The organism is Phreatobacter stygius, assembly GCF_005144885.1.
Taxonomy (GTDB): domain Bacteria; phylum Pseudomonadota; class Alphaproteobacteria; order Rhizobiales; family Phreatobacteraceae; genus Phreatobacter; species Phreatobacter stygius.
In genome coordinates this window covers 3170084-3281288 of sequence record NZ_CP039690.1, presented here as the reverse complement: position 1 = coordinate 3281288, position 111205 = coordinate 3170084, and the positions used below count along the sequence as shown (strand labels likewise).

Sequence of the window (111205 nt, the reverse complement as noted above, 5' to 3'; positions counted from 1 at the left end):
AATTGGTAACCTTGCCGCGCGCCGATATCGCCGGCACCAGCTGGCGCGACTATGGCGCGGTGATCGAGGTGGCGAACCTCGACGAGGCCGTGCCGCTGGCCGACCGGATCGCCGCCGAGCACCTGGAGATCATTGCCGAGGATGCCGAAGGCCTGGCGGCCCGCATCCGCAATGCCGGCGCGATCTTCCTCGGCGGCCACACGCCGGAGGCGATCGGCGACTATGTCGGTGGCTCGAACCATGTGCTGCCGACGGCGCGCTCGGCACGCTTCTCCTCCGGCCTCGGCGTGCTCGATTTCATGAAGCGCACCTCGCTGTTGAAATGCGGGCCGGAGCAGTTGCGGGCACTCGGACCGGCGGCGATCGCGCTCGGCGAGGCCGAGGGTCTCGACGCCCATGCCCGATCGGTGGCCATTCGGATGAACCTCGGCTAGTCGACAGACGCGACCCCGCCCGCCATTGTTGCCGGACCCGTGCCGACATCAGCGGCCGCTGCGCGAGGATCTGAAGAGGAATGTCGTGACCGATCGGAAGCCCGTGCGCCGTCTGGTGGCGGTGACCCTGGATGAAGCCTCGATCGGGCGCTCCTCGCCGGATATCGAGCATGAGCGCGCCATCGCCATCTATGACCTGCTGGAGGAGAACTCCTTCGGTCCGGCCGGTGTCGATGGCGGCCCCTACACGCTGGCCGTCTCGCTCGCCGACGGCAAGCTGGTCTTCGACGTCAAACACGAGGACGGCAGCCAGGTGGTCACCCACGTGCTGTCGATGACGCCGTTCCGGCGGATCGTGAAGGACTATTTCATGATCTGCGACAGCTATTACGACGCCATTCGCCACGCCACGCCCTCGCATATCGAGACCATCGACATGGCCCGGCGCGGGCTGCACAACGAAGGCTCGGAGACGCTGAAAGAGCGGCTCAAGGACAAACTCGACTTCGATTTCGACACCGCGCGGCGCCTGTTCACGCTGATCTCGGTCCTGCACTGGAAGGGCTGATCCGTTGTCGGTTCGCCGCCGCAATCCCCAGGCCGTCCTGTTCGCCTGCGGCATGAACCAGGTGCGCTCGCCCATGGCGGCGGCGATCATGCAGCATTTCTTCGGCAAGACGGTCTTCGTCGAGAGCGCCGGGGTACGCAAGGGCGAGCATGACCCCTTTGTCGACGCGGTGATGGACGAACTCGGCATCGACACCCAGAAAACCCGGCCGAAAACCCTCGAAGAGCTGGAGGAATGGGAGGGGCTGAACTTCGACCTGGTGGTAACCCTGGCCCCCGAGGCCCATCACCGCGCGCTCGACCTGACCCGCACCAATGACATGGACGTAGAATATTGGCCGACGCCCGATCCAACCCTCACCCAGGGCTCGCGCGAGCAGCGCATGGATGCCTACCGGCAGGTGCGCGACATGCTTTTGACCCGTATCCGCCAGCGCTTCAGCCGCAGCACCGGCAACGAGTGAGCCCGATCTGGGCGTACCAGAACACGCCAGAGCCGCTGCGATCGGGGCCTTGGCGACGCAGTGCGCCACGCACCGTGCTCGGGGCCGGCGGGCTCGCTTGAGATTGCCTGGAGGGCAGCGCGAGATCACGACACGCGGTAGCGCTCCATGATCTCATTGTCCGGCTCGTAGCCGAGCCCCGGCCCTTCGGGCACGGCGATGCTGCCCTTCGCGTCGATATCGATCCGGCCACGCCAGAGACATGCGGCGCGGTTCATGTAGAATATTTCGATGAACGTGCCGTCGTCGCGGAGCGACATGAGCTGCAGCGTCGCCAGAAAGCCAGGCCCGAAATAAGGGGAATGCGGCGCAAGCTTCACGCCCATTGCGTCGGCCAAGGCGGCAACTTTCAAATATTCGGTGATCCCGCCGACCTTGATGACCGAGGGCTGCGCATAGGTCACGGCGCCCTCGGTCATCATCTGGCGGAATTGATAGACGGTGCAGGCATTCTCCCCCGCCGCAATGGCGAGCCCGCCCTTCGCGCGCACCGCGGCCAGGGCCTTAAAGTCCTCCGGCGGCCAGACCGGTTCCTCGAGAAACAAAGGCGCTGCCGCACGACAGGCCTGGGCGAACGCGGTCGCGGCGGCTTCATCCATCGGGCAGTTCATGTCGACCATGAGCGGGATGCCGGTGCCGACGGCCTGCCGCGCCGCAAACACCGGAGGCACGGTCGTCTCATGCAGCTTGATCGCCGGGTAGCCACGGCGCAGCGCAGCCTCGCATTCGTTCGCAACAAGCGCGGGGTCGCCGATCCGAAGCAGGCTTGCATAGGCGGGAATGCGCGCTCTCCTGCAGGCGCCGATCAGGCGGTGCAGGGGCTCGCCCTTCACCCTTGCTGCGAGATCCCACAATGCGATGTCGAGGCCGGAGATCGCAAACATCGTAATGCCATAACGGCCGAACAGATGCAGGTTGCGCTGGATGCGATCCATGAATGCAGGAATGCCCGCGGCATCCGGAACTTCGAGGCCTCGGGCCTGCGGCGCGATCATCTCGTCAATGGCAGTTGAAGTCGTCTGCGGACACACGTAGCCCCAAGCATCGCCCCAGCCGGTGAGCCCGGTGTCAGTCGAGACCTCGACGAGAACTATGTCGACCGCCGCAATCGCCGAGGCGCCCTGCTTGAAGCTCGCCACGCCGGCTTCGTAGGGGATACGGATGTGGTGTGCCCGGACGTTGGTGATCAGCATGTGTCATGCCTCCCCGCTTACGGAAAGGTAGCGCAGGACACAGCAGGTAAGCCAGTACCAATTCCGGTGACTTCGTTCGCTCGATCAGATCCTGCCTAGAGTTGACCGAGCCTCTTGACGGTCTCGGCCATCAGCAGCCGGGTCAGTTCCCCCGCCGGCATTTCGCGGCCAAGTGCTGCCGCCTGCCCCGACCAGAGCGACGAGAAATCGCCGGAGCCCGCAGCTTCGGCCTTGGCCTTCAGCGGCGCCAGCGCGGCGCCGGCGGTCGGGAAGGCCGGCGCTTCGGCCGAAAGCGGGCCGGCCTCGCGCATCAGCCGGTTGACGATACCGCGCGCTGGCCGGCCGGTGAACAGGTTGGTCAGTGCGGTCGAATCGTCCTTGGCATCGGCCAGCGCCTTGCGGTGCATGGGCGTGATCCTGGCTTCCGGGCAGAACAGAAAGGCCGTGCCGATCTGCACCGCCGAGGCGCCGAGCGCGAAGGCCGCGGCAATGCCACGCCCGTCGGCCATGCCGCCGGCGGCGATGACCGGCACTTTCACCGCGTCGACCACCTGCGGCACCAGCGCCATGGTGCCGGCCTGGTTGGCGACCGCATCGGTCAGAAAAATGCCGCGATGACCACCGGCCTCGTAGCCCTGCGCGATGATCGCGTCACAGCCATGGTCCTCGAGCCAGCGCGCCTCATCGGCCGAGGTCGCCGAGGCGATGATCCTGGCGCCGGTGGCGCGGACGCGGTCGAGCAAAGGCCTGGCGGGCAGGCCGAAATGAAAGCTGACCACCTCCGGCGTGAACTCTTCCATGACCGTGCAGAAGGCGTCGTCGAACGGCGCCCGGACGCCGGCCGGTGTCGGTGCCAGGGGGTCGAGGCCGAATTCGCGGTAATAGCCCTCGAGGCGCCGCTTCCAGCCGGCCTCGCGCGCCGCGTCCGGCGCCGGCGGCACATGGCAGAAGAAATTGACATTGATCGGTTTGGCCGTGCGCTGCCTGATGATGCCGAGTTCGCTGCGCATCTGCTCGACCGTCAGCAGCGCGCCAGGCAGGGAGCCCAGCCCGCCGGCCTCGGAGACGGCGATCACCATGTCCGCGCCTTGGGCGCCGGCCATGGGAGCCTGAATGATCGGCAGTTCGATGCCGAGGAGATCCTGGATGCGCCGATCGAGAGCCATGATGCGAGCCTTGCCTGACGGGCCTCGAGAGGTAGCCCGGTTTTCCAAGGCGGGCTACGGCCTTGGCCCATGACAGGGATGTCCTATCCGACATCCCGTTCGGTTGGAGATGATAGCGCAAGTTCGGCCAGGACGACGAGCGCCCGGGACAGCTCCGCCGGTGCGGGCGAGGCGAGCGCCAGCCTTACGGCATTGGGCGCGAAACCCTGGTCGACGGCGAAGGCGCTGGCCGGAACGATGGATATGCCAAGCCTGGAGGCCGCGGCGACATAGGCTCCCGCCCGCCAATGATCCGGCAGCTCCAGCCAAAGATGGTAAGCCCGCACGTCCGCCTGCATGGAGAGACCGGCAAGCGCTGCACGGGCAAGCTCCTGCCGATAACCGGCGTCCGCGCGCTTGGCGGTGGCAAGCCGCGCCGCCGTCCCGTCGGCGATCCATTGCATGGCAGCTGCGAAGGGCACTCCCGCCGGCCCCCAGGCACCGGCGCGCAGGGCATTGGCGATGCCCGACATCCGGTTTGGCGGAGCGGAGATGAAACCAAGCGTCAGGCCTGGCGCCAGGCGCTTCGACAGGCTGTCGACGACAACGACATGATCCGCCGCCAGCGCCGCCAGCGGCGCATCGTCGACCAGGAAGGCGTAAATGGCATCCTCGATGGCGATGACGCCCTGTGCCTCGAGGAACACGGCAATCTCCTGCCGGCGCGCGAGGGTCATGCTGACGCCGAGCGGGTTATGCAGGAACGGCTGCAGGCAGATCGCCTTGAGCGGCCGGCCGCGATGGGCGGCGGCCAGCGCGTCGGGCCGCATGCCGAAACCGTCCATGTCGATCGCGATGAGCTCGATGCCGAGCCGGGTCGCGATCGAGATCAGCACGGGATAGGTCAAGGCCTCGACACCGACCCGGGTGCCGGGGGCGGCCACCGCGGAAAGGACGGCGGCAATGGCCTGCCGTCCATTGCCGGTGAACAAGAGGCTCTCCGGCCGAGGCTTCCAGCCGCCGCGTGCGAGGAAGCGAGCCGCGAGATCGCGCGCCGCCGGCGTTCCGGCCGCCCCGATCGGCCGAAGCGCCTGGGCCAACCGGTCGGGACGCATCAATCCCGCCAGGGACCGGGCAAGTTCGGGCGCCTGCCCGGCGAGCATGGGAAAATTGAGCTCGAGATCGATCGGGGCCGCACCCGGCTCAGACAGAGCCGGGCCGGCGAGGGCGGTGGTCGAACGGACATAGGTGCCGCGGCCGACTTCGCCGGTCACCAGGCCCTTGCGCATGAGCGCCGCATAGACGCGGGCGGCGGTGGACGCGGCGATGCCGCGCCGATAGGCGAATTCCCGTTGCGGCGGCAGACGCTCGCCGGGCCTGAGACGCCCCGCCTCGATCTCACCGGCAAGTTCGTCGGCGATCGCTTTGTAGTCCATGTCTGCCATATTGCTCCGAGGGCAATATCAATATTGCGCCGATAGCATAGGCGTTGCATTTTCTGCCGGCAATCTGGAGACGGGCGAGAGAGAAAGACCTGGCCATGGTGTCGTTGAGCAACATTGCCGCTTTCGCACTGGTGGCGCTGACCATGGTCCTGACGCCCGGGCCGAACATGATCTATCTGATCAGCCGGTCGATCACCCAGGGCCGGCTCGCCGGCTTCGTCTCCTTGTTCGGCGTCATCGCGGGCTTCGTCTTCTACATGCTCGCCGCCGCACTCGGCGTAACCGCCCTGCTGTTCGCCATTCCGCTCGCCTATGAGGCGATCAAATGGGCCGGTGCCGGCTATCTCCTCTATCTCGCCTGGAATGCCGTGAGGCCGGGCGCACGCTCGGTGCTGGAACCGCGAACCGATCTCGCCGTCGACCCGCCGGGGCGGCTGTTCGCCATGGGCTTCCTGACCAATCTCTTGAACCCGAAGATCGCGATGCTCTACCTGTCCCTGCTGCCGCAGTTCATCGATCCGGCGAGAGGCGACGTGCTGATGCAGAGTGTCCTGCTCGGCACGACCCAGATCATCGTCAGCTTCGCGGTCAACGCCGCCATCGTGCTGGCGGCCGGCAGCGTGGCGCTCTGGTTCGCGCACCGTCCGCGCTGGGCCCAGGCGCAGCGCTGGATCATGGCCGCCGTTCTGACGGCACTGGCCCTGAGCCTCGGGCTCGATCGCCGGCAGGCATGAGCCCTTCCGTGCCGAAGCCCGGCCCTGCCGGGTGCGCTCCCGAGGCCACCGCTTGGCGGCGGCCGACGGACGGGGGCGCCAGGCCGCGTCAGTCGAGCCGTAGTTCACCAGGCCGATAGGTGAGCAGCAGCGCACCGGAGGCAAATCGCCTGACATCGGCCAGCGCGAGGTTCGCGCGCGCGTAGCCGCCGTCGAAGAGCCTTATGCCGCCGGCGATCAGCGCGGGATTGACGATCAGCCGGTATTCGTCGACGAGGCCGGCCGCCATGGCGCTGCGGGCGATGCCGGCGCCGGCGAACAGCGCGATGTCGCGGGTCGATCGCTGCTTGAGCCCGGCCACGCCCGACAGGTCGGCAAGAACATGGGCATTCGACCAGCTCGGCGCCGAAAGGCCGGTGGAGACGACATATTTCGGCAGGCTGTTCATCATCGCCGCCGCGGCGGCATGGTGCGCCGAAATGCCTTCGTTCGCCGCGGCGGTCGGCCAGTACTGCTGAAGAAGCTCGAAGGCGCGCCGCCCGAAGACCATCGCGTCGAGGGATGCCAGCGTGTCGTTGATGAAGGCCTCGAACTCGTCATCGACGAAGCGCCAGTCCATTTGCCCGGCCTCATCCTCGATGAAACCGTCGACCGAGACATTGATCTGCAGAAAAAGCTTACCCATCGCGGTCTCTCCCGTGAGCCGCTCCAATTGCATAATGCAACCAGAATGGAAAGAGGAGCAGCGGCGGCAAAGGGCAATTCCGCGCGGCGAGGCGGCAAAATGTCTCACCCGGACTTTCCGGCCGGACCGCGATAGGCGCCAGCCGGCCAACCCGGCCCGAGCCGGCGGCCCCGGCTCAGGGCCGCCAGCCGGTCTCGACCGGCTCGATCACGGCTTCGGCCGATACCGGCTTCGGCTCGGCGGCGCGGGCCGCGTCGATGATCTTCAGGAGCTCGGTCAGCGCCGTCTCGACGCCTTCGCCGGAGGCCGCCGACAGCACCAGCGGCGTTTTCTTGGCGGCGCGCTTCAGCTTGGCCAGCTGGTCCTTGCGGGTCTCCGGATCGAGCGCATCGGCCTTGGACAAGGCAACGATCTCCGGCTTGTCGGCGAGACCCGCGCCATAAGCCTCGATCTCGCTGCGCACCAGCTTATAGGCCTTGCCGGCATGTTCGCTGGTGCCATCGACCAGATGCAGCAGCACCCGGCAGCGCTCGACATGGCCGAGGAACCGGTCGCCGAGGCCATGGCCGTCATGGGCACCCTCGATCAGGCCGGGAATGTCGGCCAGCACGAATTCGCGACCGATCGCACGCACCACGCCAAGGCCCGGATGCAGCGTGGTGAAGGGATAGTCGGCGATTTTCGGCTTGGCGGCGGTGGTCGCGGCCAGAAAGGTCGACTTGCCGGCATTGGGCATGCCGATCAGGCCGGCATCGGCGATCAGCTTCAGGCGCAGGATGATCCAGGCTTCCTTGGCCGGTTGGCCCGGATTGGCATGGCGCGGCGCCTGATTGGTGGCGCTCTTGAAATGAGCATTGCCGAAACCGCCATTGCCGCCCTGGAACAGCACGACGCGCTGGCCGACCTCGGTGAGATCGGCGATCAGCGTCTCGCCTTCCTCGTCGAAGATCTGGGTGCCGGCCGGAACCTTCAGCACCGCGTCGGCGCCGCGCGCGCCGGCCCGGTTGCGGCCCATGCCGTGAACACCGATCTTGGCCTTGAAATGCTGCTGGTAGCGATAGTCGATGAGCGTGTTCAGGCCCTCGACGCATTCGATCACGACGTCGCCGCCGCGGCCGCCGTCGCCGCCGTCAGGCCCACCGAATTCGATGAACTTGGCGCGATGGAAGGACACGCAGCCGGCGCCGCCGGCACCGGATTTCACAAAGACCTTGGCTTGATCGAGAAACTTCATAATCGCCCACTGTCCGCCAAAAGGGGCGGGACGGGTCTCTACATCAAAACATGCGGCGAAAACAAGGAAAAGCCAGCAGAAGTGGCCATTTCATCAAAGTTAACCCCGCGCCGCATGGGCGACCAGCTTGGCGATGAAGGCATCGGCCTTGGTCAATTCGACCTGCTCGATGAATTCGTCCGGCTTGTGCGCCTGTTCGATCGAGCCCGGACCGACGACCACGGTCGGGATGCCGATTTCCTGGAACAGGCCGGCTTCCGTGCCATAAGCAACCTTGGCGTGGTCATTGCGGCCGGCGAGCGCCTTGGCCAGCACGGTGACCGGCGCGTCGGCGGATGTGTCGAGACCCGGCACCAGCGACAATTCCTCGAAGGTGAAGCCGGCGGTCGGCTCGATGGCCTTCATCGGCGGCTCCAGCACGTCGCGGGCATAGGCCTCGATCTCGGCGACGATGGCATAGGGATCATCGCCCGGGACGCAGCGCAGGTCGAAATCGACGACACATTCGCCGGCGACGATATTGCGCACCGTGCCGCCCTTGATGACACCGACGCTGGTGGTGGAAAACGGCACGGAGAACAACATGTCGAGATCGGTCCGCCTGGCCAGCCTCTGGCCGATCTCGTTGATCCTGACGATCAGCTTGGCGGCTTCCTCGATGGCGCTGACGCCGAACGGCCGGAGCGAGGAATGCGCCTCCTTGCCGCGCACCGTGCAGCGCATGGGGCGGCCGGTCTTGTGGGCGGTGACCACCTGCATATTGGTCGGCTCGCCGACAAAACAGGCCTCCGGCTTCACCGGCCGGTCCTTCAACACGGCCAGCAGCGTGCGCACGCCGCGGCAGCCGACCTCCTCGTCGTAGGAAATGGCGAGGTGGATGGGTTTGGCGAGCGGGGCCGCGACCATCGCCGGCACGGCGGCAAGCGAAGCCGCGACAAAACCCTTCATGTCGCAGGTGCCCCGGCCATAGAGACGGCCGTCTCTGGCGGTCAGCTTGAACGGGTCGGTCGCCCAGTTCTGGCCATCGACCGGCACGACGTCGACATGGCCCGACGGCACGTAACCCGGCACGTCCTTCGGCCCGATGGTCACCCACAGATTGGCCTTCTGGCCGGTCGCGTCATAGACCCGTTCGCCCTTGACGCCATAGCGGCCGAGATAGTCCTCGACCCAGCCGATCAGCGGCAGGTTGGAATTGCGGCTCGTCGTATCGAAGCCGATCAGCGCGGCGAGAACGTCGGAAGTGGTCAGGGTGGCAGTCACTGCAGGCCTCTTGTTTCAGCCGCCAGCATAGGCGGCTGTGGGCCGGTTCGCGAAGGGGCTTCCTATTGGGGCTTTTCCGAAGTTCAATGCGCGCCAGTTCCAATACGCCAAGAGGGACGCCCGGTCCCCGGCCTTTAGACGACACAGAGGATGAGCGAGATGCGTCGCATTCGCACGATCATGGGCGCGGCCGTCGCCGCATTGATGCTGGCACTGCCGGCGGCCGCGCAGGAACTGCGCGTTGGCCTGTCCGCCGAGCCGAGTTCGGTCGACCCGCATTTCCACAATCTGACACCGAACCACCAGCTGCGCTCGCACGTCTTCGAAAGCCTGACCGATCAGGACAAGAACCAGCAGCCGATTCCGAAGCTCGCCGAAAGCGTGCGCGCCGTCGACCCGACGACCTGGGAGTTCAAGCTGCGCCGCGGCGTCAAGTTCACCGACGGCACGGAATTCACCGCCCGCGACGTGATCTTCTCCTATTGCCGCGTGCCGAAGGTGGAAAACTCGCCCTCCTCGCTGGTGGTCAGCATGCGGGCGATCGCCACCATGACGGCGCCCGATCCCTATACGGTGATCGTGACGACGACGGCGCCGCATCCGATCCTGGCCAATGAACTGTCGAATATCGCGATCATTTCGGCCAAGGCCGCGGGCGCGCCGGAAAACCTCACCTTCAACCGCGCCGGCTGCACCGGCGTCGAGGCCTGGCCGAAGACCGAGGATTTCAACAATCTGAAACTCGCGATCGGCACCGGCCCGTTCCGTTATGCCTCGTTCACCCGCGGCGACCGTATCGTGCTCGAACGCAATGACGGCTATTGGGGCGAAAAGCCGATCTGGCAGCGCGTCACCCTGCGCCCGATCACCCAGGCCGCCTCGCGCGTCGCGGCGCTGCTCGCCGGCGACGTCGACTTCATCGAGAACCCGCCGATCCAGGATCTGCCGCGGATCAAGCAGAACCCGCAATTCGCCACCGCCGAGGCGCTGTCGAGCCGGATCATCTATCTGCATTTCAACTATCTGACCGAAACGCCGCCGCCCGGCGTGACCGATACGGCTGGCAAGAATCCGTTCCGCGACCGGCGCGTGCGCGAGGCGATCAGCCTGGCCATCGACCGTGACGCCATCGTTGCCCGCATCATGGGCGGCGTCGGCGTGGCCGCCGCCGAGCTTCTGCCGAACCCGCTGCCGGGCACCAATGCCGGCATCAAGCCGGAACGGCCGAATATCGACCGGGCCAAGCAGCTTTTGGCCGAAGCCGGCTACCCGAACGGTTTCGGACTGGTGCTGGGCACGCCCAACGACCGCTATATCAATGACGGCCAGATCGCCCAGGCGATCGCCCAGATGCTGACCCGCATCGGCATCAGGACCCAGATCGACGCGATGACCGCGTCGACCTTCTTCGCCCGGCGCAACCGCGCCGAATTCGGCTTCTGGCTGTCCGGCTGGGCCGCCGATACCGCCGAGATGTCGAACCCGCTGCGGGCGCTCGCCGCCACACCCGACCGCAACCGCGGCATGGGCACGACCAATCCCGGCGGCTATTCCAACCCGGCCATGGATGCCAAGCTGTTCGAGGCGCTGACCATCGTCGACGATGCCAGGCGCAACGCGCTGCTCGCCGAGGCCTCGAAAATGGTGATGGCCGATTTCGGCCTGATCCCGCTGCATTTCGAAGTGTCGGTCTGGGCCTTCCGGCGCGGCCTGACCTATACGGCGCAGATGAACCAATATAGCCGCGCCGAACTGGTCCAGCAGGCGGCGGCGTCACGCTGACGCCAAGGCCCTGCCGGTCGGCCGGGAGGCCTGCCGCCGACCCCATCGCGACGAGCGGCCATCCGGCCGTTCGAGCCGATAAGCGCATTCCGGACTGCCACCTCGCGCCGCATGGAACCTGCCAGCGATGCTCGTCTTCATCCTCAGACGTCTCGGCCAGAGCGCTTTCGTCGTCGCCGCCATGGCGGTGCTGGTGTTTCTCGGCGTCTACGCCATCGGCAATCCGATCGACATCCTGCTGGCGCCGGATGCCGACCAGACCGAGCGCGACGCGGCGATCGCCCGGCTCGGCCTCGACAAGCCGATCTATGTCCAGTTCGGCGTCTTCCTCTGGAACCTGCTGCATGGCGATTTCGGCAAGAGTTTCGTCCATGGCGTCGATGCGCTCGGGCTGATCATCTCGCGCATGCCGGCGACCATGGAACTCGCCATCGTGGCACTCGGGATGACCGCGCTGATCGGCGTGCCACTCGGGGTGATCGCCGGGCTCAGGCACAATACGATCATCGGCCGGACCATCATGACCGGTTCGGTGGTCGGCTTTTCGCTGCCGAACTTCTGGTTCGGCATCATGCTGATCCTGTTTTTTGCGGTGACGCTGCAATGGCTGCCGGCCGGCGGCCGCGGCCCGACCGGCACGGTATTCGGCCTCGAACTGTCACTGTTCAATCCGGCGGGCTGGCCGAACCTGATCATGCCGGCTCTGACGCTCGCCATCTACAAGACCTCGCTGGTGATCCGGCTCGCCTATGCCGGCACGCGCGAGGCCATGCTGCAGGACTATGTCCGCTTTGCCCGGGCCAAGGGCCTGTCGCCGAGCCGGATCATCGGCGTGCACCTGCTGAAGAACATCCTGATCCCGGTCGTCACCGTGCTTGGTCTCGAGCTCGGCGCGATGATCGCCTTCGCCGTCGTCACCGAGCAGGTGTTCTCCTGGCCGGGCATGGGCAAGCTCCTGATCGACAGCATCTACCGGCTCGATCGGCCTGTGATCGTCGCCTACCTGATGATCGTGGTGGTGATGTTCGTGACGATCAACCTGGTGGTCGACATCCTCTATTCGATCCTCGACCCGCGGGTGCGCCTGCAGGACATCGAAAGCTGAGCGGGAGGACCATGACATGACCGATACCGCCCTGCCCGCCCCGAGCCTGCCCGTCGAGCGCGTCGAGACGCCGTTTCGCCGCTTCGTCTCGGAGTTCGCCGAAAGCAAGATCGCCGTCGGCGCGCTGATCCTGGTGACCGCGCTGGCGCTCCTGTCGATCTTCGCGCCCTGGCTGACGCCGCAGAACCCCTATGACATGAGCCAGATCTCGATCCTCGACAACATGCTGGCGCCCGGCGAGCGCTCGCTCGACGGCAGACTCTATCTGCTCGGCACCGACGACCAGGGCCGCGACATGTTGTCGGCCATGATCTACGGGCTGCGCCTGTCGCTGTTCGTCGCCGCCACCGCCACCGTCATCGCGCTGGTGGTGGGCCTGAGCATCGGGGTGGCCGCCGCCTATTTCGGCGGGCGCATCGACAGCCTGATCATGCGCGTCGTCGACCTGCAGCTGTCGTTCCCGGCGATCCTGATCGCGCTGATCCTGCTGGCCCTGCTCGGCACCGGCATCGACAAGGTGATCATCGCGCTGGTGACCACCCAATGGGCCTATTATGCCCGCACCGTGCGCGGCGGCGCGCTGGTCGAGCGGCGGCGCGAATATATCGAGGCCGCCCACTGCCTGGCCTTGCCGAAATACCGGATCATTTTCCGCCATCTCCTGCCGAACTGCCTGCCGCCGCTGATCGTGGTGGCGACCGTGCAGGTGGCCCATGCCATCTCGCTGGAGGCGGTCTTGTCCTATCTCGGCGTCGGCGTGCCGATCACCGAGCCCTCGCTCGGGCTGCTCATCTCCAACGGCTACAAATATATCCTGTCCGGCAAATATTGGGTCAGCGTGTTTCCGGGCGTCGCGCTCTTGATTACCATCCTGCTGATCAATCTGGTCGGCGACCATTTGCGCGACCAGCTGAACCCGCGCCTGAAGAAATGAGCGGTGGCATCATCATGTTGAGTTCGATGAACGCGACCGGCAATTGCCTTGAAATTGATATGGGCGGCGGAATGCGGGAAGCGCTCTACGTCACCCCCGGCCGAGCGCAGCGAGGGGAAGGGGGTCCAGGGGTTGCAGGTCGGAACCGTGACGCCGCGTCCGCTCCGGCACGATGCTCACGCGCAGACAGCGCAGCCTGTCGGCCCCTGGATCCCCTTCCCTCGCCCTGCGGGCTCGCCGGGGATGACGTAGAGCTGACGACGGCGATCGCGAGGTTCCGCTCATGACGCCTGTTCTGGAAGTCGCCGATCTCAAGACGCATTTCTTCACCCGCGCCGGCGTGGTCAAGGCCGTCGACGGTGTGTCGTTCAAGGTCGCCCGCGGCGAGGTGATGGGCCTGGTCGGCGAGTCCGGTTCCGGAAAATCGATCACCGGCTTTTCCATCCTCGGGCTGATCGACCCGCCGGGACGGGTGGTCTCCGGCTCGATCAAGCTGATGGGCGAGGAGCTGGTCGGGCTCGGCGAAAAGGCCTGGCGCGATATCAGGGGACGGCGGATCGCCATGATCTTCCAGGACCCGATGATGACGCTCAATCCGGTGCTGCGCGTCGACACCCAGATGATCGAGACGCTCAAGGCCCATATCGACATTTCCAGCGAGGCAGCCCGCGAACGCTGCCGCGAGGCGCTGGTGCAGGTCGGCATCGCCTCGCCGGATCAGCGGCTCGAGAGCTATCCGCACCAGTTCTCCGGCGGCATGCGCCAGCGTGTGGCGATCGCCATCGCGCTGCTGCACAAGCCGGCTGTCATCATCGCCGACGAACCGACGACCGCGCTCGACGTCACCATCCAGGCGCAGATCCTCGCCGAGGTGCAGAAACTCGCCGCCAATACCGGCACCGCCCTGGTCTGGATCACCCATGATCTTGCCATCGTCTCCGGCCTCGCCGACCGGGTGGCGGTGATGTATGCCGGCCGGATCGTCGAGGAGGGCCCGACCCAGGATGTGCTGGCGCGCGCCTGCCACCCCTATACGCGCGGCCTTCTGGAAAGCCTGCCGAGCCGCAATCCGCGCGGCCGCCCGCTCGCCCAGATCCCCGGCATGACGCCGAACCTGCTCAGGTTGCCGCCCGGCTGCCCATTCGCGCCGCGCTGCCCCGCGGTGCAAGCCGATTGCCGGCGTGAACCGCCGCCCGAGACGCACCCGCTCGCCGGCCGGCGCCTTCGTTGCTTCCATCCAGCCCTCGACGAGGTTGCGGCATGACCACGCCGATCATCGAGGTTCAAGGCGTCTCCAAACGTTTCGCCAGGGAGCCGGACCTCGCCGCCAAGCTGGCCGGCCTGGTCGGCGCCGGTCCGAAGCGCGAGGTCGTCCATGCGCTCGACCATGTCGATCTGGCGGTCCGGCCCGGCGAGGTGCTGGGGCTGGTCGGCGAGTCCGGTTCGGGCAAGTCGACGCTCGGCCGTATCGTCTCGGGCATCTGGTCGCAATCGGAAGGTCTGGTCAGGTTCGAAGGCCGCGACCGCGCGAAGCTGGCCGGGGCCGAGCGGCGCGCCGCCGAACTCGCCGTCCAGATGGTGTTCCAGGACCCGATGTCCTCGCTCAATCCGCGCATGCGGGTCGAAGACATCATTTCCGAGGCGCCGGTCTATCACGGCATCGTCGACAAGGCCGGAGCCGAAGACTACCTCACCGACCTGATGCGCAAGGTCGGCCTCGACCCGGCTTATGCCAAGCGTTATCCGCACCAGTTCTCCGGCGGCCAGCGGGCGCGCATCGGCATTGCCCGGGCGCTGGCGGTGAAGCCGAAAATGATCGTGGCGGACGAGAGCGTCGCGGCATTGGACGTGTCGATCCAGGCCCAGGTCCTGAACCTGTTCATGCAGTTGCGCGCCGATTTCGGGCTGACCTACCTGTTCATCAGCCATGACCTCGGCGTGGTGCGGCACGTCGCCGACCGGGTGGCGATCCTCTATCTCGGCCGGATCGTCGAGCTGGCGCCGGCCGAGGACCTGTTCGCCCGGCCGAACCATCCCTATACCCAGGCGTTGCTCGCCGAGGTGCCGCGGGTCGACATGGGAAAACGCCAGTTCAAGCCGATCGAGGGCGAGATCCCCTCGCCGCTCCATCCGCCGCCCGGCTGCCATTTCCACCCGCGCTGCCCGCACGCCATGGCCCGCTGCAAGACCGAGGTGCCGGCCTTGCGGGAGATCGCGCCCGACCGCCTGTCGGCCTGCCACCTCAACGGCTGAGGCGCCAAGCGACGGCGAGATCGGCCTCAGCCCTTGGCGCGGGCCTTTTCGCGGATCTGTTCGATCGTGGTGGTCGGGGTGATCGCCTGCTGGTCGAGGAACAGATGGAGGATCGCCGGCTTGCCCGAGGCCACCGCCCGCTCGAAGGCGGCGGCGAATTCGGCGGTCTCGTGCACGGTCTCGCCATGGCCGCCATAAGCGCGCGCCAGCGCCGCGAAATCCGGGTTCTTCAAGGTCGTCGCGGAGACCCGGCCGGGATAGTCGCGTTCCTGGTGCATGCGGATGGTGCCGTACATGCCGTTGTCGACAACCACGACGATGATCGGCAGGTCGTATTGGCAGGCGGTGGCGAATTCCTGGCCGTTCATCATGAAACAGCCGTCGCCGGCGAAAGCCACCACCATCTTGTCCGGCTGCATGCGCTTGGCGCCAACCGCGGCGGGCGTGCCGTAGCCCATCGAGCCGGAGGTCGGCGCGAGCTGGGTGCCGTAGCGCCTGAAGCGCAGGAAGCGGTGCACCCAGATGGCGTAATTGCCGGCGCCGTTGCAGACGATGGCATCGTCAGGCAGGCGGTCGCGCAGCCAGCTCATGATCTCGCCATATTGCAGCTTGCCGGGCAGCCGCGCCGGATTGCCGGTCCAGGCGAGATAGCTCTCATGCGCCCTGGCGGCGGCGCCCGACCAGGCGATCGCCTGCGGCGGCTGCAACCCCTCGACCGCCGCGGCGAAGGCCGTCGGGCTCGCCTGGATGGGCAGATGGGCCTGGTAGACCCGGCCGAGCTCCTCCGGCCCCGGATGGATGTGGACGAAGGTCTGGCTCGGCTGGGGAATGTCGATCAGCGTGTAGCTCTGCGAGGCGATTTCGGAGAGCCGGCCGCCGAGCGCGATGATCAGGTCGCTGTCCTTGATCAGCTTCAGCATGTCCGGATTGCCGCCGAGACCCAGATCGCCGGCATAATTGGCATGTTCGTGGTCGAACAGCATCTGGCGGCGGAACTGGCAGATCACCGGCAGCTCGAAGCGCTCGGCGAAACGGGTGACCGCATCGACAGCCTTTTCCGACCAGCGCGAACCGCCGAGCAGCAGCACCGGCTTCTTGGCGGCCCAGAGCAGCTTCTGCAGCTTGACCATGTCGTTATTGCCGGGCCAGGTCTCGGCCGCCTCGACGCGCGGCGCATCGGGCACTTCAGCCGTGTCGGTCAGCATGTCCTCGGGCAGCACCAGCACCACCGGGCCGGGCCGGCCCTGCATGGCGGTGGCATAGGCGCGCGCGATCATTTCCGGCACGCGATCGGCGTCGTCGATCTCGGCAACCCATTTGCAGATGCCGCCGAACAGCTTGCCGTAGTCGACCTCCTGGAAGGCGTCGCGCCCGCGCATGCCGCGCTCGATCTGGCCGACGAACAGGATCATCGGGGTCGAATCCTGTTGCGCGATATGCACGCCGGGCGAGGCATTGGTGGCGCCCGGTCCGCGCGTCACCATGCAGATGCCCGGCCGGCCGGTCAGCTTGCCATAGGCCTCCGCCATCATCGCCGCGCCACCTTCCTGCCGGCAAATGGTGACCTTGGTGTCGGCGTCATGCAGCGCGTCGAGCACCGCGAGATAGCTTTCGCCCGGCACGCAGAAGACGTGATCGGCGCCCTGGACGATCAGCTGATCGACGAGGATCTGGCCGCCGGTGCGGCTCGCGAGTTCGGTGGTCATGCCTCAAGCTTCCTCGTCTTGTCGTGTTCTGATCGGGCCGCGGTCACTGCCGCAGCGTCTCACGGGCGATGATGAGGCGCTGGACCTCGCTCGTGCCCTCGTAAATCCGGGTGATGCGGGCATCGCGGAAATGCCGCTCGACCGGGAAATCGGCGCAATAACCGGCGCCGCCATGGAGTTGCAGCGCCGTGTCGGTGGCGCGCAGCGCCGCTTCGGAGGCAAACAGCTTGGCCATCGACGCCTCGCGCCCGAACGGTTCGCCGCGATCTTTCCTGGCCGCGGCGCTGAGGATCAGCAGGCGCGCCGCCTCCAGATCGGTCTCGCGGTCGGCGATCATCCACTGGATGCCCTGGAACTCGCTGATCGCCTGGCCGAACTGCTGACGTTCCCTGACATAGGCCTTGGCCGCATCCATGGCGGCGCGGGCAATGCCGAGGGACAGCGCAGCAATGCCGATGCGGCCGCCGGCCAACTCCCCCACCGCGATGCGGAAACCGTCGTCGAGCTTGCCCATCAGGGCGGAGCCCGGCACGCGGCAGCCGTCGAAATGCACGACATTGGTGGCCGAGCCGTGCTGGCCGAGCTTCTTCTCGGCCTTGCCGATGGTCAGCCCTGGTGTGCCGGCCTCGACCAGGAAGCAGGAAATGCCCTTGCCCTTCTTGGCCTCGGGATCGGTCACCGCCCAGACGATGAACAGGCCGGCATATTCGCCCGAGGTGATGTAGAGCTTCTGGCCATCGAGCACGAAATCGTCGCCGTCACGGCGCGCGCGGGTCTTCATGCCCGCCGGATCAGAACCGGCAGCGGCTTCGGTCAGGCAGAAGGCGCCGGCCGGATAGGTGCCGTCGGCCAGGCGCGGGATGTAGAGCCGCTTCTGCGCAGCCGAGCCGACCGCTTGGATGACCTCGGCCACCATATTGGTCACCGAGGCGGTGACGCCGGTCGAGGCGCAGGCATAACCAAGCTCCTCGACGGTCAGCGCGAAAGCGACCGAGCCGGCTTCGGTGCCGCCGAATTCGGAGCGGATATTCACCGCCATGAAGCCCGATTCCGCGAGCGCTTTCAGGTTGGCGAGGAATTCCGCGCGACCGCCGCCACGATCGAGCGTCTCGGCCAGGGGCTGGATCCGGTCGGTCGCAATCTTGCGCGCGGTGTCGCGGATCAGCACTTCTTCTTGCGTGAGTTCGAACAGCATCGGAGCTCTTGGGGCAGGACGGGCGCCTGGGCCGGGTCATGTGTTCTAGGAGAGCCTGAGCCGGCCGGCAATCCGTCCGAAATGCATGCCTTGTGGTTCCAAAGCCTCAGCGCCAGGCGAACAGCGGCTGCTCGAGATCGTTGACCCGCGTGGCGCGGCCGGCCAGCACTTCGCGGAACTGGTAGATCAAGGCGGCGGTGGGTGCATGGATGATGTCGCCCGAGATCGCCATGCGCACCACCTGCCGCCGGCTCTCCGGGATCGTGGTGAAATCGACGACATCCGGCCGCATGATCTCGGCCAGCGGAATGCGATGGACCGACGACACCTCCTCCCGGTTCAGGCGAAGCGCGGCGCTGCCGACCGCCCAGGCCACCACCGGCGTCACCAGATAACCCGAACGGGTCGGATAGTCGTCGAGCACACCCAGGACGTCAGCGGCGCCGAGTTTCAGGCCGATCTCTTCATCGAGTTCACGCAGCGCCGCTTCGGCCGGCGTCTCGCCAGCGTCACAGCGCCCGCCCGGCAAAGCCCATTGGCCGCCGTGGGAGCGCAGGCCGGTGGCCCGTCGCGTCAGCAGGAAAGCCGTTTCGCCCGAGGCTTCGCCGGCTTCGACCAGAACGATCGCCACGGCCGCCTGTTTCAAGGCCTGCCCGGCCGCGTCCTTGGGCAAACGCCGGAAGGCCGCGACGCGGTCGGCAATCTCGGTCCGGCAGGCCTGGTTGAACGGATAAGGCATCAGGCAGCCATACGTCATGCGCCGAGCCCTGGGTAGCGCCCAACGGGATGGCCGTTCTCCGCACGGTCTGCGCCCACCGCGGACGAACCGGCAAACCGCGCTTGCCGCGCCGGCCGCGACCTGCTTGTTTGACGGCCCGCTTCGACAGGTCAGCCCGTGACAGATCTTTCAGACCCCCGCGCCTTCCTGATCTCGCTCGGCCACGCGGCCATTGCCGCGGCCCTGCCCGACCGGATCGCCGATCACCTGCCGCCGGTACCGACCGGCCGGACCGTTGTCGTCGGTGCCGGCAAGGCCGCCGCCGCGATGGCCGCCGCCTTCGAGAAGGTCTGGCCGGCGCCGCTCACCGGCACCGTGGTCACCCGCTACGGCCATGCGGTGCCCTGCACACGCATCGAGGTGCTGGAAGCCGCCCATCCGGTGCCGGATGCGGCCGGGCTCGCCGCCAGCGACCGCATCCTGCAACGGCTCGCCCGCCTGTCCGCCGATGACCTGGTGGTCGCGCTGATTTCCGGCGGCGGCTCGGCCCTGCTGGCCGCGCCCGCCGGAGCGCTGACACTCGACGACCTGAAGGCGGTCAATTCCGCCCTGCTCGCCTCGGGCGCCGATATCGGCGCGATGAACTGTGTCCGCAAGCACGTTTCGGCCATTGCCGGCGGCCGGCTCGCCGCCGCCGCCTATCCGGCCAAGGTCGTGACGATCGCGATTTCCGATGTGCCCGGCGACGACCCGGCGGTGATCGCCTCGGGGCCGACCGTGCCGGACCCGACGACACGCAAGGACGCGCTCGCCATCATCCAGCGCTATCGGATGGACCTGCCGGCAAGCGTCATGCTCCACCTGCAGGACCCGGCCTCGGAAAGCCCGAAGCCGGATCACCCGGCCTTTGCCGGCGGCATCGATATCCGGCTGATCGCCAGGCCGGTCGAGAGCCTGCGCGCGGCGGCCAGGATTGCCGCGGATGCCGGGCTGACGACACTGGTGCTCGGCGACACCATCGAGGGCGAGGCGCGCGACGTGGCCCTGGTCCATGCCGCGCTTGCCCGCTCGATCCTCGAACACGGCCTGCCGGCCAAGCCGCCTGTGCTGATCCTGTCCGGCGGCGAGACCACCGTCACCTTGCCCAGGGATCGCCCAACCGGCCGCGGCGGCCGGAATTCCGAGTTCGCCCTGGCCTTCGCCGTCGCGATCCAGGGCTTCTCGCCCGCCCATCGCGAACGGGTGCATGCGCTGGCCATCGACACCGACGGCATTGACGGGGTCGAGGCCAATGCCGGCGCGGTGGTGACACCCGCCCTGATCGCGGCCGCCGCCGAGCGTGGGCTCAACCCGCGCAGCTATCTCGACCGCCACGACGGCTTCGGCTTTTTCGCGGCCCTCGACGGCCTCGTCGTCACCGGGCCGACCCATACCAATGTCAATGATTTCCGGGCGATTCTGGTAACCTGACGGCATATCTGGTCCGTTTGGTGCTTGATTGACATCTGTCACGGCGCATTCAATCGGTTTATGATCGGACGGGCTCGGGGGGATGGGCCCGAAGGGGGCAGACCATGGGGTTTTCGTGTCGGCTCGCCGCCTTGGCCCTCGGCGCAACCCTTCTGATCGCCGGTGCGGCCGACGTCGGGGCGCAAAGCCGGACGCGGGTGATGGTCTATACCGCGACCGAAACCGAAGAGCTCAGCGCCCTGAAGGCCGCGATCGAAACCGACCTGCCCGATATCGAGGTCCAATGGGTGCGCGATTCGACCGGCGTGATCACGGCCCGGCTGATGGCCGAGCGCGACAGTCCGCGCGCCGACATGGTGTTCGGCCTGGTGACCTCCAGCCTGTTGCTGCTCGAACGAATGAACCTGCTGGAAGCCTATCGCCCGCAAGGCGCCGAAGGCCTCAAGCCGGCGTTTCAGGACACCAGCGAGCCCTATAGCTGGACCGGCCTCGACGCCTTCGTGATCGCGCTCTGCTTCAACACGGTCGAAGCCGGCAAGGCCAACATCCCGAAGCCGGAAAGCTGGGGCGACCTGATCCATCCGAGCCTGCGCAGCCGGCTGGTCATGCCGCACCCGGCTTCGTCCGGCACCGGCTTTCTGATCGTCGCCAGCTGGATCCAGATCATGGGCGAGGACGCCGCCTGGCGCTACATGGAAGCGCTGGACCGCAACGTGTCGCTCTACACCCATTCCGGCAGCGCGCCGTGCGTTCAGGCGGCGCGCGGCGAGCGGGTCATCGGCATCAGCTTCGACATGCGCGCGGCGCGCGAACGCAGCCTGGGCGCGCCGATCGACATCATCGTGCCGCGCGACGGTGTCGGCTGGGAAATGGGCGCGCTCGCGATCATTCGTGGCCGGCCGCCGGCCCAGGCCGCCGCCGCGCGGCGGATCGCCGACTGGGCGACCGGCCGCAACGCCAATGAACTGTTCGCGCGCTTCTACGGCATCGTCGCAAGGCCGGGCATCGTCAATGTGCCGCCCAATTATCCGACCGATGCCGAAAGCCGGATGATCCAGCTCAACTACACCTGGATGGCCGATAATCGCGACCGGATCCTGGCGGAATGGTCGAAGCGGTTCGAGAACCGGCCGCCGCAGCGGAACTAGCCTGCGTTTCTCGAACCTCGGCCGATGGCGACGGGCTCACGGCGCGTGGCCTCATTTCAGGCTGTCGAACAGGATCGGCGCCAGCGACAGGACGAGAAGTGTTGCCATCGCCAGATTGAAGATGCGCTGGGAGCGGGCTCCGGTCAGGACCCGGCGCAGCACGACGCCGAATCCGGCCCAGGCCGCGATGCACGGCCCGTTGATCAAGGCGAAAACGACGGTCACGACGACGATGTTGAGAAAGAAGCCATTTTGCGGGGTGTAGGTCGCCACCGCCCCGATCGCCATGATCCAGGCCTTGGGATTGACCCATTGAAACGCCGCGGCTTGCGCGAAGCTCATCGGCCGGGCGGCGGCCGCGCCATCGGCCGTTGTCCCCGATCGGGCGATCTTCCAGGCGAGATAAACGAGATAGAGGGCGCCGACATAACGCAGCACGTCGTGGAGGACAGGCCAGGCGGTGAAGACGCCGCCAAGCCCCAGGCCAACCGCCAGCACCATGGCCGAGAAGCCGAGGTTGATGCCGAGGAGATGCGGGATCGTCCTGCGAAATCCGAAATTCAGTCCCGACGCCAGCACCATCGCATTGTTCGGTCCGGGCGTGATGGAGGTCACGAAGGCATAGGTTGCAAAGGTCAGCAGCAGGCTTGGGGTCATAAGGCGGGCACCGCGATCCATCGGCAGGTGCGGCTGCAATAGACATGTGACACTTTTGGCGATACCATAATAGTGTCATGTGACACTATTCTTGGAATCCTCATGCGTCTCGCGTCGCCCTGGCAGCCACGACTCGGCGAAACGGCGGGCCCGCCCTATGAGCGGCTGGTCGCGGCGCTTGCGGAGGACATTGCTGCCGGCTCTGTCCCGGCCGGCGCGCGCCTGCCGCCGCATCGCGACCTGGCCTTTCAGCTCGGCATAGGGCTCGGCACCGTCACCAGGGCTTATGCGGTGCTGGAACGGCGAGGGCTGGTGCAGAGCGAGCGCGGACGGGGAATGTTCGTTGCGGGCTCCATCCTGCGCGCCAGGACGGTTGTCGATCTCAGCGTCAATACGCCGCCTCAGATGCTGAGTGACCGGCTGATGACGGCGACACTCGCAACGCTGACCGGACGGCTCGGCGCGGAGAGTTTCGGGCGCTATTGCCCCGCCGCCGGCCGTGACGACCATCGGATGTTGATGGCGCGATGGCTGGCCGATCATCGCCTCGCGATCGCGCCGGATCGTCTGCTTCTCTGCAACGGCGCGCAGCACGCCCTGTCCATTGCCTTGGCGCTGGCCTGCCCGCGCGGTGGCCTGCTGCTGACCGAGGCGGTGACCTATCCCGGAGCGATCGCGCTCGCGCGCCATGCGGACTATCGGATGAAGCCGCTCGACATCGACGAGGAGGGCCTGAGGCCCGAGGCTCTCGACCGGGCCTTGCGCAGCCGAACCGACCATGGCCCGGTTGCCCTCTATGTGACGCCGACGCTGCAAAATCCGACGGCCGCCACGATGGGCCTGGCGCGGCGCCAGGATATCGTCCGGCTCTGCAGGGCCCATGACGTCACCATTGTCGAGGACGACGTCTATTCGCTGTTCACCCCGCCTGACCTGCCCGCGCTGGCGGCGCTCGCCCCCGAGCGTAGCCTCTACGTCAACGGCCTTTCGAAGAACCTCAGTCCAGGCCTGCGCATCGGCGTCCTGGCCACGCCGCCCGGGCTGATCGATCGCGCGCTCGCCATGCTCCAGACGACAAGCACCATGGCCTCGCCGCTCTGCAACCTGATCATGGCGCAGTGGCTGACGGACGGGACCGCGACTTCGGTCGGCGCATCGGTCCGCGCCGAGGCGGCGAGGCGAATGGCCATGGCGCGCGCCGCACTGCCCGGCCAGCTGGCGGCATCGGGGAGCAACGGGTTTCATGCCTGGCTGCCCATGCCCATGGCGGCGGCGCTGCATGTTGCGGAAGGTGCCGCCGCGCTTGGCGTGATGGTCACGCCGCCTTCGGCGCTGGCGGTCGACCCGACGGTGCAGCTCTCCGGGATCCGGCTCTGCCTGGGCGCCCCACCGCCCGACGAACTCGCCCACGGCCTTGCTGTTATCGCCAAGCTGCTGGCACAGGGAGCCGGCGGCGATTACGGCCTGCCCGCCGTCATTTGAACAAGCCGATGGACCTTGAACCAGCCTGCCGCCACTTTGGGCGTTCGGCCGTCGTCATCGATTGATCAACCGCCGGGAGAGGCGCCCGCCCATGCCTGACCACCCCATCCACGGACCCGGCCGCCTCTTCGTCGTCACCGGTGGTCCGGGCTCCGGCAAGACCACGCTGATCGACGCCTTGAAGACCGCCGGGCTCGCGACCTCCGAGGAGGTCGGCCGGAGGATCATCCGGGACCAGCAGGCGATCGGCGGACGCGCCTTGCCCTGGCTTGATCGCGCCTTGTTCGCCGAGATGATGCTGGCTTTCGAAATGGGCAACTATCACGCCGCGGCGGGCCAGCCCGGCGCCGTCCTGTTTGATCGCGGCGTGCCCGATGTGCTCGGCTATCTCAACCTGATCGGCCTGCCGATCCCGCACCATATGGATGTCGCGGCCAGGACGCTGCGCTACAACCGGCGCGTCTTCATCGCGCCGCCCTGGCCGGAGATCTACCGAACCGACGGCGAGCGGAAGCAGGACCTGGACGAGGCCGCGCGAACCCATAGCGCGATGGTCCTGACCTATCGCCAATACGGTTATGAGCTGGTGGAACTGCCGCGCGCGCCGGTCGCCGCCCGCGTCGACTTCGTCATCGCGACCCTCGCAGGAAAGACCTGAGCCGCCGCCGGCGGCCCTGAACGGCAACGCCCGGCACGAGGCCGGGCGCTGGTTCTTGGGTACTGGTTCTTGGGTACTGATTCTTGGCCGAACGGTGCGCGCGACGATCAGTTGGTCGCGGTGACGCCCGCCGCCTTGATCACCGGCGTCCACTTGGCGATCTCGGCCTCGATGAAGGCCTGCAGGCCGGCCGGGCTCACCTGGACATCGCTCGGCAGATCGGCGCCGAGCTCGGCCAGGCGCGCGCGCACGCCGGCGTCGGCAAGCGCCGCGCGCAGTGCTTCGTTGAGCTTGGTGATGACCGGCGCCGGCGTGCCCTTGGGCGCCAGCATGGCGTTCCAGACCACCACCTGATAGGCCGGCAGGCCGGCTTCCGCCGTGGTCGGCACGTTGGGCAAGGCCTGATTGCGGGTCTGCTGGGCGACCGCGAAAGCCTTGATCGTGCCGGCACGCACCTGCGGCGCGACATTGACGACCTGATCGCAGAGATAGTCGACCTGGCCGGCGACCAGGTCGTTCATCGCCGGGCCGGTGCCGCGATAAGGCACGGTCTGCGGGTTCACGCCAATGATCGAATTGAGCAGCAGGCAGGTGGTGTGGCTGACCGAACCGATGCCGGCATGGGCATTGTTGGCGGTCCGCTCGTTGGCCTTGATCCAGGCGACGAACTCGGCGAGCGTGTTGGCCGGCAGGGCGTTCTTGGCGGTGATCAGGATGGCATTGGTGTTGACCAGTCCGATCGGCGTAAAATCCGCCGCCGGATTGTAACGCAGGTTCGGATAGAGCGCGACCGACGCGGCATGGGTGCCGGTATGGCCGATCATGATGGTGTAGCCGTCTGCGGCCTGCGTGGTCAGGCGGGTCGAGCCGGTGGTGCCGCCGGCACCCGAGACGTTTTCGATGACCACGGCCTGGCCAAGCGACCGGCTCATGCTCTCGGCGACGATGCGCGCGACCACATCGGTCGGTCCGCCGGCGGCGAACGGAATGATCATGGTGATCGGCCGGGACGGGAAGGTCTGCGCGGCGGCGGGCACGGCGCCGGCGACCAGGGCTGCCGCAGCGGCGGCGAGCAAATGACGCTTGTTCATGAAGATCCTCCGGTGGCGACCCACGTTCTGTCGAATTCGAGGGTTCGTATAGTTTGCCATACCTAATCCAGTGCGTGTTGGATACAAGGCCGTCAAGTGATCGCGAACACGCCGCCGCCCGTCCAGGCCAGACAAGGATTGCCGCATGATCATCGAATTGCCGGTCGCGGATCGGATGTTTCCGGGTTTCCGCATGCTCGACGTCGCGACCTCGGGCACCACGATCCGGCTGCGCACCGGCGGATCAGGCCCGCCTTTGCTGCTGCTGCACGGCTACCCGCAGACCCATGTGCTGTGGCACAAGATCGCACCGCGCCTCAGCCAGCGCTTCACCGTGGTGGCGGCCGACCTGCGCGGCTATGGCGACAGCGGCAAGCCGGAGACGAGCCAGGATCACGCGCCCTATTCCAAACGCGCCATGGCCCAGGACATGGCCGAGGTGATGACCGCGCTCGGCCATGACAGCTTCTTCGTCTGTGGCCATGATCGCGGCGCGCGGGTGTCGCATCGCCTGGCGCTCGATCACGCCGACCGCGTCAAGAAGCTCGCTGTGCTCGACATCGCGCCGACCCGCGAAATGTACCGGGACACGACCGATGCCTTTGCCCGGGCCTATTGGCACTGGTTCTTCCTGATCACGCCGGCGCCGTTTCCGGAACGGATGATCGGCGCCGATCCGGACTCCTACTGGCTGAAAAAATGCGGCGCGGGCTCGGCCGGCCTGACACCGTTCACGGAAGCCGCGCTGAACGACTATCTCCGATGTTTCCGCGACCCGCGCACCATCCACGCAAGCTGCGAGGACTATCGCGCCGCCGCCGCCATCGACATCGCCCATGACGATGCCGATGGCACCCGGAAACTCAACTGCCCCTTGCTGGTGCTGTGGGGCCAGAACGGCGTCATCGAAAAGTGCTTCGACGCGCTGGCGCTGTGGCGCGAGAGGGCCGCCGACGTCCGCGGACAGGCGCTGCCCGGCGGGCACTATCTCGCCGAGGAACTGCCTGACCTGGTCGCCGCCGAACTGGAGCGGTTCTTCTGACCGGCGGCGGAAGCCCGCCCGGCGGGATCGCCGGGCGCCGTGACCGGCCGGTCAATTGCCGGCGGTGACGCCGGCCGCCTTGATCACCGGGGTCCATTTGTCGACCTCGGCGCGAACATGGGCGCCGAGCGCTTGCGCCGTCTGGCCGGCGGCATCCGGGATCTCGCAGCCGAGTTCGAGCAGGCGCTTGCGCACGCTCTCGTCGGCGAGCGCGGCGCGACCGGCGACATTGAGCCGGTCGATGATCTCGCGCGGCGTGCCCTTCGGCGCGAACATGGCGTTCCAGCCAACCACCTGGAAGGCCGGCAGTCCGGCTTCGGCCGCGGTCGGCACGTCGGGCGCGGCCGGTGACCGCGCCGGCGTGGCGATGACATAGGTGTTGAGGCCCGAAAGCTGCGGGATGATGGTGACCGTCTGGTCGCAGACATAGTCGAGCTGCTTGCCGAGCAAGGCCGCCAGCGCCGGCCCCGAACCGCGGAACGGCACATGCTGCACCGGCGCGCCGATCAGGTGGTGGAAGAACACGCAGGTCAGGTGCGAGGTCGAACCGACGCCGCCATGGCCATAGTTGTAGCGCGACGGATCGGCCTTCAAGAGGGCGATCATCTCGGCAAGGGTCCTGGCCGGAAAATCCTTGTGCGCGGCGATCATCATCGGCGTTCCCGCCGCGTTCATCACCGGCTCGAAATCCGTGCGCGGGTCATAGGCGAGATTGGGATAGAGCCCGACAGATGCCGAATGGGTGCCCATATTGCCCATGATCAGCGTGTAGCCGTCGGGCGCGGCCCGGGCGACCCGAAGCGAGCCGGTGGTGCCACCGGCGCCAGCGACGTTCTCGACCACGATCGACTGGCCGAGCGTGCGTGACATGTGCTCGGCCATGATGCGCGCGATGATGTCGGTGGTGCCGCCGGCGGCAAAGGGCACCACCATGGTGATGGCCCGGTTCGGAAAGGTCTGGGCCGAGGCTGGCCCCGACAGGATGGCCAGGGCGGCCGCCAGGGCCGTGAAAACGCGTCGCATGGGTTCCTCCAATGATCGTGCCCGGTCGCGTTGTCCGCGATCTCCGATATGTCGATGCCGGCCAGCCGCGCGGCGGCCGGCTCACAAGTGCTTCAGCCCGAAGTCCTCCAGCAGCGGCAGGAGTTCGTCGCGCGCGCGGCTGCGATGCTGGCGGGCCGCCGCATGGGCGCCGGCCGCGTCACCACGGCGGATCGCCTCGATGATCGCCTGGTGATCGGCGATCGAGGCCGGCAGTTGCTTGCGCAGCTTCAAGGTCAGCATGCGGGCGCGGTGCGACTGGTCATTGACGGTCTGGATGATGCGCGAGATCCGCCGGTTGCCGCAGCGCTCGACCAGAAGCCGGTGGAAGGCTTCGTCGGCCTTGCCCCAGTCCGGCAGCCGGCCGGCGGCATGGGCTTCGGCCATCCGCGCGGTCGCCGCCGCGAGCTCATCGGCGACGCCGGAACGTTCGGCCTCCGGCAGCTTGGCGACCAGTTCGGCAGCGCTCGCCTCGATCGCGATGACCACGTCGTAGATCTCTCTGAGATCATCGGGCGCGAGCGCGCAGATGACGATGCCGCGTTTCGGCACGATGCGCACCAGGCCCTCTTCCTGCAGCCGGATCGAGGCTTCGTGGACCGGCGTGCGGCTCATGCCCAGGCGCAGCGCGATCTCCTGTTCGGATGCCTGATAACCCGGCACGAAGGTGCTCTCGCGGATCGCCTCCTTCATCGCGGCATAGGCATCGTCGACCAGCGACGGGCGCCGTTCGGCAACCACGGCCATAGCCTTGACGGTCCTCGACATCGGCATCCTCCATGCTTCCAGCGCAGGAATATCATCTTCCATGGAAGCTGCAATGGATTATTGACATCAGCCCGGTTTCAAGGCCAATGCAAATGGTTCGCGCCAAAGCGAGCCTAGCCGCGGCGGCGACCGCATGGGAAGGACCTCCGGAGATGAAGACCCACAGGATCGCGGCCATTCCCGGCGACGGGATCGGCAAGGAAGTCATCGCCGCCGGCATCGAAGTGCTCGAGGCGCTGGCCAGGCGCGATGGCGGTTTCACCCTGGCCTTCGACCATTTCGACTGGGGTTCGGACTATTACAAGGCCCACGGCCTGATGATGCCGGAGGACGGTCGCGACCAGATCCGCAATCACGATGCGATCTATTTCGGCGCCGTCGGCGCACCCGACGTGCCCGACCACATCTCGCTCTGGGGGCTCCGACTGGCGATCTGCCAGCCGTTCGACCAATATGCCAATGTCCGTCCGACCCGCGTGCTGCCGGGCATCACCAGCCCGCTGCGCCATGTCTCCGGTCCCGAGCTCGACTGGGTCATCGTGCGGGAGAATTCCGAGGGCGAATATGCCGGCGTCGGCGGACGGGTGCATCGCGGATTGCCCGAGGAGGTCGCCACCGACGTCTCCATGATGACCCGCACCGGGGTCGTCAGGATCATTCGTTTCGCTTTCGAGATGGCCCGCTCGCGGCCGCGCAAGCTGTTGACCGTGGTGACCAAATCGAACGCCCAGCGCCATGCCATGGTGATGTGGGACGAGATCGCCGCCGAGGTGGCGCGCGACTATCCCGACGTCACCTGGGACAAGATGCTGGTCGACGCCATGACCATGCGCATGACCATGAAACCCGAGACGATCGACACGGTGGTGGCGACCAACCTGCATGCCGACATCCTGTCCGATCTCGCCGCGGCACTCGCCGGCTCGCTCGGCATCGCACCGACCGCCAATCTCAACCCGGAGCGCCGCTTCCCCTCGATGTTCGAGCCGATCCATGGATCGGCCTTCGATATCACCGGCAAGGGCATCGCCAATCCGATCGGCACGTTCTGGACCGCCACGATGATGCTCGAACATCTCGGCGAGAAGCCGGCGGCCGACCGCCTGATGCGGGCGATCGAGCGGGTGACCGCCGATCCGGACCTGCATACGCCCGATCTCGGCGGCAAGGCGACGACGCGCCAGGTGACCGATGCGGTCATCGCATCGATCGGCGCCGACAACGCATAGTGATGCCCCCGGCCTCGGCCCGTGCCGGCACGTCATGGACGCCATGCCCCAGGACGTGGTTGCCGGCGGCGGCGCCCGCGGCCTATCCCATGCAGCACGAGATCAGAGGAGACGATCCATGGCCCGCTCGAACACCTACAAGCTCGCGGTCATCCCCGGCGACGGCATCGGCAAGGAGGTCATGCCGGAAGGCGTGCGCGTGCTCGAGGCCGCGGCGAAGAAATACAAGTTCTCGGTCGATCTCGATCATTTCGACTTCTCGTCCTACGACTATTACGAGAAGCACGGCCGGATGATGCCGGAGGACTGGAAGGCCAGGATCGGCAGCCATGACGCCATCTTCTTCGGCGCCGTCGGCCTGCCGGCGAAGATCCCGGATCATATTTCGCTGTGGGGCTCGCTGCTGCTGATGCGCCGTGAGTTCGACCAATATGTCAATCTGCGCCCGGTGAAGCTGATGCCGGGCGTGCCGGCGCCGCTCGCCAACCGCAAGCCCGGCGATATCGACTTCTTCGTGGTGCGCGAGAACACCGAGGGCGAATATTCGTCGATCGGCGGGCGCATGTTCCCGGGCACCGAGCGCGAGTTCGTGGTGCAGGAAACCGTAATGACCCGCATCGGCGTCGACCGGATCCTGAAATATGCCTTCGAGCTGGCCAAGAAGCGCCCGCGCAAGAAGCTGACCAGCGCCACCAAGTCGAACGGCATCGCGATCACCATGCCCTATTGGGACGAGCGGGTCGCCGAGATGAAGAAGGCCTATCCCGAGGTTTCCGTCGACCAGTACCATATCGACATCCTGACCGCCCATTTCGTGCTCAATCCGGATCGTTTCGACGTGGTCGTCGCCTCCAACCTGTTCGGCGACATCCTGTCCGATCTCGGCCCGGCCTGCACCGGCACGATCGGCATTGCGCCGTCGGGCAATATCAATCCGGACCGCAAGTTCCCCTCGCTGTTCGAACCGGTGCACGGCTCGGCGCCCGACATTGCCGGCAAGGGCATCGCCAATCCGGTCGGGCAGATCTGGTCGGCGGCGATGATGCTCGATCATCTCGGCGAGACCGAAGCGGCGGCGGCCATCGTGCGCGCCATCGAAGAGGTGCTGGCCAAGGCCGACTACCGCACCGGCGATCTCGGCGGCAAGGCGAATACGATCGCTTGCGGCCAGGCGATCGCCGACGCGATCGCCTGAGGCGCGATAGAGACCGGCGGTCCGACCACCGGTCTCTGCAGGGCAGCGGATTTTACGCAGAAACACGAATATCGGCGCGTATTCACCAACCTTAGGGTGCGCGCCGAAATTGCCGTGGGCACGCGCGCACCAACGCCCTCCGAAGAACCCCCAAGGACTGCTACGCGATGGACTTCAGCTCGCTGAGCCTTGTCGGCATCGTCCAGGTCATCTGGATCAACATCATCCTGTCCGGTGACAATGCGGTGGTCATCGCGCTCGCCTGCCGGGCTCTGCCGGAGCGGCAGCGGTTGATCGGCATGGTGCTGGGCGCCGGCGTCGCCATCCTGCTGCGGGTCATCTTCACGCTGTTCGTCGCCACCTTGCTCGACATGCCCTTCCTCAGGCTGATCGGCGGGCTGCTGCTGCTCTGGATCGCGATCAAGCTGATTGCCGACGACAGCCATGACGGCGACGAGATCAAGGCTTCCGACCAGCTCTGGTACGCGGTCAGGACCGTTGCCATCGCCGACGCCGTGATGAGCCTCGACAATGTGCTGGCGATCGCGGCCGTCGCCAAGGACAACACGACCATGCTGGTCATGGGCCTGGTCATCTCGATCCCGCTGATCGTCGCAGGCGCCTCGATCATCATGAAGCTGCTGGAAAAGCTGCCGATCCTGATCTGGGCCGGCGCCGCGCTGCTCGGCTGGCTCGCCGGCGACATGATGCTGCACGACCCGATGACCATCAAGGTCCTGGGCAGCGAATTCGCCCACCGGATAGAGCTTCCCGCCGAGATCGTCGGAGCTGTCCTGGTGGTCGCGATCGCCTATCTGATGAAGCGTCGGGAAGCCCGGGCTGCGGCCTAAGCGACACACCCGATAAAAAAACCGGCCACCCCCCTGGCATAGGGCCAACTACGTACTATGTCGCCGTTTCAGTTTGTGCGCTGCATAGTGGCCGGCGCCAGGGGAGACGGGACGCGCAATGGACAGCAATTTTTGGATAGGCCTTCTCCAGATCATCTGGATCGACCTCCTTCTGTCCGGCGACAACGCCGTGGTCATCGCACTGGCCTGCCGGGGTCTGCCGGAAAAGCAGCGCAAGATCGGCATCATCCTGGGCGCCGGCGCGGCGGTCGGCCTGCGCATCCTCTTCGCGCTGATCATCACCTATCTCCTGGCCATTCCGCTGCTGAAGCTTGTCGGTGGCCTGCTGCTGCTCTGGGTCGCAGTCAAGCTCGCCTCCGATGACGGCGAGGAGGCGCACAGCGAACTCGAAGAGACCGACAACCTGTGGAAGGCGGTCAAGACCGTGGCGATCGCCGACGCGGTGATGAGCCTCGACAACGTGCTGGCGATCGCCGCCGCCTCCCATGGCAATGTCTGGCTGTTCATCTTCGGCCTCGCCCTGACCATTCCGCTGATCGTCGCGGGCTCGGGCATGGTGCTCGCCCTGATCGAGCGTTTCCCGATCTTCGTCTGGGCCGGCGCCGCCCTGCTCGGCTGGATCGCCGGCGACATGGTCGTCAACGACCCGCTGGTGCTGAAGCAGCTGGCCGCCTGGAATCCCAGCATGGTCCAGCTCGATCCCAACCCGGCGATCGGCCTGAAGGCCAGCCCCTGGCCGCATTACATCGCAGCCGTCGCCGGCGCGATCGGCGTGGTGCTGATCGGGGCCTTTCTCCGCCGCCGGCCGAAGGCCGGCCCCGAGCACGCCTGAGCAAGGCCTGCCGCTCCGCGACTTGCGCCCGGGCCGTTCAGAGCTCACGCCCGGGCCGTTCGGGGGCTCACGCCCGGGCGATCGTCCCGGGCGTCACGGCAAACAGATCGGCGCGGCTCCTGAGGGCTTCAAACGCCGCCGGATCGGCGCCGGTCATCCAGACCTGGGCGCCGAGCTTCTCGAGCGCATCGTAAAGCGCGGCCCGCCGCTCCGGGTCGAGATGGGCGGCCACCTCGTCCAGCAGCACGATCGGCGTGAAGCCGGCCATTTCGGCGACCAGGCGGGCGTGGGCCAGCACCAGGCCAACCAGCAGCGCCTTCTGCTGACCGGTCGAGCAGCGCTCGGCGGGCGCGCCGGACGGACCATGTACCGCCAGAAGGTCGGTCAGGTGCGGCCCCTGGGTGGTGCGGCCGGCGGCGCGGTCGCGTGACCGGTGGTCGCGCAGCACGGCGCGGTAATCATCCTCGACCTCGACCGCCGGACGCGTCAGCACCGCGGCTTCGACGGCGCCGTCGAGGGCCAGCGCGGCCCAGGGGAAGGGCGAGGCCGGATCCTTGGTCGCCTCGATCAGGCCGGCGAGCCGGTGCACCGTCTCGGCACGCGCGGCGGCGACCGCCACCGCCAGTTCCGCCGTCTCGTGCTCGACCGCGTCAAGCCAGGCCGGATCGGGCGACACGTCCTCGAGCAGGCGGTTGCGCGCCCGCAGCGAGCGCTCCAGCGCGTTGACCCGCCCGCCATGTTCGGCATCGACCGCCAGGACTAGGCGGTCGAGGAAGCGCCGCCGCTCGCCGCCCGAGCCGAGGAACAGGCCGTCCATGGCCGGCGTCAGCCAGACCACCCGGACATGTTCGGCGAAGGCCGCGGCGGAACCGACCGCCACCCGGTCGATGCGGCAGAGCCTGGTGCGGACCTCGACATCGCCAGCCTCGATGCCGGTGCCGAGCACGGCTTCGCCATAGGCGCCCTCGACCGCGGCATTGACCGCCCAGCCGCCATCGCCCTGGTCGCAGGCGATCTCGCCGAGCGTCGCCCGCCTGAGGCCGCGGCCGGGGGTCAGCAGCGACAGGGCCTCGAGCACATTGGTCTTGCCGGCGCCGTTCGGGCCGGCCAGCACGACCAATGCCGCGTCGGGCGCGATCTGGGCCGTGGCATAGCTCCTGAAGCGCGACAGCCCGATCCGGGTGACGCGGCCCTGGACCGGCACGGATTGATCGGCAGCACGGGGAATCGCAGCAGGCATGCGCTTCTTATAGCGACTTGAAGCCGTCTTGGCGCGAGAAGCAGTCTTGGCGCGAGCCGCCGGCTGGGAGTAAATCGCTCCAGGGCACGGATGGTCCGTAGCACCTGATTCTCCGGCGCCCGGTTTCCCGGGCACCCGATCCTCTTGGGACATCATCCATGGCCACGACGCTCTCCGACCTGTCCGTGCCGATCTTCGTGCAAATGCTGACCAGCCTGTCCGGGCTGCTCGACAAGGCGGCGGCCTTCGCCGAAGCCAAGAAGGTGGATCCGAAAGTGCTGCTCGACAGCCGGCTGGCGCCCGACATGTTCGCGCTCGCCCGTCAGGTCCAGCTCGCCACCGATTTCGCCAAGGGGCCATGCTCGCGGCTGGTCGGCATCGATCCGCCGAAATATCCCGACGTCGAAACCAGCATTTCCGAACTGAAGGAACGGATCGCCAAGACCATCAGCTTCGTCACCGGCCTGGACAAGGCAGTGATCGACGCGGCCGCCGACAAGGACGTGACGATCACCGTCGCCGGCCAGCCGATGACCTTCAAGGGCAAGGCCTATCTCGCCCATATGGCGCTGCCGAACTTCTATTTCCACGTCACCATGGCCTACGCCATCCTGCGTGAGAACGGCCTCGACATCGGCAAGCGCGACTATGTCGGCAAGGTGCCGGCCTGATCAGCCCGACTTGCCGGTCTCGTAGCGGAAGCGGAAATCGCAGTGGCTGGCGCCCTGCATGATGGTTTGTGTCCGGTCCAGCTTCAGCTTCTTGTCATAGCCTTCGCAGAAGGTGCCGTCGCGCTGGCATGACAAGAGGTGGCCGATCTCGCCAAGGCCCATGTCCTTGTACATTTCCGAGTAGCGGCAGCGGGTGACATTGAACGCATAGGTGTCGGACGTCTGCCCGACCACCTCGACCTCCAGCGCGCCGCCTTGGGTCCACAACGACTGCATGTCGATGAAGGCCTGGAGCGACGTGCCCTCGGGCGACTGGGCGGCGAAACGCCCGGCCTGTTCCACCGCCGAGCGGCGCACCGCCTCGCCAATGGTGCGCTTGGCCACCTCGATGCCCTGGCTCGCCTTCAGCTCATCATAGACATGCTTGAGGATTTCCGCCTCGATCCGGCGCTTCTCGATCATCGAGAGGCCCTGGGGATGGGCGGCAGGCTTGGTAGCGGCGGATGGGGCGTCGGCCATGGCGGCATTCCTTAGAACAGCTATAAAGTCCAAGGAAAGCATGTTCCGGGCCCCGCGCAAAGCCTAAGCCCGTGCATGCGCGCCGTGCGCAGCGATCGTCAAGATCGCGCGCCTGATCAGGCGATGTTGGCGGCTTCCGGAACCTTGCGCGCGCGCAGCCGCGGCTCGATCACCAGCTTGCGCGGCTCCGGGCCGTAATAGCCGTCCAGATGAACCATCGGCCGAGGCCGGGCGATGATCGAGACGATGCGCTCGAGCAGCGCCTTGCCGGAGATCGGCTTGGCGACGAACTCGTGCACGCCGAGCCGGTTGGCTTCCACCACGCGCCAGCGCTCGAGATGCGAGGTCAGCATGATGATCGGCACGTCGGGCATCGGGAAAGTTGCCGGGTTGCGCACGATGCGCAGCATCTCGGCGCCGTTCAGCATCGGCATTTCCCAGTCGAGAATGACGATATCAGGTGCATGCAGGCGGATATATTCGAGACCCGCCAGACCATCTGCCGCCTCGTGGACGGTCTTGATGCCGATATTGTTGAGGATGTTGCGCACGACCTTGCGCATGAACTGGTTGTCATCGACCACCAGAACATCGACGCTCGACAAGAGCTGTTCGACCTTCTTTGACATCAGACCGTTCATCCTGTCTGCCCCAACGCTTGCACTCAGTGGACGCACCATAGGCGGGCAGCTTTGAACGCCGTTTAAACGGATAGTTCTAATTTTAATGATTGCCGTTCAGCGCGCGGATGGCCGTCGACGACAGCGGCGACTTCAGTCCGTGCAGGAAGATCCAGGCTGGCGGCCGGGCGAAAGGCAGGAGCAGGCCGTCGGTCTCGTTCATTCGGTAGCGGGCGAGCGCCGTGGCGGCAACGCCGGCGGCGGCGCGCAGGCCGGTGCCCGGCCGGTCTACGACGGCGATCGGCAGAAGGCTCGCAATGCCGCGCCAGTTCTGCCAGCGGTGAAACTGGGCGAGATTGTCGGCGCCCATGATCCAGACGAAACGGACTCCCGGGCAGCGAGCTCTCAGCGCCGCGATCGTATCGAAGGTGAAGCGGGTACCGAGCCCGGCCTCGATATCGGTGACATGGATCGCCGGATGGGCGGCAAGCCGCCGCGCCGCGGTCATGCGCTCGGCAAGCGGCGCAAGGCCGCCCTGGGCCTTGAGCGGATTGCCCGGCGTGACCAGCCACCAGACCGCATCCAGCCCGAGGCGCTTCAGCGCCGTCAGCGCGACCAGCCGATGGGCGTCATGCGGCGGATTGAACGAGCCGCCGAACAGGCCAATGCGCATGCCCGCCGCATGAGGCGGCAGGACGAGGCGCGCGCCGCCCCGCCGCAAGCGCGGCGCGATACGGGCGCCAAGTGGCCTCACGGACGCAGCTGTCCCGTGCCGCGCACGCGATATTTGAACGAGGTGAGCTGTTCGACGCCGACCGGGCCACGGGCATGCATCTTGCCGGTGGCGATGCCGATCTCGGCGCCGAAGCCAAACTCGCCGCCATCGGCGAACTGAGTCGAGGCATTGTGCAGCACGATGGCGCTGTCGACCTCGGCGAGGAAACGCTCGGCCGCCGCCGCATCGGCGGTGATGATGGCATCGGTATGGTGTGAGCCGTAACGCTCGATATGGGCAATGGCGTCATCGAGCCCGTCGACCACCTTGACCGCAATGATCGCGTCGAGGAATTCGGTGCCCCAGTCCTCGTCCGTGGCGGCGGTGACACGCGGATCGGCCAGGCCGGTCAGGCTGTCGCCGCGCACCGCGCAGCCGGCGTCGAGCAGGGCCGAGACCAGCGGCTTCAGATGGCTGCCGGTCACGGATCGATCGACCAGCAGCGTCTCGGCGGCACCGCAGACGCCGGTGCGGCGCATCTTGGCATTGACCAGGATGGCTTCGGCCATGGCAAGGTCGGCGCCGGCATGGACATAGACATGGCAATTGCCGTCGAGATGGGCGAAGACCGGCACCCGGGCTTCGGCCTGGACACGAGCGACCAGGCTCCTGCCGCCGCGCGGCACGATGACGTCGACGGTGCCGCCGAGCCCCTGCAGCATCAGGCCGACCGCCGAACGATCGCGGGTCGGCACCAGCGAGACGGCGGCGGCCGGCAGGCCGGCGGCCTCGAGGCCGGCGACGATCGCGGCATGGATCGCCCGCGACGAACGGAAACTGTCGGAGCCGCCACGCAGGATCACCGCGTTGCCCGCCTTCAGGCAGAGCGCACCGGCATCGACCGTGACGTTGGGCCGGCTCTCATAGATCACCCCGATAACGCCGAGAGGCGCCCGTACGCGCTCGAAATGAAGGCCGTTCGGCCGGTCCCATTCGGCCATCACGGCGCCAACAGGGTCGGCGAGATCGCGGACGATCTCGACACCGGCAGCCATCGCCTCGATACGCGTCGGGTTGAGCGTCAGGCGATCGACGAAGGAGGCGGCCAGGCCATCGCGCCGGGCATCGGCAAGGTCGTCGGCATTGGCGGCAAGGATCTGACCCGCCTGCGCGCGGATCGCCCTTGCGATGGCATCGAGGGCGGTATTCTTCTGCCCGGTCGCGGCCAGCGCAAGACGGCGCGCCGCTGCCTTGGCCTCGGCGCCGATCGCCAGCATGACCTGGTCGATGCCCGGCATGGCATCGGCACCCGTCAACGACGGCGAGGTCTGCAACGGTACGATTTGCGTCGGCAAGATCAGGGCCCTCCGGGGGTTTTGCCTAACACGACACCGGCGCCGCGCAAAATGTCGGTTGCGGGGGCAAGACACGCGCGCATTGAACAGCTTTGGTTAACCGGCGCTTAAGAGTTCCGGCCCGATGTAGATGTGGCGGCGATCCGTTTCCCGCAAACCGGCGCGCCATGACCGATGACCTCAATGCCCCGCTCGGGGTCGAGACCAAGCCAGACGCCAGACGGCGGTTCCTGCCGCCGCTGATGCCGATTGCCGCCGGGCTGGTCGGTGCGGCCATCATCATGATTGCCGGCACGGTATTGCTGATCCGCAATCCGCTGGGCGGCGAGCCCCGCGCCATCGCGGCCATCGCCGCGCCCGCGCCACGGGCCGCCGAACCGGTCGAACCACGGCCGACGCCAAATACCACATCGAATGAGGCGGCGGCCGAGGGCGGCACCACCATCAACATCATCGACGGCATGTCGGGGGCCCGTCGCGAGGTGCGCGTCGCGGCGACCCCGGAGTCCGATCGTTCCGCCGGGCTCGATCCGCGCCTGACCGAACGCAGCGCGCAGGGACCCTTGCCACGGGTCGCCAGCGACGGCCGCAAGCCTTCCGAGGCCTATGCCCGTAGCTTCCGCGTGCCGAACGGCCAGCAGGCCGGCCTGCCGCGGGTCGCGATCCTGATCGGCGGCCTCGGCATCAGCCAGAACAGCACCGCCGAAGCGATCACCAAATTGCCCGGCGCCGTGTCGCTGGCCTTTGCGCCCTATGGCGCGGATCTCGAGCGCGTCGTCATGCGCGCCCGCTCCGAGGGCCACGAAGTGTTCCTGCAGGTGCCGATGGAACCCTTCGACTTTCCCGACAATGATCCGGGCCCGCAGACGCTGCTGACCACGCTGTCGGCCGAACGCAATACCGAGCGGCTGCATTGGGCGATGAGCCGGTTCCAGGGGTATGCCGGTGTGGTCAATTACATGGGCGCCAAGTTCACGGCTTCCGAGAACGCACTCGCGCCGATCCTGCGGGAAACCGCCAGGCGCGGCCTGATGGTGGTCGACGACGGCACCAGCCCGCGCAGCCTGGTGCAGCAGATCGCCGGTTCGCTGCAGCAGCCGAGCCTGCGCGGCGACGTCCATCTCGATCGCGTGCCGACGCCGGCCGAACTCGACGCGCAACTGGCCCGGCTGGAGGCGCGCGCCCGCGAGCGCGGCTTCGCGCTCGGCATCGGTTCGGCCCTGCCGGTGACCATCGAGCGCGTGACGCAATGGGCACGCGCCCTGGAAAGTCGCGGATTGATGCTGGTTCCGGTCACCGCGGGCGTGGCGCGCCGGGCGCCGGCTGGTTAATGTTTCGCTAACGCCCTCGCCGCCCCGGACGTCATCATGGCCCGCTTCGAAGACCTGCCCTACCGCCCCTGTGTCGGGGTGGTGCTGATCAACCGCGACGGCCTCGTCTTTGCCGGCAAGCGCCGAGGGCCGGCGCCCGAACATGTCGATGGCAGCCATTCCTGGCAAATGCCGCAGGGCGGCATCGATCCCGGCGAGGAGCCGCTGGCGGCGGCCATACGCGAGCTCTACGAGGAAACCAATGTCCGCTCGGCGACCCTGCTCGCCGAGGCACCGGAATGGTTCGCCTACGACCTGCCCCCGGTGGTCGCCGGCCAGGCCTGGCGCGGCCGCTATCGCGGGCAGACACAGAAGTGGTTTGCTTTCCGCTTCGACGGTCCGGACAGCGAGATCGACGTCGCCCATCCCGGCGGCGGCCACAAGCCGGAATTCGAGGCCTGGCGCTGGGAGCGCCTGGCCGCCATGCCCGAGCTGATCATCCCGTTCAAGCGCGGCGTCTACGAGCGCGTGCTGCAGACGTTCCACCCGTTCACGCGCTGAAATCGCCACCTTCTAAGGGTTCCTCCGCATCGCGTGGACCAGCCGAGAGGCTAGCCTCTCGGACTTCACCTCGCGACGCCGGGAGACCATCATGGACAGGCCATTCGAGATCGACCGCCGCATCCTCATCGCCGGAGCGACGCTTTTGACTGCCGTTGGCGCCGCCCCGCCGGCAAGAGCACAGGAGAAGCCCGTGATCGATGCTTCAACCGTTCTCATCGTCGTCGACGTCCAGAATGATTTCTGCCCGGGCGGCCATCTCGCCGTGCAGAAGGGCGACGAGGTCGTCGCCGTGATCAATGCGCTCGGGCCGAAATTCCAGAATGTCGTGCTGACCCAGGACTGGCATCCCGCCGGGCATTCCTCCTTCGCTTCCAGCCACCCCGGCAAGAAGCCCTTCGAGGTCATCCAGATGCCCTATGGGCCGCAGGTGCTGTGGCCGGATCACTGCATCTGGAACTCGGTCGGCGCGGAGTTCCACGACGACCTCGACCTGCCCCATGCCCAGACCATTGTCCGCAAGGGCTATCGCAAGGAGGTCGACAGCTATTCCGGTTTCCAGGAGGCCGACCGCAAGACCGTCACCGGGCTTGGCGGCTACCTGAAGGAACGGGGCATCACGCGCGCCGTGGTGGTCGGGCTCGCCACGGACTTCTGTGTCAGCTGGACCGCCCAGGATGCCGCCAGGAACGGCCTGAAGACTTTCGTCGTCGAGGAGGCTTGCCGGGCGATCGACCTGAACGGTTCGCTCGCCAAGGCCTGGACCGACATGACCGCGCTCGGCGTCGCCAGGATCAAGGCGAGCGACCTGCCGGCTTGAACCCGGATCTGCGCCAAGGCCTGAACCGGCACGACCGCGCATAAAAAAAGGCCGCCTGCAAGGGCGGCCTTTCTCAAATTGGCTTGGATCAGCGAAGGATCAGTGCGTCGACTTCGCCGAAGCGAGCACGGCCTTGACGCTGTTCAGCTGATCGAGCTGCTCGGCCGCCTTGGCGCGGGTGGCGTCGTCCTTGGCGTCGGCGAGGTCTTCCTGGGCTTCCTTGATCTCGGCGTCGATCTGATCGGCGCGCAGATCCTCGACCGCGGTCGCGGTCTCGGCCAGCACCGTCAGGGTACCGTCGGCGACCTCGGCAAAACCGCCGCGCACATAGAGGCGCTTCGGCTGGCCTTCGCCATGGATCGTCAGGATGCCCGGACGCAGCGACGAGACGAAGGGCGCGTGGTTGGCCAGCACGCCGAATTCGCCTTCCGAGCCGGGCACGACGACCTGCTCGACCGCGCCGGAGAAGAGCTGCCGCTCAGGGCTGACCAGTTCGAATGTGAAGGTCGTCATGAACGCGGTTCCCTATCGCCTGATCAGGCCGCTTCCGCGGCGAGCTTGCGGCCCTTCTCGACCGCCTCTTCGATGGTGCCGACCATGTAGAAGGCCGCTTCCGGCAGGTAGTCGTACTTGCCGTCGCACAGATCGCCGAAGCCCTTGATGGTGTCCTTCAGGTCGACGAACTTGCCCGGCGCGCCGGTGAACACTTCGGCGACGTGGAAGGGCTGCGACAGGAAGCGCTCGACCTTGCGGGCGCGGGACACCGTCAGCTTGTCCTCTTCCGACAGCTCGTCCATGCCGAGGATCGCGATGATGTCCTGCAGCGACTTGTAGCGCTGCAGGGTCTGCTGGACCTTGCGCGCGACCTGGTAATGCTCCTCGCCGATGACGCGGGCGTCGAGCATGCGCGAGGTCGAGTCGAGCGGATCGACCGCCGGATAGATGCCCTTTTCCGCGATCGAGCGGTTGAGCACGGTGGTCGCGTCCAAGTGGGCAAACGAGGTGGCCGGCGCCGGGTCGGTCAAGTCGTCGGCCGGCACGTAGATCGCCTGCACCGAGGTAATCGAGCCCTTCTGGGTGGTGGTGATGCGCTCCTGCAGCGCGCCCATGTCGGTGGCGAGCGTCGGCTGATAGCCGACCGCCGAAGGGATACGGCCGAGCAGCGCCGACACTTCCGAGCCGGCCTGGGTGAAGCGGAAGATGTTGTCGATGAAGAACAACACGTCCTGACCCTGGTCGCGGAAGTCCTCGGCGATGGTCAGACCGGACAGCGCGACGCGGGCGCGGGCGCCCGGAGGCTCGTTCATCTGGCCGAACACCAGGGCACATTTCGAGCCTTCGCCGCCGCCCTTCTTGTTGACGCCGGACTCGATGAACTCGTGATAGAGATCGTTGCCTTCGCGGGTGCGCTCGCCGACGCCGGCGAACACCGAATAGCCGCCATGGGCCTTGGCGACGTTGTTGATCAGTTCCTGGATCAGCACGGTCTTGCCGACGCCGGCGCCGCCGAACAGGCCGATCTTGCCGCCCTTGGCATAGGGCGCCAGGAGGTCGACGACCTTGATGCCGGTGACGAGGATTTCCGCTTCGGTCGACTGCTCGGCAAACGAGGGAGCCGGCTGGTGGATGGCGCGGGTGCGGGTCGTCTTGACCGGACCGGCTTCATCGATCGGTTCGCCGATGACGTTGAGAATGCGGCCGAGCGTCTCGGCACCGACCGGCACCGCGATCGGCAGACCGGTGTCGGTCACCGGCTGGCCGCGAACCAGGCCTTCGGAGGTGTCCATGGCGATGCAGCGCACGGTGTTCTCGCCGAGATGCTGAGCCACCTCGAGCACCATGCGGTTGCCGTTGTTGGAGGTTTCCAGCGCGTTCAGGATCTGCGGCAGATTGTCGTCGAACTGGACGTCGACCACGGCGCCGATGACCTGGGTGATCCGGCCCACACTGCCTGCCGCCTTCGCGCTCGTCGCTTTCTTCGCCATGATACGGTCCTCGATCTAATTTGGGGCTTCAGAGCGCCTCGGCGCCCGAGATGATTTCAATGAGTTCCTTGGTGATCATCGCCTGACGCGCACGGTTATATTTGAGCGTCTGCTTCTTGATCATCTCGCCGGCGTTGCGGGTGGCGCTGTCCATCGAGGACATGCGGGCACCCTGCTCGGACGCGGCGTTTTCCAGGATGGCCTTGAAGATCTGCACCGTGATGTTGCGCGGCAGCAGGTCGGCCAGGATCTCGCCCTCGCCGGGCTCGAACTCATAAGGGGTCTTGGCGCCGCCGGCGTCACCGCCCGGCACCTGGGCCGGGATCAGCTGGCTGGCGGTCGGGATCTGCGAGATCACCGATTTGAACTTGGAGAAGAACAGGGTCGCGACATCGAACTTGCCCGCCTCGAACAGCTTCAGAAGCTCGCGGCCGACCTGTTCGGCCTGGGCGTAGGACAGCTGCTTGATGGCGCGGAATTCGATGAAGCCGACGATCTGCTTCTCGAACTGGCGGCGGATCAGGTCATGGCCCTTGCGTCCGACGCAAAGGAACTTGACGGTCTTGCCTTCGGCCTGCAGCGCCAGGGCCTTTTCACGGGCGAGACGCACGATGGACGAGTTGAAGGCACCACAGAGGCCACGCTCGGCGGTGCAGACCACCAGCAGATGCACGTCCGACTTGCCGGTGCCGGTCAGCAGCAACGGCGCGTCGGCGCCGGCGACCGAACCGGTGAGGTTGGCCAGCACCGTTTCCATCTTCTCGGCATAGGGGCGGGCTGCTTCGGCCGCGTTCTGCGCACGCTTCAGCTTCGCCGCGGCCACCATCTGCATGGCCTTGGTGATCTTCTGCGTCGCCTTGACCGAAGCGATGCGGTTTCTCAGATCCTTCAAGCTCGGCATCAGCCGACGTCCCTTCTGGCTTCGATGGCCTGTTCCACCTTGCGGCGGAAGGTCAGCGGATCAGCAATTCTCTTGATCGGCGTGGCGTTGATGCCCGTGCCGTGGATGGTCACGTGCCCGAAATTCAGGATGCGGCCCCAGAAGGTCTGATCGACCGAAATCGAATCGACCTTCTCGAGCCGCTGTTCGATGGTGGAGCGGGCGATAAGCCCCCATTTCGCCACCACCTTGCGCGACGTCACCGCCAGCTCCGTCGACCGGGTCAGGATCCAGGCCCCGAGCAGCCAGACGGCGCCGAGAGCCAGGACCACCGCCCCGTAGGGCGGCAGCAGAATGGCGGCGCCGAGGCCCGCGAGCACCGTCACCCCCGGCCAGAAATAGGCGATCCAGTGGATCGTGGCTTCATGCACGACCGTTTCGCCCGGGCCTAAGCTGTTGGTGATGTAGCTCATGAGCCCCTGGTCAGACGAAGGACGCCGCGAAACCCTCGACCACCGACTTCAGCTTGGCGGCCGTGTCGTCCGAGAGGTCCTTGGAGGTGCGGATCGCCTCGAGGATCGCGCCATCGGCGTGCAGCTTGGCCAGCAGGCCGTCCTCGAAAGCCTTGACGCGGTTGAGCGCCAGCTTGTCGAGATAGCCGTTGGTGCCGGCCCAGATCACGCAGACCTGCTCTTCCATCTTCAGCGGCGAATACTGGCCCTGCTTCAGGAGTTCGGTCAGGCGCGACCCGCGGTTCAGCAGGCGCTGGGTGGTCGCATCGAGATCCGAACCGAACTGGGCGAAGGCGGCCATTTCGCGGTACTGGGCGAGCTCGCCCTTGATCTTGCCGGCGACCTTCTTCATCGCCTTGGTCTGCGCCGAGGAGCCGACGCGCGACACCGACAGGCCGACGTTCACCGCCGGGCGGATGCCCTGGAAGAACAGGTCGGTCTCGAGGAAGATCTGGCCGTCGGTGATCGAGATCACGTTGGTCGGGATATAGGCCGACACGTCATTGGCCTGGGTCTCGATGATCGGCAGCGCGGTCAGCGAGCCCTTGCCGGCATCGTCGCCCATCTTGGCGGCGCGCTCGAGCAGGCGGGAGTGGAGATAGAACACGTCGCCCGGATAGGCTTCGCGGCCCGGCGGGCGGCGCAGCAGCAGCGACATCTGGCGGTAGGACACGGCCTGTTTCGACAGATCGTCATAGATGATGACGGCGTGCATGCCGTTGTCGCGGAAAAACTCGCCCATGGCGCAGCCGGAGAACGGCGCCAGGAACTGCATCGGCGCCGGATCGGAGGCGGTGGCGGCGATGACGATCGAATATTCCAGCGCGCCGTTCTCTTCGAGAGCCTTGACGAACTGGGCAACCGTGGAGCGCTTCTGGCCGACGGCGACATAGACGCAATAGAGCTTGGCGCTCTCGTCGGTGCCCTGGTTCAGCGACTTCTGGTTGAGGATGGTGTCGAGCGCGATGGCGGTCTTGCCGGTCTGGCGATCGCCGATGATCAGCTCGCGCTGGCCGCGGCCGATCGGGATCAGCGCATCGATCGACTTCAGGCCGGTGGCCATCGGCTCGTGCACCGACTTGCGCGGAATGATGCCGGGCGCCTTGACGTCGACGCGCGAGCGCTTGTCGGCGACGATCGGGCCCTTGCCGTCGATCGGGTTGCCGAGCGCGTCGACGACGCGGCCGAGCAGACCCTTGCCGACGGGCACGTCGACGATGGCGCCGGTCCGCTTGACCGTGTCGCCTTCCTTGATGTCGCGGTCGTTGCCGAACAGCACGATGCCGACATTGTCGACCTCGAGGTTCAGCGCCATGCCGCGAATGCCGTTGTCGAACTCGACCATTTCGCCGGCCTGGACGTTGTCGAGGCCGTAGACGCGGGCGATACCGTCACCGACGGACAGCACCTGGCCGACTTCAGAGACTTCCGCCTCCTGGCCGAAGTTCTTGATCTGGTCCTTGAGGATCGCAGAAATTTCAGCGGCGCGGATGTCCATCAGCCGACCTCTTTCATGGCGTTTTTAATGGTGTTGAGCTTGGTGCGGAGCGAGGTGTCGATCATTCGCGAACCGACCTTGACGATCAGCCCGCCGAGAATGGCCGGGTCCACCTTGACTTCGATCTTGGGTTCCTTGCCGAGCACGTCCTTGAGCGCTTCGGTGAGCGTCTTGGCGTTGGCAGCCGACAGGCCTTCGGCCACCGTCACCTCGGCGGTGACCTCGCCGCGGGCCTGGGCGACCAGCGCCGAGAATCCGCGAATAATGCCCTCGACGGCGAACAGGCGCCGGTTGGCGGCGACCACCTTGATGAGATTGCCGGCGAGACCGCCGATCTTGGCCTGGCCGAGAATGGCGGTGACGGCCTTGACCTGGTCCTCGGCTGAGAAGACCGGGCTCTTGACCAGCCGCTTCAGATCGTCCGAGCCATCCAGGAGGGCCTTGAAGCGACCGAGATCGGCGGCAACCGCATCGATCTGACCTGCCTCGGTCGCCAGTTCAAAAAGGGCGGAGGCGTAACGCCCTGCCATGCCCGAAACGGTCTTATCTTCGACGGCCACCGCGTGTCTCTCGCGCTCGGCGTCGAGCCATTTCGTTCAGACCTTCGGCCGCACTCGCGTGTGACAGCCGCAAACCCTTGGCTCGACTGGGAAATTGAGACCTGGAGAGAATGCACTGACGCGCCTGCCCCCCGAAGTCGCGTGTCCGTTAGCACACGTATTTCGCCTGTGCAACGGCGGCAGGGGGCAGACCCGGTGCGCCAAAAAGCCCGGGCCTGTGCAAAACTGTCGCGGCTCGGCCGCTCCGACATGAGAACGGGCGGCCCAGGGCCGCCCGTCGCATCGGTGAATCGCAGCTGAGCCTCAGGCCGCCGCCTTCTTCTGCGCCATGCGGCCGTAGAAGGTCTCGCCGGTCGCCGCCATCTCGCGCAACAGCTTGTTGGGCGTGAAGCGGTCGCCGAACTTGGCGGCCAGCGCGTCACATTTGGCGACGAAGGCCTTGGTGCCGGTCATGTCGATATAAGACAGCGTGCCGCCCGACCACGGCGCGAAACCGAAACCGAGGATGGAGCCGACATCGGCCTCGCGCGGATCGGTGACGACACCCTCTTCGACGCAGCGCGCGGCTTCGAGGGCGGTGGTCACCAGCAGGCGGTCGATGACCTCCTGGCGGTCGACGTCCTCGGGCGCGATCTGCTGGCCGACGAACTCCTTCAGGCCCGGCCAAATCGTCTTCTTGCCGGTGTCGGGATAGTCGTAGAAGCCCTTCTTGGCCTTCTTGCCGACGCGGCCTTCCTGTTCGACCAGGAAGGTCAGGAGCTTTTCCTGCTGCGGGTCGACCGCCTGCTCGCCGACCTGGATCTTGGTCGCTTTCAGGATCTTCAGGCCGAGATCGATGGCGACCTCGTCGTTCAGCGTCAGCGGCCCGACCGGCATGCCCGCCTGCTTGGCGAGATTGTCGATCATGACCGGCGGCACGCCTTCCATCAGCAGAAGATGGGCTTCCTTGATGTAATTGCCGACGCAGCGATTGACGTAGAAGCCGCGGGTGTCGTTGACCACGATCGGCGTCTTCCGGATCGCCTTGACGTAGTCCAGCGCCGTGGCGAGCGCCCGGTCACCGGTCTTCTCGGCCATGATCGTCTCGACCAGCATCATCTTGTCGACCGGCGAGAAGAAGTGGATGCCGATGAACTGGTCCGGGCGGACCGAGTTCTTGGCAAGCCCGGATATCGGCAAGGTCGAGGTGTTGGAGGCGAAGATGCAATCCGGACGGATCGCCGCTTCGGCCTTCTTGATCACGTCGGCCTTGACCGCCGGATCCTCGAACACCGCCTCGACGATCAGGTCGCAACGGCTAAGATCGGCATAGTCGGCGGTCGGCTTGATCTTGGCGAGCAGCGCCTCGCGCGCCGCCGAGGTCGAGCGGCCCTTGTTGATCTGGTCGGTGACCAGCTTGTGGGAATGGGCCTTGCCCTTCTCCGCACTGTCCATGTCGCGGTCGAGCAGGACGACGTCCATACCGGCAAGCGCCGTGACATAGGCAATGCTGGCGCCCATGAAGCCGGCGCCGAGCACGCCGACGGTGCCAAGCTTGGCCGGCGGCACGCCTTGCGGCCGGCGCAGCCCCTTGCCGAGCGCGCCGAGCGAGACGAACAGCGAGCGGATCATCGCATGGGCCTGCGGCGAGCGCAGGACATGGGCGAAGTGCCGCGATTCGATGCGCAGCGCGATATCCATCGGCACCTGCAGGCCTTCATAGACCACCTGCATGATGGCGCGGGCGCCGGGGAAATTGTCATAGGTCTCGCGCCGGTAGATGGCGTTGGCCGGCGGCCAGGTCATCATGCCGGCGGCCGAATAGACCGGTCCCGACGGCAGGCGGAACTTGTCCTTGTCCCACGGCTTCTTCGGGTCGACACCGGCCTTCAGCCGGGCCTTGGCCGCCTCGACCAGATTTGCCGCCGGAACGATCTCGTCGATCAGGCCGAGCGCCTTGGCCCGGTCGGCCTTCAGCTGGTCGCCCTTCAAGAGCATCTGCAGGGCATCCTGGGTATTGGTCATGCGCGGCACGCGCTGGGTGCCGCCGGCGCCCGGGAACAGGCCAACCTTCACTTCGGGCAGGCCGACGCGCAGCTTCGGATTGTCGGAAGCGATGCGGGCATGGCTCGCCAGCGCGATCTCGAAGGCACCGCCGAGGCACATGCCGTTGATCGCGGCGACGAAAGGTTTGCCGCAGGTCTCGAGCTTGCGCAGGATCAGCGACAGCGACCGGCTCTCTTCGAAGAAGGCGACCATGGCCGCCTCTTCGCCCTTGGCCTTCACATTGGCCGCATAGGCCTTGCCCGAACGCTCGAGCATGGTCAGATCGGCGCCGCCGGAGAAAGTGTCCTTCGCCGAGGTGATGACGCAGCCCTTGATCGCCGGATCGGCGACGACGGCGTCGACCGCCGCGTTGAGATCCTGGCCGACCGACTCGTCGATGACATTCATCGACTTGTCTTTCATGTCCCAGGTGAGGAGCGCGATGCCGTCGGCGTCGACCGACCAGGTAAAGTTCTTGAGGTTCATGGTCCTGTCTCCTCTCAGACGCGCTCGATGATCGTCGCCGTGCCCATGCCGGCGCCGATGCACAGCGTCACGAGGGCGGTCGACTTGCCGGTGCGCTCGAGTTCGTCGAGCACGGTGCCGAGGATCATGGCGCCGGTAGCGCCGAGCGGGTGGCCCATGGCGATGGCGCCGCCACAGACGTTCATCTTGTCGTGGGAAATGTCGAAATGTTGCATGTAGCGCAGCACGACCGAGGCGAAGGCCTCGTTCAGCTCGAACAGGTCGATGTCGCCGATCGTCATGCGCGCCTTCTTCAGGAGCTTTTCGGTGACGTCGATCGGACCGGTCAGCATGATCGCCGGTTCCGAGCCCATATTGGCGAAGGCGCGGATGCGCGCGCGCGGCTTCAGGCCGGCGGCGGTTCCGGCATTCTTGTTGCCGAGCAGGATGGCGGCGGCACCGTCGACGATGCCCGAGGAGTTGCCGGCATGGTGGACGTGGGTGACGCCTTCGATTTCCGGATAGGCCTGGACCGCAACCGCGTCAAAGCCACCCGCCTCGCCCATCATGACGAAGGAGGCATTCAGGCTCGCCAGCGACTGCATGGTGGTCGACGGGCGCATGTGCTCGTCATGGGCCAGGATCGTGATGCCGTTGATGTCCTTGACCGGAATGACCGAGTTCTTGAACCGGCCTTCTTCCCAGGACCTGGCGGCGCGCTTCTGGCTCTCCACCGCATAGGCATCGACGTCGGCGCGCGAGAAACCATATTTGGTCGCGATCAGATCGGCCGAGACGCCTTGCGGCAGAAAGTAGCTCTTCACCGCGATCGACGGGTCGGCCGGCCAGGCACCGCCCGAGGCGCCCATGCCGACACGCGACATGCTCTCGACGCCGCCGGCAACGGTCATCTCGTGCTGGCCGGCCATCACCTGGGCGGCGGCGAAATTGACCGCATCGAGGCCGGAGGCGCAGAAGCGGTTGATCTGGATGCCCGGAACCTCCTGGCCGTAATCGGCCTTCAGCGCCGCGATGCGGGCGATGTCGCCGCCGGCCTCGCCGACCGGATCGACGCAGCCGAGCACCACGTCATCGACCAGCCGCTTGGTGTCGAGATTGTTGCGCGCCTTGAGGGCGCGCAGCGCCTGGGTCGCCAGTTCCAGCGCGGTCACCTCGTGGAGGGACCCGTCGGCCTTGCCTTTGCCGCGCGGCGTGCGGACATGGTCATAGACGAAAACGTCGGTCATGGCGGGTTCCTTTCCCGTATCGAACCTTCAGGCGCGCAACGCCTCAGAGCGTGCGCGAAATCAACAGCTTCATGATCTCGTTGGTGCCGCCATAGATGCGCTGGATGCGCGCGTCGCGGTACATGCGCGAGATCGGATATTCGTCCATGAAGCCGTAGCCGCCGAACAGCTGGAGGCAACGGTCGACAATGGTGTTCTGCAGGTCGGAGAGCTTGTATTTCGCCATCGAAGCCATGGCGGTGTCGCACTTTCCTTCGATATGCAGGCCGACGCAGTACTCGTAGAAAACCTTGGCCATGGTCGCCTGGGTCTTCATGTCGGCCAGTTCGAACTGGGTGTTCTGGAAGTCGATGATGCGCTTGCCGAAAGCCTTGCGTTCCTTGACGTAGTCGATGGTCAGGCCGAGAGCCCGCTCGATCATGGCGACCGCGGCGCCGGCAATGGTCAGGCGCTCCTGCGGCAGCGACTGCATCATCTGGTAGAAGCCCTGGTTCGGCTCGGAACCGAGCAAGGCCTCCGCCGGCAGCTTCATGTCGTCGAAGAACAGTTCCGAGGTGTCGGCCCAGTCGAGGCCGAGCTTCTTCAGCTTGCGGCCGCGGCGGAAGCCCGGCGCGTTGTCGGTCTCGACCACGAACAGCGAGACGCCCTTGGCGCCCTGGCTCGGATCGGTCTTGGCCGCCACCACGATCATATTGGCGTGCTGGCCATTGGTGATGAAGGTCTTCGAGCCGTTCAGCACCCAGCCATTGCCGGAGCGCTCGGCCTTGGTGCGGATGCCCTGGACGTCGGAGCCGGCTCCGGGCTCGGTCATGGCGAGCGCGGCGATCAGTTCGCCGGTCGCCATCTTGGTCAGCCAGTTCTGCTTCTGCTCGCTGGTGCCGTAATGGAAAATATAGGGCGCGACGATCGGTCCGTGGATCGCCCAGCCCCAACTGTCGGCGCCGGCCAGACCGATCTCATGGGCAATGATCGCCTCGTGGCCGTAATTGCCGCCGGAGCCGCCATATTCCTCGGGGATCGAGGCGGACAGCAGGCCAGCCTCGCCAGCCTTGGTCCAGGCATCGCGGTCCATCACGCCGGCCTCGGTCCAGCGCTCGATATTCGGCACGAATTCCTTGGCGAGGAAGGCCTTGGCGCTGTCCGCGAGCATCTGGTGCTCTTCGGTGTGCCAGGCCGGCTTCGGCAGGTTGAGCGGGCTCATGACGAAACTCCCAAGGGTCGTTTTTTTAGGCGACTGTCGCAGATCGAGCGTGCTGTTACACCATCGAATGCGCGACACCCTCCATTGGTCATTCGGGAGAGCCCGCCGGACCGGCGGGCTCGCCGTTTCCCGGACTCAGAAGGCGTCGGCCGGCAGCGCCATCATCGAATCCGCGCCGGCCGTGATGCGGGCGAGATGCGCCGCGGTTTCCGGCATCATCTGCTCGAAGAAGAAACGCGCGACGCCAAGCTTGGCGTTCATCCGCTCTTCCGTGCCATTGGCGCCGTTGGCGAGCTTCAGATTGGCCGCCTTGGCCATTTTCGCCCACATGTAACCCATGGCCACCAGGCCGAAGAGATGCATGTAGGGCGTCGAGCCGGCGCCGGCATTGTCCGGCTTGGCCATGGCGTTCTGCATGAACCACATGGTCGCCGCCTGCAGGTCCTTCAGGCCCTTCGACAACGAACCGATGAAGGGGGCCAGCGCCGCGTCGTCCTTGTTCTGCGAGCAGAAGGCGCCAACCTCGCCGAAGAAGCTCATCACCGCCCGGCCGCCATTGGCGCCGAGCTTGCGGCCGACCAGGTCGAGCGCCTGGATGCCGTTGGCACCCTCATAGATCATGGTGATGCGGGCATCGCGGACGAACTGGCCCATGCCCCATTCATTGATATAGCCGTGGCCGCCATAGAGCTGCTGCGCCTTGACGGCATTGTCGAAGCCGAGATCGGTCAGCACGCCTTTGACCACCGGGGTCATCAGGCCCATGTGGTCATCGGCCTTCTGCTTCTCGGCGGCATCCTCGGAGCGGTGATGGACGTCGGCCTGCAGCGCGGTCCACAGCACCAGGGCGCGGCCGGCCTCGTTGACCGCGCGCATGGTCATCAGCGTCCGCCGGACATCCGGATGCACGATGATCGGATCGGCCGGCTTGTCGGGCGCCTTCGGGCCCGACAGCGAGCGGCCCTGCAGGCGATCCTTGGCATAGGTGACGGCGTTCTGATAGGCGACTTCCGATTGCGACAGGCCCTGCAGGCCGACCGACAGGCGCGCCTCGTTCATCATCACGAACATGGCCGGCAGGCCCTTGTTCTCCTGGCCAACCAGCCAGCCGGTCGCCTCGTCATAGTTCATGACACAGGTCGAATTGCCGTGAATGCCCATCTTCTCCTCGATCTTGCCGCAGGAGACGGGGTTCCGGCTGCCGGCATTGCCGTCGGCATCGGGCAGGAATTTCGGCACGACGAACAGCGAGATGCCCTTGGTGCCGGCCGGCGCGCCTTCGATGCGGGCGAGCACCAGGTGCACGATGTTCTCCGACATGTCGTGCTCGCCGGCCGAGATGAAGATCTTCTGGCCTGATATCTTGTAGGAGCCGTCGCCCTGGGGCACGGCCTTGGTGCGCAACAGCCCGAGATCGGTGCCGCAATGCGGCTCGGTCAGGTTCATCGTGCCGGTCCAGACCCCCGACGCCATCTTGGGCAGGTAGGTCCGCTTGATCTCGTCATTGGCATGGACATGCAAGGCCGCCATGGCGCCCTGGGTCAGGCCCGGATACATCGCCCAGGCGAGGTTCGACGACGACAGGAATTCGCCGATCGCCGCATTGAGCACCACCGGCAGGCCCTGGCCGCCATAGTCCGGATCGGCGGAGAGCGCCAGCCAGCCGCCCTCGCGATATTGCTCATAGGCCGCCTTGAAACCCGGCGGCGTGGTGACCGAGCCGTCGTCATTGCGATGGCAGCCGATGGTGTCGCCGACGACATTGAGCGGCTGCAGCACCTCTTCGCAGAGCTTGGCGCCTTCGTTCAGCACAGCTTCGACCAGATCGCGCGGCGCGTCGGAAAAGCCCGGCAGATTGCCGTAGTTTTCCATGTTCAGCACATCGTACAGAACGAACAACGTGTCCTCGACAGGGGCCTTATAGACCGGCATGGCTCTTCTCCCTCAAGACACCCGCGCTTGATGGCGACGCGGGAGGTTGGCTTCGACCGGCCCGTCCGGGGCCGGCATGACGTCAGTCGCCGTCGGGCGTGGTGCCCTTGGTGGCGAGCCGCTGGTCGATGACCGTGATGGCCCGCTCGAGTTCGTTGATGGCTGTGTCGATGTCGCGCTTCTGGCTACGCAGGCGGGCAACCTGCTCGCGATATTTGCCGCGCGCGACCTTCATCTGTGTGACGCCGCCGTCGCCGAGGTCATAGAGGTCGAGCATGGCTTTGACCTCTTCCAGCGAGAAGCCGACACATTTGCCCATCAGCACCAGCCGGAGCCGGCCGCGGTCACGGCGCGAATAGAGCCGGTCCTGGCCGCTGCGCTCGGGCGCGATCAGGTTCTTTTCTTCGTAGAAGCGCAGGGCCCGTGCGGTGACGCCGAATTCACGGGTCATTTCGCGGATGGTCAGGAAATCCTTCGTCGCGGTCGGCGATGCGCCGCCGGCGCCGGCCACGAGATCGGCGAGCGTCGCGGCCGAGCCGCGTCCATGGGCATCGAGGATCAGCGGGTGCGTCATCCTGCAAGGGCCTCGGGCGTCACCGGCGGCAGGGTCTTGCCGCGATCGACGGTGGTCTAGCGTCCGTTTACGTAAACGTCAACATATTTCCTTGCGACCGGTCACGCGATGACTGCGTCAGGCCGGCTCGTTCGCGGCCTTGGCGGGGTCGCCGGCCGGCCCCTGGCCGAACCGCCGACGCAGTGGAATGGCCTGCAGCGGCAAGGCCCGGCGGGCATCATGGCCCCTGCATCTCGCATTGCAAGCGGCGGCGCATTGCAAGCCGCGTCGCATTGCAAGCGCCGCGGTCTTCGCGGCACGGGCGAAGGATGTTACCTCTGGCCGCGCGGCCGAATGGTGGCCGCGCCACGATAATCCGACCGCACCGGCCGTAACGTTTGGGCGTTACGTCACGAACAAGGGCAATGGGTCCGAGGTGAGAGATCGCGACGACGAGTGGCGCGCGCTGATGCGCGCCGGCCTGGCCGGCGACGCGGCAGCCTATGGGCGGCTGCTCGGCGAGCTTGCGCCATTCTTGCGGATGATTGCCCGCAGCGGCCTTGCCCGCGCCGGGCGGTCGACCGCGGAAGCGGAGGATATCGTGCAGGAAGTGCTGATCGCCATCCATACCAAGAGAACCAGCTGGATCGCCACCCAGCCGCTGGTGCCTTGGGTGCGCGCGATCCTCCGCCACAAGCTGATCGATGCATTGCGCCGCCGCGGCTCGACCGGCGAGGTCGATATCGATGCCCTGGCCGAAGTGGTGGCGGCGCCGTCCAACGAGCCGGAAATCGCCACGCGCGACGTGTTGAAGCTCGCCGAAAACCTGCCCGGCGGCCAGAAGGCGGTGATCCGCGCCATGTTCGTCGATGGCCACAATACGGCGGAGACCGCCAGCGCCCTGTCGATGAGCGAAGGCGCGGTGCGCGTCGCGCTCCACCGAGGCCTCAGCGGCCTTGCCAAGATGCTGCGCGGGAGCGTGTGAACTCAGATGAAGACCGATGACCTGATCGCCGCGCTGTCGCGCGATGCCACCCTGACCGAAGCGCCGGCTTCGCGCCGGATCGCGCTGGCGCTGGTCGTTTCGGCGGTGATCGCCTTCGCGCTGCTGATGCTGGTGGTCAAGCCGCGCTCCGACCTCGCTGAGGCTGCGACCACCATGCTGTTCGATCTGAAGATGGTCTATGTCGCGACCCTGGTGGTCGGCGCGGTCGCCCTGCTCCGCGCCGCTGCCCGGCCCGAAGGCGTGCTCTCGCCGGTCCTGCTCCTGGTGCCGGCCGCGCTCATGCTGTTCGGCCTCGGCCATGAACTGGCGACCCAGGCGCCGGCGGCCTATGGCACGCGCCTCGTCGGCCGCAACTGGGCGCTCTGCCTGGTCGCCATTCCCTTCATGGCGGCAGCCCCGCTGGCCGCCATCCTGGCCGCCATGCGCGCGGGCGCGCCAGCCGACCCGACGCGCGCCGGCGCCATTGCCGGCTTCGCCGCCGGCGCGATCGCGGCGGTGTTCTACGGCCTGCACTGCGTCGACGACTCGCCACTGTTCGTCGCGACCTGGTACACGGTCGCGATCGGCGTCATGGCCGCCGCCGGCGCCGCCATCGGCCGCCGGGTGCTGGCCTGGTAGCCAGTCGCGGTCAGCCATCGGCGAGGAACCGGTCGACCAGGGCCTGGTCGACATCGAACACCCAGCAGGTGTCGAGCCGGTCGTCCCGGATCGTATAGACCAGCGTGCGCTCCAGCTCGGCGCGCAGGGCACCACGCTCGAACGCCTCCCGCGCGATGACCACGGCACGGTTCGGACCGGCCAGGCAGTCGACGATCGCCAGCAGCTTGCGATTGGTCCGGCGGCTGACCTCGGCAAGCACCTTGAGCGCCGCCGGCTTGCCGGCATGAATGCCCGAGAACGGATTGGCGCCGCCGTAATGCAAGGTGAAATCGTCGTGGTAGCAGCCGGCCAAGGCTTGCCGGTCGCCGGCAAGCCAGGCCGCGCAATAGCGCTGCACGACCGCCAGGTTGGCGTTGCGCAGGTGGTCGTCATAAGCGTCGTTCAGAACGGACATCGCGGCTCCCTCAGGCTCCATTCGCCATGCGGCAGGATGGCGGGGACGGCGCCGTCCGGCTTTCAAAAACCGGCTATCGTGCCGGCGGTGCCTGGACAATCGTCAGGCCAGGCCTGGCGAAGGCCGAGGGCGTGAGGCCGAACATGGCGCGAAACGCGCTGCTGAAATGCGCCGAGCTGGCAAACCCCGCGCCGAGCGCCGCCGCGGTGAGGGGCTCGCCCCTGGCCATCGCCCTGATCGCCGCGCCCATCCGGGTCCAGAGCTTGTAGCGCCGGAAAGCGAGCCCGGTCTCGTCCTTGAACAGGTGCTGGAGCCTGGAGGCCGACAGGCCGATTGCCGCGGCATGCTGGTCGAGGCCATTGGCACGCTCGGGCTCGCGCGCCAGCCGCCGGATGACGGCTTTGATCCGGTCATCGCCCGGCGCCGCTGGCGAAAGCTGCAGGATCGCGGCCAGCTCTTCGCGCAGCTCGGACCAGGCAGCGCCCTGGCGCAGCCGGCCGAGCAGGCCAAGATAAGCCGCCTCGTCGGCATGGCCGTGGCTGTCGGCCGGACCGACGGCACGCATCCGGGCGCGCAGCCGGGCATGATCGGCGCTCGCCGGATCGACATAAAGAAAGGCCATCGGCGCCGGCCCGGGCCTGATCCAATGCAGGGTATTGGCCGGAATCAGCGCGGTCCGGCAGGCAACGAAATCGGGCTCGCTGCGGCTCGGATCGCGCGCCAGGCCGAATTCACCATCGAGGCTGGCGCAGAGCACGGCGGCGGCGTTGCGGTGGGCGCCGAGCCCGAAGCTCGGCCCGAGATAAAGCGCGCGCGCGCCCCAGAAGAACAGTCTCGCGGAATCAGCGGCCGGGCTCATGGCGTCCGTCGGTCTGGCGCGGGACGATTGCCCGCGGGCTCGCCGCTCGAGCCTATCGCGGCTCTGTCCAGACACCAAGGACAGGTCTTGCCAGGCACCAAGGACAGGTCTTGCCAGACACCAAGGACGGGTCTTGCCGGACACCAAGGACAGGTCTTGCGCCGGGCGCCTCCGCATGCTTGACTGATCGAACAGTCAGTAACTCCTTGCGCCGGTTACCTATGCCCGAACCGCTTGCGAAAACCCGCATCAAGCCGACGTCGAAGGAGGATATTCTCGACGCGGCGGAGCGGCTTTTTGCCAAATTGGGCTTCGACGGCGCCAGCATGCGCGAGATCGCCCAGTCGGCCGGCGTCGCCCAGGCGCTGCTGCACTATCACTTCCGGACCAAGGAAGGCCTGTTCGAGGCCATGTTCGCGCGCCGCTCGGGCGCCATCAACCGGATCCGCCTGGCCAGGCTCGAGACCATGATCGCCCGCGGCAACCTGACGGTCGAAGAGATCGTCGATTCGCTGCTGCGACCAACCGTCGAGGCCGGGCACGATCCGTCGCGTGGCGGCCATTCCTTCGCCAATCTGATCCTGACCACCGGCGCCTCCAACAATCCCTGGGCGCAGGGGCTGATTGCGGCGAGCTATGACGCCATGGCCAAGCGCTATATCGCGGCGCTCCGGATGGCGCTGCCCGACCTGTCGCTCGCCGACGCGACCTGGGGCTATCTGTTCATCATCGGCTCGGCACTGACCCAGATGTCGCCGACCGGACGCGCCGACCGGCTGTCGGAAGGCGCGACGTCCGACCGCGATACCGAGGCCCTGCTGTCGCGCGCCGCGCGTTTCGCCGCGGCGGGCCTGCGCGCCTTCGCCGAGGCGCGCCCGCGCCCGGCTTTGCCGGAGGCCAAGCCTCCGACCATCTGACCCTTCCATCATCAACAACAACCGGACGGCCAAGATCCGGACCAGAACAAGCTCGATCAGGAGGACGATGTCCATGACCAAACTGACCCGCCGTGGCTTCACGGGCGGCCTTGCCGCCGGCACCGCACTCGCCGGCCTTCCGGCCAGCGCCCAGGCGCCGACGAAAATCTTGCTCGGCTATACCGCCGTTGCCGATTTCACCTCCGCCTTCGTTGCCCAGGAGGAAGGCCATTTCCGCAAGCGCGGCCTCGATGTCGGCTTCCAGCTGATCGCGCTGAACTCCAATATTCCCGCGGCCCTGCAGGCCGAGAGCGTGCAGATCGGCGGGCCGACGCCGTCGGTGATGCTGCAGGCCAATGACGGCGGGCTCGACCTGGTGGCCATCGCCGGCGGTTCGGTGACCTCCAAGGACGTCGCCAATTACGGCTTCGTCGAGAAGACCGGCGCGGGCATCACCGATGCCAAATCGGCCGAGGGCAAGCGCATTGGCGTGCCCGGCCTCGGCGCCTTCCTGCATGTGCTGTTCCGCAAGTGGATGGCCGAGAAGGGCGCCGACTGGAAGAAGGTCACCTTCGTCGAGACGCCGTTCCCGCAAATGGCCGATATCCTGCGCGGCGGTTCGGTCGACGGCCTGATCACCGGCTCGCCGATCATGGAACGCATCGTCCAGGGCAATATCGGCCGCGTGGTGTCCTATTTCCACACCGAGCTGCCGGCCGGCCTGCCGGCCATCCTCTATTCGACCACCCGCGCCTGGGCGACCAAGAACCCGCAATTGATCAAGGCGTTCCGCGAGGGCCTCGCCGAAGGTTCGGCCTTCGTCGCCGACAAGGCCAACGACACCAAGGTGCGCTCGGTGATCGGCAAATATATCCCGCTGCCGCCCGCCGTCCTCGCCACCGCGATCATCTCGGCGCAGAAGCCGACCATCACGGTCGCCGAGATCGACTACTGGATCAAGATCATGCGCGAGCAGGACATGCTGCGCGGCCAGCCGGTCGCAACCAACGTCGTCCTGCCGTGAGCAAGCCGGATATGCTCGCCCGTACGCCGGCCGACAACGCCGCCATCGCTTTCGCCGGGCTCCGTGTGGAGCTCGGCGGCAAGCCGATCCTGGACAATGTGACGCTCGACGTGAAGCCGGGCGAGTTCATCTGCGTGATGGGCCCGTCGGGCTGCGGCAAGACCACACTTCTGCGGGTGGTCGCCGGCCTGGTCGCCGCCACCGCCGGCAGCGTCACCTCGTTCGGCCGGCCGATCACCGGCCCGACGCGCGAGGTCTCGGTGGTGTTCCAGGACTATGGCCGCGCGCTCCTGCCCTGGCGCAATGCCAGCGGCAATGTCGCGCTGGCACTGGAAGCCGCCGCCATGCCGCGCGCCGAGCAGGGACCGCTGATCGAAGCCCTGCTGGAAAAGGTCGGGCTGAAGGACCATGCCGACAAATTCCCCTCGCAGCTCTCGGGCGGCATGCAGCAGCGGCTGCAGATCGCCCGCTGTCTCGCCCAGGATCCCAAGATCCTCTTGATGGACGAGCCGTTCGGCGCGCTCGACGCGATGACCCGCCAGCAGTTGCAGGACGAGGTGCTGGCGCTCGCCGCCGAGCGCAACACCACGGTGTTCTTCGTGACCCATGACCTCGAAGAAGCGCTCTATCTCGGCGACCGCGTGGTCGCGCTTCTGCCCAATCCGGGGCGGATCGCCCGCCTCGTCGACGTGCCGCTCAAGCGTCCGCGCAACCAGCTGACCACCCGCGAGCACCCGGACTTCCTGCAGCTCCGGCGCGACCTGTTCGACATGATGCAAGAGGGCCATTGATGTCCGGCTCTTCCACCGGCTGGGCCAAGGCGGCGGCCCTGCCGCTCGCGGTGCTGGTCGCCGCCGAGATCTGGTTTCGCGGACCGGGCGCCGCCTCCGAGAGCCTGGCGGCGCCGTCGGCGGTCGCCAGGGCCTGGGCGGAGGCGCTGGCCGACGGCACGCTTGCCGTCGCCACCTATCAGACGCTGATCGGCGCCGTCGGCGGCCTTATCATCGGCGCCGTGTCGGGCCTGGTGCTCGGCTTCCTGATCGGCCTGTCGCGCACCGCGATCGCCCTGACGACACCGTCGGTGGAGCTGTTCCGGCCGATCCCGTCGGTCGCGCTCATCCCGCTCGCCATGCTGATCTTCGGTTTCGGCTACCGCATCGAGATGGCGATCGTCGCCTTCGCCACGTTCTGGCCCTGCCTGATCCTGGCGCAGGCCGCCGCCTCGCAGATCGAGCCGCGGCTCCTGGAGGTGTCCAAGGTGATCGGCCTGACACCGGCACAGCGGCTGTGGAAAATCGTGCTGCCGGCGGCCATGCCGCGCATCTTCGTGGCGCTCAGGCTGGCCGCCGGTTTTGCCCTGGTGGTCGCGGTCACGGTCGAGATCGCCGCCAACCCGCAAGGGCTCGGCTACATGCTGGTGATCGCGCAGCAGTCGCTCAGGCCGGAGCTGATGCTCGCCGCGCTCTTGTGGATCGGCTTCATCGGCTGGGGCGTCAATGCCGGCCTCAACGTCCTGCAGGGACGGCTGTTCCGCCACCAGCGGATCGCCGCGGAGGCGCGGACATGAAGACGCGTGACATCCTCGTGTTCATCGGCTCGCTCGGCGTCGTCGCGGCGATCCTGTTCCTGTGGTGGCTCGCCGCCGTCACCGGCAGCGTCTCGCGCGCCTTCGTGCCCAACCCCTTCGATGCCTGGGCCGCGCTGATCGACGGCTTCCGGCGCGGCGACCTCTTGAGCCAGACCATCGGCACGGTCGGCCGCATGCTGCAGGGCTGGCTGCTCGCCGGCCTGGTCGGCGTGGTCCTGGGCGCCGCCATCGGCCTGTCCAGGACGGCGCGCGACTATCTGCAGCCGACGCTGGAATTCCTGAGGCCCCTGCCGGCCTCGGCGATCATTCCGGTGGCGATCGCGCTGATGGGCCTGTCACCGGCCATGGCGCTCACCGTCGTCGCCTTCGGCTCGCTCTGGCCGACGCTGCTCGGCACCATCCACGGCTTCGCCGAGGTCGAACCTCGCCTGAAAGAGGTGGCGCGCTGCCTGCAGATGTCGGGGCCGGCCTTCGCCTGGAAGATGGGCCTGCCCAATGCCATGCCCGACATCCTGGCCGGCATGCGGCTGTCGATGACGGTGGCGCTGATCCTGGCGATCATCTGCGAGATGCTGGCGTCCCAGGCCGGTCTCGGCACCGCGATCCTGCTCGCCGCCCGGTCGTTCCAGTCGGCCGACCTGTTCGCCGGCATCGCGCTGTTGGGCGCGATCGGCCTCGTCTCGAACCTGGCTCTGCGTGCGGTCGAAAAGCACACGCTGCGCTGGCAAACACAGCACTGACGGAGGAACTACCATGGCGCGCCGGATCGTCGACCTGTCCGTATCGCTCCGAGCCGACATCGCCTCGGACCCGCCGGGCACCACCCCGTCGATCACCTATATCGACCACAAGGCCTCGGTGCAGCAGATCCTGCAATTCTTTCCGGGCCTGACCCGGGACGACCTGCCGGGCGGCGACGGCTGGGCGGTCGAGATGCTGGCCTGCTCGACCCATAACGGCACCCATCTCGATGCGCCCTATCATTTCCACTCGACCACGGATGGCGGCAAGCCGGCCTGGACCATCGACGAAATGCCGCTCGAATGGTGTCTGCAGCGCGGCGTGAAGCTCGATTTCCGGCACTTCCCGGACGGTTATGTGGCAAGTGCCGCCGATGTCGACGCCGAGTTGAAGCGGGCCGGCGTGACGCTTCAGCCGCTCGACATCGTGGTGGTCAACACGGCGGCGGGCGCCCGCTATGGCGAGCCCGACTATGTCGGCCGCGGCTGCGGCATGGGCCGCGAGGCAACCCTCTATCTGACCGAACGCGGCGTCAGGATCACCGGCACCGACGCCTGGAGCTGGGACGCGCCCTTCATCCATACCGCCAAGAAATATGCCGAGACCCACGATGCCGGCCTGATCTGGGAAGGCCATCGCGCCGGCATGGTGCGTGCCTATGGCCATATCGAGAAGCTGACCAATCTCGACCAGCTGCCGGCGACCGGTTTCCAGATTTCCTGCTTCCCGTTCAAGATTCACAAGGCTTCCGCCGGCTTCTGCCGGGCGGTCGCGATCTTCGAGGACTGAGCCGATGAAACTCGTGACCTTTGCCGACACGCAGGGCCGGCAGCTCGTCGGCGCGGTCGTCGGCACGGCCAGCGCCGAACGCGTGCTGGATCTGGCCGCCGCGGCCAGGCGCTCGGGCGAGCCCGACCAGGCTTTCGGCTCCATGCTGGCGCTGATCGATGCCGGTTCCGCCGGGCTCGATCTCGCCCGGCGGCTGGTCGAAGCCCGCTCCGGCGATGAAGACCTGTCGCAGCCGCTCGCCGCGACAAGGCTGTTGGCGCCGATCCCGGTGCCGCCGCAGATGCGCGATTTTTCCGTGTTTCCCGGCCATATCATCCAAGCGCCGGTCGGCATGCGGCGGATCGTTGCGCGGATGCAGGGCGACGAGGCCGCGGCCGCGGCGGTAAAACCCGATGCCGACGTGCCTCAGGTCTATCGTGACAGACCGATCTATTACATCACCAACCGCTTCAGCGTGGTCGGCACCGGCACCGAGGTGGTCTGGCCGTCCTACAGCAAGCTGATGGATTTCGAACTCGAGTTCGGCATCGTGCTCGGTCGTGGCGGCACCGATATCGCCAGGGACAAGGCAAAAGACCACATCTTCGGTTACACGATTTTCAACGACTTCTCGGCACGCGATGCCCAGTTGGCCGAAATGCAGGGCATGCTCGGCCCGACCAAGGGCAAAAGCTTCGATGCCGGCAATGCCATGGGGCCGTACCTCGTCACCGCCGACGCGGTGAAGGATCCCTACGCGCTGAAGGCGGTCGCCAGGATCAACGGCGAGACCTGGACCGATACGACGACCGCCGGGATGCTGCATTCCTTCGAGGACATGATCGCCTATGTCTCGCGCTCGGAGACGCTGCATGCCGGCGAATTCTTCGGCTCCGGTACGGTCGGCGGCGGCTGCGGGCTCGAGCTCGACCGCTTCCTCAAGGCCGGCGACGTGGTCGAGCTGACGGTCGAAGGCTTGGGCACGCTGACCAACCGCGTCGTCAGAAAAGACGCCTGAGCGGCGCCGTCACGTCTCCAAAAGCGCGGACACACGCGCGTCATATCCCCTGAGGAAACCCATGGCGAACAACCCGATCGACGGCTTCACGGTCGACCGCAGCGCAATCGGTTATGTCGGCGAAGGGCTGCAGCGGCCGGAATGCATCCTGGCCGAACGCGACGGCTCGTTGTGGGCGGCGGATGCCCGCGGCGGCGTGGTGCATATCCGTGCCGACGGCTCGCAGCAGTTGATCACCCAGAGCGAGGCCAATGCCTTCGCCGGCGCCACCGACGAGGCCACCCGCTTCACTGTCGGCACGCTGCCGAACGGCCTCGCCTTCGCCCGCAACGGCGACATCGTCATCTCCAATTTCGGCACTGACCGGCTGGAGATCATGAACCGCACGACCGGCGAGACCCGGGTGCTGGCCGACACGATCGACGGGAGGCCGATCGGCAAGGTCAATTTCGTGCTGCGCGACTCCAAGGACCGGCTGTGGCTGACCATTTCGACGCGTATCGTCAACTGGATGCAGGCCGTGTCGCCCAAGATCGCCGACGGCTTCATCGCGCTCTACGACCAGGGCCGGCTCAAGGTGGTGGCCGACAACATCGCCTTCACCAACGAGATCCGCTTCGATGCCGGGGAAGAATGGCTCTATGCGGTCGAGACCTCGGGGCCGAAGATCACCCGCTTCCGCGTCCAGAACGACGGCAGCCTGACCGAACGGCAGACCTTCGGGCCGGAGGATCACGGCGCGCCGATCGACGGTATCGCCTTCGATGCCTTCGGCAATCTCTGGGGCACCCATGTGATGATGGACCGCATCTTCGCCATCACCCCGGAAGGCGAATTGCGCATTCTGCTCGACGACCACGACCCCTGGACCAGCCGGCAATTGATGACCGCCTTCTACAAGGGCGAGGCGGGGCCGGAGCATATGCTGGCGGCCGGCGGCCGCATCGCGCCCTGGTTCGCTTCCGTCACCTTCGGCGGGCCGGACCTGAAGACGGTCTATATCGGCTCGCTGCGCGGCACCCGCATCCCGTTCTTCCGCTCGCCGGTGGCCGGTCTTCCGATGGTCCACTGGAACGAACGCTAACCCGACATTCGGGCTAGGCGCTCGCCGGAGTGGCCGCACCATAGGCCGGGGGCTGCTGACGGGTGGCTTCCTCGGCGAGGCTGGCAGCATGCCAGTCGAACAGGCGCTGCCGCTCCTCAGGCCGCATGTCGAGAACGGTCAGCCCGCCATCGAGCAGCAGAACCTCGCCGTTCGGCCCGCCGGCGGCGAGCGCCTGCGAACCGGCCTGGTCGACGAAAAACGGCCAAAGCCCGGCGGGGAAATCGACCGCGGTCTCGGGCCCGAAAGCCGGGCCCGACATTGGCCGCGCGTAGGTCCAGGTCCAGGTCTTGCCGTTCTCGGTGCCCTCGCCACGCAGGTCGACCAGAAGCGGGCTCAGGACCTTGCCGGACAGCGCGCGCAAAGGCTTGTTGGGATCGCCGGTCCGCCGCCGCACGGCCTGGCGCAGGGACGCGAGAGCCCCTGCGCCGAACAGCGCGACGAACAGGCCGACGGTGATCAGCCGGTTCCAGAAATGGTCGAGCGCCAGGTCGGTGGTGACGACATTCGGGTTGCCCTTCTGCTGCATCACCCGGATCGAATAGGCCCCGAGATGCAGATCGAAGAAGCCGAAGCTCGTCTCTTCGCGGATGTTTCCGGCCGGACCGCGTCGCTCGATCGTCGCATCGCAGAAATGCAGAACAAGCTTGCTCTTGCATTTTCCCGATATGAATCGCGCTTGCGTGGCCGGCTCGACATTGCCGACGAGGCGCGCATCCTTCACCAGGTCCGGCCCCATCAGGAAAGCGATGCCGGCGACAAACAGGACGCCGGTCAGAAACAGCGCGAAGGCGCCGAGCCGGCTCGGCCGCTTGGGCAGCAGCACCTTCAGGGGGCGGGTGGGGAAAGGCGGCTGATGCATGGCGGCGTCCATCGTCTCGGTCCACAGGAGGTGTCGGGGACACCACCTAGAGCGACGATGTTTCAGCTCTGCGGCGCCAGCCGGCGGCGGACGCTTCGGACGGACCGCCGCGAACGACAGGCTCCCTTAGGCGGTCTGGACCGCGGCCTGCGCAGCATTGCGCTCCGCCGCCTTGTCGAGCAGCGACTGGCGCCAGGCCTGCAAGGTCTGGCGCTCCTCGTCGGTCATGCCGAGAACCGCCAGGTCGTTGTCCAGCAGCAGCGCCTCGCCGCCCGGACGGCCGACCACCGCCAGCGCCTTGGTGCCCTCCGGATTGAGGAAGAAGGGCCAGGTGCCGGCCTCGAAGCGGACCGAGGTTTCCTTGCCGAGCGAGGGACCTGCCGGCGTGTAGCGCCAGGTGCGCCCCTTGTCGCCCTCGTCCTGGTGACCGTGAATGTCGGCGATAACCGGCGTCATGACCGTATTGTTCAGTGGCTTGAACGCCTTGTTGACGCCCTCCCCGCGGCGAAACGCCTGCCGGAGCAGGGCGAAGCCACCGACGATGAACAGAATGAACAAGCCACCGGCGAGCAGGGCTCGATCCCAGAGATGATCGAGCGCCAGCGAGGTGGTGACGACGGCGGGATTGCCCTGCCGCTGCACGACATGGGTCGAATAGGACCCGAAATGCAGGTCGATGAAGGCGAAATGGCTTTCCTCCCGCACCGGGCCGCTGGCGGTGCCGCGCTCGATCGTCGCGTCGCAGAAATGCAGAATGATCTTGCTGCGGCACTTGCCGGTGACGACGCGCGCATTCGGCGCGGGTTCGTCGTTGCCGTTGATCTGGAAATCCTGCGCCAGGCCAGGCGCGGAGAAATAGGCCAAACCGCCGGCCAGGCCCATCATGACAAAAAAGAAGAAGACGGCGCTGATCTTGCTGGCGGGTTTGGGCAAGACGACGGGCAGCGGCCTGATCGGAAAAATGGGATTGGCCATGACATCCTCAAATCAAAAGGGCCGGCTAATACGAGAGCCTGATCGCCGCAACCGGCAGCGAATCTCCTTAGGGAAGAAGCACAATCATGCCGCGAAATGCGCTTGTTTCAATCTTTGTCCGTGGCACCCTGGTCTTCCCGCCACGCAGGGCAGACCCCGTCGCATGACCAGCCGGCGGTTCCCTTGGCGAAGACGACATGACGCGCGCGTCGCCGCCGTCCATAATGCCCTCCGACTCGTTTGAGGCTTCCCGCACCATGCACGCCGACCATCACCGCCCCGTCCGCGAAGGCGATCGCGTCTTTCTCGTCGACGCTTCCTCCTTCGTCTTCCGCTCCTATTTCCAATCGATGAACCAGGACCGGAAATACAATTCCCGGTCGGATGGGCTGCCGACCGGCGCGGTCAGGCTGTTCGCCACCAAGATCCTGCAATTCGTCCAGGACGGCGCGCTCGGCGTAAAACCGACCCATCTGGCGATGATCCTGGACAAGAGCGAGAACTCGTTCCGCAAGGTGCTCTACCCGGCCTACAAGGGTAACCGGCCGCCGCCGCCGGAGGACCTGGTGCCGCAGTTCCCGCTGATGCGCGACGCCATCCGCGCCTTCGGCCTGCATCCGATCGAGCAGGACACCTATGAGGCCGACGACCTGATCGCGACCTATGCCGAACAGGCCAAGGGCCGCGGCGCGGACGTGCTGATCATCTCCGCCGACAAGGACCTGATGCAGCTGGTCGGGCCGCGCGTCGCCTTTTACGATCCGGAGAGCGGTATCAAGGGCAAACCCGGCTATCGGCCCGAGCGCCTGCTGATCCACGAGGATCGCTTCGAGCGCTGGAACGTGCCGGTCGACAAGCTCGGCGAGGTCTCGGAATATTGGGAAGGCCAGCCGCCCGAAAAGATCGTCGACATCCAGGCGCTGGAAGGCGACACCTCGGACAATGTGCCGGGCGCACCGGGCATCGGCCGCAAGACGGCGGCCCAGCTGATCGCCGAATTCGGCGATGTCGAGACGCTGCTGGCGCGCGCGGCTGAGATCAAGCAGCCGAAGCGGCGCGAAACCCTGACCGACCCCGAAGTGATCGAAAAGGTGCGCTTGTCGCGCAAGCTGGTCGAACTGGTGCGCGACGTGAACGTCGAGATACCGCTCGACGAGACCGGCCTGGAAAAACCCGACGGCAAGACCCTGGTCGCCTTCCTGAAGGCCCTGGAATTCACCACCATCACACGCCGGGTCGCCGAGCTCTATGGCGTCGATGCCAGCCAGATCGAACCGGACCCGCGGCTCGCCCCGGTCGCCGGTGCGTCCCGGGCGGTGGCGGTCGCCGCGCCAGGTGCCGCCGATGGCGCCGCGGCAGCGCCGCCCGCCGCCGCCGAGGCGAGCTTCGGGGATGTCGAAGCCACGCCGCAGGCGCTGGCCGCGCGCGTCGCCCAGACGTTGAAGACCACTCCGGTCGATCGCTCCGGCTATCTCTGCATCACCACCCTCGACGCGCTCGATGCCTTCATCGCCGAGGCGCGCGAGGCCGGCGTGGTGGCGCTCGACACCGAGACCACTTCGCTCGACGCGATGAGCGCCGAACTGGTCGGCTTCTCGCTGGCAACCGCCGCCGGCAAGGCCTGCTATGTACCGCTCAACCATCGCGCCGGCAGCGAAGGCCTGTTCGATTCGGGCCTGGTGCCGGACCAGATCCCGATCCGCGCCGCGCTCGACCGGCTGAAGGCGCTGGCCGAAGATCCCGGTGTCCTGAAGGTCGGGCAGAACCTGAAATACGACCTGCTGATCCTCGGTCGCTACGGCGTGACGGTAGCGCCCTATGACGACACCATGCTGATCTCTTACGTGCTCGACGGCGGGCGCGGCGGCCACGGCATGGATGCCTTGTCGGAACGCCATCTCGGCCACGAGACGATCGCCTATTCGAGCGTCGCCGGTTCAGGCAAGAACGCCGTCACCTTCGATCGGGTGCCGCTCGACAAGGCGACCGCCTATGCCGCGGAGGATGCCGACGTAACGCTCAGGCTCTGGCAGGTGCTCAAGCCCCGCCTGCCGGCCGAAGCCAAGACCAATGTCTACGAGACGCTGGAGCGGCCGCTCGCCGCCGTGCTCGCCCGCATGGAACGGCGCGGCATCCTGGTCGACCGCCAGGTGCTGGCACGATTGTCCGGCGATTTCGCCCAGACCGCCGCCCGCGTCGAGGCGGAGATCCAGGTGCTGGCCGGCGAGCCGCTCAATCCCGGCTCGCCCAAGCAGCTCGGCGACATCCTGTTCGGCAAGATGAGCCTGCCCGGCGGCACCAAGACCAAGACCGGCGCCTGGTCGACCGCGGCCGGCGTGCTGGAGGACCTCGCCGAGCAAGGCCACGAGCTACCGCAGAAGATCCTCGACTGGCGCACCGTCTCGAAGCTCAAGTCGACCTATACCGACGCCCTGCCGACCTACATGAACGCCGAGACCGGCCGGGTTCACACCTCGTTCTCGCTCGCCGCCACCACGACCGGCCGGCTGTCCTCGTCGGAGCCCAATATCCAGAACATTCCGGTTCGCACCGAGGAAGGCCGCAAGATCCGCACCGCCTTCATCGCGGCGCCCGGCATGAAACTGGTCTCGGCCGACTACAGCCAGATCGAGCTGCGCGTGCTCGCCCATATCGCCGACATCCCGCAGTTGCGCCAGGCTTTCGCCGATGGCGTCGACATTCACGCAATGACCGCGTCGGAGATGTTCGGCGTGCCGGTCAAGGGCATGGATCCGCTGGTGCGCCGGCGCGCCAAGGCGATCAATTTCGGCATCATCTACGGCATTTCGGCCTTTGGCCTGGCCAATCAGCTGGGCATCGCGCGCGAAGAGGCCGGCGCCTATATCAAGAAATATTTCGAGCGCTTTCCCGGCATCCGCGACTACATGGATGCGACCAAGGCGTTCTGCCGCGAGAACGGTTATGTCGAGACGATCTTCGGCCGGCGCTGCCATTTCCCGGCGATCCGGTCGGGCAATCCGTCCGAACGCGCCTTTGTCGAGCGCCAGGCGATCAATGCGCCGATCCAGGGCTCGGCCGCCGATGTCATCCGCCGCGCCATGATCCGCATGGATGCGGCGCTCGCCGCCGCCAAGCTCGATGCCCTGATGCTGCTGCAAGTGCATGACGAACTGGTGTTCGAAGTGCCGGACGCCGAGGTCGACCGCAGCCTGCCGGTGATCCGCCGGGTGATGGAGGATGCGCCCTTCCCGGCGCTGCAGCTCAAGGTGCCGCTCGCCGTCGACGCGCGCGCCGCGGCGAACTGGGACGAGGCGCACTGAGGCCGGGGGCGCCTCAGGCCCGGCTGACCGTCGCTGGCAGGGGTGTTCCGTCGTTGGACGGGCTATCCCGTGCCTGGCATCGGACTATTTTGCCTTGGCAAGGCGCTTCAGCGCACCCCGCCCCATGAAGCCCGCGCTGACATAGGTGATGGCAAAGGCAAGCCCGAAAGCGCCGGCCAGGCCAAGCGCCGCGATGGACAGGTCAAGCCTCGCCCTGCCGAGCCCGAGCATCACCGCAAGATTGCCGAAGCTCAGGAAACCGAAAGTCATATAGGCCTGGATCAGCAGCGCCGTGACATTCACGATCAGAGCAATGCCCGCCGCGCTTGCCGAGAAGCGCAGCTTTTCGCCAGCTGTCATGACCCGGCCGGTCGCCCGCGCAAACACATCAAGCGCCGGAGCAAGAGCAACCACCAGGGTAATGATCCCCATCGAGCTCGGGACTTTGAAGTTCAGCGCCGCGGTGACCGCGTAGACGACCGCGACACACACTATGAAAGCCATCGCGAACCGAACGATGGTGGGGGTCAGGCTGACCGGGCTGGCGGATAGGTTCATTGACCGAGCTCTCTCTCTGGCAAGCCGGGGCTGGGTGTGAGGTCGGCCGGACCGTGTCGATGATCCACCGGGCGGCGAAGGAGCATCCTTCCCGGCGCGGCGGCGAACCGGGATGAGGCACATCGAGGCGAGGCTGTGGTCCGGAGGGCCTCGGCTAGCGCCGGTCCTCGATGACCTGGGCGATCGCGGCGCGCAGTTCCGGAATGCCCTGGCCCTTGCGGCTGGAGGTCGCAATGATCTCCGGGAAGGCGGCGGCCCGCTTCTTGACCGTCTCAAGCGTCGCCGCGATCAGATCGTCGAGCGCGGTCACGGAAATCTGGTCGGCCTTGGTCAGCACGATCTGATAGGACACCGCCGACTTGCCGAGCTCGTCGAGCACCTCGACATCGACCGGCTTCAACCCGTGGCGGGCATCGACCAGGACATAGACGCGGGCGAGATTCTGCCGGCCGCGCAGATAGTCGTGGATCAGCCGCGTCCACTCCTTCACCTTGGCCTCGGGCGCCGCGGCAAAGCCGTAACCCGGCATGTCGACGATGACGAGGTCGGTCGGCGCGCCCTGCTCAGGCGGCACGTGGAAGAAGTTCAGCTCCTGGGTGCGGCCCGGCGTGTTCGAGGTCCGCGCCAGGCTGTTCTGGTTGACCAGCGCGTTGATCAGGCTCGACTTGCCGACATTGGACCGCCCGGCAAAGGCGATCTCGGTGCCGTTCATCGGCGGCAGATGTTGCATGTTGGGCGTGCCGCGCCAGAAATCCCAGGGCCTGGCAAACAGCTTGCGGCCGGTTTCGATCAGCTTGTCGCTCACGTGCCGTCTCCCATGCGCCGCTGCCGGCTGGCAATGGAGCCCGGCCGGCCGGGCCGCCGCGGGCTTGCAGAAATGGAAAAGGCTCCCGCGGCGATCCTAGCCGTCGCGGGAGCCTGATGAAAAGCAGTCAACGTGTCAGGTCGGGGGTTTCTTGGTCGCGCCGAACATCGACTTCAGATTGTCCCAGAGTTCCAGCTTGACGCCGTAACGACGCATGATCACCGCCTGCTGCAGCACCGAGAGCGTGTTGTTCCAGGCCCAATAGATCACCAGGCCGGCCGGGAACGAGGCCAGCATGAAGGTGAACATGATCGGCATCCACTTGAAGAAGGTCGCCTGGATCGGATCGGTCGGGGCCGGGTTCATCTGCATCTGGACCCACATGGTGACACCCATGATGAGCGGCCAGACGCCGATCAGCAGGAAGGCCGGCACCGTGAAGGGGATGAGGCCGAACAGGTTGAACATCGAGGTCGGGTCCGGCGCGGACAGGTCGTGGATCCAGCCGAAGAACGGCGCGTGCCGCATCTCGATGGTGATGAACAGCACCTTGTAGAGCGCGAAGAACACCGGGATCTGGATGATGATCGGCCAGCAGCCGGCGAGCGGATTGATCTTCTCGCGCTTGTAGAGCGCCATCAGCTCCTGCTGCTGCTTCATCTTGTCATCCGCGAAACGGTCGCGGATTTCCATCATTTCCGGCTGCACCTTCTTCATCATGGTGATGGAGGCGTAGCTCTTGTTGGCCAGCGGGAAGAACAGGCCCTTGACCAGCAGCGTGACCAGCAGGATGGCGATGCCGAAATTGCCGGTCTTGAGGAAGATCCAGTCCATCACCGTGAACAGCGGCTTGGTGATGAAATAGAACCAGCCCCAGTCGATCAGCCGGTCGAAGCGGTCGACATTCAGGCTGCTGGAATAACCGTCGACAACGGCCACTTCCTTGGCGCCGGCGAACAGGCGCGTGGTCGCCTCCGCCCGGCCGCCGGCCGCAACCGTCAGCGCCGGTTGCAGGTAGTCGGTCTGATAGCTCTTCAGCCCGCTCGCCTGGAAGAACTTGAAGCTCGAATCGAGCTCGGTGGTCTGGTCCGGGATCAGCGCGGCAGCCCAATATTTGTCGGTCATACCAAGCCAGCCGCCGCGCGACTTGAACGCCTGGGTGCGGGCGGTCTCGATCGCCGAATAGCCGACTTCCTGCAGGCCCTTGTCGCCGAACACGCCGATCAGGCCTTCGTGCAGGATGTAATAGCCCGAGGTCTGCGGCGTGCCGTGGCGCGAGATCAGGCCGTAGGGATGCAAGGTCGCCGGCGTCTGGCCGGCATTGACCACGCTGTCGCGCACGGTGACCATATAGGTCGGGTCGATCTCGTAGGTCCGGTTGAAGGTCAGCCCCTGGCCATTGTCCCAGGTGAGCGTCACCGGCGTCGAGGGCGTCAGCTTGCCACTGCCGACCTGGGTCCAGCGGGTCTGGGCGTTCGGCACGGCGATGGTCTGGCCGGCGCCGGCGACGAAGCCGAATTCGGCATAGAACGGCTGGCGGTGATTGGTCGGATCGATCGGCGAGCCCTGGGGCGCGAACAGGATGACATTGGCGCTGTTCTTCTCGACCGTCTCGCGATAGGTCGCGAGCACCAGATCGTCGACGCGCGCGCCGACCAGATTGATCGAACCGGTCAGCCGCGGCGTCTCGATGGCAATGCGCGGGGTCGCCGCGATGACCTGTTCGCGCGACTGGGTGACGACGGCGGCCGGCGCCACCGCGCCGGGCGCCGCCGGAGCGGTCGCGCCGCCGGGGACCGGCACGGCTCCAGGAGCGGGCGTGGTGCCGGGCGCCGGCTGGGTCGCGGTCGGCTGCTGGGCCTGCTGCTGGCGCTGGGCCTCACGCTGGCGCTCCATCTGGGGCATGCCAATGAAATATTGCCAGCCGACCAGCACGAGGATGGAGAGCACGATCGCGAGAATGTAGTTGCGGTTGTTGTCAGCCATCGGTCCGTGCGGGTGCGGTCGTGGAAAGATCGGGGTGATCAGCGCGCCTTGGGCGCGGCCGAGCGCCGAAGCGCTTCGGTCAGATCGGTGAGGAGCGTGTCGAAGGGGCGATCGAGGGCGGCGCGGGTGAGCACCAGCACATAATCGGAACCGGGCCGGGCGGCCTCGCGCGCACCGAGCCGCACGGCCTCCTTGAGGCGGCGGCGCATGCGGTTGCGCTCGACGGCGCCGCCGGTCTTCTTGGTCACCGTGAAGCCGAAACGCGGAGCCGCGGCGTCGCCGCGCTGGCGTTCCTGCAAGACGAAGGCCGCCGTTGCGACACGGCGGCCTTTGGAACAGGCAATGAAATCGGCGCGACGAACGAGGCGGCTGGGTGGTGTCAAACCGATCATCGTCGTCCTCCCGTCAGGCGGACCGGCCGAAAAATCGGCCGCGACGGGTCACGCCGACAAGCGCTTGCGGCCACGCGCGCGGCGCGCCGACAAAATCCGCTGGCCGCCCTTGGTAGCCATGCGGGCGCGGAAGCCATGCCGGCGCTTGCGCACGAGCTTGGAGGGTTGGTAGGTGCGTTTCACGGGACATCTCCGCGCGGGTCTTGATCAAAACGATCGGATGGGGTTCGGGGTGGCTCGCCAGCGGCGGTCCGTAAACGAACCACGCCCCGGGCGCGGGCCGCTCCCAAGTCGGCCGGGTTATAGGCAGGACGCCACGGAAAAGTCAACGCGCGAAGCACGGCACCATTGCCGCAGCCTTTCCGGAGCCCCGAACCGGCGCCGGCGTCAGGTCAGCGGAATGTCCGCCACATGCCGGCGAAACGCCGGCCGTTGCAGCATCAAGGCATACCAGCGGTCGAGATGGACAAGCTTCGGCGCGTCCGGGATCAGGCCATAATAACGGAAGGCCATGACGCCGAGCGGGATATCGGCAACCGAAAAGGTATGACCGACGACATGGCTGTGACGGCCAAGCTCGGCGTCGAGGATGGTCATGGCGGCAATCGATCTGGCCGTGCCGTCCTGGATGGCGGCGTGGTCGCGCTGGTCGGGCGCGGTCCGCACCAGGCCCCAGAAGACCGGCGTGAGTGCGGTCATGGCTTCGGTCTGCTGCCAGTCCATCCACATGTCGACACGCGCCTTGTCGGCCAGCGCCGCCGGCATCAGCCGGCCGTGCTTGCGCGCCAGATGCCGGCACACCGCGTTCGATTCCCACAAGACGACGCCTTCGTCCTCGACCGTCGGCACCCGGCCGTTCGGATTCCTGGCGCGGTAGTGGGGCTCGTTGACCACACCGAACTGGCGGCCGGCGTCAATCCGTTCATGGGCAAGGCCGAGTTCGCCGACGCACCACATGACCTTCTGCACGTTGGCCGAATTGTCGCGGCCCCAGATCTTCAGCATGGCATTTTCCTAGCGCTGACAGGTCGGGCAGTAGAACGTCGATCTGTTCGACTGCACGATGCGGCGAACAATGTTCCCGCAACCCGGCTTCAGGCAAGCTTCTCCCTCGCGGTCATAGATCTGGAAGCGATGCTGGAAATAGCCGAGCTCGCCCGATGGCTGGGCATGGTCGCGCAGTGTCGAGCCGCCAGCCTCGAGCGCTTCGGCGATGACGTCGTGGATGACCGGCACCAGGCGCTCGAGACGGACGCTCGGCGCGCCGGCCTTGGTCACCAGGGTTCCGGCCTTGCGCGTCGGCGACAGGCCGGAACGGAACAGGGCTTCGCAGACATAGATATTGCCGAGGCCGGCGATGATCGACTGGTCGAGCAGGGCTGCCTTCAGCGGCGCCTGCTTGTCCTTGAACTGACCGGCGAGATAGTCGGCGGACAGGCTGTTGCCGGTCGGCTCGACGCCCAGATGGGCAAAGAGCGGGTGTTCGGGGAGCTTCGCCCGGTCGGCCAGCAGCATGAAACCGAAGCGGCGCGGGTCGTTATAGGTGACCATCGCGCCCGAACTCATGTGAAACACCACATGGTCGTGCGCCGCATCGCGCGAGCGCGCGTGATGGAAGTCGCCGGCGACCTGCTGTTCGATACGGAACGAGCCGGACATGCCGAGATGCATGATCATCACCTCGCCGCCATCGAGATCGGCCAGCAAATATTTGGCACGCCGGCCGAGGCTCTCGATGCGCCGGCCGGTCAGCCGGTCGCGGAAGTTCTCGGGGAAAGGAAAGCGCAGATCCTTCCGGCGCACCTCGGCGCGGCTGATCGTCGCCCCCTCCATCACCGGGGCAAGGCCGCGGCGGACGGTTTCGACTTCAGGCAATTCAGGCATGGACTGTTCGCAGCCTCGTTTCGCCGCATCGGGCGGGCGTCAACCCTGCGACCCACTCGTCATAGCGTCGGCCGGAGCGTTCCGCTATGGTCCCGCCGCACTCACGAGGCTTCGCAATGTCCGCCGCCACCCATGACACCGATTTTGGTTTCCGCCGCGTCGATCTCGACGCCAAGCAGGGCCTGGTCGACGATGTGTTCCACAAGGTGGCCGGCCGCTACGACCTGATGAACGACCTGATGTCGGCCGGCCTGCACCGCGTCTGGAAGGACGTGATGGTAACGCGGCTGGGTATTTCCAGGACCCGGCCCTTCGCCCATCTGGATGTCGCCGGCGGCACCGGTGACGTCGCCTTCAAAGTGGTCGATGCGGGCGCGGCGGCCCAGGCCACCGTCTGCGACATCAACGGCGAGATGCTGAAGGTCGGCCGGGAGCGCGCCGACAAGCGCGGGCTCGCGGCCCGTGTCGAATTCGTCCAGGGCAATGCCGAGGCGCTGCCGTTTCCGTCAGGCTCGTTCGACGGCTACACGATCGCTTTCGGCATCCGCAACGTGCCGCGCATCCAGCTGGCGCTCGACGAGGCCTATCGCGTGCTGAAGCCCGGCGGCCGGCTGCAGGTGCTGGAATTCTCGCCCGAGGTCGTTCCAGGCCTCGACCGCGTCTATGACTTCTATTCGTTCAGCGTCATTCCGCCGCTCGGCAGGCTGGTGACCGGCGATGCCGAACCCTACCAGTACCTGGTCGAATCGATCCGCAAGTTCCCGCGTCCCGAGGCCTTCGCCGAGATGATCCGCAAGGCCGGCTTCGGCCGTGTCGAGGTCACGGCGATGACCGGCGGCATTGTCTGCCTGCATGGCGGCTGGAAGGTCTGATCTTGCTCGGCGGACTTGTTCATATCCTGCGGCTCGGCCGCGCCGGTTTCGTCTTTGCCCGCGAAGGCGTGTTCGGTCTGGTCGACCTGGAAACCATGCCCCGGCCGGCCCGGCTCGGCCTGAGGCTGGCGCGCCTGATCGAGCGACGGCGCTCCCGCACACGCTCCGACAAGCTGACCGCGGCACTGACCCGGCTCGGACCGACCTATGTCAAGCTCGGCCAGTTCTTGTCGACCCGGCCCGACGTGGTCGGCCCGGCGATCGCCAGCGACCTGGAGGCCCTGCAGGACCAGGTGCCGCCATTCGACCAGGCGGACGCCGAGCGGATCGTCAGCGAAACGCTGGGCCAGCCGGTCTCGGAGCTGTTCTCGAGCTTCGGTCCGGCCATTGCGGCGGCCTCCGTCGCGCAGGTCCACAAGGCGCGCACCCGCGACAACGGCATCGAACGCGACGTCGCGGTCAAGGTGCTGCGGCCCGGCGTCGCCGACCGGTTCCGCGCCGACCTCTCCGATTATTATTTCGCCGCCCGCTTCGCCGAACGCTTCGCACCCGACAGCCGCCGGCTCAGGCCGATCGGCATCGTCGATACGCTCGCCCGGTCCATGGCGATCGAGCTCGACATGCGGCTGGAAGCGGCCGCGGCCTCGGAAATGGCCGACCGGACCAAGGGCGATCCGGCCTTTCGCGTGCCCGAGGTCGACTGGAACCGCACCGGCAAGCTGGTGCTGACGACTGAATGGATCGACGGCATCCGGCTCGGCGACCGCGACGCGCTGGCCAAGGCCGGCATCGATCCGGAGGCGCTCGGCCGGACCGTGATCCAGAGCTTCCTGCGCCATGCGCTGCGCGACGGCTTTTTCCATGCCGACATGCACCAGGGCAACCTGTTCGCCGACGAGAGGGGCAATCTCGTCGCGGTCGATTTCGGCATCATGGGCCGGATCGGACCGAAGGAGCGCCGCTTTCTGGCCGAGATCCTGCTCGGCTTCATCACCAAGGCCTATCGCCGCGTCGCGGAGGTGCATTTCGAGGCCGGCTATGTGCCCGGGCACCATTCGATCGACGAATTCGCCCAGGCGATCCGGGCGATCGGCGAGCCGATCCATTCGCGCACCGCCGACCAGATCTCCATGGCGAAGCTCTTGTCGCTGCTGTTCGAGGTGACGGCGATCTTCGAGATGACCACCCGCACCGAGCTGATCCTCTTGCAGAAGACCATGGTGGTGGTGGAAGGTGTCGCGCGCTCGCTCGACCCGAAACTCGACATGTGGTCGACCGCCGAGCCGGTGGTGCGCGAGTGGATCAGCCGCAATCTCGGGCCGGTCGGGCGATTGCAGGATGTCGGCGAAGGCGCGCTGACGCTCGGCAAGATCGTCGGCGACGTGCCGATCTTGCTCGCGCGCGCAGCCATGCTGTCGGAGCGGGTCGACGAGCTGACCCGCGACGGTTTCGTGCTGTCGCCGCAATCGTTGAAGGGCATCGGCGAGGCGGAAGCCCGGCGCAACCGCTGGAGCACGGTGGCGCTGTGGCTGATCGCGGCCCTGCTGGCCGCCAATCTGTTGCTCGGCTGAAGCGCCACCTTCCGGCGGCCCCGAGCTGCGACTATGTTCAGTCATGGCTCAATTGCTCACCCCCGATACCGCCGTCGACCTCCTGGAGCAGCTTTATGCCGAGGCGACCGGTGCCTTGCGCGCGGCACTCGCGCGGTTCCTCGACGGCGGCCCGCCGCCCTCGACGGAAGAGCGCACCCGCTTCGTCTATCCCGAACTCGCGGTCACCTATGCCCCCGACCGGGCGGCGCCGCGCAACCGTCGCGCCTATGGCAAGTTCGCCCATCCCGGCCTCTACACCACGACGGTGACCCATCCCGGCGAGTTCCGCCGCTACCTGCTCGACCAATTGCGCCCGCTGGTGTCGGAATATGGCGCGGTCATCGAGGTCCGGCCGAGCACCCAGGAAATCCCCTACCCCTATGTGCTCGACGGCGGCAACGAGTTCTCCGCCGGCAACGCGACGCCCGGCGACCTCGCCCGTTTCTTCCCGGTGCCGCTGCTGGCGCTGGTCGGCGACGAAATCGCCGACGGCACCTATGAGGGATCGGCGGTCAGCGGCCGGCCGCTGTCGCTGTTCGACGCGGTCCGGGTCGACTATTCGCTCCGCCGCATCGTCCATTACACCGGCACCGACTGGCGGTCCGTGCAGCCCTGGATCCTGCTGACCAATTATCACCGCTATGTCGACCAGTTCGTCGCCTGGTCGGTCGAGGAGATCGTCCAGGGCCGCGCCGTCAGGCTGATCGCGCCGGGCGGACTCAGCGTCGACCAGAGCAATCTCGACGGCGCGGTGGAGCGCATCGCGGCCTCGGCCTGGCACCGCTTCCAGATGCCGGCCTATCATCTGGAGCGCACCGGCACGCCGGGCGTGACCCTGGTCAATATTGGCGTCGGTCCGTCCAACGCCAAGAACATGACCGACCATCTGGCGGTGCTGAGGCCGCATTGCTGGCTGATGGTCGGCCATTGCGGCGGCCTGCGCCAGGCCCAGGAGATCGGCGACTATGTGCTGGCCCATGCCTATCTCCGGCGCGACCGCATTCTCGATGGGCTGGTGCCGCCGGAAATCCCGATACCCGCGCTGGCCGAGATCCAGACCGCCTTGCAGGAAGCCTGCGCGGCGGTGACCGGGGCCAGCGGCGACACGCTGAAACACCGGCTGCGCACCGGCACGGTGGTGACCAATGACGACCGGAACTGGGAGCTGCGCTACACCCAGGAAAAGCGGCTGATCAACCTGTCGCGCGCCATTGCGGTCGACATGGAAAGCGGCACGATCGCTGCCCAGGGCTACCGGCTGCGGGTGCCTTACGGCACGCTGCTCTGCGTTTCCGACAAGCCGCTGCACGGCGAGATCAAGCTGCCCGGCGCCGCCAATGCCTTCTATGCCAATGCGGTGGCGCAGCATCTGCTGGTCGGGCTCGATGCCATCGAGCGGCTGAAGCGCACCGGCGGCGCGATCCACTCGCGCAAGCTCAGGAGTTTCGACGAACCGCCGTTCCGCTGACTGTTCCGCCATAGCTCAAAGGCGACCTTGATCGGTTCAAACAACCGGTTAGGGTCGCGCTCCCCTCGCGACCGGGCTCATCTCACCATGCTCCAGTCCAAGCGTATCCTTCTGATCATCGGCGGCGGCATCGCCGCCTACAAGTCGCTGGAACTGATCCGCCGCTTGCAGGATCGCGGCGCCAGCGTCCACTGCATCCTGACCAGGGCGGGCGCCGAGTTCGTCACGCCACTGTCGGTCGGCTCGCTCAGCGGCGGCAAGGTCCACCAGGAGCTGTTCTCGCTGACCGACGAGGCCGAAATGGGCCATATCGAGCTGTCGCGCGACGCCGACCTGATGGTGGTCGCGCCGGCGACCGCCGATCTCATGGCCAAGATGGCCCAGGGCCTCGCCAACGACCTCGCCTCGACGGCGCTGCTGGCGACCGACAAGCGGGTGCTGCTGGCACCGGCCATGAATGTGCGCATGTGGCTGCATCCGGCGACCCAGCGCAATCTCGCCATCCTGAAGGGCGACGGTGTCGAAACGGTCGGGCCGAATGACGGGGGCATGGCCTGCGGCGAGTTCGGCCCCGGCCGCATGGCCGAGCCGCATGAGATCATCGCGGCGATCGAGCGGATGATGCAGGACCCGGCGGTCAGCCGGCCGCTGGTCGGCAAGCGTGTGGTGGTGACCTCGGGGCCGACGCGCGAAGCCATCGACCCGGTGCGCTACCTGTCCAACAACTCCTCCGGCAAGCAGGGCCATGCCATCGCCAAGGCGGCGGCCGAGGCTGGCGCCGAGGTGGTGCTGGTCACCGGTCCGGTCAACCTGCCGGACCCGGTGGGCGTCACCGTGGTGCATGTCGAAAGCGCCCGCGACATGCTGACGGCGGTCGAGCAAGCGCTGCCGGCCACCATCGCGATCTTCGCCGCGGCGGTCGCCGACTGGCGTGTCGCCGACGTCGCCGGCGCCAAGCTGAAGAAAGGTCCGGCCGGCCCGCCGAGCCTCGCCTTCGTCGAAAACCCGGACATTCTGGCGACCGTCGCCAAGCACCCGAGCAAGCGGCCACAGCTGGTCGTCGGTTTCGCCGCCGAGACCGAGGCGGTCATCGACAATGCCCGGGCCAAGCTCGCCCGCAAGGGCTCGGACCTGATCGTCGCCAATGACGTCGGCGTCGCGACCGGAACCTTCGGCGGCGATGCCAATACCGTCCATATCGTCTCGGCCGATGGCGTCGAGACCTGGGCCAGGCAGTCCAAGGACGATGTCGCCCGCGCGCTCATCGCCCTCGTCGCCAAGAGGCTTTGAAAAAGGCTTTGAAAGAGGCTTTGAACCCGATCTTGACCGGAGCCTCGCGCCGCCTGCCGGCCGAAGCTCCCGGCAAGACCACCCTAACGACAATCTAGACGCGAAAACCGAGACATCATGACCATGCCGCTTTCGATCCCGGTGCAACGGCTCGCCCATGGCGAGGGATTGCCCTTGCCCGCCGCCCAGACCAGCGGCAGCGCCGGCATGGATCTGGTCGCAGCCTTGCCCGATGCAGAGCCCGTCACGCTCGCGCCACGCGCCCGGGCCGCCGTTCCGACCGGGCTGACCCTGGCCATTCCGGAAGGTTTCGAAGGCCAGGTGCGGCCCCGCTCGGGCCTGGCGCTCAAGCACGGCATTACGGTTGCCAATGCTCCCGGCACGATCGACGCGGATTATCGCGGCGAGGTGAAGGTCATCCTGATCAATCTCGGCGAGGAGCCTGTGACAATCCGCCGCGGCGAGCGCATCGCCCAGCTGGTCATCGCGCCGGTGACCCGTGCGACGCTGATTCCAGCTGATACATTGGATAAAACATCTCGCGGTTCCGGCGGTTTTGGTTCGACCGGGCGTTAAAGCACGACCCCTGCGTTGCAATCACAGGTCGTATGCAAAACTTGCCTATTCTGAGTCGGGCAACATGTGCTCACCTTACGCTAAGGGAAATCGACGTTAGCCCTCGACGCTGAGGTTTGCATGTCCGTCCTGTCCCGCCGCGGTCGCTTAGCCATAGCGGCCGTCGTCGATATCGCGATCTACGGCCGCCAGGCGCCCGTGGCCGCGAAAGCTTTGGCGCAGCGGCATGCCTTGCCGCCCCGCCATCTGGAGCCCCTGCTGCAGGGCCTCGTCCGCGCCGGCATCCTGAAAGGGTTGCGCGGGCCACGCGGCGGCTACGATATTGCCCGCGACCGTCGCAAGATCAGTTGCGGCGAGATCGCGCGCGCCGTCGCCACGGCCAGCGAGGACGAGCCCGAAGAGATCGCGCTGCTGGTCACCACCGTGGTCGAGCCGGCGATCGCCGAGGCCGAACGCCGGTTCTTCGCCGAGCTCGACAGGATTTCGATCGCCGAGCTGTGCGCCACTGTCGAGGCGCAGCCGTCGCTGGCAGTGGCCTGAGCCGGGCCGGATCGCCTGCCGGGATTTTGCCGGCAGGTCGCTGGTCGGCCGCCAGGGTTCAGGCGGCGCGCGAGAACACCTGGGCAAGCCGCTCCAGGGCGCCGTTCAGGGTCTCGTTCTTCTTGGCGAAGCAGAAGCGCACCACCGAGGTGACCGGCGTCTGTGCATAAAAGGCCGACACCGGGATCGCCGCGACGCCATGCTCGGTGACCAGCTTGCGGCAGAAGGCGACGTCGTCGGTAATGCCGGCGGGCGCGAGATCGATATTGATGAAATAGGTCGCCGCGCTCGGCAGGACCTCGAAACCGGCGCCGGCAAGCCCGGCCGCGAACAGGTCGCGGGCCCGCTCCAGGTCGGCGCGCATGCCGATGAAATAGTCGTCGTCCTTGGCCAGCCCATAGGCCACCGCAGCCTGAAGGTTCGGCGGCGTGGTGAAGGTGAGGAACTGGTGAGCCTTGGCCAGCACTTTCAGAAGGGCCGGCGCGGCCGCCACGAAGCCGACCTTCCAGCCGGTCAACGAGAAGATCTTGCCGGCCGAGCCAATCTTCACCGCGCGCTCGCGCAGGCTGTCGACGGCCAGCACCGAGACGTGCCTGGCGCCGTCGAAGATCACATGCTCCCAGACCTCGTCGGAGACGACGGTTGCGCCGAAACGTTCGCAGAAGCGGCCGAGCAGCTCCAGGTCCTCGCGCGGGAAGACCGAGGCCGAGGGATTGAGCGGATTGTTGAACAGCACGACCTTGGTCCTGGCCGAGAAGACCGCGGCGAGATCGGCTTCGTCGAAACGCCAGTGCGGCGGCTTGAGCGTGACGAAGCGCGGCACGCCGCCGGCCCGGCGCACCAGCGGCAGATAGGCGTCGTACATCGGCTGGAACAGCACGACCTCGTCGCCCGGCTCGATCAGCGCGAACAGCGCGCCGGCGATCGCTTCCGTCGCGCCCGAGGTGATCATCACCTCCTGGTCGGGATCGAGCTTCAGCCCCTGGAAGCGGGCATAGTGGGTGGAGACCGCCTGGCGCAGCTCCGGCAGGCCCATCATCGGCGGATATTGGTTCCAGCCCGAGACGACGGCCTCGGCGGCTTTCTGGCGCACGTCGGCCGGCCCCGGATCGTCGGGAAAACCCTGGCCGAGATTGATCGCGCCGGTCTCACGGGCGAGCTGCGACATGACCTCGAAAACGGTGGTGGGGATATCGGCGAAAATCGGGTTCATGAGAGCACCGGAACCAAGATCGTTCGTTTGGACGAACGGGGTGATCGGTATGCAGAAAGGCCGAAAAAGAGTCAATTCACCGGCATGGCCGGAAATTCGACGCTTAGGACGGCCGCGCGACGAAGGTCATGCGGTGCGGCGTCAGGCCGAGATTGACCTGATAACGCTCCGCCGCAAAACCGTGCTCGGCGAACAGGCCGAGCATGTCGGCCTGCGAATAGGTCGACAGGCCCAGCTCGCTGCGGATCTTGCGATAAGGCGAGATGGCGGTGGCGGCGAGGCCGGCGATTGCCGCGAACAGGAAGCCGTGAGCGGCGGCGTTGCGCAACAGCGAGCCGACATCGGCAACGATGCCGGTATCGGGCGAAATGACGTCGGCGATGACCAGCCGGCCCGATGGCTTCAGCTTGGCCCTGAACCGGTCGAGCAGGGCGCCGAGATCGGCGCGCGTCAGATATTGGATGAGCGAACTGACCATGATGAGATCGGCCGCGTGATCGGCCAGCACGCTGTCGAGCTCTTCCGGCAGCACGCTTGCAATGACATCCGGCAGGCCACCGAAATGGTCTCTCAGCCGGGCAACCACCGAAGGCGCGCCGTCGCACAGGACCAGGCGCCCGCAGGCCTGGGCGATCCGACCGGCCTCCAGCGCTTCGCCGCAGGCATAATCGAGCACCACCGCATCCGGCCCGGCGCCGGTTTCGGCGAGATGGCGGAGAATACCGTCGGCGATCGCCTTGTAGTGGACGGCCTTGTGCGTCGCGTTCACGTAGATCGCGTGTTCGCCGTCCCAGAAAGAGCGCCAATCGGTCATCGCGGCCTCGTCAATGCGAGGGACCCGTCAATCTGTCCGACAGCGCAAGGAACACGCCCGAGGTGACGAAGACCACATGGATGAGCAGCAGCCAGGTCACGTCGCGGTCCGTCATGGCGCCGATATTCATGAAGGCCTTGAGCAGATGGATCGCCGAAATGGCGACGATCGAGGCCAGAAGTTTGAGCTTCAGCCCCGAAAAATCGATCATGCCCATCCATTCCGGCCGATCGTCCTCGTGCACGTGGTGCATTTTGGAGATGAAGTTCTCATAACCGGAGAACACCACCATGATCACCAGATTGCCGGCCAGCGACAGGTCGACGAGCGTCAGGATGCCCAGAATGACATCGGACTCCTTGGCGGTCGGGATATGCATGACCAGATGCGCCAATTCGCGCAGGAAGGTGATCACCAGAAGCGCCAGGCCAATGATCAGGCCAATATAGAACGGCGCCATCAGCCAGCGGCCGGCGAACAGGAATTTCTCGATGCCACGCGCGCCGATCGATGGGGCGACGCGGGTCGGGGCGGGCGGCGTTTCGCTCATCCAGGTTTTTCGCACGGGCCTTCCGGCCGGGCAAGGGCGCGCGGCCTGAACGCTGCTATTCGCCTTCGCCGAACCGGTCGGCGACCAGGACGGCAATGGCGTCGATGGCTTCCGAGGCCTCACGGCCGGTCGCCCTGACGGTGATCGAGGTGCCAATGCCGGCGGCCAGCATCATCAGGCCCATGATCGAGGTGCCGTCGACGGTCTCGCCGCAGCGGGAAACGCTCACCGCGGCATCGAACCGGTCGGCGCAGGCGACAAATTTGGCCGAGGCGCGGGCATGCAGGCCGCGCTTGTTGAGAATCGGCACCTCACGGACGATCTCGCCCTCGGCGGCCGGCGCATCCGGCGGACAGTCGGTCTCGTTATCCGCCATCGGAAATCCCCTGCTCCTCCGTCGGCGCCTGCAGACGCTCTCGCCTTGTCGTCCACCCGCATCGCTCAATGACCCGCAAGCACGCGGCTGGCGATGTTGATATATTTGCGGCCCGCCTCCTGGGCGTGCAGCACGGCTTCCTGCAGCGGCTTCTCGCCGCGCACGGTGGCCAGCTTGACCAGCATCGGCAGATTGATGCCGGCGATCACTTCGACCGCACGGCCGTTCATGACGGAAATGGCCAGGTTGGACGGTGTGCCGCCGAACATGTCGGTCAGCACGGCCACACCGTCGCCGGTATCGACGTGATCGACGGCCGCGATGATGTCGCGACGACGCTGATCCATGTCGTCATTCGGCCCTATGGCCACCGTTTCGACCTGGCGCTGTGGTCCCACCACATGTTCCATGGCGGCGCGGAACTCGATGGCGAGTTGACCATGCGTGACGATGACGAGACCGATCATCCGGCACTCCGCGCGCCAAAACTTGCGCGCAATATCACGAAAGAGGCGGATATGATCACCATGTTACCGGCAAGCGCAAGGCCCACCGTTGCGAACGATTGCAGATTGGTGCGCCGCAGCAACACTGGCCTCATGTCATCGCCTCCCTTGCAATAGCGAGAGCACAAGCGGCAGCGGATCGCAACCCGGGGCCACGGGAAGCCGCGACACTATGACGCCTTCGACGACGGTCTGCAGCGCCAGGGGGTCCGGCATGCGGGCCGCATCGCCGGCATCGAGATCGACGACCAGACCGACCACCGCCATGGCCTCGTAGGCACAGGCCATCACGCCCCGGCCGCGCTCTTCGACCAGGCCCGCGATCGGCTGAGGTGCGCTGACCAGCAGCCGGCCGTGAGCCGCTTCGAGGCGGACCCGGTCGTCGGCGACAAGCCTGGCGAAAGCCAGCCCGCCGGAGCGCCCCGCGTCGATCAGGCCGAGCACCAGGCGCGACTTGCCGGCGCCCGAAGCGCCGCGGATCAGCACGGCCTTGGCGCCAACCAGGACGGCGCTTGCGTGAACCGTGCGGCCGGCGCTTTCTGGCATCGTCAGACCGCCGGCAGGCGCACGACGAAGCGGGCACCGAGGCTGGTCGGTTCGCCCTCGTCGTCATCGGGACCGGGCCGGTTCTCGGCCCAGATGCGACCGCCGTGGGCCTCGATGATCTGCCGGGAAATGGACAGGCCGAGGCCGGAATTCTGGCCATAATCCTGGTGCGGGCGATCGGTGTAGAAGCGCTCGAAGATGCGCTGCAGCGCATCGGGACGAATGCCCGGGCCGTCATCCTCGACGGTGATCTCGACGGCGCCCTTCAGCTTGCGGGCGGTGACCCTGACCTCGCCGCCGGCAGTCGAGAACGAGCGGGCATTGTCGACCAGATTGGTGACGACCTGGCTGATCCGGCTGTCATGGCCCGGCACGACGAAATCTTGCGGCCGGCCACCCTCGAAACTCAGGGAAACCTTGACGCCGTCGGCACGCTTGACCTCGTTGGCGATGGTGACAAGCGTGCTGAGCAGCTTGGCGACATCGACCTTGGTGGCCTCCTGGCGTTGCAGCTCGGCATCCAGCCGGCTGGCATCGGAAATGTCGGTGATCAGCCGGTCCAGCCGCCTGACGTCGTGCTGGATCACCTCGAGCAGGCGCGATCGCGAGGTGTCCGACTTGGCGAGCGGCAAGGTCTCGACCGCCGAGCGCAGGGAGGTCAGCGGGTTCTTGAGTTCATGGGCGACATCGGCGGCGAAGCTCTCGATCGAGGCGATGCGCGCATAAAGCGCGTCGGTCATGTCGCGCAGCGACCGCGACAAATGGCCGATCTCGTCGCGGCGGTGGCTGAAATCGGGGATTTCCTCGCGCGAGCGATGGTGGCGGCGCACCTTCTCGGCGCCGTCGGCAAGCTTGCGGACCGGGCCGGCAATGGTTCGCGCCATCAGGATCGACAGCACCACCATGACGAAGGCGGCGACCAGGAAGACGCGCAGCACCTGGAACCGCTCGGCGTCGATCACCGCGTCGATCTCGCCGCCCTGGGTGTTGAGCAGCAGCACGCCGAGCACGCCGCGGAAACGCTGGACCGGGATCGCTACGGAAACGATCACCTCGCCGCGGTCATTGACCCTGACCATGCTGCCCTTCTGGCCGCTCAGCGCCTGGGCAACCTCCGGATAGATCTTGCCGTTGCGAAAGCCGACATCGCGATAGATCGGGAAATCGCCGCCGCCGCGCAGGAAGCGGCGGACCTCGTTCCACCATTTCTCATAAAATGGCGGCTTCTGGCCGATCGGCGGCAGGTCGAAGGTCGAGATATCACCGCGGCCATAGAGGTTGCGGCTGTCGAGAATGAGATTGCCTTCGCGGTCATAGATGCGCGCCTGGGTCTCGGTTGGCCCGGTCAGGCGGCGCAGCACCGGGGCGACACGCTCGGGATTGATCGGGAATTCCAGGAGCGCGCTCGGATCGTCGACCGAGGCGCCGGAGCCGCCGAGCTGCATCTCGAACAGCTTGTCGGGATCGATCGGAATGACCGAGCCGTCGACCGCGGCGGATGCGGCAATGGCGCCGGCGATGATCTCGCCCTGCACCAGCAGGCTCTGCGCCCGCGACTCGATCAGGCCGGCGCGAAACTGCGACAGCCAGAGAATGCCGGAGACCAAGGCCACCAGCCCCGCCAGATTGAGCAGCACGATGCGGCGGGTGAGGCTGGAGAACGACCGGTTCAGCACCGCGCGCATGCCGCGCGCGAGCACATGGACGAGCCGGGTCCAGGGCCGCCCGGACCGCATGTTCAAGGCCACGGGCGAGCCTTCAAGAGCAGTTTGCGGCGTCCGATCGAGCATGAGCGTTGCAGCGAGGCGGTCCGCCTCACTCCTTGAAGCGGTAGCCGACGCCGTAAAGCGTCTCGATCATCTCGAAGTCGTCATCGACCACCTTGAACTTCTTGCGCAGGCGCTTGATGTGGCTGTCGATGGTGCGGTCGTCGACATAGACCTGATCGTCGTAAGCCGCATCCATCAGTGCGTTGCGGCTCTTCACAACGCCGGGACGCGTGGCCAGGGCCTGCAGGATCAGGAACTCGGTGACGGTGAGCGTCACCTGATGGCCGTCCCAGGTGCAGGTATGGCGCTCCGGATCCATGCGCAGCTTGCCGCGCTCCAGCACCTTGGCGTCGGTCTTGGCTTCGGCGGCCGGATCCTTGGCCTGGGCACGACGCAGCACCGCCTTGACGCGCTCGACCAGCAGGCGCTGCGAGAACGGCTTCCGGATGAAATCGTCGGCGCCCATCTTCAGGCCGAACAGTTCGTCGATCTCCTCATCCTTGGAGGTGAGGAAGATCACCGGCATGTCGGTCTTCTGGCGCAGGCGGCGCAACAGCTCCATGCCGTCCATGCGCGGCATCTTGATGTCGAGGATGGCGAGGTCCGGCGGCGACTGCTTGAATCCGTCGAGCGCGGAAGCCCCGTCATTGTAGGTCACGATCCGATAACCTTCGGCTTCGAGCGCGATCGCGACCGAGGTCAGAATGTTCCGGTCGTCGTCGACGAGTGCGATGGTCGGCATTGTTCAACCTTGAATGGGGGCAAAGACCTGCCGTTCGAACGGGTTAAGCGTGGCGGAAATAGGACTCGCCTAGGATAATGCCATGGCAGAGCGATGTCATGGGTCGATTCGAGACCGATTCAGGCTCAAATCCGCTGCGGAAGGGTGCGCCTTGATGCCCTCGCCGTCAAAGCAAAAGGCCGGGGCGAGCCCCGGCCTTGCGATCTCGACCTGGTCTGGAGGCCTATTTCGGCAGCGCGACCGGCGTATCGGCCTGCTGCGCCAGATAGGCCAGAAGGTCGGCGCGCTGCTGCTCGGAGCGGATGCCGGCAAACGACATGGTGGTGCCGGGAATGGCGGTGCGCGGCGAGCCGAGGAAGGCGAACAGCGCCTCGAAGCTCCAGGGCTCCGCGCTCTTGCCTTTCATGGCGGCCGAATAATTGAAGCCGGGCGAAGCGGCATGCGGGCGGCTGACAATACCGTAAAGGCCTGGGCCGGCGCCGTTCGGACCGCCCTTGGTGGCATTGTGGCAGGCCTGGCACTGGCGGAACACGGCGGCCCCGTTGGCCGGATTGGCCGAGGCCATGATCTCGGCGATCGGCTTGGCCGGGGCGGCCGCAGCAGCGGCCGCGCCAGCAGCCGGCGCTGCCGCAACGGCAACCTCGAAACCGGGTTTTGCCGGCTTGGTCGGCTTGAAGATCACGTCATTGGCGAGAATGCTGCCGCCAAGCGTGCTCGTCCCCACCAGCAGCAGAGCCATCGCGATCTTGTTGAATTCAAATCCGTCCATCGGGACAAGCTCCAGGCAACCGGCGACGCGTCGACATTAAAAGGAGTGCGCAAAAACCCGCGCGGATGACGCCGGCCAATTCGGCGCGGACACTATCCAATTTGCTCCTCTGGAGGCAACCCGTATAAGCACGCTTCTCGCATGCTACTTTTTGACGCCTCCAAACTGGCCTTCTACCCCAAAATCCCTCGATGACAACCTCTATCGTCCTGATCCCCGCGCGCATGAGCGCCTCGCGCCTGCCGGGCAAGCCGCTCGCCGATATCGGCGGACAGCCGATGATCGTGCAGGTCATGCGGCGGGCCGAAGCGGCCGGCCTCGGTCCGGTGGTGGTGGCGACCGATTCGGCCGAGATCGTCGCGGCGGTCGAGGCCGCTGGCGGTCGCGCCGTGATGACCCGCGCCGATCATCCGACCGGCTCCGACCGGATCCGGGAAGCGGCCGACCTGGTCGACCCGGACCGGCTGATCGAGCGCATCGTCAATGTCCAGGGCGACCTGCCGACCATCGACCCGAAGGTGGTGCGCGCCTCGGCCGACCTGCTCGACGATCCCCTGGTCGACATCGGCACGCTGGCGGCGGTGATCACCCGCCACGAGGAGATCAACAATCCCAATGTGGTCAAGGTGATCGGCACGCCGCTCGGCGACCGCCGGCTCCGGGCGCTCTATTTCACCCGCGCCACGGCGCCATCGGGCGACGGGCCGCTCTATCACCATATCGGGCTTTACGCCTATCGGCGCGCCGCCCTCGACCGTTTCGTCGCGCTGCCGCCGGCGCCGCTCGAAAAACGCGAGCGGCTCGAGCAGCTGCGCGCGCTGGAAAACGGCATGCGCATCGATGTCGCTGTCGTCGATGCCGTGCCGCTGGGTGTCGACACGCCGGCCGATCTCGAACGAGCCCGTGCGCTGATCGCCCAAGCCTGATAGATGCCGCCTGACAGATCCACGATGACCCCATTCGAAGCTGATGACCCTGAGCGGAGCTCGCGTCCCATGATCCTCGCGCCGAAGCGCATTTCCTTCCAGGGCGAACTCGGAGCCAATTCGCATATCGCGGCGAATGACGTGTTTCCGCAGGCCGACGTGCTGCCGTGCCCGAGCTTCGAGGACGCCTTCGCCGCCGTGCAGAACGGCGAGGCCGATCTCGGCATGATCCCGATCGAGAATTCGATCGCCGGCCGCGTCGCCGACGTCCACCATCTGCTGCCGCGCGCCGGCCTGCACATCATCGGCGAATATTTCCTGCCGATCCGCTTCCAGCTGATGGCGATCAAGGGCGCATCGCTCGCCACCATCAAGACCGCGCGCAGCCACATCATGGGCATCGGCCAGTGCCGGCTGATCATCCGCAAGCTCGGCCTGAAGCCGGTGGTCGCGGGCGACACGGCCGGTTCGGCGCGCGAGGTGGCGGAGGCCTGCGACCCGACACAAGCCGCCATCGCGCCGAGGCTCGCGGCCGAGGTCTATGGCCTCGACATCCTCGCCGAGGACATCGAGGACGCTGCTCACAACACCACGCGCTTCGTCATCCTGTCGCGCCAGAAGATCTGGGCCGCACCCAACCAGAACTGCCTGACCAGCTTCGTCTTTCAGGTGCGCAACGTGCCGGCCGCGCTCTACAAGGCGACCGGCGGCTTCGCCACCAACGGCGTCAACATGACCAAGCTCGAAAGCCACATGATCGACGGCCGCTTCGTCGCCACCGAGTTCTATGCCGAGATCGAGGGCCATCCGGACGACCGGCCGGTCAAGCTGGCGCTGGAAGAGCTCGCCTTCTTCGCCAAGGAACTGACCATTCTCGGCGTGTTTCCGCAGCACCCCTGGCGCAACGAAGTGGAAAAGCAGATCGCCGAGTAAATCCGGCGGCCCGAATCGCGGCAATGTCGCGACAAGGATGGGCGGCGCCATGGACTACGACACATTTCGTCTCGCGGTGGCGCTCGCCGATACCGGCGACCTCGGCAAGGCCGGCGCGCGTGCCGGCGGCATCGGCAAGCGCACCGTCACGGCGCGCATCGCCCAGCTCGAGCGGCGGATTGGCGCGCTGCTGTTCGATCATTCCGGCAAGACGGTGCGGCTGACGCCGGCGGGCGAAGCCTTTGTCGGCGAGGCACGCCTGGCGCTTGCCGCCTCTGAGCGGGCCGAGCGGCTGGCGCGCGCCGTCGCCGGGCGCCCCGACACGATCGCCATCGGGGTTGCCGCCGGCGCACTGTTCGGGCCGCTGCGCGACATTGCCGAGGATCCGGCCTGGGCCGAGGCCGGGCTCGCGCCCGAGATTCACGACCTGCAGGCCGCCGATCAATTGCAGGCACTCGCCGACGGCCGGCTGGTGCTGGGGTTTCTCAGCCCGCCCTTTGCCGCGACGCCGCGCCTGGAGCATCGCATCGTGGCGGCCTCCAAATGGTCGGCGGCGGTGCCCCAGGCCGATGCCCATCTGCGCAAGACGGTCAGCCTCGCCAATCTCGCCCGCAAGCCGCTCGTCATGCTCGACCGCGCGCTCGCGCCGCTCGTCCATGACGGGCTCATCGGCGCCTTCAGGGCAACCGGCGCCGATCCCCATGTCGCGCAAAGCGCCAGGGAATGGCCGTCGGTCCTCGCCATGGTGGCGCTCGGCCTCGGTTCGGCGCTGGTGCCCTCGGTGATCGCCAAGCGCCTGACCGTCGACGGCGCGACCATCCTGCCGCTGGCCGAGGCGGCCGATCTGCCGCCCTGGACCACCGCCTGCGCCTGGATGCCGCAACCGCCGGGCTCGCGCGCAGCCGAAGCCATCGCGCTGGTCAAGAAGCGGCTCGGCTAACAGCCGATCGGTGGGGCCGGCCTATTCCCTGATCACCAGGCCGCCATCGACGAAGGCCCGGATGAGGTGATGGGCGATGGCGATCGGCGGCGGGCAGGACAGCCGCTCGGGATGCTGGCGCGCCAGCATCATCCAGCACTCCTCGCGGGTGAACCAGCGTGCGTCCTCGAGCTCCTCGGTGTCGATCTCGATCTCGCGCGAGGTCGCCTCGGCATGGCAGCCGATCATCAGCGAGCCGGGGAAGGGCCAGGGCTGGTCGAACAGATAACCGACCCGGCCGACCGCAATATGGGCTTCTTCCATGATCTCGCGACGCACCGCGTCGGCAATCGTCTCGCCCGGCTCCAGGAAGCCGGCGAGCGCCGAATACATGCCCGGCGGAAACCGGCGCTGGCGGCCCATCAGGCAGCGGTCGCCGTCGACCGCCAGCATGATCACCACCGGATCGGTGCGCGGAAAATGCACCGCCTGGCAGGTCGGGCAATCGCGCCGCCAGCCGGCCTGGGCCGCCGTCGAGGGCGAGCCGCATTTGCCGCAGAAGCGGTGGGTCGTGTGCCAGTACATCAAGGCCTTGCCCTCGGCCATCGGCCCGAGGTGATGGGCCTCGACCAGCCCGGCGACCGCGATCGAGCGCATGTCGGTGACCAGGAGGCTCGGATCCGCGAGCTTCACCTCGGGGATGCGATAGGCTTCCGGGTCGGGCTTGGCGAAGTCGGGCAGGAGGCGGGCAAAACGCGGCGCGCCATTGGCGAGGCCGAGGAAAGCCGTCTCCAGGCCGGGACCGAACGGCTCGGCTTCGGCCAGCGTGAACAGCGGGTCGGCCATCTCGCCATTGCGCCTGAGCACCGGCGTTTCGCCACCGAACAGGTAGAGCCGGGCGCGCGGATCGGCGAGCGTGGCCGCCACCCAGCCGGCATCGCCGCGCTTGGCGCTCATCCGGTCGAGCGTATTTTCGGTATAGCCGAGGCTGATCGGCGGAAGCTTGGGCATGGGGTCGAAATCGGACATATGGGGCTTCTTTTCGATCTGAAGGCGCCGACGCTCGCACGGCTCATGCGCCCGAGCAACGCGTCAGCCGGTGACGAGCCTTGCAGCCAGCGCCGCGACCAGGCCAGCGCGCGGCGTATCGCCATAGGCCTGCGGCGGCGCCTTGCCCCAGACCGGGCCGGGCCAGGCGGGATCGCCGCGGAAGCGCGCGATGACATGAACATGAAGCTGCGGCACCATATTGCCGAGCGCCGCGACATTGAGCTTGTCGCAATGGGTCATCGCCCGCAGCACGCCGGAGGCGAGCGCGATCTCGTCCATCAGGGCGATGCGGTCGGCGCGCGCCAGATCGGCGATTTCCACAGCTCCGTCGCGGCGCGGAATCAGAATGAGCCAGGGATAGGTGGCATCGTTCATCAGCCTGATATGACAGAGCGAAAGGTCGGTCACCGGCACCGAATCGGCGGCCAGCCGCGGGTCGATCTCGAGGTCGTGCTGTTCACTGGTCATGGCGGATGCCTTTCGAATCGGCTTGAGTTCGGCGTCTCGACGCTCCATATAGACCCTGGGAGGTTGGCGGTGGACGAGACTCTCGCCAACCCGGTCAGGTCCGGAAGGAAGCAGCCGTAACGAGCCCGTTTCGGGTCGCGTGTCAGCCTCCCACTTCAACACACGTCGAGCGCGCAATGGATTCCACGCCCGAGAACGAACCCGGGTTCGATCTCGGGGTGACAGAGCCCGCAGCAGGCGCGAGCTATCGCGTGCTCGCCCGCAAATACCGCCCGCAGAGCTTCGAGGACCTGATCGGCCAGGAGGCCATGGTCCGGACCCTGTCGAATGCCTTCGACACCGGCCGGATCGCCCAGGCCTATGTGTTCACCGGCGTGCGCGGGGTCGGCAAGACCACCACCGCCCGCATTCTGGCCCGCGCCCTCAATTACGAACTGCCCGGCGAGATCGACAAGCCGTCGATCCACCTGTCCAGGCCCGGCATCCACTGCCAGGCGATCATGGAAGGCCGGCATGTCGACGTGATGGAGATCGACGCGGCCTCCCATACCGGCATTGACGACGTCCGGGCGATTACCGACGGCGCGCGTTATGCGCCGGTGTCGGCGCGCTACAAGGTCTATATCGTCGACGAGGTCCACATGCTCTCGGAGAAGGCGTGGAACGCCTTCCTGAAGACGCTGGAGGAACCGCCGGCCCATGTGAAGTTCATGTTCGCCACCACCGAGATCCGCAAGGTGCCGGTGACGGTGCTGTCGCGCTGCCAGCGCTTCGATCTCCGGCGCGTCGATGCCGACGTGCTGGTACGCCACCTGCAATCGATCTGCGGCAAGGAAAAGGTCGAGGTCGAGGCCGACGCGCTCGGGCTGATCGCGCGCGCCGGCGAAGGCTCGGTGCGCGACAGCCTGTCGATCCTCGACCAGGCGATTGCGCACGGTGCCGGCCAGGTGAGTTCGGACGAGGTCCGCCGCATGCTGGGCCTGGCCGACCGCGCGCGGGTCATCGACCTGTTCGAACATTTGATGTCGGGCAATATCGCCGCCGCCATGGCCGAGCTGAAAAGCCAGTATGACGACGGCGCCGACCCGGAAATCGTGCTGACGGAACTGGCCGAATTCGTCCATTTCGTCACCCGCGTGAAGGTCGTGCCGCAGGCTGCCGATGACCTGTCGTTCAGCGAGACCGAACGCGACCGCGGCCGCATCTTCGCGGCCAAGCTGTCGCACCGGGTGCTGACGCGGGCCTGGCAGATGCTGATGAAGGGCATCGAGGAGGTCGGCCGCTCGCCGAAACCCTTCGCCTCCGCCGACATGGTGCTGGTGCGCATCGCTTATGCCGCCGACCTGCCGACGCCCGACGAAGCCTTGCGCATGCTGGCCGACGGCTCGGCGGCGGCCTCCGCGCCGGCGCTGCGCGCGCCGGGCAACGGCAATGGTGGTGGCGCAAACGGCCATGGCGCGGGAAATCTGGGCGCGGGAAATCTGGGCGCGGGAAATCTCGGCGCGGGCAACCTTGGCGCCAGCAATGCCGCGGTCGCGCCCAGGCTTCAGTCGGTCGCCATGCCGGAGCGCGCGCCGGCGGCGATGCAGGCCCCGGCCGCCATGCAGGCGCCTTTGGCAGCGCCAGCCCAGCCGGGCCTGGTGCTCGCATCCTTCCCCGAGGTGGTGAAGCTCGTCGCCGACAAACGCGATATCCGGTTGAAGAGCGCGCTCGAGCGCGACGTGCACCTGGTGCGCTGCGAGGACGGCCGGCTCGACATCCGGCTGACCCGCCAGGCGCTGCCGACGCTCGCCGGCGACATTCAGAAAAAACTGTCGGACTGGACCGGCAAGCGCTGGATGGTCACCGTGTCGTCGGAAGACGGTGAACCGACCCTCCGCGAACAGCAGGAGGCCGAACAGGCCGCCCGCGAGCGCGGCGTTCTCGCCCATCCGACCATCCAGGCCATCCTGACCCGCTTTCCGGGCGCCGAGATCGTCTCGGTCCGGCCGTTGAACGATCAGGTCGACGGCGCCGTCGCCGCACCCGTCGAGCGCGACGACGATGACGACAATTGGGAGCCGGTGGCCCCCTGGGACGACGACTTCTGACTTGAGGGTGACGCCATGAAAGACATCATGGGCTTGATGAAACAGGCACAGGCCATGCAGGCCAAGCTGCAGGAGGCGCAGGCCGACATGGACCGCACCGAGGTCGAAGGGTCGGCCGGCGGCGGCATGGTCACCGTGCGGCTGACCGCCAAGGGTGACATGAAGGGCCTGGCGATCGACGCCTCGCTGCTCAAGGCGGACGAGAAAGAAATCGTCGAGGACCTGATCGTCGCCGCCCATGCCGATGCGCGCAAGAAGGCCGAAATCGTGATGGCGGAGCGGATGAAGGCGGTGACCGGCGGCCTGCCCTTGCCGCCCGGCATGAAACTGCCGTTCTAATGCATGATTGATTTCGGCTTGGCCCCTGCATCAGGGGCGGCCGTCCTTCGAGGCTCACTGCGCTCGCACCTCAGGATGAGGATTGTTGAGAACTGCGGCAGCGGCGGTGCAGGTGCGCAAGATGCGCGCGAGGCTGCATGAGCCACGCTGATGCAGCACACCACCCGCCCTCATCCTGAGGTGCGAGCGCAGCGAGCCTCGAAGGACCACTATCTGGACTGCAGCACCACGGGTGTATCAATCCGGAATATGCGTCCTCGCGAGCATATTTCGGCCCGCGAGAATCGACCCACCTCCGCCTGAGACAAGATTCCGATGCAGAGACGTGTCGCCGGCCCCGAGATCGAGCGGCTGATCCAGTTGCTCGCCAAGCTGCCGGGCCTCGGGCCCCGCTCGGCCAGGCGCGCCGCGCTGCATCTGGTCAAGAAGCGCGAGAGCCTGATGCAGCCGCTGACCGCGGCGCTGGAAGACGCGCTTGCCAAGATCGTCATCTGCTCGACCTGCGGCAATGTCGACACCTCCGACCCCTGCACGGTATGCAGCGATCCGCGCCGCGACGGCTCGGTCATCGTGGTGGTCGAGGATGTCTCCGATCTCTGGGCGCTGGAACGCGCCAGCGCCATCAATGCCAAATATCACGTGCTCGGCGGCACCCTGTCGCCGCTCGACGGCGTCGGGCCGCAGGACCTCAATATCGAGAGCCTGGTGACCCGGGTGCGCGAGAGCGGCGTGCGCGAAGTGATTCTCGCGGTCAACGCCACGGTCGATGGCCAGACCACCGCCCATTACGTCACCGACCTCTTGGCCAATACCGACGCCAAGGTGACGCGGCTGGCACATGGCGTGCCGGTCGGCGGCGAGCTCGACTATCTCGACGAGGGCACGATCACCGCGGCGATCCGCTCGCGCACCTCGTTCTGAGCTTGCCCGTCACAGGACCAGGTCGCGACGCGCCAGCCGTGCCGCGGTCGCGCGCGCGCCGACCTGGAACAGGCTGTCGAGCGCCCGTATCACCGGTTCGACGACACGCGGATCGGCGGCGAAATCGGCACCGAAGATCTCGCGGATGCCGAGCAGTGCCGGCGTGAGCCTCGCCGCAACCGGCCCGGCCTCGGCGGCGATGGTCCTCAGGCGGTCGGTCAAGGGATCGCGCAGGTCGATGATGCCGCCCTTTTCGTCCGAGCCTGTGACGTAGCGCATCCAGGCGGCGATCCCGAGCGCCATGACGCCGATCGGCTGGCCCTGGGCAAGCCGGTCGCGGGCCGGGGCGACCAGCCGCTGCGGCAGTTTCTGCGACCCGTCCATGGCGATCTGCCAGGTGCGATGGCGCAGTGCCGGGTTGGCGAAACGCCGCCTCAGGTTCTGCTTGTAGGCATCGAGATCGAAACCCGGCAGCGGCCGCAAGGTTGGTGTCGCCTCGTCCATCAGGCGGGCCACGACACTGAGGATACCAGCGTCGGCAACGGCGTCGGCGACCGTCTCGTAGCCGGCGAGGTAACCGAGATAGGCGAGCGTCGAATGGGCGCCGTTGAGCAGCCGGAGCTTCATCAGCTCGTAGGGCGCGACATCCCGAACCATTTCGACGCCGCTGGCCGCAAGGTCCGGCCGGCCGGTGGGGAAATGGTCCTCCACCACCCATTGCCAGAACGGTTCGGCGACGACAGGCCAGGCGTCAGCGACGCCGAGCGCGGCATCGACCTCGGTGCGGTCGGCATCGGCGGTCGCCGGCACGATGCGGTCGACCATGGTCGAAGGGCAGGCAAGCTCAGCCTCGATCCAGCGGCCGAGATCGGCGTCGCGCAGGCGAGCGAAACGTGTCAGCACCCGCTTCACCGTCGCGCCATTGGCCGGCAGATTGTCACAGGACAGCACCGTGAAAGGCGCGTGGCCGGCCCGGCGGCGGCGGCGCAAGGCTTCGACCAGGTAGCCCGGCGCCGAGCGCGGCAGGGCTTCGCTCAGATCGTGCTGGACATCTGGATGATCCTCGGCCAGCGCGCCGGTCGCCGGGTCGTGGCAATAGCCCTTTTCGGTGACCGTCAGCGAGACGATGCGCACCGCGGGATCGGCAAGCCTGGCCAAAAGCCGCTCCGGACCCTCGGGCGCGACCAGCACCTTGGCGATCGCGCCGATCACCCGGAAGCGCGTCGGTTCGGCCGAGCGGACCGCGAGCGTATAGAGCCCGTCCTGGGGTTTCAGCGCGTCGCGGGTATCGCCGGCGCGCAGCGAAGCCCCGACTATGCCCCAGCCGGTCTCGCCGGCGGCCAGGCGATCGTCGATCACCACCGCCTGGTGGGCGCGATGAAAGGCACCGATGCCGAGATGCACGATGCCTGATGTCACCGCGCCGCGATCATAGGCAGGCCTGGCGACGGACGGCGGAAGGCCGCCAAGCGTTGCATTCGACAGCCGGTTCACAGCCGATAAGCCTTCTTGGCCAGCCCATAGGCCAGGTCATGCGCCAGTTCGCCGGCCTCGTCCTCGTCGAGCCGGCCGGTCAGCACGAGTTCGGCGAGATGGCCGCAATCGACCCGGCGGGCGACGTCGTGGCGCGCCGGGATCGAGGGGAAGGCGCGGGTGTCGTCGTTGAAGCCGACGGTGTTGTAGAAACCGGCGGTCTCGATTGCCAGGTCCTTGAAACGCTTCATGCCTTCGACCGAATCGTAAAACCACCAGGGTGGCCCGAGGCGCAGCGCCGGATAGTGGCCGGCGAGCGGCGCAAGCTCTCGCGAATAGGCGGTTTCGTCGAGGGTGAACAGGATGATGGTCAGCCCGGGCTCGTTGCCGAACGCGTCGAGCAGCGGTTTCAACGCGCCGACATAGTCGGTCGGGCCGGGAATGTCGGCGCCCATGTCGCGGCCGAAACGGCCATGGACCTGGCAGTTGTGATTGCGCCGGGAGCCCGGATGGATCTGCAGGACCAGCCCGTCGTCCAGGCTCATGCGGGCCATTTCCGTCAACATCTGGCCACGGAACAGGTCGGCCTCGTCGGCGCCGGCGTCGCCCGTGACGATCCGGTGGAACAGCCGCTCGACCTCGACAGGGCCGAGATTGGCGGTCCTCGCCGAGGCATGGCCGTGGTCGGAAGCGGTCGCGCCATGGCTCTTGAAAAAGGCCCGGCGCTTGCGATGGGCGGCGAGATAACCGGTCCAGGTCGCGGTGTCCTCCCCGGTAATGTCGCCGAGCCGTCGGACATTGTCGCGAAAACCCTCGAAATCGGGATCGACCACGGCATCCGGCCGATAGGTGGTGACGACCCGGCCGGTCCAGCCGGAAGCGGCGATCCTGGCGTGCCATTGGAGGTCGTCGAGCGCGCCTTCGGTGGTGGCGATGACCTCGATGTCGAAGGTCTCGAACAGGGCGCGCGGCCGGTAGGCCGGGGTTTCCAGCGCCGCGGCGACGCGCTCATAAGCCGCATCGGCATTGGCGGCCGAGAGCCGCTCGTCGAGGCCGAACAGGGCCGCGAAGGCATGGTCGAGCCAGAGCCTGGTCGGGGTTGCCCGCAGCAAATGATAGTTCGCGGCGAACAGTCGCCAGATCTTGCGCGCATCGGTTTCGACCGGCGAACCGTCCTTGGCCGCGATGCCGAGCGCTTCCATCGGCACACCCTGGGAATAGAGCATGCGGAACACATAGTGATCGGGAATGACGAAGAGCCGGGCCGGATCGGCGAAGGGTTCGTTCTCGGCATACCAGCGCGGGTCGGTATGGCCATGCGGCGAGATGATCGGCAGCGTGGCGACGCTGTCGTAGAGGCGCCGGGCGATGGCCCGTGCCGCCGGTTCGATCGGCAAGAGCCGGTCCGGCGAACAGATGCGGCTTTCAGCCGGCGGCAGCCTCAGCGGCGTCATGCGACCTCCTCAGCGGGCTCGGTCGGCCCGACGATGATCATTTGGACATGGGTGAGATGGGCGAGCATGGCCGCGCGCGCCGCGACGGGATCGCGCGCGGCAAGAGCCCGGACGATGATGTGATGGTCGGCGAGCGTCATGCGGCGGTTTTCCGGCAGGCCGGTGCGCGTCGAGACGACCTCGAACAAGGGCGAGAACATCCGGTCCCACAGGCCCTCGACAATGGCGACCAGCACGGTATTGCCGGTTGCCCGGGCGATGGCGACATGGAAGGCCCGGTCGACGGTCTGGCTGGCGCGATGGTCGGGGCTCGCCTCGAGGTCGGCGATCAGGGCTTCGAGCGCCGCGACATGATCCGCCGAAGCACTGGTCGCGGCGAGCGCGGCGATTTCCGGCTCGACCATCCGGCGCGCCTGGATCAGTTCATGCGGGCTCGGGCCGGCATCGAAAGCCACCACGCGCGACGGCGGGGCATCGCTGACGGTAATGCCCGAACCCGTCCTGACCTCGACCAGGCCGGCGATCTCGAGCGCGATCATCGCCTCGCGCACGGTCGGGCGGCTGACCCCGAACATGCGGGCAAGCTCACGCTCGGCTGGCAAGCGTTCGCCCGGTTTCAGATCGCCACGGGCAACGAGATCGGCGACCTGGCGGGCGACGCGCTCGTAGAGCCTGTCCTGGTCAACGGCTTGAAACGGCGACACCAAGGCCTCCCGGCATGACCCGCGCAAGCTAATGGGGAGGCACGATTTGTCAAATGGTCAGGTGGTAAGGCCAATTTCGAGCGGCACCTCCTGCAAGATGTACTGGGTGTGTTTGCAGGCGACGGCTCGCTTCTAAGGGGGCACTTACGTCACCCCCGGCGAGCGAAGCGAGGGAAGGGGGCCCAGAAACCGAAAGGCGGTGCTTTGAGCGCGTGAAAGCCAAGTCATTTCAAAGCGCTGAACCACAAGCCCTTCAACCTCTGGACCCCCTTCCCTCGCTTCGCTCGCCGGGGGTGACGTAGAGATGCGCCGGCAATCAGTGACTTATTCCAGCGCAGCTCCTTGCCGAACGATGCCGCGCATGACGGGCGCCGAGCCTGAAAAGAAACTCGTCACGGCATCGCGGACGATCGCGTCGAGATCGGCCGGCGTCGGCGTGCCGTAAACGAAACGGCGGATGGCCAGATAGAAGATCCGGCCATGCAGGCCCCAGAACATCTCGCGCTCGCGCTCCGACAGCGGCGCTTCGGCCGGCGTCGGCAGGCCCAGCTCGTGGCGGAATTCCGCGCAGGCCGGCGCGATGATCCGCTCGGCCACGATGGTGAGATAACGATGGGTGATGTCGAAAGACTTGAGCCCGGAAAAAACGAAGATCCGGACCCAGTCGTGGTCGAAAACCCGCTCGACATATTCGAGATAGAACTGGGTCAGCCGCGCTTCCAGCGGGCGCTCGCGGTCGACGACAAGGCCGGCCCAGGACGGTTTCCAGCGGCTCAGATAGACCTGCTCGTAAACCCGCTCGATCAGCGCTTCCTTGCTCGGGAAATGCCGGTAGATCGCCGAATGGGTAATGCCCATGCGCTTGGCGAGCTCGCGGGTCTGGCCCTCGAAACCATGGGCGGCGAAGAAGCGCACGGCTTCGTCGACGATCAACTGCTCACGCGCCGGCGCCCGCATGTTGCGGCGGCGCGGCTTGGCCGGTTCTTGAGTCAAATCCGGGATTGCCAAATCCGGTGCCCCTTCATGCGGCGCTGCCGCCGTCCGCTCCTTTGATCACGACACGACGGCCCTGCCAAGACGAAGTGACCAAATGGTCACTTCCTTGACGCGGTTCTAAACTCGTGTCTATGTTTGTGACCAAGTGGTCACAAGTTAAGAGAGCCATCCCTGGAAACGCAGCCTGGAGATCGCCGCCGGTGAAAGCGCGCGCGTTCAGTTATGTTCGCCCCAGAACCGTCGCCGAGGCGCTGAGCGCCTTTGCCGGCACGGATGGCGATGCGAGCTATATCGCCGGCGGACAAAGCCTGGTGCCGGCCCTGGCGCTTCGGCTGCAAGCGCCCGACCGGCTGATCGACATTGCCCATATAGAGGCCTTGCGCGGGGTCAGCCTCACCGGCGATCGCCTGCGCATTGGCGCCCTCACCCGCCATGCCGAGCTTTTGACCGATCCGCTGATCCTCAGGCACGCGCCGCTCCTCAGCGAAGCCGCGCCCTACATCGCCCACCCGGCCATTCGCAACAGGGGCACGATCGGCGGCAGCGTGGCGCTTGCCGACCCGGCCTCGGAACTGCCCGCCATGATGCTGGCGACGTCAGCCGAAATCGAGATCAGCGGCCCCGACGGGGTGCGGCTGGTGCCGGCGGACGACTATTTCCAGGACCTCTACCAGACCGCGCTGGAGCCCGGCGAATTGCTGACCGCAATCCTGGTGCCGCCGGTCGGCCCGGATGAACGCTGGGCCTTCGACGAACTGGCGCGCCGGCGCGGCGACTATGCCCTGGTTGGCGCGGGCGTGCAGGCAACCCTCGTCGACGGGACGATCGCCCGCCTGCGCATCGCTTTTCTGTCCGTCGGCGCGACCCCGGTCAGGGTCCATCAGGCCGAGGCAGCCCTGACCGGCGCGCCGCTCGACGCCACGTCGATCGCCCGTGCCCAGGCGGCGCTCGACGCCGATCTCGACCCGACCGACGATGCCCAGGTTCCAGCCGTGACCCGCCGGCACCTCGCCCGCGTCCTGCTCGGCCGCCTGCTCGGCCGGCTGGCGAGGCCGGCATGACGGCGAAGGTTTCCGTTACCCTGACGGTCAATGGCGAAACCCACCAGGGCGCGGTCGAGCCGCGCCTGTCGCTGGTCGATTTTCTGCGCCAGGACCTTGAGCTGACCGGCAGCCATATCGGCTGCGAAATGGGCGCCTGCGGCGCTTGCCTGGTGCTGGTCGACGACCGGCCGGTGCATGCCTGCCTGATGTTCGCGGTGCAGGCCGAAGGCAGCACCGTCGAGACCGTGGAAGGCCTGACCGAACGCGGTGCGCTGGCCGATCTGCAGGCGGCCTTCCGCGACCGCAACGCCCTGCAATGCGGCTTCTGTACGCCGGGCATGCTGGCCTCGGCCTATGCGATCCTCGCCCGCGGCGGCGTGCCGTCGCGCGATCAGATCCGCGATGCCCTGTCCGGCAATTACTGTCGATGTACCGGCTACGAGGCGATCGTCGACGCGATCGAGGCGACCGCCCGGACGCGGGCCGCCGCTCATGCGCAAGCGCTCCGGCCCCAAGCGCGCCTGCCCGACGAGGCTCGGCCATGAACGCGCCGCTGAGCAGGCTCGATCGCCCCAACTCCTATATCGGCCGTGCCGTCACCCGGCCGAACGCCATGCGGCTCCTGTCGGGACGCGGGCGCTTCGTCAGCGACCTCGTGCTGCCGCGCATGCTGCATGCCGCCTTCGTGCGCAGCCCCTATGCCCATGCCCGGATCACCGGCATCGACACCGCGGAAGCCGCCGCCATGCCGGGCGTCCGGCTGATTGCGACCGGCGCGGATCTGGCGAAGATCTGCACGCCGTGGACCGGCACGCTCGACCATTTCAAGGGCATGAAATCGTCGCCGCAACTGCCCTTGCCGCTCGACGAGGTGGTTTGGGCCGGCCAGGCGGTGGTGGCTGTTGTCGCCGACACCAGGGCCGCGGCGGAAGATGCGGCGGAAGCGGTGCTGATCGATTTCGAGGAGCTCGCCGTCGTCGGCGATATCGACGCGGCGCGCGCAGAGGGCGCCGAGCGCGCCTCCGGCAGCATCGACGACAACATCTGTTTCAAGACGCTGATCGATGCCGGCGCGGTGGACGAGGTCTTCGCCGGCGCCGCCCATGTGGTCGAGACCGAGCTCCGTTTCGGCCGGCATACGGCGGTGACGCTCGAACCACGCTCGATCCTCGCCGACTACGACCCGAGCGAGCGGCAGCTGACGGTGCATCACGCCACCCAGACGCCCTACCAGTTCCAGGATCTTTACAGCCGGCATTTCGGCCTGGCCGAAGCGCGCGTCAGGGTCATCGCGCCCGATATCGGCGGTTCGTTCGGCATGAAGCTGCATGTCTATCACGAGGACATGGCGGTGGTGGGCTTGAGCATTCTGATCGGCCGCCCGGTGCGCTACGTCGCCGACCGGATCGAAGCCTTCGTCTCCGATATTCATGCCCGCGACCACCGGGTCCGGGCGCGCCTGGCAACCGACGCCGAAGGCACCATCCTCGCCATGGATGTCGACGACGTCACCGGCGTCGGCGCCTTCTCGACCTATCCACGCACCAGCGTGGTCGAGGGCAATCAGGTCATCCGGCTGATCGGCGCGCCCTACCGCTTCGCCAACTATCGCGCCGGGCTCAGCGTGGTGTTCCAGAACAAGGTGCAGACCAGCCAGTATCGCGCGGTCGGCCACCCCATCGCCTGCGCGGTGACCGAGCGCCTGGTCGATCTGGCCGCGGCCGAGGCCGGCCTCGATCCTTTCGCCTTCAGGGCGAAGAACCTGATCTCCGATGACGCCTATCCGGCAACGTCTGCGACCGGCTACCGTTTCGAGAAGCTGTCGCATGAGGTCTGCCTCGCCAGGCTGAAGGCGATGATGGACTATGACGGCCTCCGTCTCGATCAGGCCGAGGCGCGGACACGCGGCGTTCATCGCGGCATCGGCATTGCCACCTTCGTCGAGATCACCAATCCGAGCCCGGCCTTTTACGGCATCGGTGGCGCCCATATCTCGGCTCAGGACGGCGCGGTGGTGAAGATCACGCCATCAGGCGAGGTGCAGTGCCTGGTTTCGGTCACCGAACAGGGCCAGGGCACCGAGACGATCATCGGCCAGATCGTCGCCGAGAAGCTCGGCGTCGACCGTGACCGCGTCAAGGTGATCACCGGCGATACCGACATCACCCCGCATGGCGGCGCGACCTGGGCCTGCCGCGGCGCCGGCATCGGCGGCGAGACGGCGTTCCAGGCTGCCAAGGCGCTGAAACGCAATGTCCTTGGCATCGCCGCGGCCATCCTGCAGGCGCGCGCCGACGATCTCGACCTGATCGACGGCCAGGTGGTCGAGCAGGCCGGCGGCGCGCCGCGCATGAGCCTCGCCGAGGTTGCGCGCATTGCCTATTTCCGCTCCGACATCCTGCCGCCCGGCACCCAGGCGCAGCTGACGGTGGCGCATCATTTCGCGCCCGAAGGTTATCCCTTCGCCTTCACCAACGGCATCCAGGGCTGCCATGTCGAGGTCGATGTCGAGACCGGCTTCGTCAAGGTGCTGAAGCACTGGGTGGTCGAGGATTGCGGCACCATCATCAATCCCATGCTGGTCGACGAGCAGGTGCGCGGCGGCGTGGTCCAGGGCCTCGGCGCGGCCTTGTTCGAGGAATGCCTTTATGACGACAACGGCCAGCTGACCAACGGCTCGCTCGCCGACTATCTCGTGCCGATGGCCTGCGAGATGCCCGACATCGTCATTGGCCATGTCGAGACGCCGACCAAGGATACCGAGCTCGGCGCCAAGGGCTGCGGCGAAGCCGGAACGGCCGCCGCCTCGGCCGCCGCGCTCAATGCGGTCAACGACGCGATCGCGCCGTTCGAAGCCGCCATCGGCCGGATTCCAATGACACCGCACCGGATCCTGAGGGCCCTCGGGCGTGTCTGACAAACCAACCAACGACAACAAGATCGACGAGGAGGAAACCATGAGTGAAGTGAAGGACGGCCTGTTCAAGACGACATCGCGCCGCGCCGTGATCGCCGGTATCGGCGCCGGCACCGGCCTCATCGCCATGCCCTGGGTCGCGCGCGCCCAGGGCGAGACCATTCGCATCGGCTTCCCGACCCCGCTCACCGGCGCCTTCGCGGCCGAGGCGCGCGACCAGGTGAAGAGCGCCGAACTGGCGGTCAAGCTGATCAACGACAAGGGCGGCGTCGCCGGCCGCAAGGTCGAGCTGCTGGTTCGCGACGACAAGCTGAATGCCGGCGAGGCGGCGACCCGCACGCTGGAACTGATCGAGAAGGACAAGGTCCACGCCATTGTCGGCGCGCTGTCGAGCGCGGTGCAGCTGGCGGTCAACGAGGTCACCCGGGCACGTGGCGTGATCTATGTCTCGATCAGCCAGTCCGACACGATCAACGAGGTCAAGGATTTCAGCCGCTTCACCTTCCATGAGGCGCTGAACCCGCACATGACGACGGCGGCGGTCGCCAAGCACACCTTCAAACCCGGCTCCAAGGTGGCCTATCTGGTCGCCGACTACGCCTATGGCCACGAGATGCTGCGCGGCTTCAAGCGGGCGCAGGCCGCCATCGGCGCGCAGAGCGTCGGCGAGATCCTGCATCCGTTCGGTGCCGCCGACTATTCGACCTTCATGCCGCGCCTGCGCTCGATGCGGCCGGATATCCTGTGCATCTGCAATTTCGGCCGCGACCAGGCCAATGCGATCAAGCAGGCGGTCGATTTCGGCATGAAGCAGCAGATGAAGATCGTCGTGCCGGTGCTCCTGCACAACCAGCGCCTGGCCATCGGCCCCGATGCCTTCGAGGGCGTCGTCGGCGGCGCCAACTATTACTGGGGCCTGGAGCGGACGATCGCCTCGGCGAAGAGCTTCAACGATGCCTTCCGTGCCGCCAATGGCGGAGCCGTGCCGACCGATTACGGCGCCTATGGCTTCACCGGCGTCTATTCGCTGCTGCTCGCCATGCAGGCGGCCGGCGGCACAGAGACCGACAAGGTGGCGAAGGCGCTCGAAGGCCTGAAATACGACATCGCCAAGGGGCCGCAGAGCTATCGCGCCTGCGACCACCAGTCGGTGCAGTCGGTGCTGGTGCTCGAGTCGAAGAAGAAGACCGACATGAAGAGCGACATGGACCTGTTCAACGTGCTGGTCGAAGAAGCCGGTTCGGAGGCAGCGCTGCGCAGCTGCGCCGAACTCGGCTTCCCGGCCTGACCGCCTGAAGACCCAGAGGAGCCGGGATGGACGTCGAACTCATCGCCATGCAGCTCGTCGCCGGCGTCGCCCTCGGCGCGATCCTGATCATGGTCGCGCTCGGGCTGACGATCGTCTTCGGCATGCTCGGCATCGTGAACTTCGCCCATGGCGCGCTGTTCATGGTCGGTGCCTATGCCGGCCTGTGGGTGGCGTCGCTCACCGGCAGCTTCTGGTGGGCGCTGATCGTCGCGCCCATCGCCATCGGGCTGTTCGGGGTGATCATCGAGCGCGTGCTGATCCGGCCGCTCTACAAGCGCTCGCCCGACGATCCGCTGCTGCTCACCTTCGGGCTCGGTTATGTCCTGGTCGAAGCGGTTAGGATCATCTTCGGTTCCGACGGCATCCCGTTCTCGACGCCCCAGGCGCTGCAGGGCGTGGTCGATCTCGGCATCGGTTTCTTCCCCATCTACCGGCTGTTCGTCGTGGCGGTGGTCGCGGTGGTGCTGCTCGCACTCTGGCTCGGCCTGGAAAAGACCCGCTTCGGCCTGATCGTCCGGGCCGGCGCGCGCGATCCCCTGATCATGCGTGTGCTGGGGGTCGATATCGGCCGGCTCTGGCTGCTGGTCTTCGGCCTCGGCGTCGGTCTCACCGCGCTCGGCGGCGTGCTGTCGGCGCCGATGCGCAACGTCAATCCCGAGATGGGGTCGCTGGTGCTGGCGGAAGCCTTCGTGGTCACCGTCATCGGCGGGCTCGGCTCGCTGCTCGGCGCTGTTGTCGCCGGCCTGCTGGTCGGCATCGCGGTCAGCCTGACCGCGCTCATCGCACCCGAAATGGCAACCATCGTGATGTTCGCCCTGATGGCCCTGGTTCTGCTGATCCGGCCCCAGGGCCTGTTCGGCAAGACGGGCGGTGGCGCATGACCGAGAAACCGGCCATGGCTGTCGAGACCCCGCTGCGCCAAATACGCCACGCCGCAGGCACCGGCGCGGGCCAGGCGAGCCGGCTCAAGGCCGCCTTCACCCGCTGGCGCGTGCCGCTCTGCGTCGTCGCGCTCTGCCTTCTGCCCTGGATCCTGCCGTCCAAGGCGCTCGCCGTGAACGTGCTGATCTATGGCATCTATGCCGTCGGTTATAATCTGCTGTTCGGCTACACCGGCCTTCTGTCCTTCGGCCATGCCGCCTTCTTCGGCGCCGGCGCCTATGTCACCGGCATCGCGATTGCCCATTTCGGCCTGCCCTGGTACGCGGCGGTCGCCACCGGCATCCTGGTCGCCGGCCTGCTGGCGCTGGTCATCGGGGCGCTGTCGATCCGCACCCGCGGCATCTATTTCTCGATGGTGACGCTCGCCCTGTCGCAGCTCGTTTATTACACCGCACTGCAGGCCTCGTCCTGGACCGGCGGCGAGAACGGCCTGCGCGGCTTCACCGTCGGCAGGCTCGACCTCGCCGGGCTGTCGGTCGACTTCCTCGATCCGGTCAACAAATATTACGTCATCATGCTGTTCGCGGCGGCAGCCCTCTGGTTCGTCTCGCGCATCCTCAACTCGCCCTTCGGCGCGGTGATCGAGGCGATCCGCGAGAACGAGGTGCGCGCCCGCGCCTGCGGTTACGACGTGGAGCGCACCAAGCTCATCGCCTTCGTGCTGTCCGGCCTGATCTGCGGTCTGGCCGGCACCTTGTCGGCGCTGCATCTCGCCATCGTGCCGCTCGACACCCTGCACTACAACACCTCGGGGCTTGTCGTGATGATGACCCTGCTCGGCGGCGCCGGCAGCTTCTTCGGCCCCTTCGTCGGCGCGCTGGTCTTCCTTCTGGTCGAGGACGTCGCCTCGCTCTGGACCTCGCACTGGCAGATCATCGTCGGTTCGATGTTCATCCTCTGCGTGCTGTTCCTGCCCAAGGGCATCTGGGGCACCTTCATTGCGTGGAGGACCGGCCGATGAGCACGCCGCTGCTCACTGTCGACAATATCGGCCGGCGTTTCGGCGGCTTCATCGCGCTGGAAGGCGTCACCGCCGCTTTCGAGGCCAACAAGGTGACCGCCGTCATCGGACCGAACGGCGCCGGCAAGAGCACCTTGTTCAACGTGCTGTCCGGCGTGCTGCCGCCCTCCACCGGGACCATTCATTTCCGCGGGCAGAACCTGACCGGGACGCCGCAGCACCGTTTCGCCCATCTCGGCATTTCACGCTCCTACCAGATCACCAATATCTTCCCGGAACTGAGCGCGCATGAGAACGTCCGGGTGGCGGCCCAGGCGTTCCGCTCGCGCTACAATATCCTGATCAACCGGGCCCATCTCGGCGAGCTCGACGCCAAGGCGGAAGCGGCGCTCGACGCCGTCGGGCTTGCGGCCAAAGGCGCCCGCACCGCCAAGTTCCTCGCCCATGGCGAACAGCGGGCGCTGGAGATTGCGGTCGCCCTGGTCGCCAACCCGGCCTTGCTGCTGCTCGACGAACCGACCGCCGGCATGGGCCCGGAAGAGACCCGCGACATGGTGGCGCTGATCGAAAAGCTCGCGCGCGACCGCACCATCCTGCTGGTCGAGCACAAGATGAAGATGATCTTGGGGCTCAGCGACCGCATCCTGGTGCTGCACCACGGCCGGGTGATCGCCGACGGCAGCCCGCAGGCGATCCAGGCCGATACCGAAGTCAGGCGCGTCTATCTCGGACAGAATGATGGCTATGCTTGAGATCCAAGGACTGAACGCCTGGTACGACGCGAGCCACGTGCTGCACGGCGTCTCGCTGACGGTCGAGGCCGGCGAGATCGTCGCGCTGGTCGGGCGCAACGGCGCCGGCAAGACCACCACCATGCGCGCCGCCATGGGGCTGATGCCCAAGGTGACCGGCAGCGTCCGGTTCGACGGCCATGATCTCCTGGCCCTGCCGGCCCATGCCCGGTTCCGGCTGGGCCTCGCTTATGTGCCCGAGGAGCGGCGCATCGTGCCCGGCCTGACCGTGCGCGAGAACCTGCAGCTCGGGCTGGTGGCGACCTCGGGCAAGATCGACATGGCCAGCGCCATCGACGAGATCGCCCTGAGCTTCCCACGGCTGAAGGAACGGCTCGACCAGCAGGGCATGACATTGTCCGGTGGCGAACAGCAGATGCTGGCGATCGCCCGCGCCATGATCGCCCGGCCGAAGATGATCCTGCTCGACGAACCGTCCGAAGGCATCATGCCGGTGCTGGTCGAGGAAATGGGCGTCCTGTTCCGCCGCATGCGCGACGCGGGCATCACCCTTCTCCTGGTCGAGCAGAATGTCGAATGGGCACTGAAGCTCGCCAGCCGCGCCGTGATCATCGACCAGGGCGAAGTGGTGCACGAAAGCAGCGCCGCCGCCCTGCTCGCCGACAGGGCGATCCAGGAGCGCTATTGCGCGGTCTAATGAAAAGACCAGCGCTATTGCGCGGTCTAATGAAAAGACCAGCGCACTTGCGCGGTTCAGGCCGTCCCGGTCCTGAGCCGTTTGCCAGGCCCCGCCACCGGCACGACGCTTTCGCCCTGGCCCAGCCGGACGAAGACATAGTCGCAGCGCCCATCGTCGATGACCTGGACGCGGTGAATGACGCCCTTGCCGAAAAAGCCGAAATCGCCGGCCGACATGATCGCCGACTTGCCGCTGTCGCCCCACTCGATGCGGCAGCGGCCGGAGGTCAGATACATGATGCTGTCGTAATTGGCGTGGTGATGCCATTGGCCGGGTTCGTCGCGAGCGGTGACGTCGCAATAGCCAACCCAGATGTGGTCATTGACGAAGGCCTTCTCGCGCAGCTGGCCACGCGTGACCGGACCCGGCTCGCGCTGGTCGGGCCGGACGAAGATGAGATCGTCGGGGAACATGTCAGGCCCCGGCCCTGAGCGAACGCGCGGTCCCGGCTGGTCGACCGCAACGACGCTCTCGCCCTCGCCCAAGCGGACGAAGACGTAGTCGCAGCGCCCGTCGTCGATGATCTGCACGCGGTGGACGACGCCCTTGCCGAAAAAGCCGAAATCGCCCGCCGACATGATCGCCTGCTTGCCGCCGTCACCCCACTCGATGCGGCAGCGGCCGGACATCAGATACATGATGCTGTCGTAATTGGCGTGGTGATGCCATTGGCCGGGCTCGTCGCGCGCCGTGATGTCGCAATAGCCAACCCAGATATCGTCATTGACGAAGGCCTTCTCGCGAACCTGGCCGCGCGTCACCGGGCCCGGCTCGCGCTGGTCGGGCCGAACGAAGATGAGGTCGTCTGGAAACATCGAGTTGGCTGTCAGCATCGAACCGGTCATGGGCCACCCTTGCGCGGAAACGTCTGGAGCGCACGGAAGCGCAGAGATGATGCGGCGGACAGGACCACTTCAGACGCAGCCGGTGGTCCACCCTTCGGTTGCGCCGGAGAGGCCATCGCCGCGGCCGGCGAGTGGTCCTGCCGGGCGCAGGAAACCGGTCCTGTGCCGACCGGGAAGCGGTCCTTATCATGCCGTGGTTGCGGCCCCGCCAGGGAACCGTCGCGCCGGGCAAACCGGCGGAGAGAGCAGCTCGCGGCGATTGTCCGATCGGCTGTCGGACGTCTTTGGGAACGCCTTTTGGGGACGCCTCGGTGGGGACCATGTCTGCAGGTGAAATTGTTCCGGATTGCCAAAGACCCGTTCGGTGAAGAGATGCACGCCCTGTTCCGCAGCATTCCGCTTTCGGCCGGCTCGGTGACGCGACAGCTCGCCAGCGGGATCCGCGACAAGATCATCGCCGGGCACATTCCCAGGCATGCCCGCATGCCGTCGCAGCGGGCGCTTGCGAAACTCCTCGGCGTGTCCCGCGGGGTCATCGTCGAGGTCTACGAACAGCTGATCATCGACGGTCTGCTGGTCTCGCAGAACGGATCCGGGACCTTCGTCAATTTCGACTACAAGCCGAAGGGCGAGACCCCGCCCGTCCGCTATTCCAGCCGGATCACCAGCTTCCGCGGGGCCGCGCGCGAGGTCGCGCTTTCGGACGGCACATTGCTGCTGCCGGGGAACAACCATCCGGATCTGTTTCCACTGGCCCAGTGGCGGGCAGCGGAGCGCCTGGCCGAGAGCGCGACGCGCGCGCTGCGGACCCATCGGACCGACAGCCTGTGGCAGATCAAGTCTTTCGTCAGCAGCCGGCTCAGGACCTGCAGCAACGTCGATGCCCATCCGGACAACATCCTGGTGACCAAGGGGACCTGGCCGTCGCTGTCGCTGCTCGGCATGGCGCTGGCCAACCCCGGCGAACGCTGCATGGCCGAGGATCCCGGACACCCCCTGTCCTGCGCGGCCTTGCGATTTGCCGGCCTGGTCATCGTCCCGGTCGGCAATGACGCCGAGGGCGCCGCTCCGTTCGACATCGACCCGGCCGGCGTCAGAATGATCCTGACCTCATCGGCGGTGCAGTTTCCGACCGGCACGCGGGTCACCCTCGCGCGAAAGCTGGAGATCGTCGAATGGGCGCGCGCCCACCACATCATGATCGTGGAAGACGATTACGAAGGCTGTCTCGGCGTCTATACGGAAAACCGAAACCCCTACTATTCGCTGACCGAGGCGGGCGGCACGATCTATATCGGCTCCTTAAGCAAGTTCTTCTCCTATCGAAACCAGCTCGGCTTCCTGCTGGCGCCGAAAGAGATCGTCGACACGCTTCAAAACCTTCAATCTTTTCTCGGACTGTCGCCCGAGAACGGCGCCCTGTCGGTGATGGCCGAGTTCATCGGCCGGGGCTACATGGACGACCATATCGACAATGTCAGGACCACGATGGCCGAACGAAAGAAGCTGTTCTTCGATGCATGGCGGGCCGCCAACCTGGCCCCGGGCGAGCATTTTTCCGATGATCCGGGCATTCATGTCGCGATCCCCAGCGCGGCTGCCGGCGACGGCCGTCGACAAGCCTCTCAGGGGGCGCCGAACGGCTTGCTGGGTGCAAAAAATATCGGCGACTATTCGATCAGGGGCCAGCATACCGGCAAGATGGCGATCGGACTGTCCAAGATAACCGCGCGCAACGTCCACTTTGTCATCGACCAATTGTCCAGGCGCTACGCACTGACATAACATCCGTCCTCAGCGGCGCGCCGCTGCGGCGCCGCCGGCACTCCAAGCTCATCTCCGAACAGGGCCGGCCGCCTCGGTGGTCCGCCGTTCCCATCGTGTCGCCCGGCGCCGGTCATGGTCGACGCCGCGACGGCCAAGACCTCGCC

Annotated in this window: 110 protein-coding genes and 1 other RNA gene (1 of these 111 only partly in view); 55 read left to right on the top strand and 56 right to left on the bottom strand. The window is 66.7% G+C overall.

Annotated features, from left to right (window positions below; translation table 11 throughout):
- From hisD to E8M01_RS15315, 3 genes are all read left to right on the top strand, one after another.
- Positions 1-434, top strand: the end of a protein-coding gene (gene hisD / locus E8M01_RS15325) for a histidinol dehydrogenase (RefSeq protein ID WP_136960906.1). The gene continues 862 nt to the left of window position 1, outside the view; 434 of the gene's 1296 nt are visible here — the last part of the coding sequence; its start codon lies off the left edge, out of view; its stop codon occupies positions 432-434.
- Between the two features lie 85 nt (positions 435-519).
- On the top strand, positions 520-1002 hold the full coding sequence (locus tag E8M01_RS15320; RefSeq protein WP_136960905.1) for a UPF0262 family protein: 483 nt from the start codon (positions 520-522) through the stop codon (positions 1000-1002).
- 4 nt (positions 1003-1006) lie between these two features.
- Positions 1007-1465: an arsenate-mycothiol transferase ArsC gene (locus E8M01_RS15315; RefSeq protein WP_425467727.1), complete on the top strand. Its 459-nt coding sequence runs from the start codon at positions 1007-1009 to the stop codon at positions 1463-1465.
- Between the two features lie 125 nt (positions 1466-1590).
- On the opposite strand, the gene E8M01_RS15310 is transcribed toward E8M01_RS15315, so the two are convergent.
- The 3 genes from E8M01_RS15310 to E8M01_RS15300 form a co-directional block, all read right to left on the bottom strand.
- Positions 1591-2697: a mandelate racemase/muconate lactonizing enzyme family protein gene (locus E8M01_RS15310; protein WP_136960904.1), complete on the bottom strand. Its 1107-nt coding sequence runs from the start codon at positions 2695-2697 to the stop codon at positions 1591-1593.
- A 95-nt stretch (positions 2698-2792) separates the two neighbouring features.
- Positions 2793-3863, bottom strand: coding sequence for an NAD(P)H-dependent flavin oxidoreductase (locus E8M01_RS15305; RefSeq protein WP_136960903.1), 1071 nt, complete (start codon positions 3861-3863; stop codon positions 2793-2795).
- 83 nt (positions 3864-3946) lie between these two features.
- A complete protein-coding gene (locus tag E8M01_RS15300) occupies positions 3947-5287 on the bottom strand; it encodes an aminotransferase-like domain-containing protein (protein ID WP_136960902.1) in 1341 nt (446 codons plus the stop codon).
- A gap of 95 nt (positions 5288-5382) precedes the next feature.
- Between E8M01_RS15300 and E8M01_RS15295 the strand changes: the two genes are divergently transcribed.
- Positions 5383-6021 (top strand): LysE family translocator, encoded by a 639-nt coding sequence (locus E8M01_RS15295; protein WP_136960901.1) that lies wholly within the window; start codon positions 5383-5385, stop codon positions 6019-6021.
- A gap of 88 nt (positions 6022-6109) precedes the next feature.
- Here the strand turns inward: E8M01_RS15295 and E8M01_RS15290 are convergent, their stop codons facing one another.
- From E8M01_RS15290 to argE, 3 genes are all read right to left on the bottom strand, one after another.
- Positions 6110-6685 (bottom strand): dihydrofolate reductase family protein, encoded by a 576-nt coding sequence (locus E8M01_RS15290; RefSeq protein WP_170181909.1) that lies wholly within the window; start codon positions 6683-6685, stop codon positions 6110-6112.
- Between the two features lie 175 nt (positions 6686-6860).
- Complete coding sequence (gene obgE / locus E8M01_RS15285) at positions 6861-7919, bottom strand: GTPase ObgE (protein ID WP_136960899.1); 1059 nt, start codon at positions 7917-7919, stop codon at positions 6861-6863.
- Positions 7920-8018: 99 nt separating this feature from the next.
- A complete protein-coding gene (argE, locus tag E8M01_RS15280) occupies positions 8019-9182 on the bottom strand; it encodes an acetylornithine deacetylase (protein ID WP_136960898.1) in 1164 nt (387 codons plus the stop codon).
- A gap of 159 nt (positions 9183-9341) precedes the next feature.
- On the opposite strand from argE, the gene E8M01_RS15275 reads away from it, so the two are divergent.
- The 5 genes from E8M01_RS15275 (at position 9342) to E8M01_RS15255 (ending at position 15256) form a co-directional block, all read left to right on the top strand.
- Positions 9342-10964 carry an ABC transporter substrate-binding protein gene (locus E8M01_RS15275; protein WP_170181908.1) on the top strand — a complete coding sequence of 541 codons (1623 nt, stop codon included), beginning with the start codon at positions 9342-9344 and terminating at the stop codon, positions 10962-10964.
- 127 nt (positions 10965-11091) lie between these two features.
- Positions 11092-12069: an ABC transporter permease gene (locus E8M01_RS15270; protein WP_136960897.1), complete on the top strand. Its 978-nt coding sequence runs from the start codon at positions 11092-11094 to the stop codon at positions 12067-12069.
- Positions 12070-12085: 16 nt separating this feature from the next.
- Complete coding sequence (locus E8M01_RS15265) at positions 12086-13003, top strand: ABC transporter permease (protein ID WP_136960896.1); 918 nt, start codon at positions 12086-12088, stop codon at positions 13001-13003.
- A gap of 283 nt (positions 13004-13286) precedes the next feature.
- On the top strand, positions 13287-14267 hold the full coding sequence (locus E8M01_RS15260; protein WP_136960895.1) for an ABC transporter ATP-binding protein: 981 nt from the start codon (positions 13287-13289) through the stop codon (positions 14265-14267).
- Positions 14264-15256: an ABC transporter ATP-binding protein gene (locus tag E8M01_RS15255; RefSeq protein ID WP_136960894.1), complete on the top strand. Its 993-nt coding sequence runs from the start codon at positions 14264-14266 to the stop codon at positions 15254-15256. Before E8M01_RS15260 ends, E8M01_RS15255 begins: the two co-directional genes overlap by 4 nt.
- A 26-nt stretch (positions 15257-15282) precedes the next feature.
- Here the strand turns inward: E8M01_RS15255 and E8M01_RS15250 are convergent, their stop codons facing one another.
- The 3 genes from E8M01_RS15250 to E8M01_RS15240 form a co-directional block, all read right to left on the bottom strand.
- Entirely contained in the window at positions 15283-16962 is a 1680-nt protein-coding gene (locus E8M01_RS15250) for a thiamine pyrophosphate-binding protein (RefSeq protein ID WP_136960893.1), read from the bottom strand.
- A 43-nt stretch (positions 16963-17005) separates the two neighbouring features.
- Positions 17006-18157: an acyl-CoA dehydrogenase family protein gene (locus E8M01_RS15245; RefSeq protein ID WP_136960892.1), complete on the bottom strand. Its 1152-nt coding sequence runs from the start codon at positions 18155-18157 to the stop codon at positions 17006-17008.
- Positions 18158-18263: 106 nt separating this feature from the next.
- Positions 18264-18896, bottom strand: coding sequence for an NUDIX hydrolase (locus tag E8M01_RS15240; RefSeq protein ID WP_136964650.1), 633 nt, complete (start codon positions 18894-18896; stop codon positions 18264-18266).
- Between the two features lie 156 nt (positions 18897-19052).
- Here E8M01_RS15240 and E8M01_RS15235 point away from each other — a divergent pair, with 156 nt between their 5' ends.
- Positions 19053-20345: a glycerate kinase type-2 family protein gene (locus E8M01_RS15235; protein ID WP_136960891.1), complete on the top strand. Its 1293-nt coding sequence runs from the start codon at positions 19053-19055 to the stop codon at positions 20343-20345.
- Between the two features lie 104 nt (positions 20346-20449).
- The gene (locus tag E8M01_RS15230; RefSeq protein ID WP_136960890.1) at positions 20450-21493 is read left to right on the top strand and encodes a putative 2-aminoethylphosphonate ABC transporter substrate-binding protein; all 1044 of its coding nucleotides are present in this window, start codon (positions 20450-20452) and stop codon (positions 21491-21493) included.
- Positions 21494-21544: 51 nt separating this feature from the next.
- On the opposite strand, the gene E8M01_RS15225 is transcribed toward E8M01_RS15230, so the two are convergent.
- Positions 21545-22150 (bottom strand): LysE family translocator, encoded by a 606-nt coding sequence (locus E8M01_RS15225; protein ID WP_215908893.1) that lies wholly within the window; start codon positions 22148-22150, stop codon positions 21545-21547.
- 102 nt (positions 22151-22252) lie between these two features.
- Between E8M01_RS15225 and E8M01_RS15220 the strand changes: the two genes are divergently transcribed.
- The gene (locus E8M01_RS15220) at positions 22253-23632 is read left to right on the top strand and encodes an aminotransferase-like domain-containing protein (protein ID WP_136960888.1); all 1380 of its coding nucleotides are present in this window, start codon (positions 22253-22255) and stop codon (positions 23630-23632) included.
- 91 nt (positions 23633-23723) lie between these two features.
- The gene (locus tag E8M01_RS15215) at positions 23724-24290 is read left to right on the top strand and encodes an AAA family ATPase (RefSeq protein ID WP_136960887.1); all 567 of its coding nucleotides are present in this window, start codon (positions 23724-23726) and stop codon (positions 24288-24290) included.
- A gap of 107 nt (positions 24291-24397) precedes the next feature.
- On the opposite strand, the gene E8M01_RS15210 is transcribed toward E8M01_RS15215, so the two are convergent.
- Positions 24398-25381, bottom strand: coding sequence for a tripartite tricarboxylate transporter substrate-binding protein (locus E8M01_RS15210; protein ID WP_136960886.1), 984 nt, complete (start codon positions 25379-25381; stop codon positions 24398-24400).
- A gap of 145 nt (positions 25382-25526) precedes the next feature.
- Here E8M01_RS15210 and E8M01_RS15205 point away from each other — a divergent pair, with 145 nt between their 5' ends.
- Positions 25527-26423: an alpha/beta fold hydrolase gene (locus tag E8M01_RS15205; RefSeq protein WP_246088742.1), complete on the top strand. Its 897-nt coding sequence runs from the start codon at positions 25527-25529 to the stop codon at positions 26421-26423.
- A 51-nt stretch (positions 26424-26474) separates the two neighbouring features.
- Here E8M01_RS15205 and E8M01_RS15200 read toward each other — a convergent pair whose 3' ends face one another.
- Together E8M01_RS15200 and E8M01_RS15195 are read right to left on the bottom strand one after the other, a co-directional pair.
- Positions 26475-27446, bottom strand: a complete 972-nt coding sequence (locus E8M01_RS15200; protein ID WP_136960885.1) for a tripartite tricarboxylate transporter substrate-binding protein — start codon at positions 27444-27446, stop codon at positions 26475-26477.
- A gap of 81 nt (positions 27447-27527) precedes the next feature.
- On the bottom strand, positions 27528-28232 hold the full coding sequence (locus tag E8M01_RS15195) for a GntR family transcriptional regulator (protein ID WP_136960884.1): 705 nt from the start codon (positions 28230-28232) through the stop codon (positions 27528-27530).
- 152 nt (positions 28233-28384) lie between these two features.
- On the opposite strand from E8M01_RS15195, the gene E8M01_RS15190 reads away from it, so the two are divergent.
- From E8M01_RS15190 to E8M01_RS15175, 4 genes are all read left to right on the top strand, one after another.
- Entirely contained in the window at positions 28385-29461 is a 1077-nt protein-coding gene (locus tag E8M01_RS15190; RefSeq protein WP_136960883.1) for a tartrate dehydrogenase, read from the top strand.
- Positions 29462-29579: 118 nt separating this feature from the next.
- A complete protein-coding gene (locus E8M01_RS15185) occupies positions 29580-30656 on the top strand; it encodes a tartrate dehydrogenase (RefSeq protein WP_136960882.1) in 1077 nt (358 codons plus the stop codon).
- Between the two features lie 167 nt (positions 30657-30823).
- Positions 30824-31507 carry a TerC family protein gene (locus E8M01_RS15180; protein ID WP_136960881.1) on the top strand — a complete coding sequence of 228 codons (684 nt, stop codon included), beginning with the start codon at positions 30824-30826 and terminating at the stop codon, positions 31505-31507.
- 118 nt (positions 31508-31625) lie between these two features.
- Positions 31626-32360, top strand: a complete 735-nt coding sequence (locus E8M01_RS15175) for a TerC family protein (RefSeq protein ID WP_136960880.1) — start codon at positions 31626-31628, stop codon at positions 32358-32360.
- 67 nt (positions 32361-32427) lie between these two features.
- On the opposite strand, the gene recF is transcribed toward E8M01_RS15175, so the two are convergent.
- Positions 32428-33600 carry a DNA replication/repair protein RecF gene (recF, locus tag E8M01_RS15170; RefSeq protein ID WP_136960879.1) on the bottom strand — a complete coding sequence of 391 codons (1173 nt, stop codon included), beginning with the start codon at positions 33598-33600 and terminating at the stop codon, positions 32428-32430.
- A 158-nt stretch (positions 33601-33758) separates the two neighbouring features.
- Between recF and E8M01_RS15165 the strand changes: the two genes are divergently transcribed.
- The gene (locus E8M01_RS15165) at positions 33759-34271 is read left to right on the top strand and encodes a DUF1993 domain-containing protein (protein ID WP_136960878.1); all 513 of its coding nucleotides are present in this window, start codon (positions 33759-33761) and stop codon (positions 34269-34271) included.
- On the opposite strand, the gene E8M01_RS15160 is transcribed toward E8M01_RS15165, so the two are convergent.
- The 4 genes from E8M01_RS15160 to E8M01_RS15145 form a co-directional block, all read right to left on the bottom strand.
- Positions 34272-34790 (bottom strand): L-2-amino-thiazoline-4-carboxylic acid hydrolase, encoded by a 519-nt coding sequence (locus E8M01_RS15160; protein ID WP_136960877.1) that lies wholly within the window; start codon positions 34788-34790, stop codon positions 34272-34274.
- Between the two features lie 116 nt (positions 34791-34906).
- The gene (locus E8M01_RS15155; protein ID WP_170181907.1) at positions 34907-35419 is read right to left on the bottom strand and encodes a response regulator; all 513 of its coding nucleotides are present in this window, start codon (positions 35417-35419) and stop codon (positions 34907-34909) included.
- Positions 35420-35513: 94 nt separating this feature from the next.
- A complete protein-coding gene (locus E8M01_RS15150; protein WP_425467724.1) occupies positions 35514-36164 on the bottom strand; it encodes a nicotinate-nucleotide adenylyltransferase in 651 nt (216 codons plus the stop codon).
- Positions 36161-37423: a glutamate-5-semialdehyde dehydrogenase gene (locus E8M01_RS15145; RefSeq protein WP_246088814.1), complete on the bottom strand. Its 1263-nt coding sequence runs from the start codon at positions 37421-37423 to the stop codon at positions 36161-36163. Before E8M01_RS15145 ends, E8M01_RS15150 begins: the two co-directional genes overlap by 4 nt.
- 224 nt (positions 37424-37647) lie before the next feature.
- On the opposite strand from E8M01_RS15145, the gene E8M01_RS15140 reads away from it, so the two are divergent.
- From E8M01_RS15140 to pncA, 3 genes are all read left to right on the top strand, one after another.
- Positions 37648-38811 (top strand): divergent polysaccharide deacetylase family protein, encoded by a 1164-nt coding sequence (locus E8M01_RS15140; protein ID WP_136960875.1) that lies wholly within the window; start codon positions 37648-37650, stop codon positions 38809-38811.
- 36 nt (positions 38812-38847) lie between these two features.
- Positions 38848-39351 (top strand): RNA pyrophosphohydrolase, encoded by a 504-nt coding sequence (locus E8M01_RS15135; protein WP_136960874.1) that lies wholly within the window; start codon positions 38848-38850, stop codon positions 39349-39351.
- A gap of 91 nt (positions 39352-39442) precedes the next feature.
- Positions 39443-40171, top strand: a complete 729-nt coding sequence (gene pncA, locus E8M01_RS15130; protein WP_136960873.1) for a bifunctional nicotinamidase/pyrazinamidase — start codon at positions 39443-39445, stop codon at positions 40169-40171.
- Between the two features lie 99 nt (positions 40172-40270).
- Here pncA and E8M01_RS15125 read toward each other — a convergent pair whose 3' ends face one another.
- The 11 genes from E8M01_RS15125 to E8M01_RS15075 form a co-directional block, all read right to left on the bottom strand.
- A complete protein-coding gene (locus E8M01_RS15125; RefSeq protein WP_136960872.1) occupies positions 40271-40684 on the bottom strand; it encodes a F0F1 ATP synthase subunit epsilon in 414 nt (137 codons plus the stop codon).
- A gap of 23 nt (positions 40685-40707) precedes the next feature.
- Positions 40708-42156 (bottom strand): F0F1 ATP synthase subunit beta, encoded by a 1449-nt coding sequence (gene atpD / locus E8M01_RS15120; RefSeq protein ID WP_136960871.1) that lies wholly within the window; start codon positions 42154-42156, stop codon positions 40708-40710.
- Positions 42157-42184: 28 nt separating this feature from the next.
- A complete protein-coding gene (locus tag E8M01_RS15115) occupies positions 42185-43057 on the bottom strand; it encodes a F0F1 ATP synthase subunit gamma (RefSeq protein WP_136960870.1) in 873 nt (290 codons plus the stop codon).
- Positions 43057-43509: a PH domain-containing protein gene (locus E8M01_RS15110; RefSeq protein WP_136960869.1), complete on the bottom strand. Its 453-nt coding sequence runs from the start codon at positions 43507-43509 to the stop codon at positions 43057-43059. Before E8M01_RS15110 ends, E8M01_RS15115 begins: the two co-directional genes overlap by 1 nt.
- Before the next feature lie 10 nt (positions 43510-43519).
- Positions 43520-45046, bottom strand: coding sequence for a F0F1 ATP synthase subunit alpha (atpA, locus tag E8M01_RS15105; RefSeq protein WP_136960868.1), 1527 nt, complete (start codon positions 45044-45046; stop codon positions 43520-43522).
- The gene (locus E8M01_RS15100; RefSeq protein ID WP_136960867.1) at positions 45046-45606 is read right to left on the bottom strand and encodes a F0F1 ATP synthase subunit delta; all 561 of its coding nucleotides are present in this window, start codon (positions 45604-45606) and stop codon (positions 45046-45048) included. Before E8M01_RS15100 ends, atpA begins: the two co-directional genes overlap by 1 nt.
- A gap of 303 nt (positions 45607-45909) precedes the next feature.
- Positions 45910-48117, bottom strand: coding sequence for an FAD-dependent oxidoreductase (locus tag E8M01_RS15095; protein WP_136960866.1), 2208 nt, complete (start codon positions 48115-48117; stop codon positions 45910-45912).
- 14 nt (positions 48118-48131) lie between these two features.
- Positions 48132-49343 carry an acetyl-CoA C-acetyltransferase gene (locus tag E8M01_RS15090; protein WP_136960865.1) on the bottom strand — a complete coding sequence of 404 codons (1212 nt, stop codon included), beginning with the start codon at positions 49341-49343 and terminating at the stop codon, positions 48132-48134.
- Between the two features lie 43 nt (positions 49344-49386).
- A complete protein-coding gene (locus E8M01_RS15085; protein ID WP_136960864.1) occupies positions 49387-50544 on the bottom strand; it encodes an acyl-CoA dehydrogenase family protein in 1158 nt (385 codons plus the stop codon).
- A gap of 135 nt (positions 50545-50679) precedes the next feature.
- Positions 50680-52476, bottom strand: coding sequence for an acyl-CoA dehydrogenase C-terminal domain-containing protein (locus tag E8M01_RS15080; RefSeq protein ID WP_136960863.1), 1797 nt, complete (start codon positions 52474-52476; stop codon positions 50680-50682).
- An 82-nt stretch (positions 52477-52558) separates the two neighbouring features.
- Positions 52559-53050: a MerR family transcriptional regulator gene (locus tag E8M01_RS15075; protein WP_136960862.1), complete on the bottom strand. Its 492-nt coding sequence runs from the start codon at positions 53048-53050 to the stop codon at positions 52559-52561.
- A 187-nt stretch (positions 53051-53237) separates the two neighbouring features.
- Here E8M01_RS15075 and E8M01_RS15070 point away from each other — a divergent pair, with 187 nt between their 5' ends.
- Positions 53238-54014 carry a sigma-70 family RNA polymerase sigma factor gene (locus E8M01_RS15070; protein ID WP_136960861.1) on the top strand — a complete coding sequence of 259 codons (777 nt, stop codon included), beginning with the start codon at positions 53238-53240 and terminating at the stop codon, positions 54012-54014.
- 6 nt (positions 54015-54020) lie between these two features.
- A complete protein-coding gene (locus E8M01_RS15065) occupies positions 54021-54653 on the top strand; it encodes an NrsF family protein (RefSeq protein ID WP_136960860.1) in 633 nt (210 codons plus the stop codon).
- Between the two features lie 10 nt (positions 54654-54663).
- Here the strand turns inward: E8M01_RS15065 and E8M01_RS15060 are convergent, their stop codons facing one another.
- Both E8M01_RS15060 and E8M01_RS15055 read right to left on the bottom strand, forming a co-directional pair.
- Positions 54664-55089: a nuclear transport factor 2 family protein gene (locus E8M01_RS15060; RefSeq protein WP_136960859.1), complete on the bottom strand. Its 426-nt coding sequence runs from the start codon at positions 55087-55089 to the stop codon at positions 54664-54666.
- A 73-nt stretch (positions 55090-55162) separates the two neighbouring features.
- Positions 55163-55948 (bottom strand): helix-turn-helix domain-containing protein, encoded by a 786-nt coding sequence (locus tag E8M01_RS15055; protein WP_170181906.1) that lies wholly within the window; start codon positions 55946-55948, stop codon positions 55163-55165.
- A gap of 221 nt (positions 55949-56169) precedes the next feature.
- Between E8M01_RS15055 and E8M01_RS15050 the strand changes: the two genes are divergently transcribed.
- The 8 genes from E8M01_RS15050 to E8M01_RS15015 all read left to right on the top strand — a co-directional run bounded on the left by E8M01_RS15050 (position 56170) and on the right by E8M01_RS15015 (position 63088).
- The gene (locus E8M01_RS15050; RefSeq protein ID WP_136960857.1) at positions 56170-56865 is read left to right on the top strand and encodes a TetR/AcrR family transcriptional regulator; all 696 of its coding nucleotides are present in this window, start codon (positions 56170-56172) and stop codon (positions 56863-56865) included.
- 73 nt (positions 56866-56938) lie between these two features.
- Positions 56939-57889 carry an ABC transporter substrate-binding protein gene (locus E8M01_RS15045; protein WP_136960856.1) on the top strand — a complete coding sequence of 317 codons (951 nt, stop codon included), beginning with the start codon at positions 56939-56941 and terminating at the stop codon, positions 57887-57889.
- On the top strand, positions 57886-58680 hold the full coding sequence (locus E8M01_RS15040) for an ABC transporter ATP-binding protein (RefSeq protein WP_246088741.1): 795 nt from the start codon (positions 57886-57888) through the stop codon (positions 58678-58680). Before E8M01_RS15045 ends, E8M01_RS15040 begins: the two co-directional genes overlap by 4 nt.
- Positions 58680-59456, top strand: a complete 777-nt coding sequence (locus E8M01_RS15035) for an ABC transporter permease (protein ID WP_136960855.1) — start codon at positions 58680-58682, stop codon at positions 59454-59456. The genes E8M01_RS15040 and E8M01_RS15035 overlap by 1 nt, the downstream gene beginning before the upstream one ends.
- A complete protein-coding gene (locus E8M01_RS15030) occupies positions 59453-60217 on the top strand; it encodes an ABC transporter permease (RefSeq protein WP_136960854.1) in 765 nt (254 codons plus the stop codon). Before E8M01_RS15035 ends, E8M01_RS15030 begins: the two co-directional genes overlap by 4 nt.
- A 13-nt stretch (positions 60218-60230) precedes the next feature.
- The gene (locus tag E8M01_RS15025; protein WP_136960853.1) at positions 60231-61007 is read left to right on the top strand and encodes a cyclase family protein; all 777 of its coding nucleotides are present in this window, start codon (positions 60231-60233) and stop codon (positions 61005-61007) included.
- Positions 61008-61011: 4 nt separating this feature from the next.
- On the top strand, positions 61012-62004 hold the full coding sequence (locus E8M01_RS15020; protein ID WP_136960852.1) for a fumarylacetoacetate hydrolase family protein: 993 nt from the start codon (positions 61012-61014) through the stop codon (positions 62002-62004).
- 61 nt (positions 62005-62065) lie between these two features.
- On the top strand, positions 62066-63088 hold the full coding sequence (locus E8M01_RS15015) for an SMP-30/gluconolactonase/LRE family protein (protein ID WP_136960851.1): 1023 nt from the start codon (positions 62066-62068) through the stop codon (positions 63086-63088).
- Positions 63089-63101: 13 nt separating this feature from the next.
- Here E8M01_RS15015 and E8M01_RS15010 read toward each other — a convergent pair whose 3' ends face one another.
- Together E8M01_RS15010 and E8M01_RS15005 are read right to left on the bottom strand one after the other, a co-directional pair.
- Positions 63102-63968: a hypothetical protein gene (locus E8M01_RS15010; protein ID WP_136960850.1), complete on the bottom strand. Its 867-nt coding sequence runs from the start codon at positions 63966-63968 to the stop codon at positions 63102-63104.
- A gap of 126 nt (positions 63969-64094) precedes the next feature.
- Positions 64095-64943: a hypothetical protein gene (locus E8M01_RS15005; protein WP_136960849.1), complete on the bottom strand. Its 849-nt coding sequence runs from the start codon at positions 64941-64943 to the stop codon at positions 64095-64097.
- A gap of 257 nt (positions 64944-65200) precedes the next feature.
- Here E8M01_RS15005 and polA point away from each other — a divergent pair, with 257 nt between their 5' ends.
- Positions 65201-68245 carry a DNA polymerase I gene (gene polA / locus E8M01_RS15000; RefSeq protein ID WP_170181905.1) on the top strand — a complete coding sequence of 1015 codons (3045 nt, stop codon included), beginning with the start codon at positions 65201-65203 and terminating at the stop codon, positions 68243-68245.
- 84 nt (positions 68246-68329) lie between these two features.
- Here the strand turns inward: polA and E8M01_RS14995 are convergent, their stop codons facing one another.
- The 7 genes from E8M01_RS14995 to mutM form a co-directional block, all read right to left on the bottom strand.
- Positions 68330-68803 carry an ABZJ_00895 family protein gene (locus tag E8M01_RS14995; RefSeq protein ID WP_136960848.1) on the bottom strand — a complete coding sequence of 158 codons (474 nt, stop codon included), beginning with the start codon at positions 68801-68803 and terminating at the stop codon, positions 68330-68332.
- A gap of 154 nt (positions 68804-68957) precedes the next feature.
- The gene (gene yihA / locus E8M01_RS14990) at positions 68958-69608 is read right to left on the bottom strand and encodes a ribosome biogenesis GTP-binding protein YihA/YsxC (RefSeq protein WP_136960847.1); all 651 of its coding nucleotides are present in this window, start codon (positions 69606-69608) and stop codon (positions 68958-68960) included.
- Between the two features lie 135 nt (positions 69609-69743).
- Positions 69744-71594, bottom strand: a complete 1851-nt coding sequence (gene yidC / locus E8M01_RS14985) for a membrane protein insertase YidC (RefSeq protein WP_136960846.1) — start codon at positions 71592-71594, stop codon at positions 69744-69746.
- Between the two features lie 38 nt (positions 71595-71632).
- Positions 71633-71986: a ribonuclease P protein component gene (gene rnpA / locus E8M01_RS14980; protein ID WP_136960845.1), complete on the bottom strand. Its 354-nt coding sequence runs from the start codon at positions 71984-71986 to the stop codon at positions 71633-71635.
- Positions 71987-72034: 48 nt separating this feature from the next.
- Positions 72035-72169: a 50S ribosomal protein L34 gene (gene rpmH / locus E8M01_RS14975; RefSeq protein WP_136960844.1), complete on the bottom strand. Its 135-nt coding sequence runs from the start codon at positions 72167-72169 to the stop codon at positions 72035-72037.
- Positions 72170-72373: 204 nt separating this feature from the next.
- A complete protein-coding gene (locus E8M01_RS14970; RefSeq protein WP_136960843.1) occupies positions 72374-72991 on the bottom strand; it encodes a glutathione S-transferase family protein in 618 nt (205 codons plus the stop codon).
- Between the two features lie 9 nt (positions 72992-73000).
- Positions 73001-73870, bottom strand: coding sequence for a bifunctional DNA-formamidopyrimidine glycosylase/DNA-(apurinic or apyrimidinic site) lyase (gene mutM, locus E8M01_RS14965; protein ID WP_136960842.1), 870 nt, complete (start codon positions 73868-73870; stop codon positions 73001-73003).
- A 116-nt stretch (positions 73871-73986) separates the two neighbouring features.
- Between mutM and ubiE the strand changes: the two genes are divergently transcribed.
- The 6 genes from ubiE (at position 73987) to E8M01_RS14935 (ending at position 80208) form a co-directional block, all read left to right on the top strand.
- Positions 73987-74742 (top strand): bifunctional demethylmenaquinone methyltransferase/2-methoxy-6-polyprenyl-1,4-benzoquinol methylase UbiE, encoded by a 756-nt coding sequence (gene ubiE / locus E8M01_RS14960; protein ID WP_136960841.1) that lies wholly within the window; start codon positions 73987-73989, stop codon positions 74740-74742.
- Positions 74743-74744: 2 nt separating this feature from the next.
- Complete coding sequence (ubiB, locus tag E8M01_RS14955) at positions 74745-76313, top strand: 2-polyprenylphenol 6-hydroxylase (protein ID WP_136960840.1); 1569 nt, start codon at positions 74745-74747, stop codon at positions 76311-76313.
- 43 nt (positions 76314-76356) lie between these two features.
- Positions 76357-77802, top strand: a complete 1446-nt coding sequence (locus tag E8M01_RS14950) for an AMP nucleosidase (RefSeq protein WP_136960839.1) — start codon at positions 76357-76359, stop codon at positions 77800-77802.
- An 87-nt stretch (positions 77803-77889) separates the two neighbouring features.
- A complete protein-coding gene (gene coaBC / locus E8M01_RS14945) occupies positions 77890-79092 on the top strand; it encodes a bifunctional phosphopantothenoylcysteine decarboxylase/phosphopantothenate--cysteine ligase CoaBC (RefSeq protein ID WP_136960838.1) in 1203 nt (400 codons plus the stop codon).
- A gap of 117 nt (positions 79093-79209) precedes the next feature.
- Positions 79210-79668, top strand: a complete 459-nt coding sequence (gene dut, locus E8M01_RS14940; RefSeq protein WP_136960837.1) for a dUTP diphosphatase — start codon at positions 79210-79212, stop codon at positions 79666-79668.
- A 120-nt stretch (positions 79669-79788) separates the two neighbouring features.
- Positions 79789-80208: an RrF2 family transcriptional regulator gene (locus E8M01_RS14935; protein ID WP_136960836.1), complete on the top strand. Its 420-nt coding sequence runs from the start codon at positions 79789-79791 to the stop codon at positions 80206-80208.
- Between the two features lie 58 nt (positions 80209-80266).
- On the opposite strand, the gene E8M01_RS14930 is transcribed toward E8M01_RS14935, so the two are convergent.
- The 9 genes from E8M01_RS14930 to E8M01_RS14890 all read right to left on the bottom strand — a co-directional run bounded on the left by E8M01_RS14930 (position 80267) and on the right by E8M01_RS14890 (position 87493).
- Positions 80267-81421, bottom strand: a complete 1155-nt coding sequence (locus E8M01_RS14930; protein ID WP_136960835.1) for an aminotransferase — start codon at positions 81419-81421, stop codon at positions 80267-80269.
- A 103-nt stretch (positions 81422-81524) separates the two neighbouring features.
- Positions 81525-82235 (bottom strand): class I SAM-dependent methyltransferase, encoded by a 711-nt coding sequence (locus tag E8M01_RS14925; RefSeq protein WP_136960834.1) that lies wholly within the window; start codon positions 82233-82235, stop codon positions 81525-81527.
- A 10-nt stretch (positions 82236-82245) separates the two neighbouring features.
- Entirely contained in the window at positions 82246-82785 is a 540-nt protein-coding gene (locus tag E8M01_RS14920; protein WP_136960833.1) for a TIGR00645 family protein, read from the bottom strand.
- Positions 82786-82840: 55 nt separating this feature from the next.
- Complete coding sequence (locus E8M01_RS14915; protein WP_136960832.1) at positions 82841-83161, bottom strand: HPr family phosphocarrier protein; 321 nt, start codon at positions 83159-83161, stop codon at positions 82841-82843.
- Between the two features lie 65 nt (positions 83162-83226).
- Complete coding sequence (locus E8M01_RS14910) at positions 83227-83628, bottom strand: PTS sugar transporter subunit IIA (RefSeq protein ID WP_136960831.1); 402 nt, start codon at positions 83626-83628, stop codon at positions 83227-83229.
- A gap of 135 nt (positions 83629-83763) precedes the next feature.
- Positions 83764-84213 carry an HPr kinase/phosphorylase gene (locus E8M01_RS14905; RefSeq protein ID WP_136960830.1) on the bottom strand — a complete coding sequence of 150 codons (450 nt, stop codon included), beginning with the start codon at positions 84211-84213 and terminating at the stop codon, positions 83764-83766.
- Positions 84214-84215: 2 nt separating this feature from the next.
- A complete protein-coding gene (locus E8M01_RS14900; protein ID WP_136960829.1) occupies positions 84216-86003 on the bottom strand; it encodes a sensor histidine kinase in 1788 nt (595 codons plus the stop codon).
- A 25-nt stretch (positions 86004-86028) separates the two neighbouring features.
- Complete coding sequence (locus tag E8M01_RS14895) at positions 86029-86724, bottom strand: response regulator transcription factor (RefSeq protein WP_136960828.1); 696 nt, start codon at positions 86722-86724, stop codon at positions 86029-86031.
- A gap of 223 nt (positions 86725-86947) precedes the next feature.
- Complete coding sequence (locus tag E8M01_RS14890) at positions 86948-87493, bottom strand: c-type cytochrome (protein ID WP_136960827.1); 546 nt, start codon at positions 87491-87493, stop codon at positions 86948-86950.
- A gap of 191 nt (positions 87494-87684) precedes the next feature.
- Between E8M01_RS14890 and E8M01_RS14885 the strand changes: the two genes are divergently transcribed.
- From E8M01_RS14885 to E8M01_RS14875, 3 genes are all read left to right on the top strand, one after another.
- Positions 87685-88419, top strand: a complete 735-nt coding sequence (locus tag E8M01_RS14885; RefSeq protein WP_136960826.1) for a 3-deoxy-manno-octulosonate cytidylyltransferase — start codon at positions 87685-87687, stop codon at positions 88417-88419.
- Positions 88420-88488: 69 nt separating this feature from the next.
- Positions 88489-89352, top strand: coding sequence for a prephenate dehydratase (locus tag E8M01_RS14880; RefSeq protein WP_136960825.1), 864 nt, complete (start codon positions 88489-88491; stop codon positions 89350-89352).
- 49 nt (positions 89353-89401) lie between these two features.
- Complete coding sequence (locus E8M01_RS14875; RefSeq protein ID WP_170181904.1) at positions 89402-90292, top strand: LysR family transcriptional regulator; 891 nt, start codon at positions 89402-89404, stop codon at positions 90290-90292.
- A 21-nt stretch (positions 90293-90313) separates the two neighbouring features.
- On the opposite strand, the gene nudC is transcribed toward E8M01_RS14875, so the two are convergent.
- Together nudC and E8M01_RS14865 are read right to left on the bottom strand one after the other, a co-directional pair.
- The gene (gene nudC, locus E8M01_RS14870) at positions 90314-91300 is read right to left on the bottom strand and encodes an NAD(+) diphosphatase (RefSeq protein WP_136960823.1); all 987 of its coding nucleotides are present in this window, start codon (positions 91298-91300) and stop codon (positions 90314-90316) included.
- Between the two features lie 63 nt (positions 91301-91363).
- Positions 91364-91789, bottom strand: coding sequence for an HIT family protein (locus E8M01_RS14865; protein WP_136960822.1), 426 nt, complete (start codon positions 91787-91789; stop codon positions 91364-91366).
- A 58-nt stretch (positions 91790-91847) separates the two neighbouring features.
- Between E8M01_RS14865 and ffs the strand changes: the two genes are divergently transcribed.
- From ffs to recR, 4 genes are all read left to right on the top strand, one after another.
- Positions 91848-91943, top strand: an RNA gene (ffs, locus tag E8M01_RS14860) — signal recognition particle sRNA small type.
- A gap of 22 nt (positions 91944-91965) precedes the next feature.
- The gene (locus E8M01_RS14855; RefSeq protein WP_136960821.1) at positions 91966-93879 is read left to right on the top strand and encodes a DNA polymerase III subunit gamma/tau; all 1914 of its coding nucleotides are present in this window, start codon (positions 91966-91968) and stop codon (positions 93877-93879) included.
- 15 nt (positions 93880-93894) lie between these two features.
- Complete coding sequence (locus E8M01_RS14850) at positions 93895-94218, top strand: YbaB/EbfC family nucleoid-associated protein (protein ID WP_136960820.1); 324 nt, start codon at positions 93895-93897, stop codon at positions 94216-94218.
- 315 nt (positions 94219-94533) lie between these two features.
- A complete protein-coding gene (gene recR / locus E8M01_RS14845) occupies positions 94534-95139 on the top strand; it encodes a recombination mediator RecR (RefSeq protein ID WP_136960819.1) in 606 nt (201 codons plus the stop codon).
- A 9-nt stretch (positions 95140-95148) separates the two neighbouring features.
- On the opposite strand, the gene E8M01_RS14840 is transcribed toward recR, so the two are convergent.
- From E8M01_RS14840 to E8M01_RS14825, 4 genes are all read right to left on the bottom strand, one after another.
- On the bottom strand, positions 95149-96633 hold the full coding sequence (locus E8M01_RS14840) for a mannitol dehydrogenase family protein (protein ID WP_136960818.1): 1485 nt from the start codon (positions 96631-96633) through the stop codon (positions 95149-95151).
- Entirely contained in the window at positions 96630-98066 is a 1437-nt protein-coding gene (gene uxaC, locus E8M01_RS14835; protein WP_136960817.1) for a glucuronate isomerase, read from the bottom strand. The genes E8M01_RS14840 and uxaC overlap by 4 nt, the downstream gene beginning before the upstream one ends.
- Complete coding sequence (locus E8M01_RS14830) at positions 98063-98770, bottom strand: FadR/GntR family transcriptional regulator (protein WP_136960816.1); 708 nt, start codon at positions 98768-98770, stop codon at positions 98063-98065. The genes uxaC and E8M01_RS14830 overlap by 4 nt, the downstream gene beginning before the upstream one ends.
- A gap of 324 nt (positions 98771-99094) precedes the next feature.
- Entirely contained in the window at positions 99095-99727 is a 633-nt protein-coding gene (locus tag E8M01_RS14825; protein WP_136964644.1) for a TetR/AcrR family transcriptional regulator, read from the bottom strand.
- Positions 99728-99966: 239 nt separating this feature from the next.
- Between E8M01_RS14825 and E8M01_RS14820 the strand changes: the two genes are divergently transcribed.
- Genes E8M01_RS14820 through E8M01_RS14785 form a run of 8 tightly spaced genes read left to right on the top strand, consistent with a single transcriptional unit; the run spans position 99967 to position 108387 of the window.
- Positions 99967-100827, top strand: coding sequence for an FAD binding domain-containing protein (locus E8M01_RS14820; RefSeq protein ID WP_136960815.1), 861 nt, complete (start codon positions 99967-99969; stop codon positions 100825-100827).
- A complete protein-coding gene (locus E8M01_RS14815; RefSeq protein WP_136960814.1) occupies positions 100824-101354 on the top strand; it encodes a (2Fe-2S)-binding protein in 531 nt (176 codons plus the stop codon). The genes E8M01_RS14820 and E8M01_RS14815 overlap by 4 nt, the downstream gene beginning before the upstream one ends.
- Entirely contained in the window at positions 101351-103726 is a 2376-nt protein-coding gene (locus tag E8M01_RS14810) for a xanthine dehydrogenase family protein molybdopterin-binding subunit (protein WP_136960813.1), read from the top strand. Before E8M01_RS14815 ends, E8M01_RS14810 begins: the two co-directional genes overlap by 4 nt.
- A 40-nt stretch (positions 103727-103766) precedes the next feature.
- Positions 103767-105014 (top strand): ABC transporter substrate-binding protein, encoded by a 1248-nt coding sequence (locus tag E8M01_RS14805; protein WP_136960812.1) that lies wholly within the window; start codon positions 103767-103769, stop codon positions 105012-105014.
- 26 nt (positions 105015-105040) lie between these two features.
- A complete protein-coding gene (locus tag E8M01_RS14800; protein WP_136960811.1) occupies positions 105041-105916 on the top strand; it encodes a branched-chain amino acid ABC transporter permease in 876 nt (291 codons plus the stop codon).
- A gap of 14 nt (positions 105917-105930) precedes the next feature.
- On the top strand, positions 105931-106938 hold the full coding sequence (locus E8M01_RS14795; protein WP_136964643.1) for a branched-chain amino acid ABC transporter permease: 1008 nt from the start codon (positions 105931-105933) through the stop codon (positions 106936-106938).
- Positions 106935-107690 (top strand): ABC transporter ATP-binding protein, encoded by a 756-nt coding sequence (locus E8M01_RS14790; protein ID WP_136960810.1) that lies wholly within the window; start codon positions 106935-106937, stop codon positions 107688-107690. The genes E8M01_RS14795 and E8M01_RS14790 overlap by 4 nt, the downstream gene beginning before the upstream one ends.
- A complete protein-coding gene (locus E8M01_RS14785; protein ID WP_136964642.1) occupies positions 107683-108387 on the top strand; it encodes an ABC transporter ATP-binding protein in 705 nt (234 codons plus the stop codon). Before E8M01_RS14790 ends, E8M01_RS14785 begins: the two co-directional genes overlap by 8 nt.
- A 56-nt stretch (positions 108388-108443) precedes the next feature.
- Here E8M01_RS14785 and E8M01_RS35330 read toward each other — a convergent pair whose 3' ends face one another.
- A complete protein-coding gene (locus E8M01_RS35330; RefSeq protein WP_215908892.1) occupies positions 108444-109190 on the bottom strand; it encodes a cupin domain-containing protein in 747 nt (248 codons plus the stop codon).
- Between E8M01_RS35330 and E8M01_RS14770 the strand changes: the two genes are divergently transcribed.
- Positions 109098-111059 (top strand): aminotransferase-like domain-containing protein, encoded by a 1962-nt coding sequence (locus tag E8M01_RS14770; protein ID WP_215908891.1) that lies wholly within the window; start codon positions 109098-109100, stop codon positions 111057-111059. The two genes, E8M01_RS35330 and E8M01_RS14770, sit on opposite strands and share 93 nt — an antisense overlap.
- Positions 111060-111205 lie beyond the last annotated feature (146 nt).

Excerpts from the sequence above, each read along its gene's own strand:
- obgE (WP_136960899.1), bottom strand. The coding sequence starts at position 7,919 with ATGAAGTTTCTCGATCAAGCCAAGGTCTTTGTGAAATCCGGTGCCGGC.
- E8M01_RS15035 (WP_136960855.1), top strand. The coding sequence starts at position 58,680 with ATGTCCGGCTCTTCCACCGGCTGGGCCAAGGCGGCGGCCCTGCCGCTC.
- E8M01_RS15030 (WP_136960854.1), top strand. The coding sequence starts at position 59,453 with ATGAAGACGCGTGACATCCTCGTGTTCATCGGCTCGCTCGGCGTCGTC.
- E8M01_RS14900 (WP_136960829.1), bottom strand. The coding sequence starts at position 86,003 with ATGCTCGATCGGACGCCGCAAACTGCTCTTGAAGGCTCGCCCGTGGCC.
- E8M01_RS14970 (WP_136960843.1), bottom strand. The coding sequence starts at position 72,991 with ATGCTGAAGATCTGGGGCCGCGACAATTCGGCCAACGTGCAGAAGGTC.
- E8M01_RS14805 (WP_136960812.1), top strand. The coding sequence starts at position 103,767 with ATGAGTGAAGTGAAGGACGGCCTGTTCAAGACGACATCGCGCCGCGCC.
- E8M01_RS15160 (WP_136960877.1), bottom strand. The coding sequence starts at position 34,790 with ATGGCCGACGCCCCATCCGCCGCTACCAAGCCTGCCGCCCATCCCCAG.
- E8M01_RS15080 (WP_136960863.1), bottom strand. The coding sequence starts at position 52,476 with ATGCCGGTCTATAAGGCCCCTGTCGAGGACACGTTGTTCGTTCTGTAC.
- E8M01_RS14785 (WP_136964642.1), top strand. The coding sequence starts at position 107,683 with ATGCTTGAGATCCAAGGACTGAACGCCTGGTACGACGCGAGCCACGTG.
- E8M01_RS14790 (WP_136960810.1), top strand. The coding sequence starts at position 106,935 with ATGAGCACGCCGCTGCTCACTGTCGACAATATCGGCCGGCGTTTCGGC.
- E8M01_RS14920 (WP_136960833.1), bottom strand. The coding sequence starts at position 82,785 with ATGAGCGAAACGCCGCCCGCCCCGACCCGCGTCGCCCCATCGATCGGC.
- E8M01_RS15070 (WP_136960861.1), top strand. The coding sequence starts at position 53,238 with ATGGCCTGCAGCGGCAAGGCCCGGCGGGCATCATGGCCCCTGCATCTC.
- E8M01_RS14930 (WP_136960835.1), bottom strand. The coding sequence starts at position 81,421 with ATGAACCCGATTTTCGCCGATATCCCCACCACCGTTTTCGAGGTCATG.
- E8M01_RS15275 (WP_170181908.1), top strand. The coding sequence starts at position 9,342 with ATGCGTCGCATTCGCACGATCATGGGCGCGGCCGTCGCCGCATTGATG.
- E8M01_RS15250 (WP_136960893.1), bottom strand. The coding sequence starts at position 16,962 with ATGACCACCGAACTCGCGAGCCGCACCGGCGGCCAGATCCTCGTCGAT.
- E8M01_RS15220 (WP_136960888.1), top strand. The coding sequence starts at position 22,253 with ATGCGTCTCGCGTCGCCCTGGCAGCCACGACTCGGCGAAACGGCGGGC.
- E8M01_RS15015 (WP_136960851.1), top strand. The coding sequence starts at position 62,066 with ATGGCGAACAACCCGATCGACGGCTTCACGGTCGACCGCAGCGCAATC.
- E8M01_RS15110 (WP_136960869.1), bottom strand. The coding sequence starts at position 43,509 with ATGAGCTACATCACCAACAGCTTAGGCCCGGGCGAAACGGTCGTGCAT.
- E8M01_RS15200 (WP_136960885.1), bottom strand. The coding sequence starts at position 27,446 with ATGCGACGCGTTTTCACGGCCCTGGCGGCCGCCCTGGCCATCCTGTCG.
- rnpA (WP_136960845.1), bottom strand. The coding sequence starts at position 71,986 with ATGATCGGTTTGACACCACCCAGCCGCCTCGTTCGTCGCGCCGATTTC.
- recF (WP_136960879.1), bottom strand. The coding sequence starts at position 33,600 with ATGCCTGCTGCGATTCCCCGTGCTGCCGATCAATCCGTGCCGGTCCAG.
- atpA (WP_136960868.1), bottom strand. The coding sequence starts at position 45,046 with ATGGACATCCGCGCCGCTGAAATTTCTGCGATCCTCAAGGACCAGATC.
- E8M01_RS14795 (WP_136964643.1), top strand. The coding sequence starts at position 105,931 with ATGGCTGTCGAGACCCCGCTGCGCCAAATACGCCACGCCGCAGGCACC.
- E8M01_RS15155 (WP_170181907.1), bottom strand. The coding sequence starts at position 35,419 with ATGTCAAAGAAGGTCGAACAGCTCTTGTCGAGCGTCGATGTTCTGGTG.
- E8M01_RS15010 (WP_136960850.1), bottom strand. The coding sequence starts at position 63,968 with ATGCATCAGCCGCCTTTCCCCACCCGCCCCCTGAAGGTGCTGCTGCCC.
- E8M01_RS15025 (WP_136960853.1), top strand. The coding sequence starts at position 60,231 with ATGGCGCGCCGGATCGTCGACCTGTCCGTATCGCTCCGAGCCGACATC.
- E8M01_RS14875 (WP_170181904.1), top strand. The coding sequence starts at position 89,402 with ATGGACTACGACACATTTCGTCTCGCGGTGGCGCTCGCCGATACCGGC.
- E8M01_RS14885 (WP_136960826.1), top strand. The coding sequence starts at position 87,685 with ATGACAACCTCTATCGTCCTGATCCCCGCGCGCATGAGCGCCTCGCGC.
- E8M01_RS15065 (WP_136960860.1), top strand. The coding sequence starts at position 54,021 with ATGAAGACCGATGACCTGATCGCCGCGCTGTCGCGCGATGCCACCCTG.
- uxaC (WP_136960817.1), bottom strand. The coding sequence starts at position 98,066 with ATGACGCCGCTGAGGCTGCCGCCGGCTGAAAGCCGCATCTGTTCGCCG.
- yidC (WP_136960846.1), bottom strand. The coding sequence starts at position 71,594 with ATGGCTGACAACAACCGCAACTACATTCTCGCGATCGTGCTCTCCATC.
- E8M01_RS15115 (WP_136960870.1), bottom strand. The coding sequence starts at position 43,057 with ATGCCGAGCTTGAAGGATCTGAGAAACCGCATCGCTTCGGTCAAGGCG.
- E8M01_RS15300 (WP_136960902.1), bottom strand. The coding sequence starts at position 5,287 with ATGGCAGACATGGACTACAAAGCGATCGCCGACGAACTTGCCGGTGAG.
- E8M01_RS15020 (WP_136960852.1), top strand. The coding sequence starts at position 61,012 with ATGAAACTCGTGACCTTTGCCGACACGCAGGGCCGGCAGCTCGTCGGC.
- E8M01_RS14890 (WP_136960827.1), bottom strand. The coding sequence starts at position 87,493 with ATGGACGGATTTGAATTCAACAAGATCGCGATGGCTCTGCTGCTGGTG.
- E8M01_RS15210 (WP_136960886.1), bottom strand. The coding sequence starts at position 25,381 with ATGAACAAGCGTCATTTGCTCGCCGCCGCTGCGGCAGCCCTGGTCGCC.
- E8M01_RS14910 (WP_136960831.1), bottom strand. The coding sequence starts at position 83,628 with ATGATCGGTCTCGTCATCGTCACGCATGGTCAACTCGCCATCGAGTTC.
- E8M01_RS14895 (WP_136960828.1), bottom strand. The coding sequence starts at position 86,724 with ATGCCGACCATCGCACTCGTCGACGACGACCGGAACATTCTGACCTCG.
- E8M01_RS15060 (WP_136960859.1), bottom strand. The coding sequence starts at position 55,089 with ATGTCCGTTCTGAACGACGCTTATGACGACCACCTGCGCAACGCCAAC.
- E8M01_RS15305 (WP_136960903.1), bottom strand. The coding sequence starts at position 3,863 with ATGGCTCTCGATCGGCGCATCCAGGATCTCCTCGGCATCGAACTGCCG.
- E8M01_RS15165 (WP_136960878.1), top strand. The coding sequence starts at position 33,759 with ATGGCCACGACGCTCTCCGACCTGTCCGTGCCGATCTTCGTGCAAATG.
- coaBC (WP_136960838.1), top strand. The coding sequence starts at position 77,890 with ATGCTCCAGTCCAAGCGTATCCTTCTGATCATCGGCGGCGGCATCGCC.
- E8M01_RS14950 (WP_136960839.1), top strand. The coding sequence starts at position 76,357 with ATGGCTCAATTGCTCACCCCCGATACCGCCGTCGACCTCCTGGAGCAG.
- E8M01_RS15190 (WP_136960883.1), top strand. The coding sequence starts at position 28,385 with ATGAAGACCCACAGGATCGCGGCCATTCCCGGCGACGGGATCGGCAAG.
- E8M01_RS15175 (WP_136960880.1), top strand. The coding sequence starts at position 31,626 with ATGGACAGCAATTTTTGGATAGGCCTTCTCCAGATCATCTGGATCGAC.
- recR (WP_136960819.1), top strand. The coding sequence starts at position 94,534 with ATGCAGAGACGTGTCGCCGGCCCCGAGATCGAGCGGCTGATCCAGTTG.
- E8M01_RS15310 (WP_136960904.1), bottom strand. The coding sequence starts at position 2,697 with ATGCTGATCACCAACGTCCGGGCACACCACATCCGTATCCCCTACGAA.
- E8M01_RS14825 (WP_136964644.1), bottom strand. The coding sequence starts at position 99,727 with ATGCGGGCGCCGGCGCGTGAGCAGTTGATCGTCGACGAAGCCGTGCGC.
- E8M01_RS15050 (WP_136960857.1), top strand. The coding sequence starts at position 56,170 with ATGCCCGAACCGCTTGCGAAAACCCGCATCAAGCCGACGTCGAAGGAG.
- E8M01_RS15075 (WP_136960862.1), bottom strand. The coding sequence starts at position 53,050 with ATGACGCACCCGCTGATCCTCGATGCCCATGGACGCGGCTCGGCCGCG.
- E8M01_RS14995 (WP_136960848.1), bottom strand. The coding sequence starts at position 68,803 with ATGAACCTATCCGCCAGCCCGGTCAGCCTGACCCCCACCATCGTTCGG.
- E8M01_RS14880 (WP_136960825.1), top strand. The coding sequence starts at position 88,489 with ATGATCCTCGCGCCGAAGCGCATTTCCTTCCAGGGCGAACTCGGAGCC.
- ubiE (WP_136960841.1), top strand. The coding sequence starts at position 73,987 with ATGTCCGCCGCCACCCATGACACCGATTTTGGTTTCCGCCGCGTCGAT.
- E8M01_RS15295 (WP_136960901.1), top strand. The coding sequence starts at position 5,383 with ATGGTGTCGTTGAGCAACATTGCCGCTTTCGCACTGGTGGCGCTGACC.
- atpD (WP_136960871.1), bottom strand. The coding sequence starts at position 42,156 with ATGGCGAAGAAAGCGACGAGCGCGAAGGCGGCAGGCAGTGTGGGCCGG.
- E8M01_RS15090 (WP_136960865.1), bottom strand. The coding sequence starts at position 49,343 with ATGACCGACGTTTTCGTCTATGACCATGTCCGCACGCCGCGCGGCAAA.
- E8M01_RS15140 (WP_136960875.1), top strand. The coding sequence starts at position 37,648 with ATGACCGATGACCTCAATGCCCCGCTCGGGGTCGAGACCAAGCCAGAC.
- E8M01_RS15225 (WP_215908893.1), bottom strand. The coding sequence starts at position 22,150 with ATGACCCCAAGCCTGCTGCTGACCTTTGCAACCTATGCCTTCGTGACC.
- nudC (WP_136960823.1), bottom strand. The coding sequence starts at position 91,300 with ATGTCCGATTTCGACCCCATGCCCAAGCTTCCGCCGATCAGCCTCGGC.
- E8M01_RS14865 (WP_136960822.1), bottom strand. The coding sequence starts at position 91,789 with ATGACCAGTGAACAGCACGACCTCGAGATCGACCCGCGGCTGGCCGCC.
- E8M01_RS15180 (WP_136960881.1), top strand. The coding sequence starts at position 30,824 with ATGGACTTCAGCTCGCTGAGCCTTGTCGGCATCGTCCAGGTCATCTGG.
- E8M01_RS15145 (WP_246088814.1), bottom strand. The coding sequence starts at position 37,423 with ATGCCGGGCATCGACCAGGTCATGCTGGCGATCGGCGCCGAGGCCAAG.
- E8M01_RS15045 (WP_136960856.1), top strand. The coding sequence starts at position 56,939 with ATGACCAAACTGACCCGCCGTGGCTTCACGGGCGGCCTTGCCGCCGGC.
- E8M01_RS14935 (WP_136960836.1), top strand. The coding sequence starts at position 79,789 with ATGTCCGTCCTGTCCCGCCGCGGTCGCTTAGCCATAGCGGCCGTCGTC.
- E8M01_RS15255 (WP_136960894.1), top strand. The coding sequence starts at position 14,264 with ATGACCACGCCGATCATCGAGGTTCAAGGCGTCTCCAAACGTTTCGCC.
- E8M01_RS14800 (WP_136960811.1), top strand. The coding sequence starts at position 105,041 with ATGGACGTCGAACTCATCGCCATGCAGCTCGTCGCCGGCGTCGCCCTC.
- E8M01_RS15085 (WP_136960864.1), bottom strand. The coding sequence starts at position 50,544 with ATGAGCCCGCTCAACCTGCCGAAGCCGGCCTGGCACACCGAAGAGCAC.
- dut (WP_136960837.1), top strand. The coding sequence starts at position 79,210 with ATGACCATGCCGCTTTCGATCCCGGTGCAACGGCTCGCCCATGGCGAG.
- E8M01_RS15265 (WP_136960896.1), top strand. The coding sequence starts at position 12,086 with ATGACCGATACCGCCCTGCCCGCCCCGAGCCTGCCCGTCGAGCGCGTC.
- E8M01_RS15245 (WP_136960892.1), bottom strand. The coding sequence starts at position 18,157 with ATGCTGTTCGAACTCACGCAAGAAGAAGTGCTGATCCGCGACACCGCG.
- E8M01_RS15185 (WP_136960882.1), top strand. The coding sequence starts at position 29,580 with ATGGCCCGCTCGAACACCTACAAGCTCGCGGTCATCCCCGGCGACGGC.
- E8M01_RS15195 (WP_136960884.1), bottom strand. The coding sequence starts at position 28,232 with ATGTCGAGGACCGTCAAGGCTATGGCCGTGGTTGCCGAACGGCGCCCG.
- E8M01_RS14810 (WP_136960813.1), top strand. The coding sequence starts at position 101,351 with ATGAACGCGCCGCTGAGCAGGCTCGATCGCCCCAACTCCTATATCGGC.
- E8M01_RS14905 (WP_136960830.1), bottom strand. The coding sequence starts at position 84,213 with ATGCCAGAAAGCGCCGGCCGCACGGTTCACGCAAGCGCCGTCCTGGTT.
- E8M01_RS15205 (WP_246088742.1), top strand. The coding sequence starts at position 25,527 with ATGATCATCGAATTGCCGGTCGCGGATCGGATGTTTCCGGGTTTCCGC.
- polA (WP_170181905.1), top strand. The coding sequence starts at position 65,201 with ATGCACGCCGACCATCACCGCCCCGTCCGCGAAGGCGATCGCGTCTTT.
- E8M01_RS15135 (WP_136960874.1), top strand. The coding sequence starts at position 38,848 with ATGGCCCGCTTCGAAGACCTGCCCTACCGCCCCTGTGTCGGGGTGGTG.
- E8M01_RS15260 (WP_136960895.1), top strand. The coding sequence starts at position 13,287 with ATGACGCCTGTTCTGGAAGTCGCCGATCTCAAGACGCATTTCTTCACC.
- E8M01_RS15215 (WP_136960887.1), top strand. The coding sequence starts at position 23,724 with ATGCCTGACCACCCCATCCACGGACCCGGCCGCCTCTTCGTCGTCACC.
- mutM (WP_136960842.1), bottom strand. The coding sequence starts at position 73,870 with ATGCCTGAATTGCCTGAAGTCGAAACCGTCCGCCGCGGCCTTGCCCCG.
- E8M01_RS15230 (WP_136960890.1), top strand. The coding sequence starts at position 20,450 with ATGGGGTTTTCGTGTCGGCTCGCCGCCTTGGCCCTCGGCGCAACCCTT.
- E8M01_RS14850 (WP_136960820.1), top strand. The coding sequence starts at position 93,895 with ATGAAAGACATCATGGGCTTGATGAAACAGGCACAGGCCATGCAGGCC.
- E8M01_RS15290 (WP_170181909.1), bottom strand. The coding sequence starts at position 6,685 with ATGGGTAAGCTTTTTCTGCAGATCAATGTCTCGGTCGACGGTTTCATC.
- E8M01_RS14855 (WP_136960821.1), top strand. The coding sequence starts at position 91,966 with ATGGATTCCACGCCCGAGAACGAACCCGGGTTCGATCTCGGGGTGACA.
- E8M01_RS14925 (WP_136960834.1), bottom strand. The coding sequence starts at position 82,235 with ATGACCGATTGGCGCTCTTTCTGGGACGGCGAACACGCGATCTACGTG.
- E8M01_RS15270 (WP_136960897.1), top strand. The coding sequence starts at position 11,092 with ATGCTCGTCTTCATCCTCAGACGTCTCGGCCAGAGCGCTTTCGTCGTC.
- E8M01_RS15125 (WP_136960872.1), bottom strand. The coding sequence starts at position 40,684 with ATGACGACCTTCACATTCGAACTGGTCAGCCCTGAGCGGCAGCTCTTC.
- E8M01_RS15240 (WP_136964650.1), bottom strand. The coding sequence starts at position 18,896 with ATGCCTTATCCGTTCAACCAGGCCTGCCGGACCGAGATTGCCGACCGC.
- E8M01_RS15055 (WP_170181906.1), bottom strand. The coding sequence starts at position 55,948 with ATGAGCCCGGCCGCTGATTCCGCGAGACTGTTCTTCTGGGGCGCGCGC.
- E8M01_RS14915 (WP_136960832.1), bottom strand. The coding sequence starts at position 83,161 with ATGGCGGATAACGAGACCGACTGTCCGCCGGATGCGCCGGCCGCCGAG.
- E8M01_RS15005 (WP_136960849.1), bottom strand. The coding sequence starts at position 64,943 with ATGGCCAATCCCATTTTTCCGATCAGGCCGCTGCCCGTCGTCTTGCCC.
- pncA (WP_136960873.1), top strand. The coding sequence starts at position 39,443 with ATGGACAGGCCATTCGAGATCGACCGCCGCATCCTCATCGCCGGAGCG.
- E8M01_RS15095 (WP_136960866.1), bottom strand. The coding sequence starts at position 48,117 with ATGAACCTCAAGAACTTTACCTGGTCGGTCGACGCCGACGGCATCGCG.
- E8M01_RS14815 (WP_136960814.1), top strand. The coding sequence starts at position 100,824 with ATGACGGCGAAGGTTTCCGTTACCCTGACGGTCAATGGCGAAACCCAC.